Origin of the sequence: Psychrobacter halodurans, assembly GCF_017498075.1 — a bacterium.
Taxonomy (GTDB): Bacteria; Pseudomonadota; Gammaproteobacteria; order Pseudomonadales; family Moraxellaceae; genus Psychrobacter; species Psychrobacter celer.
This window is the reverse complement of the sequence record NZ_JAGBKN010000008.1, coordinates 1-113945: the sequence shown is the minus strand read 5'-3', so window position 1 is coordinate 113945 and position 113945 is coordinate 1. Positions and strand designations below refer to the sequence as shown.

General features: G+C 47.3%; 89 protein-coding genes, 1 tRNA gene and 1 other RNA gene. 61 read left to right on the top strand and 30 right to left on the bottom strand.

Annotated elements, in window-relative coordinates; genetic code table 11:
- Positions 1–154 precede the first annotated feature (154 nt).
- The 5 genes from J3491_RS05630 to J3491_RS05610 all read right to left on the bottom strand — a co-directional run bounded on the left by J3491_RS05630 (position 155) and on the right by J3491_RS05610 (position 5146).
- A complete protein-coding gene (locus J3491_RS05630) occupies positions 155–853 on the bottom strand; it encodes a ZIP family metal transporter (RefSeq protein ID WP_207969462.1) in 699 nt (232 codons plus the stop codon).
- A 209-nt stretch (positions 854–1062) separates the two neighbouring features.
- Complete coding sequence (gene gltS, locus J3491_RS05625) at positions 1063–2337, bottom strand: sodium/glutamate symporter (RefSeq protein WP_198335943.1); 1275 nt, start codon at positions 2335–2337, stop codon at positions 1063–1065.
- An 88-nt stretch (positions 2338–2425) separates the two neighbouring features.
- Positions 2426–2767, bottom strand: coding sequence for a barstar family protein (locus tag J3491_RS05620; RefSeq protein WP_207969461.1), 342 nt, complete (start codon positions 2765–2767; stop codon positions 2426–2428).
- A 1-nt stretch (position 2768) separates the two neighbouring features.
- The gene (locus tag J3491_RS05615) at positions 2769–3290 is read right to left on the bottom strand and encodes a guanyl-specific ribonuclease (RefSeq protein ID WP_207969460.1); all 522 of its coding nucleotides are present in this window, start codon (positions 3288–3290) and stop codon (positions 2769–2771) included.
- Positions 3291–3844: 554 nt separating this feature from the next.
- The gene (locus J3491_RS05610) at positions 3845–5146 is read right to left on the bottom strand and encodes a glutamate-5-semialdehyde dehydrogenase (protein ID WP_201586961.1); all 1302 of its coding nucleotides are present in this window, start codon (positions 5144–5146) and stop codon (positions 3845–3847) included.
- A 381-nt stretch (positions 5147–5527) separates the two neighbouring features.
- Here J3491_RS05610 and J3491_RS05605 point away from each other — a divergent pair, with 381 nt between their 5' ends.
- The 10 genes from J3491_RS05605 to J3491_RS05560 all read left to right on the top strand — a co-directional run bounded on the left by J3491_RS05605 (position 5528) and on the right by J3491_RS05560 (position 17244).
- Positions 5528–5848: a hypothetical protein gene (locus J3491_RS05605; RefSeq protein ID WP_207969459.1), complete on the top strand. Its 321-nt coding sequence runs from the start codon at positions 5528–5530 to the stop codon at positions 5846–5848.
- Positions 5849–6164: 316 nt separating this feature from the next.
- Positions 6165–6962 (top strand): ABC transporter ATP-binding protein, encoded by a 798-nt coding sequence (locus tag J3491_RS05600; protein ID WP_207969458.1) that lies wholly within the window; start codon positions 6165–6167, stop codon positions 6960–6962.
- 381 nt (positions 6963–7343) lie between these two features.
- The gene (locus tag J3491_RS05595; protein ID WP_207969457.1) at positions 7344–8144 is read left to right on the top strand and encodes a transporter substrate-binding domain-containing protein; all 801 of its coding nucleotides are present in this window, start codon (positions 7344–7346) and stop codon (positions 8142–8144) included.
- A gap of 106 nt (positions 8145–8250) precedes the next feature.
- Positions 8251–9186, top strand: coding sequence for a transporter substrate-binding domain-containing protein (locus tag J3491_RS05590; RefSeq protein ID WP_207969456.1), 936 nt, complete (start codon positions 8251–8253; stop codon positions 9184–9186).
- A gap of 101 nt (positions 9187–9287) precedes the next feature.
- The gene (locus tag J3491_RS05585; RefSeq protein ID WP_207969455.1) at positions 9288–10193 is read left to right on the top strand and encodes an ABC transporter substrate-binding protein; all 906 of its coding nucleotides are present in this window, start codon (positions 9288–9290) and stop codon (positions 10191–10193) included.
- A gap of 499 nt (positions 10194–10692) precedes the next feature.
- Entirely contained in the window at positions 10693–11427 is a 735-nt protein-coding gene (locus J3491_RS05580) for an ABC transporter permease (protein WP_075101739.1), read from the top strand.
- A gap of 12 nt (positions 11428–11439) precedes the next feature.
- The gene (locus J3491_RS05575; protein ID WP_207969454.1) at positions 11440–12165 is read left to right on the top strand and encodes an ABC transporter permease; all 726 of its coding nucleotides are present in this window, start codon (positions 11440–11442) and stop codon (positions 12163–12165) included.
- Positions 12166–12225: 60 nt separating this feature from the next.
- Positions 12226–12942, top strand: a complete 717-nt coding sequence (locus J3491_RS05570) for a fumarylacetoacetate hydrolase family protein (RefSeq protein ID WP_207969453.1) — start codon at positions 12226–12228, stop codon at positions 12940–12942.
- A gap of 346 nt (positions 12943–13288) precedes the next feature.
- Positions 13289–15490, top strand: coding sequence for a PhoX family protein (locus J3491_RS05565; RefSeq protein ID WP_207969452.1), 2202 nt, complete (start codon positions 13289–13291; stop codon positions 15488–15490).
- Positions 15491–15759: 269 nt separating this feature from the next.
- Entirely contained in the window at positions 15760–17244 is a 1485-nt protein-coding gene (locus J3491_RS05560) for an alpha/beta fold hydrolase (RefSeq protein ID WP_207969451.1), read from the top strand.
- Between the two features lie 104 nt (positions 17245–17348).
- On the opposite strand, the gene hslO is transcribed toward J3491_RS05560, so the two are convergent.
- Positions 17349–18320, bottom strand: coding sequence for an Hsp33 family molecular chaperone HslO (gene hslO / locus J3491_RS05555; RefSeq protein WP_207969450.1), 972 nt, complete (start codon positions 18318–18320; stop codon positions 17349–17351).
- 317 nt (positions 18321–18637) lie between these two features.
- Here hslO and J3491_RS05550 point away from each other — a divergent pair, with 317 nt between their 5' ends.
- From J3491_RS05550 to J3491_RS05500, 11 genes are all read left to right on the top strand, one after another.
- The gene (locus J3491_RS05550) at positions 18638–19627 is read left to right on the top strand and encodes a glutamate/aspartate ABC transporter substrate-binding protein (protein WP_207969449.1); all 990 of its coding nucleotides are present in this window, start codon (positions 18638–18640) and stop codon (positions 19625–19627) included.
- An 87-nt stretch (positions 19628–19714) separates the two neighbouring features.
- A complete protein-coding gene (locus J3491_RS05545) occupies positions 19715–20461 on the top strand; it encodes an amino acid ABC transporter permease (protein WP_207969448.1) in 747 nt (248 codons plus the stop codon).
- Complete coding sequence (locus J3491_RS05540) at positions 20458–21129, top strand: ABC transporter permease subunit (RefSeq protein WP_207969447.1); 672 nt, start codon at positions 20458–20460, stop codon at positions 21127–21129. Before J3491_RS05545 ends, J3491_RS05540 begins: the two co-directional genes overlap by 4 nt.
- Positions 21130–21279: 150 nt before the next feature.
- A complete protein-coding gene (locus J3491_RS05535; protein ID WP_207969464.1) occupies positions 21280–22011 on the top strand; it encodes an amino acid ABC transporter ATP-binding protein in 732 nt (243 codons plus the stop codon).
- 230 nt (positions 22012–22241) lie between these two features.
- Entirely contained in the window at positions 22242–23564 is a 1323-nt protein-coding gene (locus J3491_RS05530; protein WP_207969446.1) for an FAD-dependent oxidoreductase, read from the top strand.
- A gap of 371 nt (positions 23565–23935) precedes the next feature.
- Positions 23936–25693, top strand: coding sequence for an AMP-binding protein (locus J3491_RS05525; protein ID WP_198335956.1), 1758 nt, complete (start codon positions 23936–23938; stop codon positions 25691–25693).
- Positions 25694–25846: 153 nt separating this feature from the next.
- Positions 25847–27457 carry a carboxyl transferase domain-containing protein gene (locus tag J3491_RS05520; RefSeq protein ID WP_207969445.1) on the top strand — a complete coding sequence of 537 codons (1611 nt, stop codon included), beginning with the start codon at positions 25847–25849 and terminating at the stop codon, positions 27455–27457.
- Between the two features lie 136 nt (positions 27458–27593).
- Positions 27594–28388 carry an enoyl-CoA hydratase/isomerase family protein gene (locus tag J3491_RS05515; RefSeq protein WP_100748884.1) on the top strand — a complete coding sequence of 265 codons (795 nt, stop codon included), beginning with the start codon at positions 27594–27596 and terminating at the stop codon, positions 28386–28388.
- A gap of 56 nt (positions 28389–28444) precedes the next feature.
- Complete coding sequence (locus J3491_RS05510) at positions 28445–30550, top strand: acetyl/propionyl/methylcrotonyl-CoA carboxylase subunit alpha (protein ID WP_207969444.1); 2106 nt, start codon at positions 28445–28447, stop codon at positions 30548–30550.
- A gap of 22 nt (positions 30551–30572) precedes the next feature.
- Positions 30573–31493 (top strand): hydroxymethylglutaryl-CoA lyase, encoded by a 921-nt coding sequence (locus J3491_RS05505; RefSeq protein ID WP_100748886.1) that lies wholly within the window; start codon positions 30573–30575, stop codon positions 31491–31493.
- 190 nt (positions 31494–31683) lie between these two features.
- Complete coding sequence (locus J3491_RS05500; protein WP_100748887.1) at positions 31684–32871, top strand: isovaleryl-CoA dehydrogenase; 1188 nt, start codon at positions 31684–31686, stop codon at positions 32869–32871.
- Positions 32872–32972: 101 nt separating this feature from the next.
- Here the strand turns inward: J3491_RS05500 and J3491_RS05495 are convergent, their stop codons facing one another.
- Together J3491_RS05495 and J3491_RS05490 are read right to left on the bottom strand one after the other, a co-directional pair.
- Positions 32973–33701, bottom strand: a complete 729-nt coding sequence (locus J3491_RS05495; protein WP_075101988.1) for a pantothenate kinase — start codon at positions 33699–33701, stop codon at positions 32973–32975.
- A 122-nt stretch (positions 33702–33823) separates the two neighbouring features.
- Positions 33824–34840, bottom strand: a complete 1017-nt coding sequence (locus J3491_RS05490) for a biotin--[acetyl-CoA-carboxylase] ligase (RefSeq protein WP_207969443.1) — start codon at positions 34838–34840, stop codon at positions 33824–33826.
- A gap of 320 nt (positions 34841–35160) precedes the next feature.
- On the opposite strand from J3491_RS05490, the gene J3491_RS05485 reads away from it, so the two are divergent.
- Positions 35161–35964, top strand: coding sequence for a sulfite exporter TauE/SafE family protein (locus tag J3491_RS05485; protein WP_207969463.1), 804 nt, complete (start codon positions 35161–35163; stop codon positions 35962–35964).
- A 99-nt stretch (positions 35965–36063) separates the two neighbouring features.
- On the opposite strand, the gene J3491_RS05480 is transcribed toward J3491_RS05485, so the two are convergent.
- From J3491_RS05480 to J3491_RS05465, 4 genes are all read right to left on the bottom strand, one after another.
- A complete protein-coding gene (locus J3491_RS05480; protein WP_207969442.1) occupies positions 36064–37224 on the bottom strand; it encodes a DNA cytosine methyltransferase in 1161 nt (386 codons plus the stop codon).
- Complete coding sequence (locus tag J3491_RS05475; RefSeq protein WP_207969441.1) at positions 37224–37781, bottom strand: hypothetical protein; 558 nt, start codon at positions 37779–37781, stop codon at positions 37224–37226. The genes J3491_RS05480 and J3491_RS05475 overlap by 1 nt, the downstream gene beginning before the upstream one ends.
- A complete protein-coding gene (locus tag J3491_RS05470; RefSeq protein ID WP_207969440.1) occupies positions 37774–38007 on the bottom strand; it encodes a helix-turn-helix domain-containing protein in 234 nt (77 codons plus the stop codon). The genes J3491_RS05475 and J3491_RS05470 overlap by 8 nt, the downstream gene beginning before the upstream one ends.
- A gap of 201 nt (positions 38008–38208) precedes the next feature.
- A complete protein-coding gene (locus J3491_RS05465; RefSeq protein WP_207969439.1) occupies positions 38209–38508 on the bottom strand; it encodes a DUF4298 domain-containing protein in 300 nt (99 codons plus the stop codon).
- Between the two features lie 139 nt (positions 38509–38647).
- Here J3491_RS05465 and J3491_RS05460 point away from each other — a divergent pair, with 139 nt between their 5' ends.
- The 5 genes from J3491_RS05460 (at position 38648) to J3491_RS12065 (ending at position 50867) form a co-directional block, all read left to right on the top strand.
- Positions 38648–42559 (top strand): AAA family ATPase, encoded by a 3912-nt coding sequence (locus J3491_RS05460; protein WP_207969438.1) that lies wholly within the window; start codon positions 38648–38650, stop codon positions 42557–42559.
- A gap of 234 nt (positions 42560–42793) precedes the next feature.
- Entirely contained in the window at positions 42794–43798 is a 1005-nt protein-coding gene (locus tag J3491_RS05455) for a cell division protein ZipA (protein ID WP_207969437.1), read from the top strand.
- A 159-nt stretch (positions 43799–43957) separates the two neighbouring features.
- Positions 43958–46024, top strand: coding sequence for an NAD-dependent DNA ligase LigA (ligA, locus tag J3491_RS05450; protein ID WP_207969436.1), 2067 nt, complete (start codon positions 43958–43960; stop codon positions 46022–46024).
- Positions 46025–46108: 84 nt separating this feature from the next.
- Positions 46109–48307, top strand: a complete 2199-nt coding sequence (locus tag J3491_RS05445) for a DEAD/DEAH box helicase family protein (protein ID WP_207969435.1) — start codon at positions 46109–46111, stop codon at positions 48305–48307.
- 1 nt (position 48308) lies between these two features.
- On the top strand, positions 48309–50867 hold the full coding sequence (locus J3491_RS12065; RefSeq protein ID WP_207969434.1) for a sigma factor-like helix-turn-helix DNA-binding protein: 2559 nt from the start codon (positions 48309–48311) through the stop codon (positions 50865–50867).
- A gap of 66 nt (positions 50868–50933) precedes the next feature.
- Here the strand turns inward: J3491_RS12065 and J3491_RS05435 are convergent, their stop codons facing one another.
- The 4 genes from J3491_RS05435 to J3491_RS05420 form a co-directional block, all read right to left on the bottom strand.
- Positions 50934–51449 carry a hypothetical protein gene (locus J3491_RS05435; RefSeq protein WP_243456155.1) on the bottom strand — a complete coding sequence of 172 codons (516 nt, stop codon included), beginning with the start codon at positions 51447–51449 and terminating at the stop codon, positions 50934–50936.
- 351 nt (positions 51450–51800) lie between these two features.
- On the bottom strand, positions 51801–52220 hold the full coding sequence (locus tag J3491_RS05430) for a hypothetical protein (protein ID WP_075101994.1): 420 nt from the start codon (positions 52218–52220) through the stop codon (positions 51801–51803).
- A gap of 376 nt (positions 52221–52596) precedes the next feature.
- A complete protein-coding gene (locus J3491_RS05425; RefSeq protein ID WP_207969432.1) occupies positions 52597–55053 on the bottom strand; it encodes a YgiQ family radical SAM protein in 2457 nt (818 codons plus the stop codon).
- 356 nt (positions 55054–55409) lie between these two features.
- Complete coding sequence (locus J3491_RS05420; protein WP_075101995.1) at positions 55410–55877, bottom strand: Lrp/AsnC family transcriptional regulator; 468 nt, start codon at positions 55875–55877, stop codon at positions 55410–55412.
- Between the two features lie 216 nt (positions 55878–56093).
- On the opposite strand from J3491_RS05420, the gene J3491_RS05415 reads away from it, so the two are divergent.
- Positions 56094–57110, top strand: a complete 1017-nt coding sequence (locus tag J3491_RS05415; protein ID WP_207969431.1) for an EamA family transporter — start codon at positions 56094–56096, stop codon at positions 57108–57110.
- A 106-nt stretch (positions 57111–57216) separates the two neighbouring features.
- Here the strand turns inward: J3491_RS05415 and smpB are convergent, their stop codons facing one another.
- Positions 57217–57693 (bottom strand): SsrA-binding protein SmpB, encoded by a 477-nt coding sequence (smpB, locus tag J3491_RS05410; protein WP_075101997.1) that lies wholly within the window; start codon positions 57691–57693, stop codon positions 57217–57219.
- Positions 57694–57916: 223 nt separating this feature from the next.
- Between smpB and coaD the strand changes: the two genes are divergently transcribed.
- The 19 genes from coaD (at position 57917) to J3491_RS05315 (ending at position 78189) form a co-directional block, all read left to right on the top strand.
- Positions 57917–58435, top strand: a complete 519-nt coding sequence (gene coaD, locus J3491_RS05405; RefSeq protein ID WP_075102063.1) for a pantetheine-phosphate adenylyltransferase — start codon at positions 57917–57919, stop codon at positions 58433–58435.
- Positions 58436–58532: 97 nt separating this feature from the next.
- A complete protein-coding gene (locus J3491_RS05400; RefSeq protein WP_207969430.1) occupies positions 58533–58781 on the top strand; it encodes a YfhL family 4Fe-4S dicluster ferredoxin in 249 nt (82 codons plus the stop codon).
- Positions 58782–58892: 111 nt separating this feature from the next.
- Entirely contained in the window at positions 58893–60206 is a 1314-nt protein-coding gene (gene bioA, locus J3491_RS05395; RefSeq protein WP_207969429.1) for an adenosylmethionine--8-amino-7-oxononanoate transaminase, read from the top strand.
- Positions 60203–60928, top strand: coding sequence for a dethiobiotin synthase (bioD, locus tag J3491_RS05390; protein WP_207969428.1), 726 nt, complete (start codon positions 60203–60205; stop codon positions 60926–60928). Before bioA ends, bioD begins: the two co-directional genes overlap by 4 nt.
- Before the next feature lie 86 nt (positions 60929–61014).
- An RNA gene (gene rnpB, locus J3491_RS05385) (RNase P RNA component class A) lies at positions 61015–61371 on the top strand.
- Positions 61372–61543: 172 nt separating this feature from the next.
- Positions 61544–61620, top strand: a tRNA-Met gene (locus J3491_RS05380).
- Positions 61621–61865: 245 nt separating this feature from the next.
- Positions 61866–62678 (top strand): ABC transporter permease, encoded by an 813-nt coding sequence (locus J3491_RS05375; protein WP_207969427.1) that lies wholly within the window; start codon positions 61866–61868, stop codon positions 62676–62678.
- Between the two features lie 61 nt (positions 62679–62739).
- A complete protein-coding gene (locus tag J3491_RS05370) occupies positions 62740–63411 on the top strand; it encodes an ABC transporter ATP-binding protein (protein WP_075102002.1) in 672 nt (223 codons plus the stop codon).
- Entirely contained in the window at positions 63380–64495 is a 1116-nt protein-coding gene (locus tag J3491_RS05365; RefSeq protein ID WP_075102003.1) for a KpsE/RkpR family capsule polysaccharide export protein, read from the top strand. Before J3491_RS05370 ends, J3491_RS05365 begins: the two co-directional genes overlap by 32 nt.
- Positions 64496–64566: 71 nt before the next feature.
- Entirely contained in the window at positions 64567–66336 is a 1770-nt protein-coding gene (locus J3491_RS05360) for a polysaccharide biosynthesis/export family protein (protein WP_100748903.1), read from the top strand.
- Between the two features lie 82 nt (positions 66337–66418).
- Positions 66419–69013 (top strand): capsular polysaccharide biosynthesis protein, encoded by a 2595-nt coding sequence (locus tag J3491_RS05355; protein ID WP_100748904.1) that lies wholly within the window; start codon positions 66419–66421, stop codon positions 69011–69013.
- 155 nt (positions 69014–69168) lie between these two features.
- Positions 69169–70395, top strand: coding sequence for a capsule biosynthesis protein (locus J3491_RS05350; RefSeq protein WP_241900608.1), 1227 nt, complete (start codon positions 69169–69171; stop codon positions 70393–70395).
- 387 nt (positions 70396–70782) lie between these two features.
- Positions 70783–72582 carry a translation elongation factor 4 gene (gene lepA / locus J3491_RS05345; protein ID WP_100748906.1) on the top strand — a complete coding sequence of 600 codons (1800 nt, stop codon included), beginning with the start codon at positions 70783–70785 and terminating at the stop codon, positions 72580–72582.
- A gap of 105 nt (positions 72583–72687) precedes the next feature.
- On the top strand, positions 72688–73590 hold the full coding sequence (gene lepB, locus J3491_RS05340; RefSeq protein ID WP_207969426.1) for a signal peptidase I: 903 nt from the start codon (positions 72688–72690) through the stop codon (positions 73588–73590).
- Between the two features lie 223 nt (positions 73591–73813).
- Positions 73814–74206, top strand: coding sequence for a DUF4845 domain-containing protein (locus J3491_RS05335; RefSeq protein ID WP_241900609.1), 393 nt, complete (start codon positions 73814–73816; stop codon positions 74204–74206).
- Between the two features lie 93 nt (positions 74207–74299).
- A complete protein-coding gene (gene rnc / locus J3491_RS05330) occupies positions 74300–75097 on the top strand; it encodes a ribonuclease III (RefSeq protein ID WP_100748908.1) in 798 nt (265 codons plus the stop codon).
- Positions 75098–75431: 334 nt separating this feature from the next.
- Positions 75432–76448: a GTPase Era gene (gene era, locus J3491_RS05325; RefSeq protein ID WP_075102064.1), complete on the top strand. Its 1017-nt coding sequence runs from the start codon at positions 75432–75434 to the stop codon at positions 76446–76448.
- Between the two features lie 70 nt (positions 76449–76518).
- Positions 76519–77316, top strand: coding sequence for a DNA repair protein RecO (recO, locus tag J3491_RS05320; protein ID WP_100748909.1), 798 nt, complete (start codon positions 76519–76521; stop codon positions 77314–77316).
- A gap of 93 nt (positions 77317–77409) precedes the next feature.
- On the top strand, positions 77410–78189 hold the full coding sequence (locus J3491_RS05315; RefSeq protein WP_198411584.1) for a pyridoxine 5'-phosphate synthase: 780 nt from the start codon (positions 77410–77412) through the stop codon (positions 78187–78189).
- A gap of 59 nt (positions 78190–78248) precedes the next feature.
- On the opposite strand, the gene J3491_RS05310 is transcribed toward J3491_RS05315, so the two are convergent.
- On the bottom strand, positions 78249–79013 hold the full coding sequence (locus tag J3491_RS05310; protein ID WP_153045422.1) for a prepilin-type N-terminal cleavage/methylation domain-containing protein: 765 nt from the start codon (positions 79011–79013) through the stop codon (positions 78249–78251).
- A 586-nt stretch (positions 79014–79599) separates the two neighbouring features.
- On the opposite strand from J3491_RS05310, the gene J3491_RS05305 reads away from it, so the two are divergent.
- Positions 79600–80916 (top strand): OmpA family protein, encoded by a 1317-nt coding sequence (locus tag J3491_RS05305; RefSeq protein WP_100748910.1) that lies wholly within the window; start codon positions 79600–79602, stop codon positions 80914–80916.
- Between the two features lie 367 nt (positions 80917–81283).
- Positions 81284–83131: a translational GTPase TypA gene (gene typA, locus J3491_RS05300; protein WP_100748911.1), complete on the top strand. Its 1848-nt coding sequence runs from the start codon at positions 81284–81286 to the stop codon at positions 83129–83131.
- A gap of 181 nt (positions 83132–83312) precedes the next feature.
- Here typA and J3491_RS05295 read toward each other — a convergent pair whose 3' ends face one another.
- The 6 genes from J3491_RS05295 to cysM all read right to left on the bottom strand — a co-directional run bounded on the left by J3491_RS05295 (position 83313) and on the right by cysM (position 91488).
- Entirely contained in the window at positions 83313–83753 is a 441-nt protein-coding gene (locus J3491_RS05295) for a hypothetical protein (RefSeq protein ID WP_207969425.1), read from the bottom strand.
- Between the two features lie 312 nt (positions 83754–84065).
- Positions 84066–85001, bottom strand: coding sequence for a bifunctional DNA-formamidopyrimidine glycosylase/DNA-(apurinic or apyrimidinic site) lyase (gene mutM, locus J3491_RS05290; RefSeq protein ID WP_207969424.1), 936 nt, complete (start codon positions 84999–85001; stop codon positions 84066–84068).
- A 76-nt stretch (positions 85002–85077) separates the two neighbouring features.
- On the bottom strand, positions 85078–87630 hold the full coding sequence (locus tag J3491_RS05285) for a RelA/SpoT family protein (protein ID WP_207969423.1): 2553 nt from the start codon (positions 87628–87630) through the stop codon (positions 85078–85080).
- 354 nt (positions 87631–87984) lie between these two features.
- Positions 87985–89526 (bottom strand): 23S rRNA (uracil(1939)-C(5))-methyltransferase RlmD, encoded by a 1542-nt coding sequence (rlmD, locus tag J3491_RS05280; RefSeq protein WP_207969422.1) that lies wholly within the window; start codon positions 89524–89526, stop codon positions 87985–87987.
- Between the two features lie 108 nt (positions 89527–89634).
- Entirely contained in the window at positions 89635–90459 is an 825-nt protein-coding gene (locus J3491_RS05275) for a 3'-5' exonuclease (protein WP_207969421.1), read from the bottom strand.
- Positions 90460–90483: 24 nt separating this feature from the next.
- On the bottom strand, positions 90484–91488 hold the full coding sequence (gene cysM / locus J3491_RS05270; protein ID WP_207969420.1) for a cysteine synthase CysM: 1005 nt from the start codon (positions 91486–91488) through the stop codon (positions 90484–90486).
- 443 nt (positions 91489–91931) lie between these two features.
- Here cysM and J3491_RS05265 point away from each other — a divergent pair, with 443 nt between their 5' ends.
- From J3491_RS05265 to tsf, 10 genes are all read left to right on the top strand, one after another.
- Positions 91932–95381, top strand: coding sequence for an ATP-binding protein (locus tag J3491_RS05265; protein ID WP_207969419.1), 3450 nt, complete (start codon positions 91932–91934; stop codon positions 95379–95381).
- Between the two features lie 334 nt (positions 95382–95715).
- Positions 95716–96528 carry a crotonase/enoyl-CoA hydratase family protein gene (locus tag J3491_RS05260; protein ID WP_207969418.1) on the top strand — a complete coding sequence of 271 codons (813 nt, stop codon included), beginning with the start codon at positions 95716–95718 and terminating at the stop codon, positions 96526–96528.
- A 301-nt stretch (positions 96529–96829) separates the two neighbouring features.
- A complete protein-coding gene (locus J3491_RS05255; protein ID WP_207969417.1) occupies positions 96830–98089 on the top strand; it encodes a multidrug effflux MFS transporter in 1260 nt (419 codons plus the stop codon).
- A gap of 325 nt (positions 98090–98414) precedes the next feature.
- A complete protein-coding gene (locus J3491_RS05250; protein ID WP_100748920.1) occupies positions 98415–99290 on the top strand; it encodes a substrate-binding periplasmic protein in 876 nt (291 codons plus the stop codon).
- A gap of 12 nt (positions 99291–99302) precedes the next feature.
- Positions 99303–101531 (top strand): ATP-binding protein, encoded by a 2229-nt coding sequence (locus J3491_RS05245; RefSeq protein ID WP_207969416.1) that lies wholly within the window; start codon positions 99303–99305, stop codon positions 101529–101531.
- A 59-nt stretch (positions 101532–101590) separates the two neighbouring features.
- Complete coding sequence (locus tag J3491_RS05240; RefSeq protein ID WP_075102026.1) at positions 101591–101953, top strand: response regulator; 363 nt, start codon at positions 101591–101593, stop codon at positions 101951–101953.
- 29 nt (positions 101954–101982) lie between these two features.
- Entirely contained in the window at positions 101983–102432 is a 450-nt protein-coding gene (locus tag J3491_RS05235; RefSeq protein ID WP_075102027.1) for a chemotaxis protein CheX, read from the top strand.
- A 39-nt stretch (positions 102433–102471) separates the two neighbouring features.
- Positions 102472–102921: a chemotaxis protein CheX gene (locus J3491_RS05230; protein ID WP_083608603.1), complete on the top strand. Its 450-nt coding sequence runs from the start codon at positions 102472–102474 to the stop codon at positions 102919–102921.
- Between the two features lie 469 nt (positions 102922–103390).
- The gene (gene rpsB / locus J3491_RS05225; protein ID WP_100748923.1) at positions 103391–104170 is read left to right on the top strand and encodes a 30S ribosomal protein S2; all 780 of its coding nucleotides are present in this window, start codon (positions 103391–103393) and stop codon (positions 104168–104170) included.
- A gap of 428 nt (positions 104171–104598) precedes the next feature.
- Positions 104599–105480, top strand: coding sequence for a translation elongation factor Ts (gene tsf / locus J3491_RS05220; RefSeq protein ID WP_075102030.1), 882 nt, complete (start codon positions 104599–104601; stop codon positions 105478–105480).
- Positions 105481–105613: 133 nt separating this feature from the next.
- Here the strand turns inward: tsf and J3491_RS05215 are convergent, their stop codons facing one another.
- The 4 genes from J3491_RS05215 to hflX form a co-directional block, all read right to left on the bottom strand.
- Positions 105614–106441, bottom strand: a complete 828-nt coding sequence (locus J3491_RS05215; protein WP_207969415.1) for a lytic transglycosylase domain-containing protein — start codon at positions 106439–106441, stop codon at positions 105614–105616.
- Between the two features lie 442 nt (positions 106442–106883).
- Positions 106884–107573, bottom strand: a complete 690-nt coding sequence (locus J3491_RS05210; RefSeq protein ID WP_075102031.1) for an LrgB family protein — start codon at positions 107571–107573, stop codon at positions 106884–106886.
- A gap of 34 nt (positions 107574–107607) precedes the next feature.
- The gene (locus J3491_RS05205; RefSeq protein ID WP_207969414.1) at positions 107608–108066 is read right to left on the bottom strand and encodes a CidA/LrgA family protein; all 459 of its coding nucleotides are present in this window, start codon (positions 108064–108066) and stop codon (positions 107608–107610) included.
- A gap of 551 nt (positions 108067–108617) precedes the next feature.
- Positions 108618–110060: a ribosome rescue GTPase HflX gene (gene hflX / locus J3491_RS05200; protein WP_207969413.1), complete on the bottom strand. Its 1443-nt coding sequence runs from the start codon at positions 110058–110060 to the stop codon at positions 108618–108620.
- A gap of 333 nt (positions 110061–110393) precedes the next feature.
- On the opposite strand from hflX, the gene J3491_RS05195 reads away from it, so the two are divergent.
- Complete coding sequence (locus J3491_RS05195; protein ID WP_207969412.1) at positions 110394–111194, top strand: lysophospholipid acyltransferase family protein; 801 nt, start codon at positions 110394–110396, stop codon at positions 111192–111194.
- 121 nt (positions 111195–111315) lie between these two features.
- Here J3491_RS05195 and J3491_RS05190 read toward each other — a convergent pair whose 3' ends face one another.
- Both J3491_RS05190 and fkpB read right to left on the bottom strand, forming a co-directional pair.
- Positions 111316–112356 (bottom strand): NADP(H)-dependent aldo-keto reductase, encoded by a 1041-nt coding sequence (locus J3491_RS05190; RefSeq protein ID WP_207969411.1) that lies wholly within the window; start codon positions 112354–112356, stop codon positions 111316–111318.
- Positions 112357–112440: 84 nt separating this feature from the next.
- A complete protein-coding gene (gene fkpB, locus J3491_RS05185) occupies positions 112441–112938 on the bottom strand; it encodes an FKBP-type peptidyl-prolyl cis-trans isomerase (RefSeq protein ID WP_075102068.1) in 498 nt (165 codons plus the stop codon).
- A 125-nt stretch (positions 112939–113063) separates the two neighbouring features.
- Between fkpB and J3491_RS05180 the strand changes: the two genes are divergently transcribed.
- Complete coding sequence (locus J3491_RS05180) at positions 113064–113747, top strand: DUF1294 domain-containing protein (protein ID WP_207969410.1); 684 nt, start codon at positions 113064–113066, stop codon at positions 113745–113747.
- The last annotated feature ends 198 nt before the right edge of the window (positions 113748–113945 follow it).

Sequence of the window (113945 nt, the reverse complement as noted above, 5' to 3'; positions counted from 1 at the left end):
GTCAATTCATTCTAAAAATGACATAGCGCTGCTGGGATGAATTTTGCGCAGCCTCTGTGATAACAGCACGCAAGTAAAATTTATACCAGTAGCGCGTTTAGGTTTATAACAATTTTAATTTGAACTGACTATACAAAGTTATCTAATACACCTTTTAGCCACCAAGCTGGTTTAGAGCCAATGCTAAGATGAGGCCAATGGTGGTGCTAATACCCGCCCAATGGTTGCTGCGTTTGAAGGCGGTCGGGAAGACCTCGGTGGCCAAAGAGGCAATGACTGCCCCAGCGGCAAAGCAATTGATCGCACTAATAACGGCGTCATCGACATTTTTTAGCAGTATCTTGCCCAAGATAGCCGCCAGTGATAGCAAAACCGCGGCCCCAATCCAAAGCATCAGCACTTTTTTGTTGCTGGCACCGTTGCGGCGCATTTCTTTGGCACCACCTGCTGCTTCTGGCAGGTTCGATAACAAAATAGAGCCGGCCAGTGCCGCCACTTGCATGACGTTGCCGCTGATTAATGCCACACCCAGCGCTAAGTTTTCTGGGATGCCATCGAGAGTGATGGCCGCCAGCAGCCCCGAGCCGCCATCGGCATTGAGCTTTTCATCGAGTAGATAATCGACACTCGCAAATACCACTGCGCCCAACAGGGCAAAAGCTGCGGTAATCCAAACCCCGCTGTCAGTCACTGCCGGCTGCACCAGCTCGATGACCACTGATATCATTAGCGCGCCACCAGCGACCGCCAATAAATTCCCCTCAAGCCAGCTTGGCAAGCGGCCATAAAGCCCCCATAGTGCTCCGATAATCAGAGCGCCGGATACCACAACAATCACTGCAAATATCAACATAGTATGCCTCATTATTTTTATAAGGTATTGATAACGGCTGATGGGTTTTGTGTCATTAGAAGTTGCGTAACGACCGGGTTAGGTACTGTTAGCGCTCTGCTTTTTTATATTAAACGTCCAAAAAAACCTCAAACGCCCAAAAAAGCCCCGATTATAAAAATAATCGAGGCTTATGAAGCGCAGTTCAGGTTAACTTTTGATTAAATAGCTTACATAAACGGCAGTTTGATAAATATCTGTAATATCGTGGCGTTGACGATATCGACAAAGAACGCCCCAACCATCGGCACAATCAAAAACGCTTTAGGCGAAGGCAAGTAACGATCAGTGACCGCCTGCATGTTGGCAATCGCCGTCGGCGTCGCACCCATACCAAACCCACAGTGCCCTGCTGATAACACCGCCGCGTCATAGTCTTTGCCCATGACCTTAAAGGTAATCAGGTAAACATAGATGATCATAATAGCGGTCTGTACCAATAGGATGATCAGCACAGGGCCTGCCAGATCAGTCAGCTGCCATAGTTTGAGAGACAATAGCGCCATGGCCAAAAACAAGCTCAAAGAGGCGTTACCAAACACATCGATTGAGCGATCAAACATATCGAAGTTAAATAAAGTGGTGAGCACATTACGAATGATAACACCGCCTGCCAGCGCCCAAACGAAGGTAGGTAGCTCAAACCAAGTATCGGCGGCCAGCAGCGTCATCACATCGGCAAACGCCAAAGCGGCGGCAAATAGCGCCAACGTCTCAATGGTCGAGGAGGCGGTGATAAAACGCATACTGTCAGGTCTTTCAAAGATTTCTTTGTTACTATGGGCAGAGTCTTCATCATGTTTGGTGCTATAGAGCGATTGCGCCCCAGCGACTTTTTCGATATCACTAGGGTTGGGGTTGGCAGGGGTTGGCTTGAGACCGAGCCGCCGAATCAGGCGGCGCGCCACAGGGCCACCGATGATACCGCCTGCGACCAGACCATAAGTGGCCACTGCTATACCAAGTGTGGTCGCACCCACCACGCCATAGTCTTCTTCTAAAGTAATGCCCCAAGCGCCTGCGGTGCCATGTCCGCCCGTCAGAGCGATGGAACCTGTCACCAGCCCAAGCAGAGGGTCGAGTCCCAACACGCTGGCCATAGCGACGCCCACGATGTCTTGTAGCACGATAAACACCGACACCACGATCGTAAAAATCAGCAGCGGCGTGCCACCAGCTTTTAGGCGACTAAAATCAGCACTGAGACCGATGGAGGCAAAAAACATCAGCATGGTCGCAGTTTGGAGCCCCTGATGAAAGTTGAAGGTATAGCCCCACACCGTATTGAGAATATAGACCACGATTGCCGCGACCAAGCCGCCAGCCACTGGTTCTGGAATATTAAAATCTTCTAAGAATTTAATCCTTTTGACCAAAAAGCGCCCCATTAGCAGCACTAAAGTGGCCAGTATCAGCGTGTAATAGCCGTTTAAGGTAATTTCCATACGTTAATCCTTTCTATAAAAATAAATTAACCTGAATTCGGGATAAATATGGCTTTATCTCGAATTCAGGTTTGGTGATGATTTTTGGTTAAGCGGAGTCTGTCGGCGGTGTTATGACCCACAGTTGCGGCTTGCCAAACTCTTTATAGGCGTCCTCAATGATGCGTTGAAACATCGTAAAGTCTTTAGTCGTTATGTTGGTTACCGTCGTCAAGTCCAGCACAAGCTTGGTCACATCGCTGTCGGTCAAGCAGTCCCAAGCGCTGTCCCAGTTGTGCGAAAAATAACTGGGAAAGTGGCACACTGCTGCCAGACTGCTTAGCAACGTGTGCTTGTTGAGTACGTCAGCGATAGGGATGACAGTTGCCTGCTGTAGCGCGTTATCGTGCTCGGTGCTGTCAGGATTGACATAATAAATGGCTTGGCTCATGTTATTTTACTTCCAGTTTGCGAAAGCTATCGTAGTGGTCCACGGTCAGATAGTAGATGGTGGGCGGATGACCGCCTGTGACGATACGCCTAGCACCGCGGTGCGATACGCCGGGTGTGGGCACAGTGTACTCACGGTAATAGCCTTGTGTCTGTATCGGTAGCCTGCCTTCACGGTTATAAAAAGTCGAGCCGTCTTTATGCGGATAAGGAAACGGCCCGCCTTGTCGAATCAGCGCGATGGTATGATCTATTTGCGCGTCACCGGTGATAGGGCTGGCGCTGTTAGCTGGCTGCGATAGGGCAGCCGAGTCGATACTCGGATCAGGCTTGGCACTATCGCGATACTCGGCGACCGCAGCACCTTCAGTGTGATCGACCAATGCCCCAGTATTTATATCAGCGAAAAAATAAATCGCCGCGACAATCAGAGCCAACACACCAAATAACGTGGCACGTGGGCTGTTATTGTTTTGCTTGCCGCTTTGCATAAGGGCATCGTCCTTTAGGTCGTTGGAAGCCATTGACTACTCATCACATGATGGGACTACTTATCACATGATTGCTGATCTCAGCAAAGCCTATCGCATGATGGTTTGCGCCACAACTGATACGGACGTGAGCAAAACGTTATCAAAGGGTGGGTTTATATCGTAAGCTCGGCTCAAAATCAACACCTTGCTCATGGCGGAGATCAAGGTAATAACGCGGTAAGAGTATGCTAGGGCGTGTCCTCAACTCAATCGATAGCCATCTAATTGGGCTAAAAATAGCTAAATCTGGCCAAACGGTGTCAAATAGCTGACTAATATCTCAATATTATCTGCGCTATTTTCCTTGTTTGACGGCGACTTATCTCATTTTTGTCGCCATTTTTAAAATGAGGACACGCCCTAGATAGATAAAAGTTATTTTTTGTTTGCTACCCCTGGCTGCTGAACACCACACAGCAGCAATTTAACAAAAAACGCCAGCAACTTAGCTGACGTTTTTGGTGGATTATACGTGAAGTTAGGCGATGGATGATAGGTTTGCGTCCAATTCGCCTTTGATAAGTGGTCGATAAATATGTGATAAGTTACGCGCGCGTCTCGCCGTGACCATAGACGATCCATTTTTGTGAGGTCAGACCTTCGAGCCCTACAGGGCCGCGCGCGTGGATTTTGTCGGTTGAGATACCAATCTCAGCACCCAAGCCATACTCAAAACCATCGGCAAAACGGCTAGAAGCATTGATCATCACACTGGCCGAATCAACCTCACGGATAAAGCGCTGCGACTTGGTATAGTTGTCGGTGATGATAACGTCGGTATGATGGCTGCCATGGGTGTTGATATGTTCAATGGCCTCGTCGATACCAGATACCACCTTAACCGCCAAGATAGGGGCCAGATACTCGGTATCCCAGTCCTCGCTAGTGGCTGCTGATAGATGACCTTGCAAGGTCGCATTGTCATTTAAGATGGCTTGTGCCTTATTATCAAGGCGCAGTTGCATGGCGTCATCCGCTTTTATGATGGCTTCGGCAATCTTTGGTAACAGCTCACTTGCGACATGCTCATCGACCAATAGTGTTTCCATGGTATTACAGGTGCCATAACGGTGGGTCTTGGCATTAACACTGACTTTAATCGCCGTTTCGGCATCGGCATCGCTATCGATAAAGGTATGGCAGTTACCATCTAAGTGCTTGATGACCGGTACTTTGGCATCGCGGCTGATGCGCTCGATCAAGCCTTTGCCGCCGCGAGGTACGATGACATCGACGTAGTCTGTCATGGTGATCAGCTCACCGACCGCCGCGCGATCCGTCGTTTGTAAGACCTGCACGCTGTGCTCAGATAGGCCGACCTTTTTTAGTCCTTGTAGGATACATTTGGCCAGTGCTTGATTGGACTCAAAAGCTTCAGAGCCACCGCGCAAGATGATGGCGTTACCTGATTTTAGCGCCAAAGAGGCGGCTTCTAAGGTGACGTTGGGGCGCGACTCATAAATCATACCGACCACACCGAGGGGGACGCGCATTTTGCCTAAATGAATACCAGAGGGGCGGTAGGTCATGTCAGTGACCTCACCGATAGGGTCAGGCAAGGCCGCCACGTCTTTTAGGCCTTGTAACATACCATCGAAGCGCGCGTCGTTTAGCTCAAGGCGATCTAGTAGCGCGGTGTCCAAGTCGTTTTTTTGACCGTTGTCCATATCGATTTTGTTGGCGGCCAAGATGTCTGATTTGGCGTTTTTTAGTGCGTCATGAATCGCCATCAGCGCCGCGTTTTTATCGCCAGTATTGGCTGCCGCGAGGGCACGTGAGGCGGCGCGCGCTTGCTTGCCGACCGTTTGCATATAAGCGGTAACGTCTGTGGTAGTGGTTTGAGTCATAAATATGTCCTTATGGTTATCAGTGTCTGACAGGGCGATCAATGCCATAAATAATAAAAGCGCCTAGCAAGGCAAAAGTTTAACAAATATAGAAGGTTAAATGCTCAGATGGCATTGTGCTATTTAACATAGAGGAGATTGCCTCGATAGTAAAGACGATTTTGTGAACAGCGCCCGCTTGACCGCATCTATTTGTCGACTTTCAGCGGTGTGTCAGGGGCGGTTACATGACAGTTACCTGTTTTTAACACAATTGTGCTGTAACTACTAAGGTAGTCAAACGACATCGTTAGTATAGTGAAGGGTCAAGTAGGGGGCAGCCGAACGCCAATGTCCCTGTTAAATGAATCAATATACTCTGTACTAATGAGGAAGAATGACATGGCTATGCTCTATAAAATGGACAAAAACTGGCTAACTGTTGGATTGGTGGCGGCAGCCTTGACACTCAGCGCTTGTGGCAAAAAAGACGATGCGCCGATGGAGACCGAGCCTGCTGTCGACGCACAAACCACAGTAGAGACCGAGGCGACGGGTGTTGCGACTGCAAAGTCTTCTGATGATGTGGCAGTGGCAACTGCTGATACCAGTGTCGACGACGCAATGGCGGTAGGTGACAATGACGATGTCGCGGTGGCAACTGCTGACGATGCCGAAGTGCTGGATGGTACAGAGAGCTCAGAGCACATCTCGACTTATTAAGCGGTCTGACTAGACAAGATAATTAGATGATAGGTGGTGCCTGATGTTTTTTGCAGATAAGTAGGCATCAAAGCAAGTAGGCGTCAAAGGCGATAAGATAACAGCACGCCGAGCCTGCTAAAGTGATAAAATAGCGCCCAGTGCTGTCGATGCAGACTGGGTTTTTTTATGTGGGTAAAGGGCGGCCAACGTGGTACACGGGCCAAACGCCTAGGTACCTGACATAGATAATATTTGCCTTTTTGCTGCGGAATAAGAGACAATGGCACATTTTTATTCGTGTTTTCACTCATATTTATTGGAAGTCTGCTAAACCATGCTTGATACTGCAAAAAATCCGACTCGGCCTATCGCCTTAGATTTACAAGATATCCATAAAAGCTACGGCTCATTAGCAGTGCTAAAAGGGGTGTCGCTCACCGCCTATGATGGTGATGTTATCTCGATTTTGGGTTCGTCCGGCTCAGGCAAATCTACGTTGCTGCGCTGCATTAACCTATTAGAGAAGCCCAATCAAGGTCGTATATTCATCGGTGATGAAGAGCTGATGCTAAAGCCTGCCAAATCAGGCGAGCTACAAGCGGCAGATCTCAAGCAGTTAGAAAGCTTGCGCGCGCGCGTGGGTTTTGTCTTTCAAAACTTTAACTTGTGGCCGCACAAGACCATTTTGCAAAACATCATCGAAGGCCCGACGCAGGTCCTAAAAATCAAAAAAGACCAAGCCATCAGTGATGCCGAAAAACTGCTCGACAAAGTAGGGCTGCTTGACAAAAAAGACGCCTATCCGGCCAATCTCTCTGGTGGTCAGCGTCAGCGTGTCGCCATCGCCCGCGCGCTTGCCATGCAGCCGCAAGTACTGCTATTTGATGAGCCGACCTCGGCGCTCGATCCTGAGCTGGTCAATGAGGTACTGGCGGTGATGCGCGAGCTGGCAGAAGAAGGGCGTACCATGCTCATTGTCACTCACGAAATGCGCTTTGCTCGCGAAGTCTCAAGTAAGGTGGTGTTTTTACACCAAGGCATCATCGAGGAGATTGGCACGCCTGAGCAAGTATTTGACAATCCTACCTCTGAGCGCGTCAAGGACTTTATGTCCTCTCATCGCCAAAACTAGCCGCATGGCTGCTATGCACTGTATTACAAAACTAAAATAGCATTAAAAAATTAGGATAGCGCGGTCGTTGCTGTCCTAAAGCGAGTTAACTAATTAACTAAGCCTGAAAACCACCTCTATAATAAAATCTAGCGCTTGGTCATGATTTTTAGTCATGGCTATGTGGTCATTAGCATTGATGGTTTATTTCTCAACAATAACAGTCCGTATGTAAAACGTTTGTTTTTGATATTTTACTCAGGTATTATCAGAAGGTTTATAGGCGGCCGTGCATGACGGCTGTCTGTCTATTCTGCTATCTATATTGCTTGTCTGGCAGGGACGTCAGAGAACAAAATATCAGAACCCTATATCAAAAACTCATCAGAATTTAAGGAATGTATGATGTCGAATTCTCGCCTATTGTGGTCGTCGATGACCGTTACTGCAGCGTTGATGCTGAGCGCTTGTAGCCAACCAGCCAATGAAACTGCTGATACCAATGCTGACGCACCGGCAGCAGAAACCGCTGGCAAGACCATTCGTATCGCCACCGAGGGCGCTTACCCTCCTTTTAACTATACCAATGCCGATGGTAGCTTGGGCGGGTTTGATATCGATGTGGCCAATGCGCTATGCGAGCAAATGCAGGCGGATTGTGAAATCGTCGCTCAAGACTGGGACGGTATTATCCCAGGTCTATTGGCACAAAAATACGATGCGGTAATCGCAGGTATGTCTATTACCGCTGAGCGTCAAGAAAAAGTAGACTTTAGCGAGCCATACTTTGCCAACACCATGGTTTGGCTGACCAAAACCGATGGTAGCTTTGATCCGACCTCGGTCGAAAACCTCACGCTCGGCGGTCAGCGCTCGACCACGCCTGGCGCTTATCTACAAGATAACTACGAAGGCAAAGACGGCAACACCGTCCAGTTGTACGACAACTACGACAACGCTTACTTGGACCTAAAATCAGGCCGTAGCGATGCGGTATTGGCCGAAAAAGTCTCAGCCAAATCTTGGCTGGCAGACAATACCGAAGGCTTTGGTATTGTAGGCGACGAAATTGACAATGACGATAATATTGCCATTGCCGTGCGCAAAGGTGACTCACTCAAAGAAGACTTTAACAAAGCCCTGAGCGAAATCCGTAGCAACGGTGAATTGGCGCGTCTTGAGCAGATGAATTTTGGTCAATAAGCTGTCGGGTGTGTCAGCAAACGAATACTGACCCGCCTTATAAACAAACAGTAACCCATAAGTCATGAGTGACAAACGGCTGGTAAATATATTAAGGAATAACCCTATGACAATTTCAATGACTCGCTCTATGAGCAAAAAAACCCTTTGGCTTGCGCCATTAAGCGCGGCCATGCTAATGCTGGCAGGCTGTAACAATAGCTCGGCACCAGCAGACAGCGCCGAGGCAGATGCAGTAGACGCCCCATTAAACATCAAAATCGCTACCGAATCGAGCTACAAGCCTTTTAGCTATACCGATGCTGATGGCAAACTGATCGGCTACGAGATTGAGCTGGTCGATGCCTTATGTGCGCAAATGAAAGCAGAATGTGAAGTCATCTCACAAGACTGGGATGGCTTGATCCCAGGTCTCAATGCACAAAAATTTGATGCCGCCATCGCGGGTATGTCTATCACCCCTGAGCGTAAAGAAGTGGTGGATTTTAGTGACCCTTACTTTCACAGCGGTATCATCTTGATCGGTAAAAAAGGCGATGACCTCGCTATCGATGCGCTAAAAGGCCAGCCGATTGCGTCTCAGCGCTCAACCGTTGCCTCACAGTATCTACAAGATGAGCACAGCGATGCGGATATCAAACTCTATGACACGCAAGACAACGCGTATCTAGACCTTACCTCAGGTCGCGTGCGCGGTATGATGTCTGATAAAGTGACAGGTATTGACTGGCTAAAAACAGAAGCTGGGCAAAACTACGAAGTCAAAGGCAATGAGATCAGCAGCGACGATGATGCGATGGGTATTGCTTTTCGTAAAGGCGATCCGCTAGTAGCGAAGTTTAACAAAGCCTTGTCTGAGCTAAAAGCCAACGGCACCTACGATCAAATCACGGGCAGCTATTTTGGCACCAGCTCAACTGCCGCTGCGCAAAAAGCCATCGCCACAGAAGGTGTGGAAGAAGTGCTGGTCGTTGATGATGGCGATGTCGATGCCAATGCGGTCATCGCTGACCAAGAGCAAGCAGAAGCCGCAACGAACTAATCTTACCGCTCATCGCTATTTGGGCGCATAGGGTCATCTCTGTGACTACTGGCGTAGGGTAGCGATGGGTATTGTTTTTATCACAACTCTCAAGGATGATCATGAATAATCGTTTTGACCACCGCCGCGCCGTCGCCACTGTACTTGCCAAAAGCCCTATCAGCGTACGACGTTGTTTAGCACCGTTTGTCGCGATAAGTGCGCTTGTTACGTTGGTCGGTTGTGGTAATAGTCAAAATGAAACCGCCTCTGATGACCCTCAAGACACAGCCGCCGCCGCGACAGGTGAGGTGCTGCGTATCGGTACCGAAGGTGCTTATGCGCCGTTCAACTATACCAATGCTGATGGCAGCCTTGGCGGGTTTGATGTCGATATCGCCAATGCCATCTGCGCTGACATGCAGATGACGTGTGAGATCATGGCGCAAGACTGGGATGGTATCATTCCAGGACTCAAGGCAGGTAAGTACGATGCCATCGTCGCGGCGATGTCGGTCACACCTGAGCGCGCCAAGCAGGTGGCATTTACCGAGCCATACTTTAGTAATGCGCTGGTGTTTTTGGCCAAAAAAGACAGCAGCTTTGATCCTACCAATAGCAGCGACATCAATGCGCACTCTATCGCCGCTCAGCGCTCGACCATCTCATCGCAGTGGCTGGAGAACGCCTATCCAAAGGCCGATATCAAGCTGTATGATACCTTGAGTAATGCTTTTTTGGATTTGGGCTCAGATCGCGTCGATGCCATGATCTCTGATAAACTGCCAGCGCTAGAGTGGCTCGGCTCGCCATCAGGCAGCAATTATGCGCTCAAAGGCGAGGAGATCGATATCAATGATAACTTTGCGATTGCCGTGCGTCCTAACGATGAAGCCTTGCAAGCCAAAATCAATCAGTCACTGGCCAATCTCAAGGCCAATGGCACTTATGATAAAATCAATGAAAAATACTTTGCCGTGCCTACCAGTGCAGCGGCAACGCCAGCAGTAGATGACGCAGCGCAGTAAGCTTGTCGCCACATGCTTGGTAAAACCACAGGTCTGCTGAGATATTTTATGGCGTGGTTGTCTTTATAAGGTCATTATAAAGTCATTATAAAGTCATTAGCTATTAATTAGTCAGCACAAGGACATTGCCATTGGATTGCCAGTGGCGATGTCTTTTTTGTTTTGGGCAAATCGGTGCGTGATGGCTACAAAGAAGGGTCGACTTTTATCAAATCTATCTGATTTGTTTGCTATTTATCCTGATAAGTGTCTATTTAGGCAACGCTTTTACGTCTGAGTGTTAACATAGCGGCGAGCGAATATGATAAAATCAGCGCTCATTTCTACTGTGTCAATTACCGTCGCCATAGTCGTATGAATATCACGTCACTCTATGACGCAAAAAACCGCCCGTCTATGCGGTTTTTTATACGACTATCAGCCGCGCTCAGCTATTGATGCTGATTCTTTTAACTCATATTTTGCAACTTGCTAATATAAAGAGACTGAGTGGATAATTGTGTTTGATTTACAAGGATTTGGCGCGCTTTTATTAAGCGGCGCTACCGTCACCATAAAGCTTGCGTTGACTAGCCTAGTCATCGGCATGGCTTTGGGCTTGCTCGGCGCGACAGCAAAGATGTCCAATATCTGGGTGCTGCGTAAGCTGGCGACTGTCTATACTGCCACGATGCGCGGCATACCTGAGCTGTTGTTGGTGCTGTTTATTTATTATGGCGGCTCCATACTGCTGATGAGCATCCTCAAAAAATTTGGCTATAACGATTATATCGAGATTAGCGCGTTTTGGGGCGGGGTCATGGCGCTCTCGATTGCTTTTGGTGCTTATGCGACCGAAATTTTTCGCATGTCGATTCAAGAGATTCCAGTCGGGCAACGCGAGGCCGCGCAAGCGATTGGTATGCGTCCGCTGCAGACTTTTTATCGTATCACTTTGCCGCAAGTGTGGCAGATTGCCTTGCCAGGTTTGGGCAATTTGTTTTTGGTACTGCTCAAAGACACAGCGCTGGTCTCAGTTGTGGGTCTCAAGGATATCATGTATCAGTCCTCGCGGGCCGCGCAGTCGACACAGCAGCCATTTACGTTTTATATGGCGGCGGCCATTATTTATTTGGGTCTGACCATGTTGATTACCGGTTTTATGATGTGGCTTGAGTGGCGTGCCAATCCAGCGGCGCGCTACGCCAAAAAAATCAGCCGTCAGTCAACACAACGTCAATCGACCATAGGGTAGAGGAGAGAGACTATGGATTGGAATTGGCAGGTCATCTTTGACCATATCCCTGATTTGATGGGTGGTGCGGTGCTGACCGTACAGCTGGTGGTGGTATCAGGTATTATCGGATTGTTTTTTGGTCTGATTTTAGCGCTGTTACGCCTATCGAAAAATTGGGCGATACAGGTATTACCGTTTTTATATATTTTCTTTTTCCGTGGCACGCCGCTGCTGGTACAGATATTTTTGATTTATTATGGTCTGGGTCAGTTTGAGGCGGTGCGCGACTCGTTTTTATGGGAGCCGGTACTCAGTCAAGCTTACTGGTGTGCGATCATCGCCTTTACCATGAATACCAGTGCGTATTTGGCAGAGATCATTCGCGGTGCGATTCAGGCCATTCCCGTAGGCGAGCTAGAAGCTGCGGATGCGCTGGGCATGTCGAAGTGGCAAAAGCTGACCCGCGTGACACTGCCGCGCGCCTTTGGTATCGTCATCCCTGCTTATAGTAATGAAGTCATCTTTATGCTAAAAGGTAGTGCGCTGGCCTCGACCATCGCTTTGATGGACATCACAGGGGTGGCGCGGACGATCAGTGCGCGAACCTATACCTTGATGGAGCTGTTTTTTGCAGCAGGTGTCATTTATCTGCTATTGTCGTGGGTGATCTTGTTTAGCTTTAGAATGTTTGAAAAACGTATGAATCGCCATGCCAGCTATGTACCACCCGATGTGGCAACCAATACCATCCCTTAAGGATATCAGTCAGCATCGCCACTTTTGATGTTTGTGAATAACTTGCTATGAGAGCCGAGTATGAGTCAATCGCCCCATATGTCGCTGGTCAATGCCATCGCCGCCAATGCCAATAATGATGAGAGCATGACCGATGCCAATCAAAGCTTGCGTGCGCCGATTGGTAAAGTGGTTTGTGTCGGTCGCAATTACGCCGCGCATGCTCGGGAGCTGGGCAATGAGGTACCTACCTCGCCGATGCTGTTTATGAAGCCCGCCTCTTCGGTGGTATCTATCCGCCAAGGTGTGGTCCGTCCAGATCCGGCAGTATTTGGTGACACGCACTATGAGACCGAGCTGTGTATCCAGCTGGCAACGGACTTATCTGCTGCGACGATGGAGGAAGCAACGCAAGCCATCGGTGCGGTGACGGTGGGGCTGGATCTGACTTTGCGCGATTTGCAATCTGAGCTAAAAGCAAAAGGCCATCCATGGGAGCGCGCCAAATGCTTCGATGGCGCTTGTGTGCTGGCTGACTGGCTCGATCCCCAAGCGTTTGGCGACTTTCGCAATGTCACCTATCAGCTGTATATCAATGATAGCCTCAAGCAAGACGGCGATACTGCTTTGATGCTGTTTCCGGTATATGAGCTGCTGGTCAATATCAGTCATGCCTTTAGCTTACAGGCAGGCGATGTGATTATGACGGGTACGCCAAGTGGTGTTGGGGTGTTACATGCTGGTGATACGCTGACCCTAAAGCTTGGCGCGCATGAGTGGCAGGCAGAAGTACACTAGGACATTGCCTAGCTAGTGCGTACTTTATCTAATGAGATTGTCTAAAAAATCCCAAGTGACCGCTTGGGATTTTTTATTGGCGCTGTTTTTTATGAAAACGACTTTTGTGGGATTGGTTTTTATAAGAGTGTTTTAGGAAGCTATTTGATGAGCATGGTTGACGCTTATCTCTGTAACAATCTAGCAGCCTTTGGTGGGCCGCTGAGTGATAGATTGAGCGGTTATTGTCAACGTACTGTCATAAATGCTCGGTAGACTTGTGCGTAACTTATATCGTTGTGGTGGATTTGATAAAGCCGCAACCCATCCTTTACGCCACTCTAGCCAAATAGCAAGGTGACTGAACATGACGTTATTGAACAAACCGCTCGCTCATGAAGCCGTAGAAGACTCAAACACGAGCAATAATATCGAATTTCAAACCATCATCAATCGCCGTATGCATCGCCGCCATATCTTAAAAGGCGGTACAGGGCTGACTGCGGCAGCGTTTTTTGGGGCGCTGCCTTTGGTTGGCTGTAGTGACGACGATGACGACAGCCCATCTCGCCTGCCCAGCGACGATGACCAAGCCGCCATCCCAGCACAAGGGAATCTCAAACGTCCCGATACCCTAAAATTCACTGCAGTGGCGCATTCGACAGCCGATACCATGAGTGTGGCGGAAGGCTATCAGGCAGAGATGATATTGCCACTAGGGACACCGCTGATGTCTGGTATCGCCGACTGGAAGGACAACCGTGAGCAGTCCGCTGAGTCGTTTGAGTGGCGCATGGGCGACAACCATGATGGCATGTGGTTTTTTGGCAAAAAAGGCAATGCCTACGATGCCAAAGCCTCTAAAAACGGCCTGCTGGTCATGAACCATGAGTATGTCAATAGCAGCGAGCTTAGCCCATTTGGTTATCATGTCATCTCGGATAACAATGCGGCACCCATTTATCAAAACCGTCGTCTGGCCAGTGACGTGCGCCGCGAGGTCAACTGCCACGGGGTCGCTGTCGTTGAGATGACGCGCCGTGCCGATGGGATGGGTTATGAGATGGTCAAGGATTCAAAATACAATCGCCGTATCACCAGCAGTACGCCCGCCCAGCTGACGGGTCCTGTGGCAGGCTCTGATTTGGTCAAGACAAAGTTTGATCCAACAGGGTTTCAGACGCGCGGCATCAATAACAACTGCGGCGCAGGACTGTCGCCGTGGGGTACCTACCTGACGACAGAAGAAAATTTCTTGGGCGTATTTGCGCGTGGTCAAGACGCCGAGCAGCTAAGCGCAAGTCATAACTACGGGCGTGAGCGCTATGGGGCCAGCGAAAACTTCCCTGGCTGGGAGTATTTGTGGCATACGCCTTATGCCAAAGATGAAACCATAGCTGATGAGTTTGTCCGCTGGGATATGACCGCGACAGGCGCTGATGCTACTGAGGATTATCGCAATGGCTTTAATACCTTTGGTTATATCACCGAAATCGATCCTTTTGATCGGCACTCAGCACCGCAAAAACGTACGGCACTCGGTCGTTTTGCACACGAAAACTGTGCGTATGCGCCCGTCGAGTCAGGTAAACCTGTGGTGTTTTATATGGGGGATGATGCGCGCGGCGAGTATATTTATAAGTTTGTCTCAAAGGCTCGATGGTCCAATGCAGATATCGGCGGCGGCCTCAAAGCTGGCGACAAATACCTAAATGAAGGCACGCTGTATGTGGCGGTGTTTCACGAAGACGGTCGCGGCGAGTGGCGGCCACTGGTCCATGGACAAAATGGACTTGATGCGACCAATGCTGAGCTGCCCTTTGCTGGGCAAGATGAGGTGTTGGTCTTTGCGCGCGCTGCCGCCGATGCCTTGGGTGCGACCAAGATGGATCGACCAGAGTGGGTGTCGGTGAGCCCCATGACAGGCGAGGTGTATGTGACGTTGACCAACAACAAATATCGCGGCGAGCGTGAGGATCAGCCTCTCTCAGCAGCCAACCCGCGCAGCTACGAAGCGCGCGGCAAATCCCGCGGAAATGATAATGGTCATATCATTCGCTGGGCCGAAGCAGGCGGTGACCATGCGGCGACTCGCTTTGAGTGGGATATTTACTTATTTGCCGCGCCCAGTGAGCTGGCGGCAGAAAACTTATCGCAATTAAACAAAAACAATGACTTGTCATCGCCCGATGGCCTGTACTTTGATCCGCGCGGGGTATTATGGATTCAGACCGATGATGGCGCGTATACCGATACCAGCAGTTGTATGCTATTGGCCGCGTTGCCTGGTCAGGTCAATGATGGCGCGCCGATCACCACATCTGCAGGCCAGCAAACCCGCGTCGGAATGACTGCTAGTGATGATAATATCAAACGTTTTTTTGTCGGTCCTGAAGGCTGTGAGGTGACAGGCATCACTATGACGCCAGATTTTAAAACGTTATTTATCAACATTCAGCATCCTGGCAACACGTGGGGCGCGGTGGCTGGAGGTAGTACGCCGCGCTCGGCCACCGTGATGATTACGCGCGAAGATGGCGATGTCATATTGGCAGAGTCATTTACTTAGAGCGCTTGGGTGACTCGGCTGCGGTAGTGAAGTGGCTGCGATGGTAAAACGGCGGCACGGTGATTACAGATACGGATAGTGATGTTAGCTAAAACCGCAAGCGCTGGCTTGGGGTTTTTTTCTGTAAGTAGCGGCAGATGTCACGACGTTTTATCATAAAGCGGCTACCGGTTACATCATTTTTTTCTATTTCAAGCGTTTACAGGCTAGTATATAACTATCTTTTGACCAAATGTGTCCATTTCATAAATGCACTAACGAGTAACACTATGGACAGTGTAGAGACTATTTATAAAGACAGCTTGAGGCCTGATAGCGAAGATGAAGCAGGTCATGAGCTGGCCGCGCATTTTGCCTCAGAGACTGCTACCGCAGACCACACAGTAGCGCCGCATCGCGACCTGTATGAGCAAATCGATCAGCTAGCCGCCATCGATATCGACGAAATCATCAAACTGCAAGCCGATGATGCCAATGCCGTGACGACACATCCTGTGCTGTATGCCGATTTTTTTGAAGGGCTTGCGCAGCTGGCGACGATGGGCGTGGTGGAGGTGACAGAGATTGTGGAAGCCATTCACCGCGAGGTGATTTTACGCCCTTTGGGACGGTTTAATGAAAACCACCTTAATAATTGGCAACGGGGTATCACGGGGCGTATATATGGCACCATACGCCAAGTCATGCTACTGGTGGGCAACAATCTGGCCGCGGTGCTGCGTATCTACAAAACCATGATGCGCCAAAAAAACACTCAGCCGTTGCCCGACACCCTAAAAAAACTGGTCAATGTGCTAAACGGCGTGATGGGTGATCATCTGGTCAATCATAAAAACGCGCTTGCCATACCGATGCAGCTCTATGATGGTAATGGTGATACGCAGTTAGCGCCGCTCTCAGGGCGAGTGGTGATCTTATGTCATGGCTTATGTATGAGTCATCTCAGTTGGCAGTCCGCAGAAGGCAATCATCTGGGGGAGGCCATCGCGCGCAGTCAGCCCGAAGCGACAGTACTGTACCTTGATTATAATACGGGGCGGCGTATCTCGCGCAGTGGCCGTAAGCTGTGCCAGCTACTACAAGACTTGATCGAGCAGCATCCCAATATCAGTCAGATCGATCTGGTCGGTCACAGTATGGGCGGCTTGGTCGCTCGCAGTGCGCTGTTTTATGGCGAGCAAGACCATCTGGCTTGGGTCAAGCGGGCCGGCAACCTCATCACCCTCGGCTCACCGCACCACGGCGCGGTGCTAGAGCGTATCGGTCATCATGTACAAGACATCATCGCCAAGCTGCCGTTTGCAGGCTCGCTTGCCAAGTTGGGCGAGATGCGCAGCGCGGGTATCATTGATCTGCGCCACGGTAGTATTCGCGATGCAGACTGGCGGGCGCTGGAGGGTCGTAGTGTGCTGCCGCAAGACTTTCGGCATCCTGCGCGCTTGCCAAGTGGTATCAAGACGTATTTTGTCGCCAGCGCATTGGTCGAGACCCATTATGACTCGAGAATGACGCACCTGCTGGGTGATGGTCTGGTCTCTGTCGCCTCAGCGCTTGGAGAAGATGATGCCGAACATGCTTTGTTTGTCCCTGACGGGCATAAAGCATTGTTTTATGGCGTCAGTCATATGAATCTGATTCATAGTAGACGGGTGCGCGAGCAAGTAGTGGCGTGGCTGTTAGATAATGGCCGCAGTGACTACGCCGAGCAGCCGCGGATATATTCTTATCCCAAAAGTCTGGGACTGATGGTATAAAGGTAGGTTAGGCTAGATTGCCTTTGCTAAGCACAGCATCATAAAAAAGCCCTCACACTTTATGTTGAGGGCCTTTTATTGAGAGGTGCTTTACCAGATACTGCCTATTTAGCAAAGATAGCGGTCACATCGTCTTTATCGAACGGATAGATCTCACCGCAAAAACCGCAGTCCATCTCAAACGTCCCGCCTTGCTCTTCGACGATATCTAACGCTTCTGCTTCACCGATTTGCTCGATGGCCATCTCGCATTTTTCGCGTGAGCAAGTACAGCCAAATGATAACGCCACAGGCTCAGGTGCCACGATATTTTCTTCATGATACAAGCGGTATAAAATCTCGCTGGTATCGAGTGTGGTCAGCTCTTCTGCTTTTAGCGTACGCGTGAGGACGTTTAAGCGCGGCCATAGGTCGTCATCGATGCCGGCGTCTTGGTTTTGCTCGACTTCGTAGGTTTCCTCAGCGGTACGTGGCAACATTTGTACCAAGATACCCCCAGCTTGTAGGCCGTCTGATGCTAAGTTGATCAGCGTTGGAATCTGCGCGGACTGCTTTTGGTAATGCGCCAAGCAGTCTGCCAAATTGTCATGACTACGCTCGACGATACCTTGGTAAGAGTCGCCGCCGTCAGGCTGGATATTGATAAACAATACGCCTTGACCCATCGCGCCAAGCTCGGCAAAAGCGTCTTTGGCTGTGGTCATGCTCTCCCACGCTTGTGCTTGCGCGTCGGTGTCGGCCTTCCAGCTGGCAAGCGCACGGATGATGCCGTCTTGGTCACACTCCGCCATCGCCCAATTGAGCAGGCTCTCAGGGTCTGAGGACTGCAGCTGGATAGACAAACGACCGTTGATTTTGACAGTGCTGATCAGCAAGCTTGCCGCCGTCATCATCTCACCCAATAAGCGTTTGATCGCTTCAGGATAGGGCTTTTGGGCAATCGTGGTCGCATAGCTGCGCGATAGACGCACCACATCACCGCGTACAGGCGAGTCTTCAATAAAAAAGCGCTGGCGAATGTCGTTGTAGCTGGTGGTTTGGGTGTCAGTATTTGGTGCTTGAGTATCTTGAGTCATAACTGGCTTATGTCATTGAGAAGTTGCTAACTTTATGGGGATTGTTGCGTATTTATCAATCTTATCAATTACCCTTGATGGCTGCCGCAGGCTAGATGGGTAATCGCCAAAAACCATCATTCTATATTTTGCGCAAAAAAGTTTACCGCCCGTTGCAATTTTGTTGTACAGTAACATTAAGTTGCATTGTGATAAACAATAGCAACAACGACAAGGATGCATGACAACCAGTCAGTCGATAGGGGGTGTTTTATAAACCCTTTATCGTCCAAGCACTCGTTTAATTTAGTGATAATGTGATAAAAAGGATGTATCTCATGAGCTATCTATCTTCCAAACCTTTCTCTAAGAGCTTGACCCTAGCGGCCTTTATGGCGTTTGGCCTCGCTGGGTGTAATAACAGCAACCAAGCGACCAATGAGGCAGCGCCTGTCGATGAGGCGAGCACCGCGACCAGCGCAGCAAACGGCACGCTACAAAAAATCAAAGACTCAGGCACCATCGTGGTCGGTCACCGTGACTCTTCTATTCCTTTTTCTTATATCGCGGACGACCCAAATCAGCCGATAGGCTATGCCCACGACCTAGAGATGAAAGTCGTCGAGGCCGTCAAACAAAGGCTCAATATGCCTGATCTTAATGTCCGCTATAACCTTATTACCTCGCAGACGCGTATTCCCTTGGTACAAAACGGTACTGTGGACTTTGAGTGTGGCTCAACCACCAACAACGAAGAGCGCCAAAAGCAAGTGGCCTTCTCCAATGGCTTTTTTGAGATTGGGACGCGTCTGTTGACCAAAAAAGACTCCGGTATCAATGACTTTGCCGACTTAAAAGGCAAGACGCTAGTCACCACCGCTGGCACGACATCAGAGCGCTATATCCGTCAATATAATGACGACAATCAGATGGACACCAACATCATCTCAGCAAAAGATCATGGCGAGGCGTTCTTGATGTTAGAAAACGGCCGCGCTGACGCCTTTATGATGGATGATGTGCTGCTCGCTGGTGAAAAAGCCAAAGCCAAAAACCCAGATGAATGGGTCATCGTCGGTGAGCCGCAATCGTTTGAGATCTATGGCTGTATGATGCGTAAAGACGACCCTGAGTTTAAAGCGGTGGTCGATGAAGCCTTGGCCAATGTCTTTAGCTCAGGCGAGATCAATAGCATTTATGATAAGTGGTTCTTGAACCCAATCCCGCCAAAAAACGTCAATCTCAACTTTGAGATGTCTGACAATCTAAAGGCATTGATTGCCAACCCGCACGATGGTGCGCAGCCAAAAGCGGCGCCAGCACAGTAATCGTTGTCCCAAACCCTAGCTGGCCTATGCGTACGTCATGTGTTGTTTGACGCATAGGCTTTTTTATCGCTGCTTGGAGAGACAACCATGAATTATAGCTGGAACTGGGGTGTACTGTTTGAGCAGACCGGTATCGGTAGCGAGCTGTATATCCATTGGATGATTACTGGTCTTGGCTGGCTGCTACTGATTGGCAGTATCGCTTGGGCCATCGCCATGATCGTCGGCACCATCTTAGGCATCATGCGCACGTTGCCGAGCAAGACGGCGCAAGCGATTGGTACCGCTTACGTGACGTTTTTTCGTAATATACCATTACTCGTACAGCTGTTTTTTTGGTTTTATATCGCCCCTGGTTGGCTGACACCGACGATACAAGAATGGTGGTATAAAGACCTGTCGCCCAATACCTCAGCCATGCTCTCGGCGAGTATCGGTTTGGGGCTGTTTACTGCCGCCCGTATCGTCGAGCAGGTACGCACGGGTATCGAGTCGCTACCAGATGGCCAAGTCAACGCCGCCTATGCGCTTGGCTTTAGCATCCCGCAAGTCTACAAAGAAGTCCTACTGCCGCAAGCCTTTCGTATCATCTTGCCGCCGCTCAGCTCTGAGCTGACCAACTGTTTTAAAAACGCCTCAGTCGCCTCGCTCGTTGGGGTGATGGAGCTGATTAGCCAAACCAAAACCATCAGTGAATACACGCAAAACAGCATTGAGATCTATACCTACGCGACGATTATCTACTTGGTATTTAACTTGTCCTTAATCGCGATAATGGGACTGATCGAGCGCAAACTGCGCGTGCCTGGGCTGATTGCAGGAGGTCAAAAATGAATATGATGACTGAGCTTGCCACCGCCTATCCCGGGTTGATGGGCGGCATGCTGACCACGCTTAAGGTGTTGTTTTTGGCGATTTTGGGCGGTATCAGTTTGGGGACGGTACTGGCGCTGATGCGTTTATCGGGTATCAAAGTGCTTGAGATACCAGCAAAATTGTATGTGAATTATTTTCGCTCAGTGCCCTTGCTGCTGGTGCTTTTGTGGTTTTATTTTGCCGTGCCGATGATTTATTTTTGGATCGCGGGTAAATATCTACAGCTCGATGCGGCGTTTGCCTCTTGTGTGGTGGCCTTTATGATGTTTGAGGCGGCGTATTTTTCTGAGGTGGTGCGTGCTGGCATTCAATCGATCGGCAGCGGGCAGGTCAATGCCGCCAAAGCGCTGGGCATGACTTATGGGCAGACCATGCGTTTGGTTATCTTGCCGCAAGCCTTTCGCAAAATGCTGCCGCTGATTTTGCAGCAGTGTATTATTTTATTCCAAGATACGACGTTGGTGTTTGCCATTGGTTTGACGGATTTTTTCCGCGCAGCCTACGTGCGCGGTGAGCTGATGGGGCTTCTGACGCCTTATATCTTGGGCGCTGGTGCGATTTATTTTGTCATTAGCTTAAGTGCGTCTATGGGCGTGCAGCAGCTACAAAAGCGTTTGCGGTTCTGACATACCCTAGACTGCGCGGTCGCGGTTGAAGAGATTTTTAAACAATGATTATCAAGATAATGTGGTTAGGAGCCAGTAATGAACAATGCTGATACATATGTAAATGCCTTTGGCGGGCTGGTCACCAATAATGGTCATGCCAGTGATGAGATGGTCATTGAGATGGCAAATGTCAGTAAGTGGTATGGCGACTTTCAAGTGCTGACTGACTGCACCGCCCATGTACACAAAGGCGATGTCGTCGTGGTTTGCGGGCCATCGGGTAGTGGCAAATCAACGCTGATTAAGACGGTCAACGGGCTTGAGCCTTTTCAACAAGGCGAGATTATGGTCAATGGTGTCTCTGTTGGTGCGGCCAAAACCAACTTGCCCAAGCTACGTAGCCGTGTCGGTATGGTGTTTCAGCATTTTGAGTTGTTTCCGCATTTGACCATTATCGACAATTTAACCGTCGCGCAAATCAAGGTGCTGGGCCGTAAAGAGTCTGAGGCTAAACAAAAAGCCATGGCTTATCTAGATCGCGTGGGGCTGAGTGCACAGGCACCAAAATACCCCGCCGAGCTATCAGGTGGTCAGCAGCAGCGCGTGGCGATTGCCCGTGCATTGGCGATGGACCCTGTGGCGATGCTGTTTGATGAGCCAACCTCGGCGCTTGATCCTGAGATGATTCAAGAGGTGCTTGATGTGATGGTCGAGCTGACTCGCGATGGCATGACCATGATGTGTGTGACCCATGAGATGGGTTTTGCCAGTCAGGTCGCCAATCGCATTATCTTTATGGATGAAGGTCATATCGTCGAAAACTGTAGCAAAAATGAGTTTTTTGAAGGGGCAAAAAGTGAGCGCGCCCAGCTGTTTTTGTCCAAGATTTTAAATCATTAATAGCAACGTTTTTGCTGCTACTTTAGCGCCTTGATGTAGAGACTGTTCAATGAGTTCTAAGCATTTGCCAAAAAGCGTCTATGAATTTAGGCGCTTTTTTTTGGTTTTTTTGGCTATAACGATCCAGTAGCGGGGGGGATAAGCAAGTAGATGAGTGCATGACTGTTTACTGCTACAATAGCGCTCAAGATACCGACAATGAAAAGTTTATACATTATATTGGAGCTATTATGAGCATAGAAAATGCCGACACCCTCGCAAACTCAACAAACCCCGCCAATGCTAAAAACCCTTTACATACTGAAAACCCCGCACCAGCGAAAAACCATGCGTCAGCGGAAAACCATGCGTCAGCGGAAAACAAGGGCATCGTCGTCGTTGGTGCCGGCTTGGCAGGTTGGCACGTCATCGATGCCATTCGAGCAAAAGACAAAGACATCGCCATCACTCTCATCACAGCGGATAATGGCGATCGTTATCATAAGCCAATGCTGACAATGGCTATCAGCCAAAACAAGCGGGCGGCAGACTTGGTACGCGCAACTGGCGCTGACGCTGCCAAAGCGGCAAACGTCAATCTACTGGCCAACACGCAGGTCACGGATGTTGATGCTACTACGCAGCAGTTGCAGCTGGTCTCTGCCCTGCGCTCTGACCCCGTTTATACCAATTATGCCACCATCAGCTATGACAAGTTGGTGCTGGCGATGGGCGCGCAGCCGATTTTTCCAAAGAGCCTGCCGGAGGATTTGGTGTGGCATGTCAATCATATTGAGCGCTTTGGGCAGCTACAAGAAAAGCTGGCAGCAGGCAGTCAGCATGTCGCCATCGTTGGCGCTGGTATGGTGGGGACAGAAATCGCCGAAGATTTACTCAAAGCTGGACATGAAGTCACCTTGATTGATTTAAATGACGCGCCTTTATCACAAATGCTACCAGCAAAAGCGGCCGCTCGTATCGCGGCGGCGGTCCAGTCCCAAGGTATTCACTTTTTGGGTGGTTATCAAGTATCGGGTGTCACGCGTCAGGAGGACGGCAAGCTACAAGTCCGCTATGCGCCAGTGGCAGACAGTGCTGGCAGCGCGGCCGCTCAGTCCTCCGAGCCTTTGGTCGTCGATCATGTGATTGCCAGTACTGGCCTCACGGTTGATGCCAGACTGCCCACTGCGGCAGGGGTAGAGTTCGATCGCCGGACTGGTATCGTGGTGGATGCCACCACCTTACGTACGCAAGCGTCAAATATCTATGCCATCGGTGATTGTATGTCTATCAATGGCGTTGCCTGCCGTTATGTTGCCCCGCTGCGTGCGCAGGCGGCGACCATTGCCGATGATATCTTAGGGATGGCACATGACGGCTACGATCATAAACCGCCAATGATTCGCCTAAAAAATAAAGCCATCTCTGTCATGGCCACTGGCGTACCACAAGCGACAGGCAATTGGCAGGTAAAGACTGACACGGATGACGAATTAATCATGGAATTGCTAGATGATAACAATGACGTCAGTGCGACAGTAACGATTAAAGCGCCGCCAATGGTTAAATCTTAATCACCGCTTCATCGCTGCAAGTTTAACTTTTAGCTTTAGGGCGTGTTGAACATTCAACCATGGCACTGACAGAGACTATTTGTGAATGTTCAACACGCCCTAATTTCTAGTTTTAATTTTCTCAAAAGCCAGCTGTGTAACAAATACGTAGCTGGCTTTTTTGCCGACAATAATCGCGGGTTTTTATGCTATCTTTTACTGGGATAATATTTTTAGCGGTTAATTTAAATGATACATAATGTATTACTATTATTGACAGTTTCGTTTTAGGCGGTATAGTAGTGAATCATATATGATAGATACTCAAGGAAGAAAAATTGGCCCACGGGCGGTTTTTGAGTAGAATAAAAAGCACAACGAAAGGACTCGTTATGACGCAACCTACTGCATTTGACCACATATTAAGCAACATCCCTACCGTAAATATGGGCGCGCGCTCGGCGAATGCGCCACTGACCCAAAGCTATGACAAAGGCCCTGATGTGCCGCTGATTGAGGCGACCATCGGCGACTTTTTTGATGCCATTGTTTCCAAATATCCAGAGCGTGAAGCGCTGGTCGTCCGTCATCAAAACATCCGCTGGACGTACCGCGAATTGCAGCAACATGTCAACCAGCTGGCCAGCAGTATGATCGAGATGGGACTGGAGATTGGCGATCGCATCGGTATCTGGTCGCACAACAACGCCGAATGGCTACTTATGCAGCTTGCCACGGCCAAAGTCGGCGTGATCCTCGTCAATATCAACCCGGCCTATCGTACTTTTGAGCTGCAATATGCGCTCAATAAACTTGGCTGCTCAGCACTCGTGCTCATGCGCCATTTCAAGAGCAGCGACTACGCTGGCCTTATCCGTGAGCTGTGCCCTGAGATTTATCATAAAGACTACACCCAGCTGGATTTGGTCGAGATTCCAACCATCGAGCGTATCATTTGGATTGATGAGCCAGACTCTGACGAAACGTTTGGGTTTATGCAAAAATTCTCTGACTGGATGGCGGAAGGCGATGCCAACGATCCGCGCGTGGCCGAGCGTCAAGCACAGCTAAAAAACACAGACGCTATTAACGTTCAGTTCACCAGTGGCACAACTGGGACGCCAAAAGGCGCGACCTTAAGCCATCGCAATATCCTCAATAATGGCTACTTCATCGGTGAGGCGATGAACCTTACCTTCGAGGATAGACTGTGTATTCCTGTGCCGCTATATCACTGTTTTGGTATGGTGCTCGGCAATTTGGCCATTTTGACGCATGGTGGTTGTATCGTCTATCCAAACGATGGTTTTGAGCCATTAAGTGTCCTGCAAGCGGTCGAAGAAGAAAAATGTACGGGGCTGCATGGCGTACCAACGATGTTTATCGCCGAGCTTGACCATCCTGAGTTTGAAAACTTTGATTTATCGACCTTGCGTACAGGCATTATGGCCGGCTCCAGCTGCCCGATTGAGGTCATGCGCCGCGTCATTGATAAGATGCATATGAAAGAGGTGACCATCGCTTATGGCATGACCGAGACCAGCCCAGTCTCTTGCCAGACCAACGAGCACACGCCGCTTGAGAAACAAGTCTCGACCGTTGGCTTGGTACAGCCTGCGCTTGAGGTAAAAGTTGTCGATACCGAGACGGGTGAGATCGTGCCGTTAGGGGAGACAGGAGAGCTGCTCACACGCGGCTACTCGGTGATGAAAGGCTATTGGGGCAGCCGCTTTAAAACCCGTGAAGCGATCCAAGATGGCTGGATGCATACTGGCGATTTGGCTACCATGGATGAGGACGGCTATGTCAAAATCGTCGGTCGTAGTAAAGACATGGTCATCCGCGGCGGCGAAAACATCTATCCGGTTGAGATTGAGAACTACTTATATCGCCATCCCAAGATTCGCGATGTACAAATCGTTGGCGTACCAGATAAGCGGTATGGTGAAGTGCTGGCCGCTTGGATTATTCCCAAAGAGCCGGGGTGCTTGAGTGAAGACGACGTGCGCCAGTTTTGTAGTGAGCACATTGCTCATTATAAGGTACCGACTTATTATCGGTTTGTTGAAGAGTATCCGATGACCATCACTGGTAAAATTCAAAAGTATAAGATTATCGAGCAGATGAAAGCAGAACTGGGTTTAGACTAAGCGCACTTCTCGGGTACAGAACATCCACGACACCGGTGAGTGATACAAAAGACAAATGGCTACCAACCTATCGGCTAGCAGTCGTATGACCAGCAGTCACTATAGACCATATAATCAATCACTTGCACTTACGCAGCAAAGAAAAGGGATATCATGAGCACTATCATAACCAGTAAACTGAGTCCAAACGCCAGCGATTTTCAGCAAAACCGTGCCGCCATGCAAGAGATGGTCGATGACTTATATGTACACCTGCGTAAAGTCGCTCAGGGCGGCTCAGAGCGGGCGCGAGCCAAGCATTTAGCGCGTGGTAAGCTGTTGCCACGTGAGCGAGTCGAGCGTTTGCTGGATGTCGGCACCCCGTTTTTAGAGGTCGCTCCGATGGCCGCGCACGACATGTATGGCGAAGAGATACCCGCCGCGGGTGTGATTGCCGGTATTGGCCGTATCAATGGTACTGAGTGTATGATTGTCTGTAATGATGCCACGGTAAAAGGCGGTACCTATTATCCAATGACAGTCAAAAAGCACTTGCGCGCGCAAGAGATTGCGCAAGAAAACAATCTGCCTTGCGTGTATTTGGTGGACTCAGGCGGTGCAAACTTGCCCAACCAAGATGACGTATTCCCAGACAAAGAGCACTTTGGTCGTATCTTCTTTAATCAGGCCAATATGAGTGCGGCGGGTATCCCGCAGATTGCGGTGGTTATGGGTAGCTGTACGGCAGGCGGCGCGTATGTACCGGCGATGAGCGATGAATCCATCATCGTCAAAGAGCAAGGCACCATCTTTTTGGGTGGGCCGCCATTAGTAAAAGCAGCAACGGGCGAAGAGGTCAGCGCCGAGGATTTGGGCGGTGGTGATGTACATACCCGTCTGTCAGGAGTCGTCGATCATCTGGCACAAAGCGACACGCATGCGCTATCGATTGCGCGTGATATCGTCAGTCATCTTAACCGTCCTGCCAAGCAAATTCCCAATCAAATCAAACCGCGTCCACCGCGCTACGATGCCAAAGAATTATACGGCATCATTCCGACCGATAAGCGTCAGCCCTTTGATATCAAAGAAATCATCGCTCGCATCGTCGATGACAGTGCCTTTGATGAGTTTAAAGCGCGCTTTGGCAACACGCTGGTCTGCGGCTTTGCTCATATCGAGGGCATGCCAGTTGGCATTATCGCCAATAACGGCATCTTATTTAGTGAGTCGGCACAAAAGGGCACGCACTTTATCGAGCTGTGCTGCAAGCGTAAAATCCCGCTGGTGTTTTTACAAAACATCACCGGCTTTATGGTCGGCCGTAAATACGAAAACGAAGGCATCGCCCGTCATGGTGCCAAAATGGTGATGGCGGTGGCCAACGCCAAAGTACCGAAGTTTACCGTCATCGTCGGTGGCTCATTCGGTGCCGGTAACTACGGTATGTGTGGCCGCGCTTATAGTCCGCGCTTTTTATGGATGTGGCCAAATGCGCGTATCTCAGTGATGGGCGGTGAGCAAGCGGCCTCGGTCTTGGCAACCGTTAAGCGCGACAACTTCGAGCGTAAGGGCGAGACATGGAGTAGCGAGGACGAAGCGGCCTTTAAAGCACCGATTCGAGATATGTACGAAGCGCAAGGCCATCCGTATTATGCCACCGCGCGTCTCTGGGATGATGGGGTGATTGATCCTGCTGATACGCGTCAAGTGCTGGCATTGGGGCTAAGCGCCGCCTATAACGCGCCGATTGAAGAGACGAAGTTTGGGGTCTTTAGAATGTAGATTGGTACCATATTTTCGATGAGAAAATGCTTTGGTTTAAAATAAAAACTGGGTTACTAAGGCCGAGAACATTACGCAAAAATATCCGTAAAAAAAGACATGAAAAAGTTACCACAAAATATTGAGATAACGCTATATGAAGAATTATAAAAGCCTATTGGTTGATATCGAACAGCACGTGGCGACGGTGACGCTAAACCGTCCTGAGATACGTAATGCCTTTAACGATGAAATGATTGCTGAGCTGACGGAAGTTTTCACCATGCTTGGCACTGATGATAATGTGCGAGTCATCGTGCTAGCAGCAGCAGGCAAAGCGTTCTGTGCGGGCGCCGATCTAAACTGGATGCGCGCCATGGCGGATTATAGCTATGAAGAAAATTTAGCCGACGCCGATAAACTGGCGCAAATGCTCAAGACCATTTATGAATGTCCTAAGCCAACCGTGGCTGCCATTCAAGGTGATGTCTATGCAGGTGGCATGGGTCTGGTCGCCGCCTGTGATGTGGCCATCGCGGTGAAGATTGCCAATTTCTGCCTCAGTGAAGTACGTTTGGGCTTAGCGCCTGCCACCATTAGTCCGTATGTTGTAAGAGCATTAGGGGCTAGGGCGTCGCATCGCTACTTTTTAAGTGCAGAAGTGTTTGATGCCAAAAAAGCGCGGCAGCTGGGCTTTATCCATGAGCGCGTCAGTGAGGAAGCGCTTGACGATGCGGTGGCAACGTTTTGTGCCAAAATGGTCAAAAACAGCCCCGATGCGGTAAAAACCTGCAAGCAGCTATTACATGATATCGCAGGCGCGCCCATTAGCGACGAGCTGATCGCCGAGACGGTAACAGGCATCGCTGATATCCGCTCATCCACACAAGGTAAGGAAGGCGTGCAAGCGTTTTTGCACAAACGTAAGCCTGATTGGTTGACGGCAGACTAGCGACAAAAAACGATAGCCAAGCCGACAAATAAAAACGACAAGACACAGGGATAGTTATGTTTTCTAAAATTTTAATCGCCAACCGTGGTGAAATTGCCTGCCGTGTGGCCGCGACTGCCAAGCGCTTAGGCGTCCGTACCGTCGCTGTTTACTCTGATGCCGACCGCAGCGCCAAGCATGTCGCTGTCTGTGATGAAGCCGTTTATTTGGGTGGCTCATCGCCGAAAGACAGCTATCTAAAAGGCGATGCGATCATTGCGATTGCTCTCGATGTGGGCGCGCAAGCGATCCATCCAGGCTATGGCTTTTTAAGTGAAAACGCCGACTTTGCTCAGGCTTGTCAGGATGCGGGGCTGGTGTTTATCGGTCCATCCGCTGATGCGATTCGCGCGATGGGCGGCAAGTCTGAGTCCAAGCGTTTGATGGAAGCGGCTGGCGTGCCGCTGATACCGGGTTATCATGGCGACAATCAAAATGCCGAGTTTTTAAAAGCGAAGGCCGATGCGATTGGCTATCCTGTGTTGATTAAAGCCAGTGCCGGCGGCGGCGGTAAAGGCATGCGTATCGTCGAGCACAGCAGTGATTTTATCGAAATGCTAGACTCTTGTCGCCGCGAAGCAATCACCAGCTTTGGTAATGATCAGGTACTCATCGAAAAATACGCGCTAAAGCCGCGCCATATCGAAATCCAAGTATTTGGTGATACGCATGGCAACTATGTGCATCTGTTTGAGCGCGATTGCTCAGTGCAGCGCCGCCATCAAAAAGTGCTAGAAGAAGCGCCAGCGCCAGGCGTCGATGCAGCGATGCGTGAAGCGATGGGGACAGCGGCGATTGAGGCGGCGCGTGCGGTCAGCTATGTCGGTGCAGGGACGGTTGAGTTCATCGTTGAGCAGCGCGAAGGCGAGATGAGCTTTTATTTTATGGAGATGAATACCCGCCTACAAGTTGAGCATCCAGTCAGTGAAGCCATTACCGGTGTTGATTTGGTCGAGTGGCAGCTCTTGGTCGCCTCCGGTCAGCCATTGCCAAAGTCGCAAGATGATTTGGCGATTAATGGCCATGCGATTGAAGCGCGTATTTGTGCGGAAAACCCTGACAATGATTTTTTGCCAGCGACGGGTACACTCTTTACGTATCAAAAGCCTGAGCACAGCACCTTTGATGTTGCCGATGTACGTATCGACGATGGCGTACGCGAAGGCGATGTGATTAGTCCGTTTTATGACTCTATGATTGCCAAGCTTATCGTCCATGCGCCGACCCGCGAGCAAGCGTTAGCGAAACTCGACCGCGCACTCGCTCAAACGCGTATCGTTGGTTTGCCAAATAACGTGGCGTTTTTGCGCTATATCTTAAATACTGAGTCGTTTAGCCAAGCCAATCTCGATACGGCGCTTATCGAGCGCGAGGCGGACGAGTTATTTGATCAGCATCCGCTTGATTTATCGACGCTGGTTGTGACGGCCATTGCCCAGCAGTTGGCTAGTGAAGGCATGGCGCAAGACGCCGATCCATTTAGTAAGCCGACTGGTTTCCGTGCTTATAACGATTACACGCGCTCGTTTAGCTTGGTTTATGATGAGCAAGTGTACCAAGCACGTATTAGCAACTGGCACAATGCAGATAGTTCGGAAAGTAAAAAAGGGGCTGAAAATAGCAGCAGCTTTACCCTAGTGATTGAAAAAGAAATTGCGAGTGACGAAGAGAAAACCAATGCCAATGTCGCCGCGCCAACCGAAACGGTATATGAAAGTGAGGTCAGCTACGCCAGCGATGACGCGCACAATCATACATTGTGGCTCGATGACGCACGTATCAATGCGCAGAGCTGGGTGAACCATGAAACCGTCTATGTGTTCACCGATCGAGGCCGTGATGAAATTACACTTGTCGATGTGATGGCGCATGTAGGCGAAGAGTCTGCGGCAGTCGGTAGTTTGAAGTCACCGATGCCAGGGCAAGTCGTTGCCTTTAAAGTGGCTGTCGGCGATAGTGTAAAAAAAGGCGAGCCACTCGCCGTCATCGAAGCGATGAAAATCGAGCACACCATTACTGCACCCACCGATGGCGTGGTAGGAGAGTTGTTATTTGCAGCGGGCGATTCGGTGGCCGATGGTGATGAGCTGCTCCGTATCGATACCGAAGCTAGTGAAGTTTAAGGACAGTAAAAGGATAATAACCATGAGCCATTCGTATCCAGAGCACGTCACCATCGTAGATGTCAGCCCACGTGATGGCTTGCAAAACGAAGCCATGACGGTACCGAAGGCGGTTAAGCAAACGCTTATCAACGATTTAATCGCAGCAGGCGTCAAAAAGCTGGAAGCAACCAGTTTTGTCTCGCCAAAGTGGGTACCACAAATGGGCGACAACAGTGAGCTGATGACCGCGCTGGCAGATAGTAGGCGTGATGACGTCATTTATTCGGTACTGGTGCCCAATATGCGCGGCTTTGATAATGCGATTGCACATCGCCCTGATGAAATCGTTATCTTTGGTTCAGCCAGTGAAACCTTTAGTCAAAAAAACATCAATTGCAGTATTGATGAAAGTATTGAACGTTTTGCACCCGTTGCCGCTGCGGCAAAAGCGCAGAACATAAAGGTACGCGGCGTCATCTCTTGCACGGTTGGTTGTCCTTATGAAGGCGAGATTGACCCAAGCCAAGTGGCGTATGTCACCAAACGTTTGGTAGAGATTGGTGCTGAGCAGATTGGTATTGCTGATACGATTGGTGTTGGTACGCCGCTGAAAGTGCAGCGCGCCCTACAAGCTGCTTTAGAATATGCTGATATCAGCATGCTATCAGGGCATTTTCATGATACTTATGGTCAAGCCGTCAGTAATACCTTGGCCGCCTTACAGATGGGTGTCAGCGAATTTGATACCTCGGTTGCGGGTCTTGGTGGCTGTCCGTATGCCAAAGGTGCAACGGGTAATGTCGCCACCGAAGATGTCGTCTACATGCTGCATGGTATGGGTATCAACACAGGCATAGATTTGGATAAACTGGTCGTCGCTGGTGAGCGTATCAGTGAATTCTTGGGTCGCCGCAATGGCTCAAGCGTGGCGCGTGCGCTGATTAATAAGCGTCAGTCTTAACGAAAAAATAAAGCGAGTCATAAGCTAAATGAATAGAAGTAAATGAATAGATAGCTGGTATAAATTTTTTGAAGCCTCTGGAGTGACGCAGTCGCACAGCAAGCGATAAAAATTTGTACCAGCTATATGGTCTCTTTTTAAATGGATCTAAATTTTTAAGAAATTAAACATCAAAATACAAGGAATGGTTATGAGTTTACCCGGATTGAATTTCCAGCTTGGCGAAGATATTGACGCACTGCGTGATGTGGTACAGCAGTTTGCGGCTAATGAAATCGCTCCGCGCGCCAGCGAAATCGACAGCAGCGATGAGTTCCCAATGGATCTATGGCAAAAGATGGGCGACCTAGGTCTGCATGGCATTACTGTTCCTGAAGCGTACGGCGGCTCGGACATGGGCTATGTGGCTCATATGGTCGCAATGGAAGAGATCAGCCGCGCTTCTGCCTCTGTAGCACTAAGCTATGGCGCGCACTCAAACCTATGTATCAACCAAATTAAACGCAATGGTAATGAGGCGCAAAAACAAAAATATTTGCCTAAGCTCATCAGTGGTGAATTCATCGGTGCGCTCGCGATGAGTGAAACCGGCGCTGGCTCAGATGTGGTCAGTATGAAGCTCAAAGCCGAAGAAAAAGACGGCCATTATGTATTAAATGGCAGCAAAATGTGGATCACCAATGGCCCAGACGCCGACGTGATGGTGGTGTATGCCAAGACCAATCCAGAGCTGGGTGCCAAAGGCATGACCGCATTTATCGTAGAAAAAGGCATGAAGGGCTTTGGCACCGCACAAAAGCTCGACAAGCTCGGCATGCGCGGCAGCCATACCGGTGAGATGATCTTTGATAATGTCGAAGTCCCCAAAGATAATATCTTAGGCGGCGTCGGCAATGGCGTCAAGGTGCTAATGAGCGGTCTTGACTATGAGCGTGCGGTACTTGCCGCAGGTCCTATCGGTATCATGCAAGCGGTGATGGATAATGTCGTGCCTTATATCCACGACCGTAAGCAGTTCGGTCAAGCGATTGGTGAGTTTCAGCTGATCCAAGGTAAAGTCGCGGATATGTATACCATCTTGCAGGCGGGACGCAGCTTTTTATACACCGTTGGTAAAAACCTCGATATGTTAGACGCGCGCGGCGCGGGTCATAGCCGAGAAGTGCGCAAAGACTGTGCCAGTGTGATCTTGTGGTGCGCCGAAAAAGCCACGTGGATGGCAGGCGAGGGCATTCAAATTTTCGGCGGAAATGGTTATACCAACGAGTATCCGCTGGGTCGCTTTTGGCGTGATGCCAAGCTCTATGAAATCGGCGCGGGTACCAGTGAGATACGTCGTATGCTAGTTGGGCGTGAGTTATTTAACGAGACTAAGTAGAAACACTTACTTTCATATTAAACCAAAAAAGCAGGTCGCTTAAAACGTCCTGCTTTTTTTATGTTTATTTTATGTCTTATAAAAATCTTAGATCAAAAATGTTATGTCTGTTTACTATGGTCAAAATAGCGTGCCAGACCATTTAATAGTAAATCATCACGTAGTCGTACAGGGCGATTGACATGCTGGGCGATGATGGCGGCATCGCCACCCGTCATGATGACTTCGAAGTTGGGATGACGATGGCTGATCTCATTGATGGCACCAACGATAGAGAGCAGTATACCGCGATGCACCGCGTCTTGGGTGGTCATGCCCTGACCGACGCTATCAAAGGCACCGTTAGAGATGGTGATTTGCTTGGTACCAGAAAATAGCGACTCACGCTGTAAATAAATACTGGGAAAAATATAGCCGCCCAAATGTGTCGCATGGTCAATCAAGTCAATCGTCACCGCGGTCCCGCAACCTATCACGCACTGGCGCTTTTTTTTATCGACTGCGCCCAGCATCTGTAGCCAGCGATCACAGCCGAGCTGCTGATCGTTATAGTCGCTACGCATCAATGGGTGCGCGGCATCGACATGGACAAACTCAAACGGGATATTTAGACGGCTGAGGGTTTCGGTGACTTTTATATTGAGCGCTTCGCCGAGCACAGATGAGATGCCGATAAAATCGGGCGCATATCGCTCAAAGCGATCGGTGAGACCCATGAGTAATTCGGCAGGCGCTTGCAAATGCTGCTTGGCATCATGGTCGACGATCTGACCGATATCATCGGTGAGCCAGTATTTTAAGCGGGTATTGCCAAGATCTAACCAGAGCATAAAAATCCCTTTATATAGTCAATTCACTAAAAAATGTTATGGCAAAGCTTGTGGATGAAGCTTGTCAATAAACCCAGAGACTTTTATGCCATAAGGGCGATAGCGCCCGCAGGCTCTATGCGTTAGGCCTGATGAATCACGTCAATGCGTCCAGTAAAAAGCGCAGAAATATTACCGTTATCTTGGCGCAATTGCAAACACCCATGTGTATCGATACCGCAGGCATATCCTGTCACTACAGTGCTATTGCCATGGTGCTCTTGAGTGACGCGTAGGCGTCGTCCTGCGAGGGCATCGACGCCATCAAACTGCTCTAAAAAACGATCCAGATAGTAGGTATGACCGGTGGGTTTTTCTAAACTAAAATATTCAAAACGCGTCATCGCTGCCATCAGCGCTTTGCTCATTTGCTGATAGAGTGTTTTGAGGTTTGGCAAGCGTATCGTCGCCGCGTCAGGCAGCATCTGACAGATATTTTGTAGACTGATCGACTGATAGCTCATACCTTCGCAAGTCTGCGCGGTCAGCGCTGGTGCCGCTTGTACATTTAGCCCCACACCCATCACCACACCGACCAACTTGCCTGCTATGGTGACAGGCTCTATCAAGATACCCGCAAGCTTTGAGAACGGCTGAGTTTGTATTGCTGGCTCAGAGGGTGACAGCGCCGGCTTGGATATGGCAGCATAAAAGCCCAAGTCATTGGCCCATTTTACCCCGATAGGCGTCAGCTGGCGCGCGTGCAGTTGCTCATTGAGCGCTTGAATGACAGGCATTTTTGCCAGCTCGACACCGATGACCAAAGACAACAAACCGTTAATCGGCTGATGTACAGGATGATATAACGACAAGTAAACATTACCAGGTGGCGACTGCCAAGAGCGTCCGTGCTGTCCGCGACCAGCGCTTTGGGTATCGGCAGTCAGCAGATGCATCTGTGCGGCATCAAGCGTGCCATTTTGTACCGCTGTGATCAACTCGCTATTGGTCGAGGCGCTACTAGCGAGGTGCCGATGGTTGAGCTCAGGCAAATGTACAAGCGTTGGCGATGTATCTGACGCAGTTGGCGTAGATGCCTCGGCTAAAAGGTCAAAAGGCGCGTCAAAAGAAGCGGCAGATAAAGGGGCTGATGGCGGCATAAGTTTCGTCGATGTGGTTAAGGTCGTAGGGACAATCTTTGCTATACTGAGCGCGGGTCACGGCTTGGTATGAATAAGCGCGAATGAGCATGAATAAGCACAGTGACGCGGCTTAGTAGCGGTAATCAAATAGCATAAAGATCGGCTGCAGGTTTGGCAAATGGAATATATAGTCAATTGCAAATAAAACATTTATATAAATTTAAACGTGCTACTGGTATAAGTTTTCCTTGCGTGCTGTGCCCGCCCTGCAAATGCACAGATGCGCTAAAAATACTCCAAAACACTCCAAAATCCCAAAATAAAAGGCTGAGCTAATGATGTTATATGTATGGTTTATGATTGCAGGGGCGTTTGCTGGGGTCAGTGCAGGCTTGTTTGGGGTAGGCGGCGGTATGATTATCGTGCCCGCCTTGGTGTGGATATTTACCGCCTATGATTTTTCGCCTGATGTCATCACCCATCTGGCGATCGGTACCTCGCTTGCGACCATCATTGTCACCTCTATTAGCTCATTGACAGCACATAATAAACGCGGCGGTGTGCGCTGGGAAGTCTGGCGCAAGATGGCGCTGGGCTTGGTCATCGGAAGCCTTGTCGGTGCCGGTATCGCCGATATGATCGATGGAAAAGTCTTGCAAGCCATCATCGGTGTTGGTGCGTTATTGGTCGCGCTAAAGATGCTGTTTTTGTCTAACAAGGAGCAGCTCGGCAAGCCTTTGCCGCCCGCTGGCGTGCAGTTTGGCGCGGGCACAGGGATTGGTATGGCGTCCTCGATCTTTGGTATCGGCGGTGGTAGCTTGACCGTACCGTTTTTAAACTGGGCAGGACTGCCGATGAAGCAAGCGGTTGGCACCTCGGCCGCGTGTGGTTTGCCGATTGCGGTGGCAGGCGCGGTAGGATTTGCATGGTTTGGTCAAGACGTGGTCAATTTGCCTGAGGGTACGCTCGGTTTTGTCCATATCACAGGGTTTTTGTGCATATCTGTCGCCAGCTTTATGATGGCAAAGGTCGGTGCCAAGCTTGCCCATGTGTTGCCAGCCGCCACGCTTAAGCGCGCGTTTGGCGTGTTGTTATTGTTTGCCGGCGGGCAGCTGTTGTTAAGTGCGATTGGGATGATTTAAGGATTAGTTTATAAACATGATTCTGTCATGTAATTGAATAATGTTTATAAAAGTGTTTATGATTTTTGGCTACTATACAGCTTCTGATTCAATATAAAATTAATTGATTTTTAAAGATGCTTTGTACAGTTCATCAAAGATACTTTCAGCGATAAATTCAATTACAGGAACACATACAGCATCGCCCATAGCAAAATACCCTTTGTTATTATTTTCTGGAAGTTTAAAAGTATCTCTTACGCCTTGCAATCTTGCATACTCTCTTGGAGTTAATAACCTTACATTCCATTCATTATGACCAGCACGTATAAGAATTTGTTTGCTAGAACCTCCTCTAGGCGTTCTTAGACATCCTGCAAAACCATCTGTTCTTAGTTCAGCCATTGACTTACCCTTTCTCATACGTCGATATACAGTCCCATAAGAGAAATAAGAATGCTTCAACATTTCATTTAAGGTTAATTGATGGTTTTTACTCATTTGTTCATATAAGTGATTTTTTCTATCTTCATTCCACCATAAATCTGAGTTGTTAGGAATTTCAATGTCAACAATATCTATTAAATGTTTATCCGCTTTTTTAGGCAAACTAATATTTAATAGACCCCAATTCAAATCTTTGCTACTCAGAATGATATCCTTTATTTTTTGTGACCTTAGGGTAGGGTGATTTTCAAAATCTAACCACCAGTCATCAAATAGGTGGGTGTTTTTATTTATTTTCATTGTTTGTAAAGCAAGAGTTTCTTCCACAGCAATTAAAAATACACGTGGCCTACTTTGAGCGGAAAAATTAATTGCGTCCAACTCTATAATATCTACATAATAACCAAGTTCGCTAAAGTATTTAACCGTTAGCTTTACATCTTCTCCTTTATGAGAAGTTAAGAAACCTCTGACATTTTCAAGTAATACTACTTTTGGGGCTGCCCCTATATTTTTTTTAGTTCTTAATATTTCTATAAATGCATTTAGGGTTCCTGACTGTTTGCCAGCTAAACCAGCACGATTGCCTGCAACTGATAAATCTGTACAAGGAAAGGATGCTGTATATAAGAAGACGTTATTTGGAACAGTATCTGAGTTTTTGACTACATCCCAAATATCTCCTAACCAAAAGTCACTGTCACCAAAGTTTTCAACATAAGTATCTCTTTTGTCTGGTGAGATGTCATTAGCCCACACACATTTCCATTTTGACTTGCTAAGCCCTTCTCGAACTAAACCTACACCAGCAAAGAATTCGACAAATTTTTTCATTATATAACCTGATTTAGTTTAGATATGATTTTATCATCTCTATACATTAGTTTTCCTTCTTTTACTTCCATTATCAATATACCATTTCTTTCAACATAACCTCCTGAAATACTTTTTCTAAATCTCTGTCTTCTTTGACTCTTATCTATAGAAACATCATAGTTTTTTATATAATGTGGTTCCCACAGCTTAAAGAAGTTTTCAGCTAAGTCTTCACCTTTTATTGCTCTCACAACGACATTTTCATAGGTTTCAGAGTACATACAAAACAAATGATTTATCTTACAGTCTTCTAATAATTTAGAGCTTCCAGTGTTCAAATGGTATTGGTATTCGTACGAACCGCTTTCTTTAGCTGATTTAACCTCCCAACCTTGTAGGTCTGCACCTGTCAAACCATTACCTGATCGCTCTGTTAGTAAAGCTCCAAATAATTCCCATAAAACTGGAGGGACAGAACCTGCTATTTTGAGATTATGTGTTTTCAACAAACTAATTTTTTCTTCATCATATATATGACGAGTATAGAACTGATACGCCTTATCAATACTAAGCATCGAAGTCTCCTATTTCCTCTAGAAGACTACTAGCCTTGACTTGTAAAGCATCAGCAATCTTAATTATATTAAGAATACCGATATTTCTTTGACCACGCTCAATGGAACTGATATAAGTTCTATCTAGTTTAGATAACTCTGCTAATTTTTCTTGACTAATATCACGTTCGTTACGAAATAACTTAACCTTTGTTCCAAACTGAGATAGTATCGCTTCTTTTCTCATAATTCCTCCATTCAACAATAGAAGAATCATGTACTTTTGTATACTATGAGTCCACGGACTATAAGTCACAAAATTTTTTGCTAGAACCTATCTTTGCTTTATTATTCTAAATAATATTTAGGCAGTTTATAATAACTCAATCAACTACAGGTATGTTTCAGGTCTTTATAATCAGCCAATAACATTTAAAGTTTTTTACCTTCAATTCTTTTCAAGCGCATCAAGCCCCAAGCGCATCCATTTCATGGCCAGCTCGTCATGGTCGGTGAGCATACTCCATAACGCATCTTCGCTAAAGATAGAGTGTGCTTCACCCGAGTGCTCGATGGGCAGATCTGCTTCACGATCTTTCATCCACTGTGGATCCAGATAGTAGGTTTTTAGGTCATTTAGCAGCGCTGCTGCTTGTGCGAACTGCTCTTGCGCCTCTAGTTGCTGGCGATATAGCTTGCACCACAGCTCATATTTTTGCTGCAATTCTTGTGGATTATAATCAGTCATTTTAATGCCCTTAATTTTTAGTGCTTAGAGGAATCATTATTATTTTAAGCCTTATTATAGCATCCCGTACAAAGTCTAAAAACTCGTCATCATTTGCGGTAGAATAGCCGCCTGTTTTTGTTAAGCTTGTCGATCCTTCATGCGTCTAAAATCTCTTAAGCTGGCAGGATTTAAATCCTTTGCCAATCCTACGACCTTTACCTTTCGTCATGGTATCACCGCCATCGTCGGGCCAAACGGCTGCGGCAAATCCAACGTCATCGATGCCATTCGCTGGGTGCTGGGTGAGACCTCCGCCAAGCAGCTACGCGGCGGGGCGATGAGCGATGTTATCTTTGCCGGTACACAAGACAAAGCGGCCAAAAGTGTCGCCAGCGTCGAGCTGACCTTCGAGCATACTCAAGATGAGCAAACTGGTATTCGCCATGAATTGAATCTGTACCATGAGCTCTCCGTGCGTCGTCAGGTCAATAAAGAGGGACGTTCAGACTATTTGATCAATGGCACGCGCGCGCGCCGCCGTGATGTGGTCGATGTGTTTTTGGGTACTGGGCTTGGTGCGCGTAGCTATGCGGTGATTGAGCAAGGCATGATTGGGCGTATTGTCGAGTCAAGCCCGATGCAGCTACGTGAGTTTATCGAAGAGGCGGCTGGGGTATCGCGCTATCAGGCACGCAGAATAGAGACACAAAAAAAGCTTGAGAAAACCCAAGACAATCTGGCGCGCCTGCATGACATGCAAAGCGAGCTGGCAAGCCAACAAAAACGCCTGTCCAAGCAAGCCGCTAGCGCTGAGCGTTATAAAGAGCTGGCACTGACACTGGCGGACATCAAGCAGCAACTGGCCATTCAGCAGCTGTATCAGGCCAAGCATAGCCAGCAGCAGCAAAAACGCGCCCATGAGCAAAGCTGTGCTGAAACCGCTCGCCTGCAAGCACAGTATGAGGATCTAAAAGCCAAGCAAGATAAGCTAACGGCTCATATCAATCAAGAACAATGGCTCAAAGACGATGCACAAAGCCGCCATTATCAGCAGCAGCTCAATTATCAAAATGCCGAGCACGCGCTAAACGATGCCAAATCGCAGCTTGCCAGTTTGGCGCAGCAGATGACCAGCTTGGCACAGCAGCGCGAGCAGGCCGTCAATGAGATTGAACGCATCACCACCGAGCAAGCCGAGCAGCAAAACGTGCTAGAAAAATTGCGCCCGCAGCTCGATGAGATAGCGAGTAAACGCGAGACGCATCAACGTGACGAGCGGCCGCTACAGCGCGCCTATCATGATGCGCAAAACCAGCTGTCACTGCTACAAGACAATCATCGTGTGCTAGAGCAGCAGCAAGCGATTAATAGCCAAGCGCAAAAACGCCAGCAGCAAAGCCATGAAAAATGGCAGCGCCGCCAGCAGAACTGGCAAAACCTCTGGCAGCAGCTACAGCAGTCACTGTCTGCCAAAGTAAATGCGACCAATACACATAGCGCAGATGGACAAAATCCGACCTTAGCGTCGCACATTGCTGAGCTGAATAAACAGCTACAACAGATTGAGCGCCAACAAGATAGCGTCGATGAGCGACTCTCCGAGCTACAGCCGCGCGCGCATGACTTGCAGCAGCTTTTATATAAGCAGCAGCGCGCGCTGGGCGAGGAAGAAAAACGTCATGCAGCGTTGACCAGTGAATACGACACCTTGCATCAGATACTGCATCCAACACCTACGCCAAAATCACAACAGGCTGCTAAGGTAAAAACCACCGATGTAGTAACAACTGATTTAGCAAATCAAGTAGTAAATAACGATAACGACTTAGCCATTACCACCTTGCGCGAGCAGATTGAGCTGAGTGCAGTAGGCAAGCAGCATGCTGAGCTGCTCGATAAAGTGTTAGCACTATGGCTCGATAGTCATGTGCTGGCTTCTAAACAAGCAAGTAATGAAAAAGTTAACGGCGAGGTGCAAAAAGCGAATAGCTTATGGCACACGCTTGAGTATAACTTAAGGGATTTGTTTACTTATCAGAATGCGCAAAACGCGCAGACTAATAAACAGGACAATTCGTCAATAGAAACGGGTCATAGCTTGTGGCTATCTGCTAAGCAAAATGATGTAAACGAAAAGCCATTTGTTGGCGCATTGCCAAATACTTTGACTGATAAAGTACTGCCTTTATCACAGCTGGTAGCTGCACCTAAATTAGCGCTTTGGCAGCAGTGCTATCTATATATCGCAGACCTTACAACAAACAGTCATCAGATCCTCGATGTGCTGGCAGATATATTAAAAGCTCTCCCACCGTCAGCGATTTTGCTAACGTCTGATGGCTGGCTTATCAGTCGTCAAGGTACGATAAATCTTGGCAAGCTTATTGGCGCGCAAGATGGTCAAAACGACAGCAATAGTCAATTTTTGACGCAGCGTTTACAGCAGCGCGAGCGTCTGCAGATCTTAGAAGAGCTACTTGATGGACTTGAGAGTAAAATAGAAGAGCAGCGCAAAGCCATTGCTAATAATCAGCGAAGCTATGATGCGTTGGCGATTGGCTTAGAGGAGGCGCGGGCGCAAGCTGAGCAGCTGACGCGTGATAAATATAAATATCAGGAGCAGCTAACAACCCAGCGCGCTGCCGCTGAGCGCCTGCAAGCAGATAGCCAGCGCCTAACTGCCGACAAAGCAGCCCTTGAGCAAGAGCAGCAGGAACTGGCGCACGAGCAGCAGGCGCTTACGCATGAGCAGCAGCATATCGCAAGCGAGCTGGCAGTCCTTGCGCCGCAAATCACTGAGGCGCAGGCGACTATGCAGCAACTGCAAGTTGAGCGCCGTGAGCAGCAGCGCCGTCAGCAAGCAGATGACGACGCTTGGCAAGCCCTGCAGCTGCGTGTACAGCAAAGCCAGATGCGCCTTGAGCACAGTAGCAGTAGCCTAAAACGCGCAAATGCGCAATATGATAAGGCGCAACAAAACGAGAAAAGTTTAAAAACACAGTATGAGCAGCAGCAAAACAAACTGCCCGCGCTGCAGACCGCCTTGCAGGCACTGCAACAAACGCGCGATGAGCAGCAGTCGCTCTTGGCAGAGCGCGCGGCGGCATTGACCGCGCTAAAAGAGACCTACAATCAGCAGCAGGCGACTTTAGATGCGCTACAGCAGATGCTACAGACGCAGCAAAGCGAGCAGGCCGATCTTGCCACTGAGCTGGCATTGAGCACCGCGCGTTTAGAGGAGGCGAGTCGCTATGCTGAAGAAGCCATGGCCGAGTATCACCGTACCAGCGAACAGGGTGACACCGCGCAATTGATGAGTGTCTCGGGTTTGTTGGCGGATTTTATCGCCCATGATCGCCGCGTGCGTCCTGATAAAATCGCCGAGCTTGAGCGCGAAAAGTCCAAGCTTGAGCAGAAAATCAGCAAGATTGGCGCGGTCAATCTGGCCGCCGTGGCAGAGCTGGCTGAGGTCAATGAACGTCTAGAGCCGCTCGCGCAGCAGACCACAGATATCACCGCCAGTATGGAGACATTGAGCGAGGCGATTGCTGCTATCGACGAGACCACCAAGACCTTGTTTATCGAGACCTTAGAGGCGGTGAATACCGAGCTTGCCAACTTGTTTGCCAAAGTCTTTGGCGGCGGTCAGGCAAGCTTGACCTTAAACTTAGAGGATCTACCAGCAAACACGCCCAAATCAGAGCAGTGGCGGGCAGGGCTGACCTTGATGGCGCAGCCAAAAGGCAAGCGTAATAGCCGCCTTGCGGTACTCTCAGGCGGCGAAAAAACTCTAACAGCGCTCAGTCTTATTTTTGCCATTTTTAAGCAGCATCCTGCGCCGTTTTGTGTGCTTGACGAGGTAGATGCGCCGCTCGATGATGCTAATGTCGGGCGTTTTACTAGCCTCATTCATGAGCTGGCAGATGACTTGCAGTTTATCTTTATCAGTCATAATAAGCTGGCCATGCAGATCGCCGATGAGCTCAAAGGCATCACCATGCCAAGCGCTGGGGTTTCTCGTTTGGTAAGCGTCTCGCTCGATGAGGCGGCGCGCTATATTAGTGAATAATAAGGAGCATGAAGACAGGCGCTAGACAAAACAAATCACGGAGCAATAAAATAGTGATAACAGCAAGCGGCGAGCAATGGTATAGTAAATAGCACGCCAGCAACGTCACACAACTGTGTCAGGCTGATGATAAACGATGACTATATGATGACGATATTCATAAGCCATGCTAGACTATTGCCATTTATTGTTTCTTGTGTATTCCCTTTTGTCATATATTAGGATGTATCTCTCATGACCGCTATTCAGTTTATCTTGATTGCCATTGCTGCGTTTATCGTGCTCGCAGGACTGTATATGGTCATTCGTAGCTTTAAGCGTCGTAGCAGCGCTGACGCTCCTGTCGTCAATTATGACAAAAACGGCATCCCGATCATACCGCGTCATGAGCGCAGCATCGTCGACCAGCCAGATTTAGAAGACTCTGTCGCCGGCGAGACCAGTATCGGCCCTGATCGCAGTTATTTAGATACCGTGGTTGAGCAAGAGCCTGTGACTGCGCCTCACAATACCGAGATCCCGTCAGCCACGGTGCAAAACTTGGCCGATACGCCTGATAGCAATGATGAAGACTATATGCGCTGGCAAGAAGCTGAGCTGCGCCGTGACGATGCAGAGTTTGCCGACACAGCGGCGCAGATGGGCAGTGAGCAAGAGCTCGATGCGTTCTCAAGTTTGGTATCGGCGACTGACAGCTTGATGCCATCGATTGATACGGCAGAAGAGCCAAGCTTTGATAGCAACAGCCCCATACTAGATCAGCACCTCTCAGAGCCGGTCGATGAAGCGCAAAACGCGCCGCTTATCAACGCCAAAGACAACATCAACATCACTATTTTACCAACCCAGTATCGTGATCGCCCAGCGGCGATTATTCGTGGCCGTGATTTGCTGGCATTGATTGACAAATATGGCCTGCGTTATGGGGCGATGAACATGTTTCACCGCTATGAAAAAAAAGACGGTACAGGCATGCTATGGTTTAGTATGATGGGCATCACCGAAAGCGGTATCGCCCCTTTTGATCCGCATAGCGTCGCGACCAATGTCTATAACGGTGTGGTGGTGTTTTTGTCATTGCCGCATCCGCAAGCGCTGCGCAGCTTTGATAGTATGATGAGCATCGCTTATATGATGGCAAGCGATTTGGACGCCATCTTACTGGATGAAAATAACGAACCGATCACGCCCGAATACAAGCAGCAGCTACGCAACCAAGTCCGTGACTATGAAGCCTAAGCGCCAACGCTAAATAAATCAATAGAAATTAAAGACAAAACCAAAAGGCAAAAAACATCATGATAGCGTGATGTTTTTTGCTTTTTTTATGGGCGGTTTATCACAATATTGGCCAAACTTGTTATGATATCAGCATCTAGAATAATCAAGACGCTGACTATGACTGACCTGCACTTATCGCCTGCCACGGCACAAAAAAACCAACAACCCGCCACACCTGATGACCTCGTGGCACAAATGCGCACACTGATCGCCGCCATCAAAAAACACAATTATGCCTATTATGTACTCGATAATCCTATTTTGGATGATAGCGAATACGATCAGTTGCGCCGCGCGTTGCTTGAGATCGAAAAAGAATATCCAGATTTGGTGCAGTCCGATAGCCCCATCAACCAAGTCGGCGACATACCGCTGTCGGCGTTTACGCAGGTGACCCATGACATCCCTATGCTATCGCTTGGCAACGTCTTTGATTATGACGAGCTGCATGGCTTTATGCGCCGCGTCAATGATCGCCTGAGCGATGCCCAGCAAAACCCTGAGTACGAGATGGAGCTAAAGCTAGATGGCCTAGCGGTGTCACTCAAATACGAGTCTGGGCAGTTTGTGCAAGCAGTGACGCGCGGTGATGGGCAGACAGGCGAGGACATCACCCAAAACGCCAAAACCATTCGGAATTTGCCGCTGTATCTTTGTGAGGCAAAAGACATCCCGCTATTAGAAGTGCGCGGCGAGGTGCTGATGCCAAAGGCGGGGTTTTTACGTTTAAACCGTCTGGCAGAAGAAAGCGGCGACAAAACCTTTGCCAACCCGCGCAATGCTGCCGCCGGTAGCCTGCGCCAACTCGACCCTGCTATCGCCGCCAGCCGCCCGTTGGCGTTTTATGCGTATTCGGTCAATCAAGGTCTGCCGGCGGCGATTGAAACCCAGTCCGATGCACTTGCTTGGTTAAAAGAGCTTGGCTTTACCGTGAGCGCTGTCGAGGTAGTACAGAATCCACGCGAAGCGCAAGCCTACTATGAATCGGTGATCAAGAGCCGTGACGCGCTACCGTTTGAAATTGATGGGACAGTGATTAAGGTCAACCGTTTGGCATTGCAGCAGCAGCTTGGGTTTTTGTCGCGTGAGCCGCGCTGGGCGACGGCCTATAAATTCCCTGCCGAGACGGTGATGACGCGCTTAAACGATATCGAATGGCAAGTGGGGCGCACCGGGCAGATCACCCCTGTGGGTAAGCTTGAGCCTGTGCAAGTCGGCGGGGTGACGGTCAGCAACGTCACCTTGCATAACTTTGGCGAAATTCAGCGCTTGGATGTGCGCGCAGGCGATATGGTCAGTGTGCATCGTGCTGGCGACGTCATCCCCAAAGTCACGCGTGTCTGGCACGACCAGCGTCCAGCAGACGCAAAGCCAGTCGAGCTACCATCGGCTTGCCCCGTGTGTGACTCGCCTGTGGTGCTGCCAGAGGGTGAGGCCTTGGCGCGCTGTAGCGGCGGTTTGTTTTGTCCTGCGCAGCAAGTCGAGGCGCTTATCCACTTTGTCTCACGGCGGGCGATGGATATCGATGGGCTGGGCGAGCGCTGGCTGATGAGTTTTTTTGAGCATGGCCTTATCAAAACCGTCGCTGATATCTATGACTTACACAACCATACCGACGAGCTGATCACTTTTGAGAAACTGGGCGAAAAGTCGGTACAAAACCTCATCAGTGCTATCGATGCCAGCAAGCAGACGACACTCGCACGCTTTATCTACGCGCTGGGTATTCGCGGCGTGGGTGAGACGACCGCGCAAAACCTCGCCCAGCAGTTTGGCGAGCTTGATGCCTTAATGTCTGCCAGTATCGAAAAACTGCTCCTCACGCCTGATGTCGGTGCGATCACCGCCGAGCTGATTTATGAGTTTTTCCGAGCGCCGCACAATATCGAGGTCATCACCGCGCTACGCGAGGCGGGCGTGCATTGGGACAAAGTCGAGCAGCTCGCAGCAGAAGGGCTACCACTTGATGGGCAGACGTGGGTCATCACCGGTGCGCTCGATAGCATGGCGCGTGATGAAGCCAAAGCCAAGCTACAAGCGCTCGGTGCCAAAGTCTCAGGTAGCATCTCGGCAAAAACCACCGCGCTACTGGCAGGTGATAAAGCTGGCTCAAAACTGACCAAAGCTGAAAAGCTAGGGGTAAAAGTGGTGAGTGAAGACGAGTTTTTGGTTATGTTGAAATAATGAATATTTAGTCTCAGGGATTTATAATTAACAAATGTTTAATTATTATGTAATACTTTTAATTATTTAAGTGTAAATTGAAACATGATCAACGAATTTAAAGATATTGATAGTCTTTCACCCACCGACTTTGAAATATTTATTAGGGATCTATTTGTAGCATCTGGCTGGACAGATGCTGTAATTACAGAAGTAGGTAAAGAATTTAAATATGGTGATGGTGGTGTTGATATTTTTGCCTATAAAGGCAAGCGTAAGTTTGCTATTGAAGTTAAACAAAGGAATCTGAAAGCTACAGTAGATGTAAAAGCTCTTAATCAACTAGTTACTGGAGCAAGGTTAGCCAACGTAGCAAATAAGATTTTAGTTACAAACTCATATTTCACATCTGAAGTAAAGGTTCGAGCACTAAGGCTTGGTGTTGAACTTATAGATCGTGACGAATTGCAAAACTTGTGGGTAGTGAAACATTCAGAAATTGGACGTGACATTAAACCTCGCAAATATCAACAGAATGTTATTGATGAGGCTTTGACGCAATATGAGAATGGAAAATCAAAGTTATTAATCGAGATGGCTACAGGACTAGGTAAAACTTATACGGTAGCTCATATAATCAAAAGGTTAATTCAACAAAACGGTCTAATACCAAGAGTGTTATTTCTAGCACATCAAGTAGAAATATTACTCCAATCTGTCACAGCCTTTAAAAATGTCCTAGGTATAGGAAATTACAGTTTCTCCGCTTGTATCTCTGGCTCACACCCAGAGGATACAGATTTTGTATTTGCATCATTTGATACTCTCTATGGACAAATAGCTCAGCTCCACAAAAAATCTTTTGATTTTGTAATTGTAGATGAAGCCCATCATACACCAGCCAGAACCTACTCTGAAGTTGTCACAAATTTTAAGCCGAGGCTTTTAATTGGATTGACTGCGACACCATATCGTGCTGATAATAAAGACGTTATTAGATTTTTTGGGGGTGATGAAGCACATATTGGTAAGTTTGATTTAGTTTGGGCGCTTAAACATAGAAAACTTGCATTTCCTAAATATTTAGTTTTATTAGATGATCTGGATCAAGATAAAATTGACCAGTTAGATAGTGGCCTTTCTATTGCTGATTTAGATAAAAGACTATTCCTACATAAAAAAGATCAAGAAGTGGTTCGGATTATTGAAAGGACAGTAGCTGAACAGGAAATTGAAAATATTAAAGGAATAATTTTCTGTCGAAGTATTCGACATATGAATCATTTAATAGGCTTTTTCGAACTTGGTACAGCTACATTGGTTCATTCTAAAATGTCAGACCAAGAACGACGAGAAAATATTCGAAACTTCAGAGAAGGTGAGTACAAGTATATTCTAGTTTGTGATCTTTTTAATGAAGGTATTGATATACCCGAAACTAATGTTCTTATTTTTATGCGTTATACAGGCTCTCGAACAATATGGCTTCAACAGTTAGGTCGTGGTTTAAGAAAGACGCCTAATAAAGAATATGTTCATGTCTTAGATTTTGTTGGCTCTTTAGAGCGGCTAAATGAAGTTAAAGAACTTTCAAGGGCAGTTAGAAATATGCCAGTTGATAGAGAAAGTCTAATTGATGATGTGGAAGGGCTCTCAACACAAGATGTCTTCCATGATGGCTCTCTTGAAGTTAAATATAGTACAGAAGCTGCAAAAGTACTTGAGTTGATTGAAAATATGAATCTGCAGCTTAATAGCCGAGAAATTCTATTAAAAAAATTACGCAGTTATTTTCAAGTAAATGGAAATATCCCATTTATTTTTGATTTAGATAAAGTTCTAATGGATGTAAGTTTAGATCAAATTTCTACCCATTTTGGATCGTATTATAATTTCTTATACGCTGCATTAAATAATAATTTTGACACAGAACCAATGACTAAAAAGATAAGTGATTTTGTCAAGTCGTATTTCCAGCAGTATAAAGTAGTGCCTAGTTTGAGAGCGATCTCACATCATTTTATGGAATCACAATTATATGAGTTTACTGATAAGGAAGTTCAAATACTATTGCCTAGTTTTAATGAGGTTATAGAAGATTTGCAAGTAGGCTCATCTGATAGCTCAAGAGTTAGTGAGCAAGTGGAAATTATTACGACTGAGTGTGTTTTGATCGATAGCCTTAAAATGAAGGTATTTTCTAGATCTGACATTAAAAAACTTTCTATGTCAGAACAAGAAGAAATTAAGAATAAGTATCGTTCGATCTCAGTTTTCCTCAAAAAATTGAAGGATGTACAATAAGGTGAAATATTTAAAAATTGATGCTCAATTTGAAAATGTAGATATTGTTATCGAAAAGCTAATAAATAATATTTCTGCAAACACGAATATAGATATTCATCAGCAGTTAAATCTTTGGGATTTATGTGAAAAAATGAGTATCGAAGATTTTATTTCTCTAAAGCAAAATGTTTATTTTGCTGACTTTCTTAGATTGTTTTCTATAAATATTGTCAACGATGTTGATTCACATACTAATATCATAGAACCAGAACCAGAACCAGAACCAGAACCAGAACCAGAACCAGAACCAGAACCAGAACCAGAACCAGAACCAGAACCAGAACCAGAACCAGAACATTGTAACCTAGAGGTTTCTCAAGACAAAAATATTGAAGGTATCTTCGAACATGTAAAAGACGAAGATTCTACAATTTCAACAATAAATAGGAATAAAGCTCCTAGTATGTCAACGAGATTAGATGATTTGCATCTCTCTGACAGTTATTTAAAATTGATTAAAAGGCTTAGAAATGTCAGTCTATCTAATGAAAACTTTAGCCTCGGAGAGACTTTAGGTGAACTTTTGAGTTTACCCACTTCTAGAATATCGAATCTGCCAGGAGTTGGTTCGTCTTATGTTAAAATTTTCGAAGATCTAAAGTTATTAACACAAGTATCACCTGAAAATGAAAAACTAGAATATACTAATTCTATTAGTAGCGATAGTTTGCAATCATGCGATACTAGCAATATGCGTATAAGTCTCTTAGGTATAGACTCTAAGTTTACGAAGCCATTGGAAAAATATGCTAGATACATTAATGTTAATGATCTAAGTGAACATATAAATGAGATCTTGAATTTTGATCGACATACTTTAATTACGTTACCTCATTTTGGTACTAGTGTAGTAGACAAATTAATTGAATTTCGAGGATTAATTCAAGATGAACTTCAGGCTATTATATTAGGAAATATTAACTATAAAGAGTTTGAGTCTACTTTAATTGTACCTAGGAAATTGGACCAACTTTCACTTACACAGATAGAAAGAATATTATTAGAAGATATAGATATGTATTTCGATAAGTTAACGTTTGAAGAAGCAGAGATTGTTCAGAAACGTTGGGGTTTCATCGAGGATAAACAAACTCTTGAAGAGATTTCTGAAAAATTTGGCCTTACTAGAGAAAGGATTCGTCAGAAAGAAACTAAAATCAATAATAACTTTATTCGAAATATGCGTTTAGGTCAATTAATGCTATGGCAGTTTCTGGAGCCAAAACTAAATCCGGATATTAGCATTAATTTCAAAGACTTGTTTCTTTGTTTTTATTCAGAAAAAGAGTTTTATGAATTTTTAAGTTTGGTCTGTGGTCAAGAAAAGTTAATTGAATATGTATATCCTGAAATAGATAAAGCTATATTAAATATCTATTTTGTAGAAAATGGGGCTCCGGCTCTTATTAATGATATTAGAGAGTATTTAGATGACCTAAAATTAGTAGAAATTAGAAATATAGATAATGCTATAGTTACTTTGCAAAATCAAGATTCGATTATGATTGAAGGCCAGTATGTATGGCCGAAGCAGCTTGGCAAGGCAGAAGCTACAGCATGTGTTTTGGTTAACCATGAAAAAGGTTTGCCTTGGTTAGATGTTGCAAAAATTGTGAATAGCAATAGCTATTCGAAAACATCAATACAAGAAGCACGCTTAGAACAAACAGCTTTTGAGCTACCAGATTATATATTTTTAAGTGGCAAAGGCATTTACAAGCATACGAACTTTATTGATACGGATAATATTGTGTTAGATGATATTTTTCTTAATATAATGGAATATGGAGAGGCAGTCTCAAGAGATGTATTTCATTTAGGTGAGTGTTATCGTTCTTCCAATAGTCTACAGAAATATGATTATTATGAAATTCGCCATTTTGTAAAGCATTTTGGAGAGGACTACGGGTTCTACTTTGATGGCCGTTCGCAAACGGACTCAGTAGGGTTGAAAAAAGACTTTAAGAGTATTACTCAAAGAGATGTCATCATAGATACGATGAGACGGAATGAGAAGCCTCTAACTAAGCCAGAAATAGCTAATTTACTGAAAAGTAAAAGTCTGAATCATGCAGGTTTTTATCTGGATGAAATGATTAACTCTGGTACAGTTGTTCAAGTAGATAGAATGCTCTATACATTGCCAGAACTAGCATACGCAAATATTGATTTAAATAAATATATAGGTGGTATTAATAAGTTGTTACAAAAATATAATAAGCCTGTAGAACCTTCAATATTTAGAAATGAACTAAACTATATGTTTTCGAGTAGTTACTCTAAATATTTTTATGCATCTATAGCTCGACTATATTATAAAAAAGAAGGTTGGTTTAGAAAGTACAATTTATATTCACTTAAAGAAATACCTTTTCAGAGTTTATATGCGGTAATAGATAGTGTTTGCAATCCAAGTATTTCAATAAATGAAAATATTGATGTAATTCAGCGGTATATTGCCATTGATCGGAGTTCGGCGGATAGAGCACTTAGGAATTGGCATCATCAAATTAGCTAATTAATGTGGATTTACATTATAAATAGTAAAAGACTAGGAATGTCACATTAGTATAAATCCTAGTCTCTACTCCGCTATCTCCTCATGCGTCTTAACCTCGCCTTTTTTACCATCCGGCTGAATAACGATAGGCAAGACCAACCCTTTTGCAAAGTCATCTGCCAATACATAATCATAACGGCTGGCCGCCACGTCAGGCGTGGTATGAATGACAAGTTTTATCTCTTCACTATCGATAATCTCGTGTGAGGTATAGCGCTCGCTCAGCTGATCTAGAACCTTTGACAGTGCTTCATTGCTCGCCATGCTCACCGTGAGGTTGTGCTGGGCAGTAGCAGTATCCATATCAAAATACTCGGCATAATCGAGGACGTTTTGGCTATCGATGGCAAAGGGGTACTCATAGGAACTGCGTTCAGCAGGCTTTTCGCCGCTCGCGACCGACGACCAATCGATGGTGTAGGCGGCAGGCGCTGAGGTTTTTGCAGTGCCATCGCTGGACACTGCTGCTTGCTCAGTCGCAGGTTCGGCCACCTCAGTTGGCTGGTCACAACCTACTAGCGCCCAACCAGCAGTAGCCATTAGTAATATACTCGTTAAGCGCATTCCCATCGATGTATCCTCTTTGTTATTGGTCGTTATGAGTGGTCGTTATGATTGCTCGTTATGATTACCCGTTGTGCTATTTTGCCAGCTTTTGCTTGGCTTCTCTAGGGTGTGTCCTCCACATTTTCTAATACCTCGATATTACCTGCGCTATTTTCGTTGTTTGATTAGGGCGTGTTGAACCTTCAACCATGGCACTGACAGAGACTATTAACACGCATAAAAAAACAGCCATCTTTTGATGACTGCTTTTGACGTACTTTATTGGTTTGGCTTTTTGACTTTCTGTCGTTTAAACGCAAAAGCTTAACGACTAAACCTTAAACATTATCTACCGATCTGGCAGTTTACTTGATATTCTGTACCGTTTGCCCATTTGATAGCAAAGATACCTTTGTCGCCTTTCATATGCCAAGCATAGACTGCTTCTGGATTTGAGTCATTGATATAGCTGGCTACGTCACCTTGTACGCCGCCGTTTAGGATAATTGGCTGCTCTGCCCATTTTACTTTAGGCATGGTGGCGTTTAGCATAACTTGTTTTTTATTGATAGACTGTTTTGCCATGATTTGGCTGTCATCAGTACAAGTATAAGGTGCTGGTGCCATACGGTCGTAAGCAGCATCCGTGACGCTCTCTGATGCTGGCGTATTTGTAGCGTTTGGCGTGGTTGGTGCGGTCGTGGCACAAGCGCTTAGCAGTGCAAGGGCAGGTAAGGCAGTGGCGATTTTGGTTAGGGTGTTCATAGTATTCTCCAAATATTTAACAAAATTATAAGAGGTCTTAAGACGTTTATAAAAATTATCATGTATTTATTATTAACAATGCATTAAGCCAAAAATGCATTAAACATAGGCATAAGTATATATTGCCTATGGTAACGAAAACTGCCTTTGATGAGTGTTAGAAATTGTTTGTTACATGTTCATTAAGTTACGTAAACACTGATTAATGTAACGCTACGGGACAGTCGTTAGTGATAGCCAGCTCGCCGCCAGTGCCACATTTGATAGTTAATTTGATATAACACCCTACAATCACCAAAAAACGCCTGCCGACCGTTGGTCGATAGGCGTTTTGCTTGAACAGCGCTTGGGATAGTCACTTTAGCCATAGTCCAGACTATTTAGTCTTGCGCGGCGGCAGGCCAGTATGCTGCGTCTGAAAGTTGCCTTTACTGACGCGCTTTTTGCTATTTTTGTTCCCAGCTTTATTGGTCGTTGGGCGCTCAGAGGCGCGGTTGCTGCGTTTGAGCGAATCGTTGCCGACGCGGCTATTCTTTTTGCGTGCAGACTGGTAGCTGTCTTGCACCGCATCACGGCCTTCTAGATGGGCGTTATATGGCGGTATCAGGCAGCCGCGATTTTTACCGATCAAGTCGCTGCGGCCCATGTCTTGTAGCGCTTTACGCAGTAGTGCCCAGTTTTTTGGGTCATGGTAGCGAAGAAAGGCTTTGTGCAATTTGCGCTGCTTGCCTGATTTGACGATGTCCATATCACCACCCTCACGGCTGACCTTGTGTAGCGGGTCTTTGTGGGTATGGTACATGGTGGTCGCGGTCGCCATGGGGCTAGGATAAAACGCCTGCACTTGGTCGGCGCGGTAGCCGTTACGCTTTAGCCACAGCGCAAGGTTCATCATGTCCTCATCTTTGGTGCCAGGGTGAGCGGCGATAAAGTAAGGAATCAGATACTGCTCTTTGCCAGCCTCGGCGCTGAAGCGCTCAAACATGGCTTTAAATTCGTCGTAGCTGCCCATGCCCGGCTTCATCATCTTGGACAGTACGCCTTCTTCTGAATGCTCTGGGGCAATTTTTAGATAGCCGCCGACATGATGGCTGACCAGCTCTTTGACATATTCAGGGTCTTTTACAGCCAAGTCATAACGCAAGCCTGAGGCGATTAGGATTTTTTTCACACCTTTGATATTACGGGCTTTACGATATAGCTGGGTGAGGTTGCTGTGATCGGTAATGAGGTTTTCACAGACATCAGGATAGACACAAGACGGCTTGCGGCAGTTTTTCTCAATGGTCTCATTTTTGCAGTTGAGGCGGTACATGTTGGCAGTAGGGCCACCAAGATCGGAGATAACTCCGGTAAAGTTAGGCGCAGTATCACGGATGGCTTCGACTTCACGTAGGATGGAGTCCTCTGAGCGGTTTTGAATGATGCGGCCTTCGTGCTCAGTGATAGAGCAAAACGTACAACCACCAAAGCAGCCGCGCATGATATTGACCGAAAACTTAATCATGTCATAAGCTGGGATGCGTGCGTCACCATAGCTCGGATGCGGCAAGCGGGCATAGGGCAGGTCAAACACATAATCCATCTCTTCGGTGGACAGCGGAATCGGTGGCGGGTTTAGCCATACATCGATGGCACTGTGTGAGTTACCACCGCCGCTGTTGTGTCGTTGCACCAGCGCCCGAGCGTTACCGGGATTGGTCTCTAAATGCAGGATACGGTTGGCATGCGCGTAGAGCACAGGGTCTGATTTGACGTGCTCATAGTCAGGCAGGCGAATCACTGTCTTATCACGTGGCGGCATTTTTAGCTTATGCTTCCGCGCGGTCATCGGCTTGTTTGTTTTTATCTTATCAAACCCGCGCATCTGTACCACTTGCGTGTCGGTATCGACTTGATCAGCATTTAAGACTTTGTGGGTGACGGGCTCGGCGACGAAGCCAGCATATTGGGCAGACATTCCTGTCATGGCTTGCCCAACTGGCGAGTCCGATGGTTTTTCTTGTTCGATTTTACAGCTATCAACGTCCTCGGTCATCACGTACGGGTTGATGATTGGATCGACGCGGCCGACGGTATCGACATCGTTGCTGGCGACCTCAGTCATATCCGCTTGCCAATGGCGACGACTCGGCGAGAGTAGGTACGCTGTGCCTCGCAGCTTACTCATCTGCTCAAACGTATAGCCTTTAGACAGACCATGTACCACATCGACGATGGCGCGCTCGGCATTGCCGTACAATAATACATCAGCGCGGGCGTCGAGCAAGACGCTACGGCGCACTTTATCTGACCAGTAGTCGTAGTGGGCGATACGGCGAAGGCTACCCTCGATACCGCCGAGGATAATCGGCACATCAGGATAGGCCTCACGGCAGCGCTGGCTATAGACGATCGCGGCGCGGTCGGGGCGCTTGTTTGCCACGTTGCCCGGTGAGTACGCATCATCGCTACGAATCTTGCGATCGGCGGTATAGCGGTTGATCATACTGTCCATATTGCCTGCGGTCACGCCGTACGCATAGACCGGCTTGCCAAGTGCCATAAAAGCGTCTTTGCTCTTCCAGTCAGGCTGGGCGATGATACCGACGCGAAAGCCCTGCGCTTCTAATAAGCGACCGATAATCGCCATACCAAAGCTTGGGTGATCGACATAAGCGTCGCCTGAGATGATAATGACATCACAGGCATCCCAGCCAAGCGCGTCCATCTCAGCACGGCTCATCGGTAGATAAGGCGCAGGCTCGTAGCAGCTCGCCCAGTGTTTGTCATAATCATAAAGCGGTTTGATGCCTTGTTTAAAGGCGGTGCGGGCGATGGTATCGGCAGACATGGGCGGACCTGTTAAATAAAAAGTGACACTAAAAAATAAGCCGTTATTTATCAATAATAATAACGGCTCATTAAAAAACGCTCATTTTAACATGAATTGTCTTCAGGATGTCATAAAGCCGTTTTAATGAGTAAAGGGTAAGTTATTGATAGCGTAAGAGAATATTGAGCGTAAAGGCGGACACCAAACCGCTGGCTTGTACCGTGTTTTTAAAATCATGACTGCTTTAGTCAAAGACACAAGCTAATCGCCCAATACTTGCAGTGGAAAAGTCACCACATCAAATGCTAAGGCAAAAGCGTTGTTGGCATTGATTGTCCTGATTGTTACTGTCCTGACTGTTATCAGCATTACTGTCAGTCGAGCAATATTTTGGTGCCGCTTTTGGTAAAGTTCATTACAAACTGGCTCTTAAAGCCCCGCACATTATTGTCATAAGTGAGTAGGCCTGTGGTAAACCGATGATAGTCTTGCATGTTTTTGGCATTGACCATCAACATAAAATCCGCATCGCCCGACACCTCATAGCAGCTCATCACTTGAGGCTGCGTGTGCATCAAGCGCTCAAACCGATGCTGCATCGAGGTGTTGGAGCGCGCCATCTCGACCATCACAATCGCCGTCAGCCCGTAGCCCACCTTACTTGGGTCGACGATGGCCACTTGTTTGGTGATGACGCCGTCACTGACAAGCGTTTGGATACGGCGCTGTGCGGTGGCGACAGAGACATGGACTTGCTCGGCCACCGTCTTTAGCGGCAGCGTTGCATCGTCTTGTAGCAAGTTTAAGATGGCTTTATCAATATTGTCTAATGTATGACTCATCTTTCTCACCTCTGGTTAAAAGTATTATCACTATAAATCGAAAGTTGATAAATAATATAGTTTTATAGTACTTACTCGATAAATAAATTCAAAATTCTACTTATATAGAGATACTATCCCATAGTGCCTTAGTAAAATAGTCGGCAACAAACAGAGCTCATCAATAAAAATAATAACTGAACGCTCAAACGTCTATTCAAACTTATGGTGCTAACTATGTCTATCTCAACGCTATCTAACGTATTCGCGAATACACTCATCACCACTGTTTCGCGCGTGCCATTGCCTACGATGTGGACAGCAGGCAGCATTCAGCAACGTACCTTAATAATGGGCGCGGCGTTGGCGGTATTGTCCAATGTATTGTTTGGGGTGCTGTACGCCTATAGCAGTTTTTTGGCACCGTTATCGGGTACGCAAGTGTTTATCTGGCGGATGCTGGCGATGTGGGCGGCGCTGGTAGGGTATTTACTGATAAGTGGGCGTCTGGGCGGACATATCCATAAGCTCAAAGCGTTGACAGGCGCCAAGCAGTGGGCATGGCTGCTATTACCAACGCCGATATTTTTAAGTCAATTTTGGTTATTTATGTGGGCACCGGTCAATGGACAGGGCGTACAGACGGCGATGGGCTATTTTTTATTTCCGCTGATGATGGTGGTGTTTGGCTGTGTCCTATTTGGCGAAAAGCTGAGCCGTTTGCAGTGGCTGGCCGTTGGCTTTGCCGCCCTCGGCGTCGGTAGTGAAATCGTCCGTACCCACAGCGTGTCGTGGGCGACGATTTGGGTGTGCGGCACCTATCCTATTTATTATATTTTGCGCCGCTGGCAGGGCATCGGGGCGGTGACGGGGTTGTTGGTGGATTTGACCATTTTTGCGCCATTCGCGCTCGCGTATTTATGTTTGTTTGCGCCGAGCAGTGTCGCGCTGGTGAGCGGCTCTGGATTTTTTATTTTGATGCTGGCAGGATTGGGCGTGCTGAGTGTGCTGGCGATGAGAACCAATGTCGATGCCAGCCAGCTGCTCCCTGTCAATGTTTACGGCATGATGAGCTATCTGGAGCCTGCGTTGCTGTTTATTTTGGCAATCACGGTCTTGGGCAATCCATTTGAGTCGGCGATGATATATAGCTATGGGCTGATCTGGCTCGGTATTGTGTGTTTACTGCTCCATGGTATCCGTCAGCTGCGCGGTACCAAAAACGAGACGTTAGGTACAAAAGCTGCCGCTTAACGCATGTACGTACGCTGGGGTGATATTTATAATAAAACAGGACGATTTACGCGGTGGTAAATCGTCCTGTTTATCAGCTCGATAGGAGCAACGCCTGCCAGAGCATTTAATCCAAATGCTGCTTAAAGCCGCGCTGCTTATCGCGCTCCCAGTCGCGGTCTTTCAGGGTTTTACGTTTATCGTGTTGCTTTTTACCGACGGCAAGGGCGATCTGACACTTGACCATCGAGCGCTTCCAGTAGCAAGACAGCGGCACACAAGCATAGCCTTTTTGATTGACCGCGCCATACAGTTTATCGATTTCACGGCGGTTGAGCAGCAGCTTACGGGTACGGATGCTATCGGGGCTAATGTGCGTCGAGCTAGATAGCAGAGGCTGGATATGAGCACCAAACAAGAAAGCCTCACCATTACGAAAGGTAATATAAGCCTCGGTGATGGACATTTTGCCTGCACGAATGGCTTTGACTTCCCAGCCTTGCAATGACAAGCCTGCCTCAAAGGTTTCTTCGATAAAATACTCGTGCCGCGCTTTTTTATTGGCGCAGATTTGATTGTCTGGTTTTTTTGCTTTTTTTGACATAAATTCTCCATCAGGATGTCAGTGTACTGCATCCTTGTCTTACCATTCCTCATCCAAGACCATCGGCGGGCCTACTATGTGAGATGAGTCGAAGCGCTTATTGTAGCAAAGCAAAGGGGCAAAAGGTAAATCGGCTGTTAGGACAAATGTAGCAGATAAGTATTAAATGTAGGCAAAATTTGCTAGCATGTGCAGTATCATTAACGACCAGATTAACACTGCTATGAATTCAGCAAATGTCGCCCATGCTTCAAAGCTTCAGACCAAGATTTTATACCCTGGCACCTTTGACCCCATTACCAATGGCCATGTCGATTTGGTGACGCGCGCGACCAAATTGTTTGATGAGGTGGTCATTGCCGTGGCATCAGGGCACCACAAAAAACCGCTGTTTAGTTTTGAGGAGCGGGTGGCCTTGGTCGAGACGGTGTTTGCAGATTTGCCGCAAGTGTCGGTGGTGGGTTTTGAAGGTTTGCTCGTGGATTTTATGCGCCTGCAAGGTGCCACTGCCGTCTTGCGTGGCCTGCGTGCGATGTCGGATTTTGAGTATGAGTTTCAGCTGGCCAATATGAACCGCGAGCTCGATGAAAATTTTGAGGCGGTGTTTTTGACGCCATCGCAAAACTACTCGTTTATCTCATCGACGATGATTCGTGAGATTGCCAAGCTTGGCGGCGATGTCAATAAATTTGTGCCGCCTTGTGTCTCGCAAGCTTTTGCCAAAAAGCTCACGCTTAACTAGCCGTCACCGTTTATCTGCTGACAGTTATTTTATCCTTCACCAAACTCGCCAGAGTAATCTGCCGCGCTTGTTATTAGTCATACATAAGGAGCAGTTTATGGCATTGTTCATCACTGACGAATGCATCAACTGTGATGTCTGCGAGCCTGCTTGCCCAAACGAGGCCATCTCTGAGGGCGATGATATATATGTGATCGACCCTGACCTGTGCACAGAGTGTGTCGGCCACTTCGATGAGCCGCAGTGCGTGGTTATCTGTCCTGTCGACTGTATTCCAAAAGACCCCGATCATGTCGAAACCGAAAGCGATTTATTGGCCAAATACAAGCGTATCACTGGTCAATAATGCGCTGAGATGCTACTGCCCAACAACGCCTAGGAATAATATGATGAATACGGATATTCAATTGCCTATACACTTTTTTCAACATACATACTTTTCGTTTGCGAGCGGACGATGAGTATGTCTACCAGCGACTTCGACCACCAGCACTTGTGGCATCCCTATGCCAGCTTGCCGCCTACTTATCCAAATATCGTCATTGACCATGCCGAAGGTATCTATATCGTCACTCAAGATGGCACGCGCCTCATAGATGGCATGTCGTCATGGTGGGCAAGCGTGCATGGCTATAACCATCCGGTGCTCAATGCGGCAATGACTCATCAGCTCGGCAAAATGGCGCATGTGATGTTTGGGGGCTTGACCCATCAGCCGGCGATAGACTTGGGTGAAAAACTGCTCTCCATCGTACCAACAGGCCTCGATGCTATTTTTTATGCTGATAGCGGCAGTATCGCGGTGGAAGTGGCATTAAAGATGGCGCTACAGTATCAGATTGCTGCCAAGCGTCCGCAAAAGTGCCAGTTTGCCTCGACGCATTCAGGCTATTATGGCGATACCTGGCATGCGATGAGCGTCTGCGATCCTATCAATGGCATGCATAGCTTATACGGTAAGCAGCTGCCGGTACAGCATTTTGTCCCAGCCCCGCCATTGGGATTTGAACATAAATTAACGCAAGACGTGCGCGATGAATTAACCCAGTTTTTTGCTAAACATAGCGCTCAGCTTGCCGGATTCATTATCGAGCCTGTCATTCAGGGCGCAGGCGGCATGCGCTTTTATAATCCGGAGTATTTGCAGTTACTGCGGCAGTTATGTAATGCGCATGATGTGCTGTTGATTACCGATGAGATCGCCACAGGCTTTGGCCGTAGTGGTAAGCTGTTTGCCTGTGAGCATGCCGATATCAGCCCCGATATCATGACCGTGGGTAAGGCGCTAACGGGCGGCTATATGACCTTTGCGGCCACCTTATGCACCCGCCATATTGCCGATACCATTCATCACAGCGACTATCCTGCACTGATGCACGGGCCTACCTTTATGGGTAATCCGCTGGCTTGCGCGGTCGCTTGTGCGTCGATTGATTTGATTTTGTCTTACGATATCGAGAGGCGTACGGCAGAGATGCAAGCTGTTATGGAGTCGCAGCTTGCGCCTGCAGCGACATTGGATGGTGTCAAAGAGGTACGTTGTTTGGGCGCGGTCGCTGTCATTGAATTGGATGAAGCGGTCGATATGCCCGTTTTCCAATCCTTATTGATTAAAAATGGCATTTGGGTCAGACCCTTTGGTAAATTGGTCTATATCATGCCGCCCTATGTCATGACGGATGATGAGCTGGTGACGCTATGCCAAGCGCTACTGATTGTCGTTACCTCTTATTTAAATCAAACTTGTGCCACCAATAGAGCTACTATATGAGTGTGCTATTTATCTCCGGTATCGATACCGACATTGGCAAAACTTACGCCACTGGCATGCTGGCTAAGACCTTGATGCAGCAGGGTATAAATATCATCACCCAAAAGCTGGTACAAACGGGCGTTGGGGTTGATTTGGCCAGTGGTGAGATGAATATTGCTGATGATATTGTTACTCATCGCCAGTTGATGGGTGTACCGCTACAGCCGTGTGACCTTGCTCACACCACATGCCCTTATCGTTATAAAAAACCAGCGTCGCCGCATCTGGCAGTCAGACTGGCTGATGATGTGTTAGACCCTGATGTCATCACTCAGGCGACGCGGCAATTGCAAGTAAACTACGATGTGGTGTTGCTAGAAGGGGCAGGCGGCTTGCTCGTACCCATAACCGAGCAATTACTGACGCTAGATTATATTGCCACCCAAGGCTATCCAGTAGTTTTGGTGACCTCAGGTCGCCTTGGCAGTATCAATCATACTTTGCTTAGTCTTGAGGCCATCAAGGCGCGCGGTTTAACGCTGCATAGCGTGATTTATAATCCCATTCATGATAATGCGGCTCAGACAGATACTGAGATTGCGACGAGTACCATGGCGTTTTTACAACACCATCTGCAGCAGTACTATCCGGCCACGTACTGGCTGACCCTGCCCTATATAAAGCAAGATAAGCAACGCCATGCTCTGCCATATTTTTATTTACCAAATGGTTTTATCTGAAGCGGCCACAAGCGATTATTTGACGAGGCGAAATTAGTCACAAAAGATATTCCCAGATGAGGCTTGGGTTTGCTATACTAGCGCCCTTGGTAGACTAGGCGATCGCCGCTGCACACTGGCAACAGATGCGCAGGGGAGGAAAGTCCGGGCTACATAGGGCAGCGTGCCAGCTAACGGCTGGGCAGGGTAACCTGACGACCAGTGCAGCAGAGAGGAGACCGCCCCGCGCAAGCGAGGTAAGGGTGAAAGGGTGCGGTAAGAGCGCACCGCGTGGCCAGCAATGGTGCACGGCATGGTAAACTCCACGCGTAGCAAGACCAAATAGGCATCGGCATGGCGCGGCCCGCGTTCGATGCGGGTAGGTTGCTTGAGCGTATCAGCGATGATGCGCCTAGAGGAATGATCGTCCACGACAGAACCCGGCTTATCGGTCTACCAACTTTTTTATGCTTCGTTTTTTAAACGTTGTGTTTAAGCATTGTTTTTACGCTTCGTTTGTATAGTTAGCAGTGATGTTTTTGCGCTTAATTTGAATAAAATTCATTTTTTTTGCAAAAAAAGCCAATTAGGGGTTGACGATATCCACCTCTATCGGTATTATACCGAGCCTTAAATGGCGATGTAGCTCAGCTGGTTAGAGCGCACGACTCATAATCGTGAGGTCGAGAGTTCAAGTCTCTCCATCGCCACCATATATCATAAAACCTAATCAGTTTTAAAAAGCCAATCTTTTATGATTGGTTTTTTTTTGCCTAAAATAATTTAAAAACTCTATCAGGCTGAGGTTTTTATCATGAAACCACTTAGAAAAGAGCCATTAAGCTTACGGATTTCTTACTATATCATTGGTTTATCGGTTTACTCACAGATTAATTCTTGTAACTTATGTCCTGCTTACTTATCATAGGGGCTGTTTTCGGTAAAGTCCTGTAACGCCATGTCTGTACAATTGCCTCCTTATCGTCCCATCAAGCACCGTAGTGGCCTTAAAGTCATGGGTGCGGCATTTCATGCGTTGCTGATGCGTGAGCTACAGACGCGCTTTGGTGGCTATCGTCTGGGCTATCTGTGGGCGCCGCTTGAAGTCTTGTTCCAAGTGCTTATCTTTTTGGTTATCTTTGGCGTTATCATCGAGCGCGCTTTACCAGGGATGGGTTTTCCGCTGTTTTTGGTGACAGGTATGGTGCCTTTTCGCATGTTTCAAACGATAGCGACGAGAGCATTAGGCGCTGTTGAAGGAAACAAAGGCTTGTTGATGTATCGCTCGATACGTCATATCGATGTCATTATTGCTCGATCGGTATTAGAGCTGATCATCTATTTTATTACCTCGATTATTTTGTTAGTTGGTTTGGCCTTTTTTGATATTTATGCCAGCTTAGAGAATCTACATATCGTACTGTTTTGCTGGATCACACTGTTTTTATTTAGTTTTGGCATTGCACTGATGATGATGGTTATTGGTTATTATGGTGGTGAGATTAGCAAGGTGATTACCATTATATTTACCATCTTGTACTTTGCTTCTGGCATTATTTACCCGATTCATGTGGTGCCAGAGCCATACTTTAGCTACCTGCTTTATAATCCTTTTATTCATAATATCGAGCTGATCAGGCATGCTTTTGCCCCTAATTATCCCGCTTATCATATTGATATCACCTATTTTTTAAAGTGGACAGTGGCTGTCAACTTCTTAGGTTTGCTCATGTATAAAGCGGTAGAAAAAGATCTAATACGCTCAAAATAAAGCTCGTAGTATTTCATTTTTATGATATTTATAATATCTAGTTTTATTTTATGGTAAATAAATGATTGAAGTTAAAAACATTTCTAAGTCATTTATGACAAAAAAAGGTCGGCATTATCTTTTTAAAGATCTCAATCTGACCATTGGTGATAAACAAAGTGTTGGCCTGCTCGGGCGTAATGGCGCGGGTAAGTCAACCTTGCTGCGTATCATCTGCGGACTTGATGAGCCAGACCATGGCGAGATCATCACCGACTCTACCATTTCATGGCCAGTCGGCGTGGCAGGGGGCTTTCAAGGCAGTTTGACGGGTCGGCAAAACGTCCGCTTTGTGTGCCGACTGTATTCGAGCGGGGCATATATCGATGAAAAAATTCGTTTTGTCGAAGAGTTTGCGGATATTGGCAACTATTTTGATATGCCGGTCAAAAGCTACTCATCTGGTATGAAGGCTCGTTTGACCTTTGGGCTGAGTCTGGCGTTTGATTTTGATTATTATATGCTCGATGAGGCTGGGGCGGTGGGTGACGCGGCTTTTCGTAAGCGCAGCGAAGAGATTTTGGCCGCCCGCCGTGAGCAAGCAGGGTTTTTGATAGTGTCGCATAATATCGGTGATATTAAGCGTAACTGCGATATTGGTATTGTATTAATGGATCAGACAGCACACGTCTTTGAAGATACAACAGAAGCGATTGAGGTTTATGAAAAGCATATCCACAAAGCAAAAAAGTAAGATAATTAACCTCTCGTTATTTATCGGCTTAGTCATACTGCCTTGGGTGCTCGTGATATTTTATGTCATGACGCTGGCTCATCCGCGTTATATATCGACCGCTGATGTGGTGGTAAAGCAAGTCAGCGAGTCAAGTGTGCCGTCCGGTGGTGGGCTATCTGCGCTACTGGGTGTCAATAGCACCAGCAAAGAAGACGCCACCTATCTGACCGAGTACATCTTATCGAATGATATGGTCAAGCGCCTTGATGATAAGTTTAAGTTTCGCGAGGCTTATTATGTCGATGGTTCAGACCCCATCTATGAGATTGATCCGGATGCCACGCAAGAAGAGCTACTCGATTACTTCAAAAAGCGGGTACACATCAACCTCGATGAGCAAAGCTATGTGCTGTCGGTAGCGACAGAAGCCTTTGATTCACGCTATGCGTTTGAGCTAAACAAAACCATCTTGAACGAGTCTGAGCAATTCGTAAACCGTATCTCACAAGAAGTCGCGCGTGATCAGTTGGTGTTTGCCGAAACCCAATTAGAAGAGTCACAAGATCGCCTAAACGACGCCAAAGAAAAACTACTCAATTATCAAAACACCAATGAGATTTATGACCCGCAGGCCAACGCCCAGATTATCAATCAGCTGATTGGCAGCCTACAAGGACAGCTGAGCTCTCTACGTACTGAGGAGCGGCAACTGCTTAGCTATCTCAATCCTGATGCGCCGCAAGTGGTGTCGATCAGAAGCCAAATTAAAGCGATTGAAGCGCAAATTCGTCAAGAGCAAACCAAGCTGACCTCGCCAAATACCACCAAGCTAAACCGTCAAGCGGTGCAGTTTGAGACCATCAAAGCGGATGTGGACTTTGCCACAGAGCTGTATAAGCTATCGCTATCATCACTTGAAAAGGCGCGCCTAGAAGCCTTTAAAAAGATGAAAAACCTGATTGTGATCTCAACCCCTTATGAGGCCGAAGAGGCGTTGTATCCACGCCGCGCTTATATTATTTGGACATCACTTATATTGTTATTGATATTCTACGGTTTTGTGCGTTTGGTGATGGCCGTTGTCCGCGATCATCGTAGCTAGTTTTGCGGTCTGCCAGCTTTGACCGACCAGATATCACTAATGATCGACAGATCAGTAAAGGAAGTTAATTCATGAATACGAAACCACGTGCGATCGTGATGATGATAAGTGTGGCGATGGCTGCTATGAGCATGTCAGCAAACGCCGTCAGTTATGCCGAGCAAATGGCAGGCTCTAGCTTTGGTACAAGCGCCAATAATGCCAGCCAAGATCAAAATCGCAATAATATCAATGTCTCAACCCAAGCGTTTGCTGGCGGTGTACCCGGGCAGGCCACCACCCAAGAAGCGGTGAATGCCGCCAGCTTGCCCAGTCAGTCGGTTATTAACACCACCCGCCCTTACCAAGACATCAACACCCAAGACATGATGTTTGGTGAGCAGCTATTTCGCGGGGCTTTTTCGACCACCTCCGGCTCGACCTTTAACGACAGCTATGTGATCAACCCAGGCGACAATGTCCAAGTACGCATGTGGGGCGCTTATCAATTTGCCTCCACCATGACAGTCGATCCACAAGGCAATATTTTCTTGCCAAACGTCGGTCCGGTACGTATCGCTGGGGTTCAAAACGGCAACTTACAAAACGTGGTCAAAAGCGCGGTCAATCGTATTTATCGCTCAAACGTCGGCGTCTATGCTTCTTTAGAGCAAGCACAGCCGGTCAAAGTATTTGTCACCGGTTTTGTCAAGCAGCCTGGTTATTATGGCGGGCTGGCGGCGGACTCGGTGCTGTCTTATCTCGATAGGGCGGGCGGCGTCGACCCGACACGCGGCAGCTTTATCGACATTCAGATCAAACGCAATGGCCAAATGCTCCAGCAAGTCAATCTTTATGATTTTTTATTGGCCGGTAAGTTGCAGCCTTTTGCCTTTCGTGATGGTGATGTGATTACAGTGGCCCCGCAGAAAAAAACCTTTGAGGTCAGTGGTCAAGTACAAAACGAATATACCTTTGAGTTTGATGTCAACGACCTGACCATCGGTGATGTCTTGCAAGTGGCCAATCCTGCCGCCAACGCCACCAACGTCAGTATTACCCGCAGTGCAGGCCGCGCCCAGACGGCGGAGTACTACTCACTGGCAGAGGCGCAAAACGTGCCTGTCTATAATGGCGATCAGATGGTGGTGACCTCAGATCGCTATGCTGGGACGATCGCAGTGCAGGTAAAAGGAGCACATACGGGCAATGGCGCGATGGTGGTGCCCTATGGCGCCCGTCTCAAAGACATCGTGCCGCAATTGCAGCCAAGCCCGCTGGCTAAGTTGACGCATTTGACCATTTATCGTCAGTCAGTCGCTGAGCAGCAAAAACGCATGATCAATGAGTCGCTTGATCGCCTAGAAGAGCTGACACTTGCCACGCAGTCAACGACCCGTGAAGAGGCAGCACTGCGTCAAGATGATGCCGCTTTGGTCAAACAGTTTGTGGCAAAAGCGCGGAATGTACAGCCAGATGGTCAGATCGTTGTGGTACCAAACTCATGGCAAGACATTATCCTTCAGCAAGGCGATGTCATCGAGATCCCCGCGCAGACGTCTGTGATTACGGTCAATGGACAGGTACGCGCGCAAGGGGCGTTGACCTTTAACCCGGATTATACCGTCGGCGATTATGTGGCCAATTCAGGCGGCTTCGGTGATAATGCAGATACCAAAGAGATTTTGGTTATCCACCAAAATGGCGCCAGCGAAGTGGTGAATACCGCTTATCGTATCCAGCAAGGCGATGAGATTATGGTGTTGCCAAAGGTTAAAACCAAGCGAGTAGAGATTGCGCGCGGACTGTCGCAGATTTTCTATCAGTTGGCCATCGCTGCAAAAGTGGTGCTGGATCTATAACGACTGATAGGCGTTTTATAGGATAAGGTGTTTATACTAAAATATCAGTGATTGGTAAATCACTGATTGACAAGGGGAAATAATGGCAAACAGCGTCACAGATGAAGGCAAAATCGCCTCTATATCGGCCTTTGATGATACGCTGTTTTTGCCCTTAACCCAGCGCTTGCAGCCGATGCAACTGGCGGTAATTGGCAAAGGTATGCAGCGTAATAATCGTTTGCTGCCACAGGTGTTGCGTGCTGATATTCAGCGCTGGCATCCGTGGTCAGCAGGGCAACAAGGTGTCATGGCCACTGCTGCCTCACTGCTGTCTAGGCTGCCCTTACCAAACCATATCAAAAATCAGGTCAAAACCATATCGAAGCCTCAGCCTGAGGCTTTTATCGGTTGGGGACGCAAAAAAAGCTTTCAGCGCGCGCGCAAAGCCGCCAGCAAACAAAGCTGTGCTGCGCTGAGTATCGAAGACGGCTTTTTGCGCTCATTAGACTCTGGCATCAGTAGCCGCCACGCTGTCAGTGTGGTCGTCGATGATGTGGGTATTTATTTTGATTTGACCCAAAGCTCGCGCTTAGAGCAGCTTATCGTTGCCCGCGCCAGCTTTGACAATCATAACAATCGTGACAGTGCTGGGCATCATGCGCTGCATCACCGTCGTGCCCAGCAGCTGATGTCACGCATCTGTGCAGAAAAGCTGAGTAAATATAATGCGGTGACGACTTGCCCCTCACTCAATGAGTTGGCAAACAGTAAAGCGGCAAAGCGAAAAGTCGCCAATACCGCAAGCACTCCTCGGCCGCCACATATCTTATTAATCGATCAAGTCGCAGGCGATGCCTCTGTCAAAGGGGCTGGTGCAGATAAACGTCAGTTTAGGCGTATGCTAAAAGCTGCTTGCCGCAATCATCCGAATGCCCATATTTGGATAAAAGCACACCCTGCCGCCCGCACAGGTTATCTGACTGGTCTCAAACTACCCAAAAACGTGCAAGTGTTGACACAGGTGCTCAATCCTATCGCCTTACTGGCGCAGGTCGATCATGTGTATACAGTCAGCTCGCATATGGGTTTTGAGGCGCTGATGCTCGGCAAGCAGGTGCATTGTTTTGGGGTCAATTGGTATAGCGGCTGGGGGCTGACAGATGATAGCGGTGCGCCCAAACGCTTGTACCATACGGTCATGCAACGTCGTCAAAGCTTTGCGATGAGTTTGCCGCCGTCAAACCCTCAGCCTAATTTAGCCTTATTTCCACCAGCTTTTTCTCAAACGACCTCTAAAGCTAATGTGACAAGAAACGTGAGCGCAACTTTAGAGGTACTGTTTTATAGTGCTTATGTCGATTATAGTCACTATGTTGATCCTGCGAGCAGAAAATCGTGCGACATAGAGGCGGCGATTGAGTGGCTGGTGACCAACCGTCACTGGCAAGCGCAGCTGGCAGGTCGTTTGACGGTTTATGAATTTAGCCGCTGGAAGCTGCCATTTGTTAAGGCTTTTTTGGATTTGCCGCGTACTGATTTATTTATCAAACCAAAACCTCGTCTAAAAAACCTGCTGCATCCTGATCATTTACGGGTGGATTATCAGCAGCCGTTACTGGTTTGGGGCTTAGCAAAGCGGCAGCAGATACAACAAAAACGCCAGCGCAAGCAGGTGGGTTTTGGCGCAGATAGCCCAGCTATCTACTGTATGGAAGATGGTTTTATCCGCTCCAACGGTCTGGGCGCAACGCTACTGGCGCCTTTATCTGTGGTGATAGATAAACAAGGCATTTATTACGACGCCACCGAGCCCTCGGATTTGGAGACGCTGCTACGCTACTGTCAGCCGCTAAGTCAGCCGCAGCGTCAGCGCGTCCAAAACCTACAAACCAAACTGCTCACCCAGCGAGTCAGTAAATACAATGTGGGTGCGAGCATCAGTCGTCAGGCAAGTCGTGATGGCAGCTGGCTCATACAGGCAAAGCAGTCTGGCAAGCGTCGCCTCCTCATCGTTGGACAAGTAGAAGATGATCTCTCTGTACAGCACTGCGGGTCAATGATCAAAAAAAACCGTGATTTGATCGCGCGCGTTAGGCAAGACAATCCTGATGCATATCTCATTTATAAACCGCATCCCGATGTGGAGGCAGGACTGCGCGCTGGCAAGGTAGGCGCTGATGGCTTACAGCTGGTAGATGCGGTCGCTTATGATACCGCGATGCCTGATTGCCTAGAAGGGGTCGATGCGGTGCACACCATCAGCTCGTTGACAGGCTTTGAGGCGCTGCTTCGCAGTTTGAGTGTGACGTGTTATGGTCTGCCATTTTATGCAGGGTGGGGGCTGACCACAGATATCGACGCGCAGCTGCCGCCAAAATCTCAGTATCTGGCCAGACGTAATCGCGGCACTCCTTTATCGCTTGAGCAGCTACTGTATTGTACTCTGATTCGCTACCCGTTATATCGTCTGCCAGATGGCCATGGGCTGGCGCAAGTGGAGCAGGTCATCGACTATTTGTACCCGCCTGATGACGATGCTTTGATGGTCAGTCCAGAGACTTCTATTACTCCCAGCACCAAGAGCCCTATGCGCGCTTTATTACCAACGCCTACCCAATTAAAACGCCGCGCCGCGACGCGTTTTATGCAGTATCGCCATCAGTGGCAACAGCGTCTCAGCAATAAACCGCACTAACCTTATCTCAACAATCAACGTAAATCCCCTGCGACAGTCATGCCTTTTTTAGGTATAATTGCCTGTCGTTTATGCGGTTTTTTTGTATACTAGCCTGTTTTGATGCGACTTTCTTTTTCTTTGATTAATGGTAATTTGATACTATGACAGCTTCGATGTCTCATCTGCTTACTCATCGACATGTCTTGCTATTACAAGGAAAAATGGGCGGTTTTTTTCATCGTTTCTCAAGTTTTTTGCAAACGCAAGATATCAAGGTCAGCAAGATTAACTTTAATGCTGGCGATGCGCTGTTTTATCATCATCCCAATACTTACGAATACACAGGCACATTGGCGCAGTTTTCGTCGTGGTTGTCTGCTTTTATTCAAGAGCAAGGGGTTGATGCCATCGTCTGCTTTGGCGACTGCCGTCCGCACCATACTCAAGCGGCGCGGGTCGGTGAGCAGCTAGGCACCTCATTTTTCGTATTTGAAGAAGGCTATTTGCGCCCTGATTACATTACTTTGCAGGAGCATGGCATCAATGGCTACTCACGCCTTAATACGGCTGATATCAAGGCGCTGAAAAAAGCCAACGACCAGCCGCTCTATACGCATAATCGCTTTTATCGCTTGAGCGTCGCGGCCATCGTTTACTATGCGGCCACTTGGCTGTATAAAAGCCGCTACCCGCATTATTCCCATTATCGTGGTATGACCGCCTGGCAAGAGGCAATCGCTTGGCTAAAAGCGCCGTGGCGCAAGCTGCGTGGCTACTTACCTGACAAGCGCTTACAACAGCGGCTAACGCGGCAAGACAGCAACAATTATTTTTTGATTAGCTTACAGGTGCATAATGACTCGCAAATCACTCATCACAGTGACTATCGTGATGTGGTGCAGTTTATTGACGAGGCCATCGCAAGCTTTGCCCATCATGCCGATGCTGCGCAGCTGCTGGTATTTAAGCATCATCCGCTAGACCGAGGTCATCGGGATTATCGTGAGTTGGTAGCAAGTTTGGCAGCGCGCTACCAAGTCGCAAATCGGGTGTTTTATGGCTGTGATATGCATCTGCCCACCTTGATGAAGCACAGTATCGGAATGGTGACCATCAATAGCACCACGGGTCTACAATCGGTATATCATAAAAAACCGACCAAGGTCATGGGCCGCGCTATCTATGACACTCCCAAACTGACGGATCAAAAACCACTTGATAAATTCTGGCAGCAACCAAAGGGCCCCGACAACGAGTTTTATCTGCGCTTTCGTGAGTATCTGATAGAGCAAACCCAGCTAAATGGTGCTTTTTATGGCAAGTCGCCATGGATATATAAGTATCTAAGCGCGACAAAAGACACTGCCGATTCAGCGTTTTCTGAGAGTAAGATGCCCTAAAAATAACGGGGATAAACGTGAAATATCGCAAAAGACACAGACGCGATAAACAAATTAGCCAACAATCTGTTGCCTTCTTTTTTTCTGTAGCGTTATCGGCTTGTAACGTCACTGGTAAATCCTCTGCCAACGAATAAAATCGCCTTACTTTATAGTGGAAAACTGCTAGAATACGCTTTTATGTTTGCGCATAACGGTTGGCGTCTTCAGTGGTTGATTAAAGACAGTGATACCGGATGTCGGTCTGATAATGTCTGGATCTTTATGGCTCATTTATGGGCTGCCAGTTTTTAGATAGCGACTTTTTAGATAGCGACCGTGTGACATGCGCCTGACAGCATTTGCTCGAATCTTTTATTCTATCACCCTTAATTTAGTAGGCGCTTTGTGACTGCATTAGCAAATATTCGTAACTTTTCAATCATTGCCCACATCGATCATGGCAAGTCGACGCTTGCCGATCGTTTTATCCAGATGTGTGGTGCCTTGCAAGATCGCGAGATGCAAGCGCAGGTACTCGACTCTATGGATATCGAGCGTGAGCGCGGTATCACGATTAAGGCGCAGTCGGTCACTTTGTTTTATGACCATCCAAATGGCGAGCGCTATCAGCTTAATTTTATTGACACGCCAGGCCACGTCGACTTTTCTTATGAAGTGTCGCGCTCACTTGCTGCCTGTGAAGGGGCGCTGCTGGTGGTGGACGCCGCGCAAGGCGTCGAAGCACAGTCGGTGGCCAACTGCTACACCGCGGTCGATCAAGGTTTGGAGGTTATGGCAGTCTTAAATAAGATTGATTTGCCACAAGTAGAGCCTGAGCGCGTGATTCAAGAGATTGAAGACATCATCGGGATTGAAGCCATTGATGCGCCGCGTGTCTCTGCCAAATCAGGTCTAGGCGTCGATAAGCTATTAGAAACGTTAGTAGATGTTATCCCTGCGCCAACAGGCGACCGCGAAGCCCCGCTACAAGCCCTTATCATTGACTCTTGGTTTGACAGCTATTTGGGCGTGGTATCGTTGGTCCGTGTCCGTGAAGGGACGGTGAAAAAAGGCGATAAGATTTATATCAAATCGACCAAAGAGTCTCACCCTGTCAGCTCTATCGGTGTCTTTACGCCAAAACCTGTCGACACCGGCGTCCTAGAAGCAGGGGAAGTGGGTTTTGTCATCGCTGGTATCAAGGACATCGCAGGCGCGCCGGTGGGTGATACCATCACGCATGCCAGCACGCCTGACGTTGAGCGTATCCCAGGTTTTCAGCAAATCACTCCGCAGGTCTATGCAGGCATGTTCCCTGTCGATGCCAATGATTTTGAAAAATTCCGTGAAGCCTTACAAAAACTACAAATCAACGACGCCTCGCTTTTCTTTGAGCCAGATACCTCGGATGCGTTAGGGTTTGGTTTCCGCTGTGGCTTTTTGGGCATGCTGCATATGGAGATTATCCAAGAGCGCTTAGAGCGCGAGTATGACTTGGATTTGATCACCACTGCACCATCGGTGATTTATGAGATTGTCAAAAAAGACGGTGAGATTATCTATGTCGATAACCCATCGAGATTGCCTGAGCCAAACAACATCGAAGAGTTCCGCGAGCCGATTGCTCGTTGTCAGATTTTAGTACCGCAAGATTACTTGGGCAACGTCATGACTTTGTGTATCGAGCGCCGCGGCGTACAGGTCGATATGCGCTTTATGGGCAAGCAAGTCCAGCTGATCTTTGATATTCCGATGGGTGAGGTGGTCATGGACTTCTTTGACCGTCTAAAATCAGTCTCGCGCGGCTTTGCCTCATTGGATTATAACTTTGAGCGTTATCAAGTCGATAAGCTGGTGAAAGTGGATGTACTCATCAATGGTGATCGAGTTGATGCGCTAGCGATGATTGTCCATCAGGACCAAGCACGCTTCCGTGGCAATCAGCTAGTGACCAAAATGAAAGAGCTGATTCCGCGTCAGATGTTTGATGTGGCGATTCAAGCGGCGATTGGTAGCCAGATCATCGGTCGTAGTACGGTCAAAGCCATGCGTAAAGATGTCCTAGCCAAATGTTATGGCGGTGACGTGTCACGTAAGAAAAAGCTGTTGTCTAAGCAAAAAGCGGGTAAAAAACGTATGAAGCAGGTGGGTAGCGTCGAGATTCCACAAGAAGCCTTCTTAGCCGTGCTGCAAGTGGATAGCTAAGAGTACATGCTGCTTTGGTAAAGGTTTGATAAAAAATACGTCACATATGGTTTGATCTTATCGAGGCTGCAATAAGATAAGCCGCTCGTTAATAGGCAAGTTATTATGGATTTTGATTTTAATTTAATTTTAGTGCCATTAACCATCGGCTTAGGTATCATTTGGCTATTAGATAAGTTGACCCTCAAACAGCGTAAGACTCGCGGACGCGGCAAGGAGAGCTTATTGGTCCGCTGGGCTTATGACTTTTTCCCCGTATTGGCCGTGGTGTTAGTGGTACGTTCATTTTTGATTGAACCTTTTAATATTCCCTCGTCATCGATGGTGCCTACGCTGTACACAGGCGACTTTATCGCAGTCAATAAGTATGCGTATGGTGTGCGTCTGCCTTTGACGTACAATAAAGTATTGGACACAGGCGAGCCTGAGCATGGCGACGTGGCCGTGTTTCGCTATCCAGAAAACCCAAGTATTTACTACATAAAGCGTGTGATTGGTCTGCCAGGGGATACGGTGAGCTATGATAACGGGACGCTTGCGATCAATGACGTACCAGTAAAAACCAAGCCTGTCAGCTTTACGGCCAATACAGATCTGACGTCTCAGCTTTATTTACCAGGACAGATTGCCCCCGGTCAAATACTCACCGAAGAGAGCGCTGCTGCCATGGGCCAGCAAGAAGAGCGTGAAGCGCAGTATTTTTCCGAAACTCAAGGGGATACGACGCATCTTGTGCGCTATTTGACCGATATGAATAGTGCGCAATATGCGCCTTTTTTGCAGCAACAAGCGCCAGAAGTGGTCAGCTCTGAGGGTGCACAGTGGCGTATCCAGGTACCAGAAGGTCAGTATTTTGTGATGGGTGATAACCGTGATCGCAGTGCTGACGGCCGGTTTTGGGGTTTTGTGCCCGAGCAAAACCTAGCGGGCAAAGCGGTCTACATCTGGATGCATAAGCTACCAGGCCTAAACCTGCCCACTTTTGCACGTAACGGTACGATTCACTAACCGTAAAGGCTGACTAGAGCGTCTCTTCACTTAGGGTTTGGTTTGAGGCAGCGCGTACAAGCATGATATGTCTGCTGATAAAAAGCAGCAGCGCCGCTATTGGTTTTTTTATCGATAATAGTTTTGTGCTAATATTGTTACTATCTAATCAACAATCGCCTCATAGGTAGGCGGCGGTTAAAAATAGTGATTTATCAATATGGACCAGTAGAGGAAAAGGATCATGCAGCAGATATCTGGCTTGGCAACGCAGCGCGGTGCAAGTGTGACCAGTATCGTTTTAGTCATTATGGTTTTGGGTGTTGCTGCCAAACTCATCGTTGCTATCGTACCCGCTCACATCGGTGATTACCAGTTAAATAAGACTTTGAATGCCCAGCTAAAAGAGTCGAATAAGAATAATGAAACCGCCAGACAGTACGTCGAACGTGTCAATCGGCAGCTATCTATCAATGCTGATTATGACACCAAAGCAGAGGACGTCTTTACCTTTACCAATAAAAAAACGGGTCAACTGGCGATTCATAAGCAGTATGCGGTCACCAATAATTTCTTTGGCAATGTCGATATCGTCAATCGTTTTGAGGCCGATATCGATATGAATAGCGCAGAGTAGTGCAGCCGAGCTGCCGATGATTTTTATAACGCATTTATCATTCCAACCATTCACCACCTCAGTAAAAACAGAAGGGATAACCATAAGCCACGCATGAAACCAACTTCGCAGCATTCCCAAGCGGTTACTACTCCCAAAAAAAATAGCACGTCTGTCGACAACCACGTTGTGAGTACAGAGTTTATCCAACGATTAGCGGTTTTGACGCGCAAATTAGGCTATGTGTTCAACGATTTGAGCTTGCCAAAGCTTGCGCTGACGCACCGCTCTTTTGACAGCAAAAAAAACTACGAGCGTTTAGAGTTTTTGGGTGACGCCCTGCTAGGGATGATCGTCGGAGAAGCTTTGTACCATCGTTATCCGACGCAAAATGAAGGGCGATTGACGCGTATGCGAGCCACTTTAGTACGTCAAGAGTCGCTGGTAATCATCGCGCAAAATCTTGAGCTTTCCAACCATTTGATTTTAGGCGTGGGCGAGCGTAAAGGTGGCGGACGCAATCGCGCTTCTATCTTGGCCGATGCTGTAGAGTCTTTGATTGGGGCGATTTACCTAGATAGCCAAGACATGGACATCACGCGCCAGTGCGTACTGTCGTGGTATGGGGATTTGATCGACAATGTCAACGATCAAAAAGCCTTAAAAGATGCCAAAAGCCGTTTGCAAGAGTGGCTACAGTCCAAGCAATTTGATTTACCACATTATGAGCTATTAGAGACTCGAGGGAATGCGCCGCATCAGATATTTGTGGTGCGCTGCCATGTTAATATCAATGAATGCCCTGACATTACTGAGTCTGGTGAGAGTCGCCGTATCGCTGAGCAAAAAGCGGCCGAGCTGATGATTAATCAGTTGCACAAGCTGCCAAACTCTGCCAAAAAACGCTTATAGCAAGTGATAAACCCACAGCCTTACATATAATATGGTTATTGCAAGTAATATGGTTATTGCAAGGCAGTTTGTCCACATTGATTTTACTCGTCTTGACCGCATATATTATAAAAGTTCACCGATTTATTAGCCCATAACGCAATGGATGTTTTAATATTGGTGATAATGCACCATTTAACGCCTAGTGATTTTTTATCAAACACCGTTTGGCTGGTGATAAACCCTACAGGATTACCTTATGAGCAATCATTCTGATTTGCCATCACACAATGCAGATAATACTGACAATATGACTGAAAACACCCCCATGCCCGCAGACCAAAATCAGGTAGCAATGAGCACAGACGAGATCAATCAGTCAGAAGATGTCTCATTAGAAAACGATGCCGCCATTGAGGCGTTTTTTGCCCCGAGTAGCCAGACGCGTATCGCGGAAGATTTCAAGTCGGGCTATGTGGCGATTGTTGGTCGTCCAAACGTGGGTAAATCGACGCTGATGAACCACTTGCTTGGGCAAAAACTGTCTATTACCTCGCGCAAGCCGCAAACCACCAGACATCGTATCCACGGTATTTTGTCAAACCATGAGATGCAAGCGGTGTTTGTCGATACGCCGGGTATCCATCGTAACGAAGTACGGGCGATCAATGAGCGTATGAACAAAGCCGCGGTTTCAGCCTTGGTCGATGTTGATTTGGTGCTGTTTGTGGTCGATTCGGATCAATGGCGTGATGATGATCTGCTTACCTTGCAAAAACTTGGTGAGACAGATCTGACCGTGGTATTGGTCATCAACAAAGCCGATACCTTAAAGGATAAAGGTACGCTCTTGCCCCTGATCGAAACGTTCCACGAAAGCTTTGACTTTGCTGATATCGTTCCTGTGTCTGCGCTAAAAAACCAAAACCTAGATCGCTTACAAGAGGTGATTGCCTCACACTTACCAGTGGCGTCGCCTATTTATGACACCGAGCAAATCACCGACCGTTCAGAGCGTTTTTTGGCCAGTGAAATCATTCGCGAAAAGATCATGCGCAGTGCAGGCGATGAAGTGCCCTATGATTTGACCGTGCAAATTGATGAGTTTAAAGACGAGCCTGCGCATACAGATGCCAAAACTGGCCGTCCACGCAAAGCTTGTACCTTTATTGATGCGACCATCTATGTGGAGCGTAGCGGACAAAAAGCCATCGTCATCGGAGATAAGGGCCAGCGTATCAAGCAAGTCGGCATGGACGCTCGCAAGGATATGGAGCAACTGTTTGACAAAAAAATCATGCTGACCTTATGGGTAAAAGTCAAACGTGGCTGGTCTGATGACGAACGAGCCTTGACCAGTTTGGGCTATTGATAAGCAGCGATACCGATAGGTATAGCCGTTTTTAAGCCACCTGATAAGCATGGGTGCTGAGGTAATAGACATGCGTAACGAAGCGTTGACAGGTTACTTATTGCATCAGCGTCCTTATCAAGAAAAGCGCGCATTATATTGTCTTTTTTCTCAGCAGCATGGGGTTATACATGGGGTTGGCAAAAAAGGCGCACCGCTATTTATGCCTTTGCAGCTATTTGCCAGTGGCAAGCGTGATTTAAAGACGTTTAGTCAAATCAACATCGCTGTACACAGTAATAGAGATGGAAAAGCCTCTTTAGATGCTCATCCCGATAATGCAGCGGTAGATGACGCTCACACGCTTGCTGCCATGCCTTATGAGACAATCACGGGTCAGCAGCAGTATTCGGCATTGTATCTCAACGAGATATTGTGGCGTCTTTTGCCAACCGAAGATCCAATGCCGACACTGTGGCAGCACTACCAAAACAGCCTATACCAACTCAAACAGCCTTTAACCCAGCAGCAGCTGCGTCTATGCTTGCGTCAATTTGAAAAGTACCTATTTGATGAACTTGGTTTTACCCTGACTCTCAGTCATGACAGTATGCAAGACGCGATTGTGCCTGAGGGACTATATCGGTTTTTGCCAGATGCTGGGTTTTTGGCCATATCGCGTGACACCATAGAGTCTGAGCGTTTAACAAGTGCCAGTGGCTATGCGGTGTTTTCGGGTGCAGATATCATAACAATGGCGCAGTCAGGCATCACTACCACGACGCTAGACGACTGGTCAAAACTACATCGTCATCTGATTGATCATTTATTAGAGTATCAGCCCCTGCAAAGTCGATTGTTGTGGCAGCAGCAGCGGCGCTATCAATGATTACGTCTAGTAGTAGTCACGTTTATCAATCAATCGTTACGTCTATCAATAGTCATGCCTGTCTATTAGGTCTCGTTATTAAAAGGATGTCTTATGACCACTTCTTCATTATCCACCGCTCATGGTACTTTGCAAAAACCTTTGTTAGGCGTCAATATTGACCATGTAGCGACATTGCGTCAAGCACGCGGTGTCAATTATCCAAGTCCTTTGGCAGCGGCCTTATTATGTGAAAAGGCGGGCGCCGACGGTATCACGATACACCTACGTGAAGATCGTCGCCATATTCAAGATGCTGATGTCTATGAGATAGCGGAGCAGCTGACGACGAGAATGAATTTAGAAATCGCTGCAACAGAGGAGATGCTAAAAATTGCCAGTGAGGTCAAGCCATACTGGGTATGTCTGGTACCTGAAAAGCGTGCTGAGCTAACCACAGAAGGCGGTCTTGATGTCGCAGGGCAACTGGCTTGGTTGACTGATTATATCGGTAAGCTACAAGCTGCGGGCATTAAAGTGTCACTGTTTATTGACCCTGACGACAAACAAGTCGCAGCAGCCATCGAGTGCGGCACGGATGCCATCGAGCTACATACCGGTGCTTATGCCGAAGCAGGTTTGGCCGGTGATACAGGTGCCCAGCAAAATGAGCTTGCGCGCATCAAAGCGGCGGTTGCGACTGCGCAACGTCTCAATAACCAGCTACTGGTCAATGCAGGTCATGGCCTCACACGTGACAATGTCCATGCCATTGCACAGATAGAAGGGATTTATGAGTTAAACATCGGCCATGCGCTCATCGCAGATGCCGTATTTGCCGGACTAGAACAGGCCGTCGTGATGATGAAAGACGCGATGTATAAAGAAAGCTAAAAAACCTGCGTAGCTAGTTAATTAGAGGTTGCCTATTTAGAGACCATAATAAATAAGGCTCATTTATCACATTGAGTGGGGTGGTTTTCATTAAGCTTTTGCTTAACAATGCCGCCTTGGTTGAAAGAGATGAGATACATGGCTTTATTATAAGTGGCCGTTGGGCAGTATTTTATATGACCAAAGTGCCCACGCGGTTTGCCACTATCTCCCCAAAACTTAGTATAGTGGCGTCTGCCGCCTACGCGTAACATGACCTTACTGTGTTTTAGCTTCAGTGACTGCTGCACCAATAGCTGATCAACCTGCGTATCGAAGTGCTTGTTGTTATTTTTATCGATAAATAATAAAAGGGTTTTGTCACTGTTTCTATGACAGCGGCCACCTGCGTTTGATAAGCACAGCAACACGTTTTGTCTTCTGATAAAACTTTCAGCCTTGGCTAAAGCAAGTGTATCCTCTAATTGGTTTTTGACGCGTTCAGCTTCCATCCGCGCCAGCTGCGTCTGTATGGCTGGTGCCGCCATCATCGCTATAATAGCCATTATCGCCACAGTGATAATAAGCTGAATTAAGGTAAAACCCTGACAACTTTTATATACGTGCGGACAATTCGTGATCTTGGGTTTATCTAATGAAGTGATTGGATACGGTAAGCGGGGCGACCAGGCTATATAGTCTTTACCTCTCTTATCTTTACCTCTCTTATAAAGCAAGTAACGTCTTGCTTTGTCAAATAACAGTGCACCCAAGACCAACGTTACTTTACCAGCGCAACCAACGCGGCAAATTCTAAGTAGCTCTATCCTAAGTAGCCAGTTCATGAGGCGTGTAACCTATACTAAGTGAAGGAATCTAATAACGGGGTCTCACTTATTTCCTTGTTACTTCATTGTATATTTGTATTTTCAAATATATTGCTGGTTTTTTATCAAAGTGCCATTATTTTGCTTTACATAAAACTGTGTAAATACACTATAGTCTACAGTGAATAAATGTCGACTTATGTAGTTTAAACAAAATATATGTCTACTGTCAAAAAATGTTTCAATTGGTGAATGCTGGGTTTTAGCAATAGAGAAAAATTACTAACTGTATTAAAATACGCTCAGACAGTAGGTATTGTTAAGTGAACTATCTATTGCGAACTGACATACAAAAGATAAAAAGCGTAAGGTGTGTTAGTTCTAGGTAACTTAAGCTGGTTATTGTGTTTTAGTTACGACATTATCGTGTAATAATGTGTAGCTCGTTAACGAAAAAAGTTGTAAACTGAATTGATAATCGCTAAGCTACTCCTTAATTGGTTTTGCTTTGTAACTTAAAATTCGTAAGAGATGTCTATTTTAGAGCGTCTTGAGAAGCGGTTTTGCTTAACGCATCACTAAAATTATCCTTTGGAGGAAGTCCATGAAATTGAATAAAATTGCTCTAGCTCTGGTTGCTGTAGCAGCTGCGCCTTTAGCAGCAAATGCTGGCGTAACAATTAGCCCGCTATTACTTGGTTATCACATGACTGAAGAGTTCAGTGATACTAGTGATAAGCAACGTGATATCCTAAGAACTGGTAAAGACCTATATATGGATGGTCAAACCCCTTCGCAGCCAATCGATGGTCGCAATGGTAACCTTAACGGTGGCGTAGCGCAAGAAAGCGGTCTTTATACTGGTGCTGCTCTTGGTATCGAATTGACACCTTCTACGCAGTTCCAAGTTGAGTATGGTGTTACTAATACCAATGGCGAAGCTTCAGAAAGATCAGCAGATGCTGGCGTAAACCGTTTCGACGTAGAACAAACCATGCTTTCTGGTAACTTCTTGATCGGTACTGAAGAGTTCACGGGTTACACTGACAGCGCATTCAAACCATATGTATTGGTTGGTGCCGGTCAATCTAAAATCAAAGTAGAAAACCAAGAGCAATATGTAGCAACAGCTGATGCTCAAGGTACTACTGCTGGTGGAACTGTAGAAGCTGGTACTGAAGTAGCAAACTCTAAAGACACTATTGGTAACCTAGGTCTAGGTGCTATGTATCGTATCAACGATGCACTAAGCCTACGTGGTGAAGCTCGTGCGATTCACAACTTTGACAACAACTGGTGGGAAGGCATGGCATTGGCCGGCCTAGAAGTTGTACTTGGTGGCCATTTAGCACCTACAGTAGCAGTACCACCTATGCAAGAGCCAGTAGTTGACAACACGCCAGTCGTGGTTGTTGATGACCTTGATTCTGATGGTGATGGTGTACCTGATAGCATCGACGCTTGCCCAGGCACTCCAATGAACGTTGTCGTTGACGAGCGTGGTTGCCCAGTTCCAGTAGATATTACTGATGAGCTAAAAATGGAACTACGCGTATTCTTTGACAACGACAAGTCAACGATCAAAAACCAGTACAAGCCAGAAATCGCTAAAGTGGCTGAGAAGATGCGTGAGTATCCTAATTCTACCGCTCGCGTAGAAGGTCATGCTTCTAAGACTGGTCCTTCAGCACGTTATAACCAACGTCTATCTGAAGCTCGTGCCGTTGCGGTTAAATCTATGCTAACTAACGAATTTGGTATCGCGCCAAACCGTCTAACAACTGTTGGCTATGGTTACAACAACCCAATCGCGCCAAACGATACTGAAGAAGGTCGTGCTATGAACCGTCGTGTTTATGCCATCATCACTGGTGACAAAACAATGACTGTTGAGCAAACTAAAGACATGGTTGTTCAGTAAATAATAACTGATAGACTTAAGTCTTGATTGAAAAACACTCATATATAGTTACAAAAAAAGCCGCCCATAGGGTGGCTTTTTTTTATTTATGTATTGAGAAAAGCAAGTAATTACATAAATTTATCGGGCAATAATGTTATACTAGCAGCCCAAACATTCTGTAAATTGACAGAGTGTACATTAGCATAGCTATCTGTATGATGAATTTATCAGTGTAGATATTTGATTCTCTTGAAATAATTAGAAAGTCGGTACTTATTGGACGACTTTTTAAATCAGTATTAAATACCTGTCTGATTGATGATAAAAGTTTATCCAGCGGCGCTTATTGCTACTGCATTTTTTTAAGACGAAACGAGCATTTTATATGGCGAACGATATCAAACACCTGCGTAACATTGCAATTATTGCCCACGTTGACCACGGTAAAACCACTTTGGTTGATAAGTTATTACATCAGTCTGGTACTTTTGGCGACCGTGCAAACATTGCTGAGCGTGCGATGGACTCAGGTGATATTGAGCAAGAACGTGGTATTACTATTTTGGCTAAAAACACAGCCATCCGCTGGACAGATCAGACTGATGGTACCGAATACCGTATCAACATTGTAGACACCCCAGGTCACGCCGATTTTGGCGGTGAAGTCGAGCGTGTTATGTCAATGGTTGACTGTGTATTGTTGGTAGTGGACGCGGTTGATGGCCCAATGCCACAAACTCGTTTTGTGACGCAAAAAGCATTTGAGCAAGGTCTAAAGCCGATCGTGGTTATCAATAAAATCGACCGTCCAGGCGCGCGTCCTGACTGGGTCATGGATCAAATTTTTGATCTATTTGATAACTTGGGTGCAACCGATGAGCAGCTTGACTTCCCAGTAGTATATGCTTCAGCGCTAAACGGTATTGCAGGTTTAGATGCTGATGATTTGGCAGAAGACATGACGCCACTGTTTAAAACCATCGTTGATGTGGTACAGCCACCTCAAGTAGATGTAGATGCGCCATTCCGTATGCAAATCTCAAGCCTTGATTACAACAGCTTTGTTGGTGTTATCGGGGTTGGTCGTATCCAGCGCGGTAAAGTAAAGACCAACACACAGGTCACGATTATTGATAAAAACGGCAAAACACGTAACGGCCGTATTTTAAAAATCATGGGTTACCACGGTCTTGAGCGTATCGATGTAGAAGATGCTCAAGCAGGTGATATTGTTTGTATCACGGGTATCGATGCATTAAATATCTCAGACACCATCTGTGATCCAAACCATGTAGAAGCACTACCAGCGTTGACGGTTGATGAGCCAACGGTATCTATGAACTTCCAAGTAAACAATTCACCGTTTGCTGGTCGTGATGGTAAGTTTGTGACGTCACGTAATATTCGTGAGCGTCTAGAGCGCGAACTGATTCATAACGTCGCCCTGCGCGTAGAAGATACAGAATCTCCTGATAAATTTAAAGTATCAGGTCGCGGTGAGCTACACCTTTCAGTATTGATCGAAAACATGCGCCGTGAAGGTTTTGAGCTTGGGGTATCAGGTCCTGAAGTTATCGTAAAAGAAGTCGATGGTAAGCTACAAGAACCGTATGAAAACGTGGTTTTTGATATCGAAGAAGAGCATCAAGGCCCTATCATGGAGCAAGTTGGTCTACGTAAAGGCGAGATGACCAATATGGAGCTTGATGGTAAAGGTCGTATGCGTATTGAGGCAACGATGCCTGCGCGCGGTTTGATTGGTTTCCGTTCTGAGTTTTTAACACTAACCTCAGGCACGGGCATCATGACATCGAGCTTTTCTCACTATGGTCCTCAAAAAATTGGTGATGTCGGTGGCCGCGCTAATGGTGTATTGGTGTCTATGGCCAATGGCGTATGTCTAGGTTTTGCACTATTTAACCTACAAAAACGCGGTAAGCTATTTGCTGAGCCACAGCTAGAAGTCTACGAAGGCATGATCGTCGGTCTAAACTCACGTAGTGATGATATGACCGTTAACCCAACGACGGCAAAACAGCTAACCAACGTTCGTGCTAGTGGTACTGATGAAGCGTTGACATTGACGCCAGCTGTGAAGTTCACCCTTGAGCAAGCGCTTGAGTTTATTCAAGATGATGAGTTGGTCGAGGTGACACCAAAAGCCATTCGTATCCGTAAGCGTTATTTGACGGAAAGTGATCGTAAGCGTCACAGCCGTAGCAAAAAAGGGTAAGACAAACCAGAGCTTAAACACTCAGTGCTAAAATATAGTACGAAAATTTGTTTAAGCTCAAAATTCAGTAAAAAAATGGCTAACCCTAGGGTTAGCCATTTTTTTGCATATGCGTTAGGACAAAGATAATGAGATTTAGAGCAAAGACTAAGGCAAGGGGATTAGAGCAAAGAAGCAAAGACTAAGGGGTTACGACCACATAATCATTGGTATTGATTAAGATCTCTGATGGCTGGTCTACGACGATACGTACGACGTTATCATTGACGGCTTGTGATTTATAATAGTTATCTTCGGAGACGGTACAGCCTAAGCAGCGACCCATGGCACTCCACGGCTCAACGAACAGCTTTTGCTGCGCTTGATCTGGGTTACCCCCGATGATAGAAAATGGCAAACTGACGATATAAGCGGCAGTGCCAGCAACTGCATTGACCAGTTGCAAAGGCTTGCCTACGACGGTATCCACGACCATGGTTTCATAAGAGGGGCCAAAGTCGCTTTCATCAATCTCTATCGCTGCCAACGCAGGCTGCATGCTAGCCGCCATAAAACCTAAGCTTGCGACTGCTGTAAAAAGTTTCTGCTTAACGGCGCGTTGGTTGTTGGCTCTAACAGTCATAATGATATCCTAAAACTCATGATTAATATGGTTTGCTGGTGCTTTTAAAGCAACTCGGAAACCGCGTCCCTATAAAGTTACCGCAATAATAGATAGCTTGAATATTACAGATAGATGAATGATTTGCACAACTTATGTAAGTGCTAGCACTATTAAAGCAAGATGTGCGTCAATAAGCAACAAAAATGCGTACAATCGCGCGGCGGAAATAGAAACGGCGATTGTATTATCGATAGACAGTAGAGCATTATGAGTGGTTGTTTAAAGCCAATGAGATAACAGTCAGCTGAGCTGCTAACAGGTGAGCACCACCTAAGAGTTTAGAGGCTGACAGTTGGCACAATAGACACTTGCTCGGCCGTTAAGTTTGATGTTTTTGAGGGGTGTATCGCAGTGTGGACAAGCTTCTCCTTGTCTGCCATAAACATTGAGTGTTTGCTGAAAATAGCCCGTGGTGCCGCTTGCCACCGTAAAGTCGCGTAGAGTCGAGCCACCAAGCTCTATGGCTTTTAATAAAATATCTTTGATATGAGCGACCAAAACCAATAGCTGCTCATAGGAGAGCTGACGGGCTGGGGTGGCGGGATGAATACCTGATAAATATAGGCTTTCTGTCGCATAGATATTGCCCACACCAACGACGACCTGCTGCTCCATAATCACTGATTTAATTGCGCGGGCGATCGGCTGTTTCTTTGATTTGGTGGTACTGGCAGCCGCTGTATCATTGCTGTCGTTAGGTGCAGTTGTCCGCTGAATCAGATGGTACAGATAGTCAGCGGTAAACGCCTCTGACAAAGGCTCAGGGCCTAAGTGATCAAGCAGCTTGGTGCGATAGTCTCGATACCAGAGCACCGAGCCAAACCGTCTAGGGTCATAGTAGTGCAGCTGGGTTTTGTTGTTGTCAGTATCGCGAAATGTGATCACCAGATGATCGTGTTTGCGTTTTTCGGTCGTATGCTCGTGTTGTTGCAGGCTGCCTGACATACCCAAATGCACCAATAGCTTTTTTGGCTCCTTTATATGAGCGTGCTGAGAGCCATCATCAGAAGTAGAGGGTGAGAAGTTTAGGATCAAGTATTTGGCGCGGCGCTCCACACTGACTAAGGTATGATGAATCAAACTTCCCAAATCATCTGGCATAGCCCAGCGCAGTTTTGGCTGAAACACTTGTATGTCAACGACTTGCTGACCATGTAAGGGGCTTAGGCTGGTCTTGGTGGTTTCTACTTCAGGCAATTCTGGCATGATGTTTTATGATAACTCTATGATTAAGGTAAGTTTGTAAGCTTAGGTCAAGGGACAGGCTATAAAAATACGCGCCTTATGCGACGGCACGTCTGGCATGCAAGATACCGTGCTGCTGCTCGAGCTTGGCCAATAGTTTAGACAAGTGCGCCAGTCCTGATACTTCGATATGGAACTTCAAAAAAGCGATATTGTCGTCATTACTTAACGTCTCAACTTGGCGAATATTGACGTTTTCTTTGTCAATAATCTGTGTCAAATCGCGTAATAACCCTCGTCTATCATAGGCCTCTACATGTATATCGACTGGTTGATAGCGGCCAGGTTGGACGCGCCAGCTGGCCTCTACCTCGCGCTCAGGATCACGCTCGATGAGACGCAGATATTCTGGACAGCCACGATTGTGGACACTGACACCGCGTGACAAGGTGATATAGCCGGCGATGGGTTCGCCATGGATAGGGTGACAGCAGCCCGCCAAGTTAATTTCGATATTATCCAGTCCATCGATTCGTATCTTATAGGCATCGAGCTTGCTTGTGTCTTTGGTATCGATGCTGGGTACAAAATCCTCTGGCGGTCGCTCCGGCTCTAGCTGTAGCTGACGCGAGATATGACTGGTGAGCTGGTTTAAGCCGATGTCACCGGTGACCAACCCGACGATGATATCATCGGTATTATTGACATTAAAATACTGGGTATAGTCATTGAGATCGATGCTGTTGGGATGTACGGACAAGCGCTCAAGCTCTTTGCTGAGCATTTGCCGCCCAATCTCGATGTTTTTGTCACGGTCTTGCTTGTTAAACCATTGGCGTAGTTTTGAGCGTGCACGGTTGGTATGGATATAACCAAGCGAGGCCACCAGCCAATCACGATTAGGCTCACGTGAGGCTTTGGTGATGATCTCTACTTGCTCGCCCGTTTTGAGCTGGTAGGTCAGCGGCACATAGCGCTGATTGACCCGCGCTGCCTGTGCGCGGTTGCCCACCTGCGTATGGACATAATAGGCAAAATCAAGGACGGTCGCGCCTTTTGGCAGCTCGGTGATATCGCCATCACGACTAAAGATATAAATGCGCTCCAGCTCATCGAAATCGACTAACTGTTCTTCTTCATCAAGCTCCAGCTCTTCTATTTCTTCGCCTGCTAAAACTGCCGAGCGCGGCTGATTGCGGGTTTCGTTATTAATGGACAAAAGCTGCCGCAGCGAGCTGATTCTTTGATTGAGGTAGTTGTCTTTTTTGTTTTTTAGGCCTTCTTTATAATTGACATGCGCGCACATGCCAAGCTCGGCCTCAAAGTGCATCTCGTGCGTTCGAATCTGTACTTCCAGCGATTTGTTTTCGGCAATGACGGCAGTATGCAGCGAGCGATAGCCGTTGGACTTCGGGTTGGTGATATAGTCGTCAAACTGCTCAGGAATATAACGCCATAAGCCATGGACGAGCCCAAGTACGTGATAGCAATCTGAGGGGCTGGTGACCAAAACCCGTAGCGCCCGAATATCATAAAGCTGATCAAACGATAAGCCTTTGAGCTTCATTTTTCGATAAATCGAGTAGATGTGTTTGACGCGTCCCGATACTTCTCCTTCGATACCGGCGTCTGCCAGCGCCTCATTGAGCTTGTCTTGCACGCGCTGGATATAAGACTCGCGCTCACTGCGTTTTTCTGACAGCAGCTTAGCGATTTCTTTGTAGCGCTCAGGTGCCAGATAGCGAAAAGCCAAGTCTTCTAGCTCCCACTTTAATTGGGCGATACCCAATCGGTGCGCTAGTGGGGCATAGATGGTCATGACTTCTCGCGCCACGCGATTTTGCCGCTCCTTACTAGAAAACGTTAGCTCGCGCATGGCAAAGGTACGCTCGGCAAGCTTTATCAGTACAACACGGACATCGTTGGTGACCGAGATGAGCATGCTGTAGATGTTAGAGAGCTGGTCGCGCTGGTTGTTGACAAAGTGGTCTTCTAAACGCTTGTTGCTCTCGATGATCTCCGACAGCTTACCCATCGCCAAGGTATCTTTGACCAAGGTGGCGATGTCTGCTCCGAAGTTTTTTTCGATATCTGTCAGGTTAATGATAGACTTGCGAGCGCTACGATAAAGCATCGCTGCCACCAAGGCATCTTCGTCTTGATACAGGTACGTCAAAATATCGGTCATGCCAATACCTGTGACATAAGCACCTGAGCGCTCGGACTCACTGGTATTCATATGGCTGCGAATAAACTCACAAGCCGCGCTGAGATTGGGCACCGCATCTTGGCCGATACGTTTGGCGACATTGTCCAGCCACGTTGGGACGTCGATGTTGACTTGATCTAGATTAATCGCCTCCAGCTCTTTTTTGGTCAGGGTGTTGTTTTTGTCCAAAAGCGGATTGTTTGCATACTCATTGGCAAGCTTTGGGTCATGTGTATGCAGCGCAGGGTCGGCGGAGCGATCAAAGGTGGTGTGCAGCTTATGAGTGGCCAGTTGGTATTTGATATCGAGAGGAATTTGGGCATAGCTATTGGCAGATTGGTGAGAGCGCTGGCTCGCAACCAGTTGCGCCGCTAGTGTGGCACTGTCAGCTTGAGTGGTTTGTCCATCCACCAACGGCAATCCTTCACGAATTTTGACCATAGCCGACTCCTCTTAGCTATCTTGAATTGATTATAACTTCATCTACTCTGCACGCACTTTGGATGAGATCACAAAGTGTCAGCTATAAACCAATACAACTGCTAAAAAATCCTTTTTTAGCAGCTATAAAATGCAAATAAAATATATAAAGCTATGAGTGCACGTCTTCGCCATGTGCTGATAGAGTAGACATAGGAAGATTGTTTATTATTATCTCATTTTGAGGCGACAAATCAAGCGAGGCTATGTAATGTCTGTTGTTGATAGGTTGAACTAGCGGGTTTGCCTCGCGATATTATCTATAGTTTTGATAAAGACAGCGTGTCCTTGTTTGGTAAGGACACGCCAGTAATATCAGACCGCAACCTTCTCAAAACGGGCAATGGACTCTACATGACCGGTATGACAAAACATATCCATCACCCCAGCATGCGTCAGGCGATAGCCTTGCTCTAATAAAGCCTTGGTGTCGCGTGCGAGCGTCGCTGGGTTACAAGAGACATAAACGATGCGCTCAGCGTTGAACTTGGGCAGATACTGCATAATCTCCCACGCGCCAGAGCGTGGTGGGTCGATCAAGAGTGCATCAAAGCCTTGGTTGGCCCACGGCTGATCTGAGCAATCATGCGTCAAATCCTGACTATAAAATTCTGTGTTGTTAAGGCCATTACGGCGAGCGTTGTCTGCGGCGCGCGCGGTCATTGCGTCACTGCCTTCTACGCCGACCACCGAGCCTGTCTCTCCGACAAGCCGCGCTAAGGGCAGACTAAAATTGCCCAGTCCACTAAACAAATCCAGTACCCGTTCGCCTGCTTTTAAATCCAACAAGTCGCAAGCAAGCTTGGTCATTTGACGGTTGACGGATAAGTTCACTTGCGTAAAGTCAGTTGGAATAAATTCATACGTCAGGTCAAACTCGGGTAGCTGATAATACAAACGTCCAAACTGCTGACTCATATCATCATCAGCGCTCAAGGCGATACGCTGAATGCTATCAGCACCTTTGGGCTGTAGATACAACTGCCAGTTGCGCGCTGCAAAAAACGCCTTTAGTTTTTCTACATCCGCCTCTGACAACGGCGCCAAATTGCGTACGATCAAAGCAACGGGCTGATTGCCGTCTGGTAGTCCGTCTATTTGTTCACCCATCGCCAGCTCAAGCTGGGCAATCTTGTCACGGCTCTCTAAAGTACTAATCAGCGCTTTTAGGTTTTCAATCTCAAAACCGATACGCGGGTCTAGAATATGACACTCATTTAGCTCCGCCAAAAAGTTACTAGAGCGCTCTCGAAATCCGACCAAGGCCGTTTCTTTTTTGGCGACATAGCGTACGCCCAAGCGCGCTTTGGTGCGATAGCCGAGGCGATCACCGACCACAGGCGCCAGCCAAGTATCAGGCTCGGCATTGGCCTGATGGATGAGCATCTCTGCCAGTACTGATTGCTTAAAATTGATTTGGCCATCTGGCTGCCAATGCTGCAAGCTACAGCCGCCGCAGACGCCGAAATGCGGGCAGGGCGGAACCGCGCGCTCAGGATTTGGATTGGCCGTAATACTCACAGCGTCGCCTTCTTCAAAGCTGGCACGACTGTTGGTCAACTTCACTAAAGCGCTCTCACCTGGTAAGGCAAAGCTGACAAAGACTTTTTTGCCGTGCTTGTCTTCGATATGGCCGTCATCTACGCCAAAGCCATTACCATATATCGCCACGCCGCGACCATCATGTGATAGACCATCAATCGAAAAAGGCAGCGGCTCAGCTTCTTTTAACCGTCGGCGCGTCTTTGAAGAGGGTTTGGACTTTTTTTTGTTGGGCGGAATGGTGATTGTTTGGCGAGCGCTCTCAGGCGTCGTCGCCTCGGGTGCCGTAGAAGTCTTTGAATCGGTGGGCTGCATAAACCTGCCTTAATAATAAATGATAAATAACGAAAAATAAGGGTGAGTGCTACTGTGTATAGCTCTGCTCATAGCACTGCGGTAATATCGGATGGTCAATCACAGGGTTTAAGCGTCGGGTGCCGACGACCAATCAGCGATAAACTCATGATGACGTGGACTGCCATCTGCTTGGGTATATTGTCTTAAATAAGTCAGGCTCTGCTGCTGCCATATATCAAAGTCCTGCAAAGACAGCTGTCCGGTTAGTCGTAGCCAGCGCAAATAAATCAGCCACGTATTCATGACATCAGACTCGCAATATATCGACAGTGTCTGCCAATCTGCATCATTAACCAGATCCCCCACCATGCTACCATCGATACTGGTTTTGCCAGGCAGACCGTAGAGGCTTGCGACCACGTCCATGGCTTCGCGGCGACTAGCACCATACTGGCTAAATCTATCCATCAAGTCTAGATGGCGAGTATGAAAGCGATTGACGTAATTATCAAAACGCATGTTTTTGATGCGCTCGCCTTCTTCAAATAGCCATGGCGCTGCCAAGTCATACTGCATGGCGCGATAAATAAGCACCGGAATATCAAAGCCAGAGCCGTTCCAGCTGATCAGTTGCGGCAGTTTTTCAAGATCATTAAACGCCCGAAAAAACTTAGCAAGAATGTCTTTTTCGCTAAATTTGTCCGCCGTCAAAGAAAACAAAGAAAACTGACCGTCTTTGATATACAGCGCTGATATACAGACGATACGCTGCAGCGGCAGACGCATAAAATCATGTCCCGCTTCTTGTGTGCGTATCGCTGTCAGTGCGCTGAGGGCATCGGCATCGTTAAGCTCAGCCAACTGCGGATAGATACGGCGCGCCGCATCAGTATCGGCAACAGTCTCGATATCAAAGACCAGTATCGGGTCGGATGGTAAGGCTTGTGACATAGGTAAACCTAATTAATTGTTGGCTTATTGTGCGGCGTTTTCTGTACCGTTAACGACATTGTCGTCATTAACACTGTCGTCATTAACCTTGTCGTCATCTACATTGTATAAACCAGTCGATAAATAACGATCGCCGCGGTCGCAGACGATAAAGGCGATGACGGCATTAGGGTTTTCTTTGGCGACTTGCAGTGCCGCCCATGCAGCGGCACCAGATGACACCCCAGCGAAAATGCCTTCGGTTTTGGCCAGTTTGCGCATATAGATTTCGGCGATACGTTGATCGACATCCATCACCTCATCGACCAAATCAGCCTCAAAGATACCCGGCATATATTCAGCAGGCCAGCGGCGGATACCTGCGATAGAGGCGTCTTCTTCAGGCTGTAGGCCAATCACTTTAATATCTGGGTTTTGCTCTTTTAGATAGCGAGACACCCCAGTAATCGTACCTGTGGTCCCCATAGAGCTGATAAAGTGAGTAATTTTACCGTCTGTTTGTGTCCACAGCTCAGGGCCTGTGGTGAGATAATGCGCTTGGCTATTGTCAGGGTTGTTGAACTGGTCCAACACAATCCCTTTGCCATCGGCTTGCATCTGCAGAGCCAAGTCGCGCGCCGCTTCCATGCCTTCATCGACCTCGATGAGGGTGGCACCATAAGCCGTCATGGCGTCTTTGCGCTCTTGGGTTGAGTTGGTCGGCATCAGCAGCGTCATCGGATAGCCGCGCATGGCGGCAACCATGGCGAGCGCGATGCCCGTATTGCCGCTGGTGGCCTCAATCAGCATATCACCTGGTTTGATATCACCGCGCCGCTCTGCTTGATAAATCATATTAAATGCTGGGCGATCTTTTACCGAGCCTGCTGGGTTATTGCCTTCTAGCTTGGCCAAGACCGCCGTGCCACCCGCAATCTGCTCTTGCTCAGGCAGGCGCTGCAATTTCACCAAGGGTGTCTGCCCGACGCAATCGGCAAGGGCGGTAACTTGAGAGATGAAGGTGGCGTTTGACGTGGCCGTAGCTGACATAAGATACCCTTATTGTTAATATGAATGTTCAAACCTGATTTATGCACTTGCAAAGCGTGACACAGCGCGCAAAAATAGCGGCAAGTAAAAAGCTGCGCCATTATATCATTTTGTTTTTGCCTACGCTGAATGCATGCAGAGATTTTGGTAAATGAATGGTGCTTATAAATGGTAGTTGAGACAAATACTGTTAAAATACTTGTATGATTCAGAGGCGTTATGATGCAGCCACCACACTTATCGCCATGACTGATACCCAACGACTGATAGCTATAGCCAAGTGATAACGATAGCGCTATAGTACAGGACGCGATGGCGCAAAGTCGCTGTGATAAATCTAGCGTATGTCCTCCATTCAATTGATAGTCATCTTATCTTGTTTTTATCATTATTTTAAAATGAGGACACGCCCTAGCAAAACATTGAGATGAGAGCGAGCTTGCATGGCACACAAAAAACGTTTTGATACCAGTAGCGCCTATGGTCAGCTGATCATATTGGTGTTTTTGCCGATATGTATATTGGCCGCTGTCGGCGGTATTTTGGTGTTTCATGAGACCATGCGTGCCAGCGACTCTGAGCAAGAAGTGTTGGCCGAGGCGGTGCTGATTCGTTATACCCCAGAGATTGCAGATCTGATTCCTGAGCTGTTAGAGCAAGAGCGCCAGCAGGCGGGCAGTGCCTCCAAGGCTGCCGTCTCGACCCTAGAGGGCATTCGTGACAGGCTAGGCCGCATGCAGTCCGAGCAGCACGTGCAGCGCATCGCGATTGTCAATGAAGACAATAAGGTGCTGGCCACGGTCGGTTACGGGCTCAATGAGCCTTGGCCATTGATTGATGCTTCAGCGCAATTTATCTCGCAAAAACCCACGCCGATCGGCACCGCTTATGGCAGTGTGCTTGGTGAATTTGAAGGGCAGCGGCTGTGGTTGCTCGTCGATATGGACAACGAGCCGCTGTATATCGCGCGTTATCGCATCGCCATGGCGCTAGTGATTACGGGGTTGTTTACCATCCTGATTTTGCTGTTGAGTTTAAATATTTACTCAAAACGCTGGATCGCACCGATTTATGAGCTGCGCTTGCAGTTGCAGCGCACTCACGTCGACAATTTATATCAGCCGATTCCGGTGGAGTCGGATGGCGAGCTAAATTTATTGCAGCAAGATTTGGTCAATACCTTGCGCCGCTTGCACAGAAGCTTTCAAGACCTCAAAGACCATGCCGAGCAGACTGAGGATGATTTGCGTTTGGCGTTTGATGAGATGGAAATGCAAAACATCTCGATCAGAAACGCGCGTGATGCCGCCATCTCAACCAGCCAAGCCAAATCGGCGTTTTTGGCCAATATCAGCCACGAGCTACGCACCCCGCTCAACAGTATTGATGGTTTTATCAACCTACTGGCGCGTCACGGCGAGCTAAATCCTGAGCAAGATTTGTACGTACAGACCATTCGTAAATCCTCAGCACATCTGCTGGCGCTGGTCAACGATGTCTTGGATTTTTCTAAAATCGAGGCGGGCAAGCTGGTGCTTGATCGTCATGAGTTCGATCTTTATGACACCATTTATGATGTGGTCGATATGCTCTCGCCAGTCGCCGCCGAAAAAGGCCTGCGCATGGCAGTGCTGTTTTATAACGATGTGCCGATGCGTATCAATGGCGATGCCTTACGCCTCAAGCAAGTACTGACCAATATCGTTGGCAATGCGATTAAGTTTACCGACAGTGGTGATGTGGTGGTGCGGGTCAGCCTTGATGATCACCGTGATAATTATCTGATGATAAGTGTGCAAGACAGCGGTAAGGGCATCTCGCTTGCTGATCAAAAAATGCTGTTTCAAAGCTTTAGTCAAGGCGATCCTTCTATCACGCGTCAGTATGGCGGGACTGGGCTGGGTTTGGTCATCTCCAAGCAGCTGACGCGATTGATGGGCGGTGATATTGGGTTTTATGACAATGCGCAAGAAAACATTGCCAATCAAGGAGCAACGTTTTGGTTTCGCATGCCAGCGCACGTCGATGTGCTCGAGGCGGCGACAGGGCAGACCATTGAGCTGCCTGTGCTCGCGCCGCTTGCTAGCGAAACTGATGAGTTTAATGTGCTGGTGTGGATCAACCATCCAGCCTCGATACAAGTGCTCAAAGCCAGTCTGCAATATCTACCAATTCAGCTGACCCAAGCCAACTCATTGCCAGGTGTGCTTGAGTCGTTAAAAGAGCATGGTAATTACTGGGACTGGGTCATCGTCGATGATGATACCCAAGACGATATGATGGCGCTATTAAAACAGATTCGTCTGCACTATCAGGGTAAGCTTGCTGTTTTTGGCTATCAAGTGGCCGCCGATCAGGCTCTGCTCAATCGTTATCATGCCAATATCTTATATGAGCCTTTGGATAAAAGGCAGCTGTATGCCATGCTCGATACACAAAATCGCCGCCAGCCAACGAGTCTGCAAGAGCCGCGCTGGAAAGGGGTGACGGTGTTGGCGGTTGATGACCATCTGCCCAATCTCTTGGTACTCGATGCGCTGCTTAGCGAGCTGGGTATTCATGTCGTCACCGCCAGTAGCGGTTTTGATGCGATAGAGATTATCAGTAAGCAGCAAACCAAAAATCTGAAAACTGCCAAAAACCAAAAGCAAAGCCTGTCAAACAAAACCCAGCTCTCTAAAGCCGAAGCGCGAGATGACATGACCAAAAAGTCAAACTCTGCGCTGTATGCAGAGGAGACGGTCAATGAAGATAAAGGCAGCAACCAAGACAATTATAAAGACACCCACAAAGACAGCATCGACTTGATATTTATGGATATCCAAATGCCGCGTATGTCTGGGCATGAAGCGGCCAAGCAAATCCGCAGTATCGAAAGCGATGACAGTCATATTCCTATCATTGCCTTGACAGCGCATGGGTTGGCTGATGAGCGTGACAAGCTAATAGCTAGTGGTATCAACGACTATGTCGGCAAACCCATTAGTCAGCCGCAGCTGCTACAAGTGCTGCAAAAATGGTTGAGCCGCACCTCGACCACGCCGCAACTAACCGCGCTATCTGAAGCCAATCTACAAGGACTGGGCTTGCAAGACACGGATGCGGCCTCTAGTCACATCGACGCATCAACAGACATCGACACGCAAACCTTCTCTGAATGGCCGCTGGGCGCGACGACCAGCACGTATCCTGTCAGTAAAAGCGAGCGCACTACCGATGCTAGCGAGCCGCCAAAAATAACGCGACCATTATCACTCAAAAAAATCCGTGATGACTATTTGCGTGACAGTCAGCCGCGCGAAGACTATAGACGAGAGACACCGCGAGAGACTCAGCCGCGCTACGATAGCTTACGCTTACAAAAGCAAGGACAGGCACCGTTGCTGAGCCTGCCATCAGGGTCAATGGATCATACCAGCGAACCAAATATTGATCTAGCCGCGCGGCCGCAGGAGCAAAAGGATACAGCGATAGACAGCCCGTATTCAGAGATTTTGGACTGGCAAGATGCGCTGACTCGCTCAGCCAACAAGCCTGATCTGGCAGCCAAGCTGATCATCATGATGCTCGACACCATCAATGATGAAAAGCAAGCGTTGACTCAAGCATGGGAGGCGCGTGACCGTAGTATGCTGGCGCAAATTGCCCATCGTATATTGGGCGGTAGCCGCTATACTGGCGTGCCGCAGCTGCGTCAGGCCAGCCAAGATTTAGAAGATAAGTGTTTGTTGAATATCCAGCATACCACGCCTGCGCAGTTTGCCATGCTCCAGCCTTATTACGAAGAGCTACTGACCGCATTAAATAATTTGCAAACGCTGGATTTGTCCGCCTATCCGCAGCTCAATTACCATCGTCTAAGCGAAAACGACATGACGTGGAAAATGATTTAGGAGTAGTGGTTTAGAAGTAGTGATGAAGTAACAGTGATTGAGAGGCAATAAAAAACGCAACTTCATGTTGCCATGCTCGTATGGTCGATCCACCATAAAATAAATACCGTGCGACTGGGAGTGATTTTGCGCAGCATCTGCCTGCATCGCACAGCAAGCAAAATTGATACCAGTCGCGCGCAAAAAATCACGTACTTCTTTTATGTAGAGTTGACAATACAGTCTCGCTATAAAGTATCGTGGCAGTCAGTTATTGCTAAGGTAGGATATGGATAAGCCTGCTAACATTATCGCTATCAGTCTATCTTTTACCCATTCATAAATAAGGATCGTTATGAACGCCATTGCAACTTACCAATACGAAACGCTACAAGTGAGTGTCACTGATAATATACTCACTGTGACGCTAAATCGTCCGCACAAAAAAAACGCCATGAGCTTTAAGGTCGTAGAAGAGCTAATCGCTGTGGCAGGCCGAGTGAGCAAAGATAAGACAATACGAGCGGTCATCTTAAACGGTGCGGAAGGGACGTTTTGTGCTGGCATCGACTTGGGCGATTTGAACCATCCAAAAAATCAAGCGTTTGCAGTGTGGGAGCTGATGAAGCCGTGGCAAAGCTCGTTTCAGCGTGTTTGCTTGGTCTGGCGCGATGTGCCAGTACCGGTCATCGCGGTCTTAGAAGGCTACTGTATCGGCGCTGGGCTACAATTGGCGCTGGCATGTGATGTACGCATCAGCCATCCTGAGTGTAAACTGTCTATCATGGAAGCCAAGTGGGGGCTGGTGCCAGACATGGGTCTGACGCAATCGGCGTATGGTGTGGTACGAGAAGACGTGCTAAAAGAGCTAGCGATGACAGCACGCATCGTCGATGCCAGCGAAGGCAAAGCGCTGGGTCTGGTCAGTCATTGCAGCGAGACGCCGCTTGAGCAAGCACAGCAGCTCGCCGCTGAGCTTGCCGAGCGCTCACCAGATGCGGTACTTGCCAGTAAGCGTGTGATCAATGCCATGCATCATCAGCCTGCAACCACGCTCTATAAAGAAAAGATGTGGCAGCTAAAAATGATGCTGGGCCGTAATCGCAAGCTTGCACTGAGAAAAGCCAAGCAAGCCAGCACCGCCTTTGCCAAGCGACAGTTTCGCTAGTCTTTTATAATGAGTCATAAATCATAAGGGTTTACATCAGAGGTAGAAAAATTTAGACAGAGTCTTATGTTTTATATTGAGTGTTTTTAGTGGTTAAGGGTTGTTTTATTCGCGTTAGGCGTCTATTGCAATGGCGGTCAAAATTACGATATAACCACGATATAACATTGTCCGCTTGCATAGACGTTGGTAAGTATGCACTATTGCTATAAGCTGCCATTTTATGACGGCAGCAAACCAAAAACGCTATCGTAAAGCCATAAGATATAAAACAATAATCACTATATAATCTGGTCTAAATATGTCTGCTCCAAAATCCTCCCCACCTCCCAAACCCATCGCCGCCGAGCGCGTTCGCTCGGCTGATTTGCCCGTTGCTTGGATTATGATGCTCGGGCTGATCGTCGCGGTAGGGCCTTTATCCATTGATATGTATCTGCCAGCACTACCGTCGATGGCAGATGATTTTGGTGTGTCAACCGCTTTTATGGCCAACTCAGTCCCAGCGTATTTTGTGGGTTTGGTATTTGGTCAGTTGTTTTACGGCCCCTTTAGCGATCGCGTTGGTCGAGTCAAGCCGCTGTATATGGGCATGACGCTTTATGTGATTGCTTCTGTTATCTGTGCCACCACGGATAATGAGTATGTGTTGTTTGTCGGCCGTACCATGCAGGCTCTTGGTGCCTGCGTCGGGGCAGTGGTAACTCGAGCTGCGATTCGTGATCGGCTAACGGCTAAACAAACCGCAAAAGCTTTTTCTATCATGATATTGGTAATGGGACTGGCACCGATACTCGCGCCGTCTCTGGGCGCACTGTTTTTACAGTTTTTTAATTGGCACTCTATCTTTTGGTTTTTGGCCGCCTTTGGAGTGCTGAACTTACTGCTCACCAAGTTCTTCTTTTTTGAAACCCTTACCGAAGAGAACCGTAACGTACGCCCTGCCAGAGAAGTGCTGAGCCAGTATTGGGACTTGTTAAAAGATCCCAGCTTTAACTACCCTGCGATCGGCGGCGGGCTGTTGATGGGCGCAATGTTTGTTTATATCAGCTCAGCTTCTGAATTAATCATGGATACTTATGGCGTCTCGGCCACGCATTTTGGCTGGCTATTTGGCATGAATGCGGCAGGGTTTGTGGGTCTCACCCAGCTCAACCAATGGCTGACCAATCGCTTTCGTATCTTGAGCATCCTTCGTTTCGGCGCGATGATGCAGGTGCTCTCTGCAGGCACGTTGTTTGTTGTCGGTATATTTTTAGGGACCGATGCTTGGTTGCCACTGGTGCTGGCGTGTATTTTCTTTTGTATTGCAGGCTTGGGATTGACCCAGCCAAACGCCTCGGCGATTGCGCTGGCTTTTCAAAAGCAGCGTGCGGGTATGGCAAGCGCGCTGCAAGGCTCGCTGATGTTTTCAGTGGGTATTTTTGGTGGTTTATTATTAAACTTATTCCCGCTTAATCCCGTGTTAAAAATCGGTATTGCACTTTTTGCCCTGATGAGCTTGGGTGCGTTTTTAATCTGGCAGATAGATCGTAATTTAGACCTCGATGACGCAGAGTAGCGGCTGCAAGTTTTTGAGACACCCAATATTGGGTGTTTTTTTTGTCTTAATAAAAGGGCTTTGATACATGGGCGTTACGCGTGGTTAATGTAGAGCCTGATGATTTTATAAGACACGCCTTATAATGACTGAGGTGTCATATTTAATCGTAGTTGATTGAAAATAAATAGTTTGTTGTTACCAAACAAATTTATCAGAAGTATTTCAATTAGAAAAAAATTAGTGTAGATTGTAACTTTATGTTTACACTGTGATACTTTTTGAAATTATAGATTGCTGTCCAGTGATGTTAAGACAATAAGCTTTGCGATTTTAAGGACAAAACATGATGCAGTTATATCGAGTATTGCCAGTTATATTAAGCGTTGGTTTATTTGGTTGTGGTAATTCTTCTACCACAGAAAATACCAATGCAGCTGGCACACCAGTGACGGAAAGCAAAGATAACTTTGTGAGTAGCTTGCCGGATACAGCACCGACACTAAAAGTAGCTACAACAGGTACGATGCCTCCTTTTTCATTGCAAGATGATTATGGAAATATGCAGGGTATTGATATTGACTCGATCCGTGCTATCGGTGAAGAGCAAGGGTTCAAAGTCGAGTTTTATAAAGAAACGTGGCAAAACATGTTTGATAGCGTGGAGTCAGGATCAAGGGATATCGCCATTTCAGGTATTTCATACAAGGATGATCGTAATACTCGTTACGGACTATCTAAGTCATATTTCTTTAACCCTTCTGCAATGATGTATGCAGAGGGAAAGCTCAATGCCAAAAGCTTACAAGATTTAAAGAATGTAAGAATCGGGGCAATGGAAGGTGCTAAACCTGTCGATCAGTTAAATGAACTAGGTGGGTATGAGGACAACCTGACCACTAACACAACTGCTTTTTTATTGTATGAAGATTTGGTTCAAGACAGGGTTGATGTAATTCTGCATGATATGCCTATTTTGCAGTACACAGCGAAAAATCATCCAGAATACGGCGTCACTATCGTTCCCTACGAAAGTGAAGACAATCCATCGGCGCAACAAGTCATACTGATGGCTAAAGGTAATAACGAGCTTATTAAAAATGTCAATGAAGGTATTACTAAGCTAAAAGAAAAAGGGACTTTTAAAGAGATTGAAGAAAAGTGGTTGGGTTCAACGGAGCCAGACACCAACAGTGAACCGACTTCTACTCAAGCGAATTAAGGATTTTCAAACATGGCCACCACACCAAATATCGACAATAAACGCTATCAAGGTCTGATCATCTCTATTGCACTGTTTTTATCACTCATCGGTGCCTTGCTAGCCTTTACCTTTTATACCTCCAGCCTCTTAGAAAGAAACACCGCTTTGATCGACCAGACCAACCAAGTCGCCAACAGTGCGCAGTCGGTCATCAAAGATCTTTTTGACTTAGATAACAGTTATGGTGAAGACACAAGCTCGCCGCATATTCAGCGAGTATTGAATCGTTTAGAAGAAAACACATCACTGATTACTAACTCTCTTTCTGCTATTGAGCAAGGCGGCAAGATCACTGACAGTACAGGCGAAAGTTATAATCTACCCAAGGTTGATGATAGTGCCCAAGCCAATATTGCCGCTGCCAAAGAGCAGTGGCAGGCACTTGAACCCAAAATTCAGACCTACCTAAAAGACGCTGATAACATCATGGTGCCGTCGGCAGATGACTTGACTCGAGCGGTTGAGCAAGCCAAAACCTCCAGTTTGCTGATCAACGACTCGCTAGATAATCTGACACGCGACGTATTTAGTAATGCAGAGCGCCAAGCCACCACCATTCGTCTGATTCAGGTGTTGGGTGTTGCGGCGATTTTTGCTTACTTTTTGATTTTCGTATTCTTCTTTGTGCGCCGCTTACGTGAGACCGATGCCGAAGCTGCTGCTGCGCGCCGCGAAACACAAGAAATTATGGAAACGGTCAATACTGGTCTATTCTTGCTAGATAAAGACCTAAAGATTGGTCAACAGCACTCTCGTGCCCTCAATGGCATCATCGGTGCTGACAATTTGGCAGGTGAGAACTTTACCAGTGTCTTACGTGGTCGTATCTCTGATAAAGACCTAAACACCACCAAGCAGTTTATCGAGCAGTTATACAACCCGCGCGTCAAAGAAAAGTTGGTGGATTCCCTAAACCCTTTACATAAGGTCATGCTACATAACGCCGGCGAAAATAAAGGCGCTGATAGCCGCTTCTTGGATTTTAAATTCTCACGCGTTTATGACAAAAAAGACATCGCCCGTATTTTGGTCAACGTCAATGATGTCTCTGATGCCGTCTACCTAGAGCAGCGCTTAGAAAAAGAGCGCTCGCAAAATGACATGCAAATCGAGATGCTCACCACCATCTTAAATGTAAATCCTAAGATCATTAATGAGTTTATCGCCAACACTGATGCGCATATCAATAAGATGAATAACATCTTAAAAAATCCTGGTAGCTCACAATACGAGCTGGAAAACAAACTAAAAGCCATTTATCGCGAAATGCATAGTCTAAAAGGCGAAGCATCAGCGCTAAAACTGCACAGCTTTACCAAGATTGCCTCAGATGCCGAAGACAAGTTGCATGCCTTACAAAACCAAGGTCAGCTATCAGGTAATGACTTTTTGCCATTGGCGGTTCATCTAGATGACTTACTCAGCCTATCGAACACCATTGCCACGCTAGGTGAGCGGATCAATCGCTCGGAGCCTGCCGCTAGTAAACCCGCTACTGCCTCTACCACCGCATTAAGTGATGCCGTGGCACAGCAAAGCATGGCGCTTGCTGAGAGTACCGCACCCAAAAGCCAACCAACCAGTTTATCGATTGGTAACATCAGTTTGGATGGCGGTCAAGATATCGATTTGAGTGATAATGAAGCTGAAGACCAGCTGTCTTTTTATCGTGATTTTGCCAAAGATATCGCTGCAAGACAGGGCAAGCAAGTACAGCTCAACAGCCATACATTGACCCAAGTCAATATCCCAGAGCGTCTGGTCAAGCCCATCAAAGAGATTGGTATCCAGCTGCTACGAAATGCCGTGGTGCACGGTGTCGAGGCACCAAGCGTCCGTCATTCGCTCGGTAAAGAAACAGCAGGCAAGATTGATCTAGAAGTACAAGACAACGGCCAAGAGGTTATGCTCATCGTGCAGGACGACGGCCAAGGCATCGATTACGACAGTATCCGTCATAAATTGGTGGCAGAAAACCACGTCGATAATGAAGCAGCAAGTCAGCTGACGCATAGCGACTTGCTCAAGCAATTGTTTTCTTCAGGTTTTTCTACCAAAGAAGACGCTGATGAAGACGGTGGCCGCGGCGTGGGTTTGGATATCATCAAATCACTGGTCAAGGACTACGACGGCAAGCTGAATGTAAATAGTGAACGGGGCAAAATGACAAGATTTGTCATTACACTACCAAAAGCTTAATAAGAGACGTTAGGCATATTGTTAACCACAACAATGTGCCTCATTACAGGTAATAGGTTATGCATAAATTAATGATTGTTGATGATTCTAATATCATTAGAAACCGTATTCAGCGTGCGTATGACTCAGGTGAGTTTATGCTGGTCGCTACTGCGACCAGTGGTGTGCAGGCGCTAGAGAAGTTTAATATCCATCGTCCTGATGTGATCACCATGGATCTGACCATGCCGCAAATGGATGGTCTGGAGTGTATCGAAAAAATCATCGCCACGGATCCCGATGTCCGTATTTTAGTCGTATCTGCCTTGTCTGATAAAGCCACGGGGATTGAGGCGCTATCGCTTGGTGCCAGTGGGTTTTTGTGCAAGCCATTTTCAGAAGAAGAGCTTGTAGAGTCTTTGCACGAGCTGGTGCAAGATTAATACTATTCAACGACTTGAGTAATGTCTATATGAAAGAACAAAAGCTACAGATTTTTTTAAACATCATTAGCAATTATTTTGATCAGTTTGGTGGAGAAGAGCTCGTCGCTGACACGCCGTATTTGCTAGAAAACAAACAGCCCAAAGTGCATGACTACACTGGTGTGATTGGTATCTCTGGTGGTCAAAAAGGCGTGGTGTATTTTTCGGCGACTCACAAGTTGTTGTCCTCGCTACTAGATAGCATGGGTGAGACTGATAAAAGTGATGACAATTATATTGATCTAGCAGGCGAGGTTGCCAATACCATCGCAGGCAACGCCCGTACTGAGTTTGGCTCAGAGTTTCATATCTCGGTACCGTTTGTGTTTAAAGGAGCGCCCAAAAGTATCGTCCTACCAAACGATGAGCGTTCTTTTATCATCCCGATCACTTGGCATTCGCAAGTCGGTGAGATTGTGGTCTGTTTGCAGGACTGATGATCTCGCTATTACGTTCTAATACGGATGTTCGTTATTATGATTAAAGTAGAGAAATTGGGCGTATTTTTAAGTTCGATTAATGCGTTTTTTACGCAGATTGATGGGACAGAAGTAGACATCGATACGCCTTATTTAAATAACAATAAGACAGCGGTAGGCTATGACTACAGCGGCGTTATCAAAATCTCAGGTCCGCTACAAGGCTGCGTCTATGTCAGTGCGCCAAGCGCGATGCTGCGTGCGGTGGTTCAGGCGATGGGCGAGACCGACTCCTCTATTACGATGCTGAAGGATTTGCTCGGAGAGATGGCCAACACCATCTCTGGTAACGCTCGGACGGAGTTTGGGTCAGAGTTTATTATCTCGCCGCCGCACATCGTCGAGAGCGCGCCCAACGTATCGTATCTACCCAAAGATCGGCAAAGCTATATCACGCCCTTTACCTGGCGTGGTCACAAGGCCGTCATCGGTATCTGCATCACTTAATGACAATTAACTGATCAACGACAATCAATTGACAGCGCCTCGTTTATCGCTTTGCCTCGACGAAAAGCGACAAAAAAGCGACAACAGTAAAAAGCGATACAATGGTATCGCTTTTTTGTTGATACGACGATTTGAGGCGTGAGGCTCACGAGTTGTTAAATCGCGGTTTGTCCTCATAAAGCGCTGGAGGTTGTGAGGCGTTGTATGATAAAATACGGCGCAGCTATTTCTATAATTTGCTTTATAGGAGGGGTTTGAGTTTTTTGCTAAACCCCAACATGGCTTCTTTTTTACACCAACCAATGACACACACATCATGGCAAAAAATTGCTGGGTGTTTGGCGACTTGATTAATTTGCAAGATAGGGTCAGTGCCATGATTATAGGCACGACCTACAGGCAGATGCGTGTTGCTAGATAGGCAGTTTTTGTGATGTGGAGGCATAACCCAACCAACAGGATATTTCACATGGCTACAAACAACCCAACCAAAATCGAAATGCGCGACTTACTACAAGCCGGCGCTCACTTTGGTCACCAAACACGTTTTTGGAACCCAAAAATGGGTCCTTATATCTTTGGTGCACGTAACAAAATCCATATCATTAACCTAGAGCACACCGTAAAAGCGTTCAACGAAGCGTTGACTTACGTAAACGGCCTAGCTGCCAAGAAAAACAAAGTATTGTTTGTTGGTACCAAACGTGCCGCTAGCGGTATTATCCGTGAGCAAGCCCAGCGCGCTGGCATGCCATACGTCGACCATCGCTGGTTGGGTGGTATGTTGACCAACTGGAAAACGCTACGTCAGTCAATCAGCCGTCTAAAAGAGCTTGAGAAGCAATCAGAAGACGGTACTTTTGCTAAGTTGACCAAACGTGAAGCGCTTGAGCGTACTCGCGATATGGAAAAACTTGAGCGTTCACTAGGCGGTATCAAAGACATGGGTGGCCTACCTGACGCTATCTTTGTGGTAGACGTAGATCACGAAGCGATCGCTATCAAAGAAGCCAAAAACCTTGGTATCCCAGTAATCGGTATCGTTGATACCAACTCTAGCCCAGACAACGTTGACTACATCATCCCAGCTAACGATGATGCTATCCGCGCTGTGACTCTATACGTCACGTCTATGGCTGATGCGATCATCGCTGGTAAAGAATACGCACAGACTCAAGCGGGCGGCAAAGCTGAGCAAGCACCTGCCGAAGAAGCCAATGCAGAAGAAGCAGCAACGCCAGCTGAATAATTCGCTGCATTAAAAGTGTTACTTTGTAAGGATGTCTTGATAGCACCGCTAGCAGCATCCATATAAAGTCATTAATGATAAGCTCGTAGTAGGCATGATGCAGTTTTACTCGTCATGCCTTGTTGTTAAATAATAGCGCTGAAACCATGGCTATTACATAACGTGATGAAATGATGGCTGTCAAACGCCCTCAATCAATAACTGCTATTACATAAAATATATTAAATACATGCTGATGACATGATCGTCATCTATCATAAACTGGCCAAACGAGTATTATCGTTTATTCCAGTGGGTAGAGTCGCTCGATGTCATGATTTGTTTTTATTAATAAGCAGATAGTACGAGCGTTTTTCTTAAGTCATCAGCAGCCTTGAGAAAAATAGACATTAAGCCCTCCTATACATAACTATACTAAGGTGACTCTTATGACAGAAGTAAAAGTATCTGCCAAAATGGTAAAAGAATTGCGCGACCGTACTGGTCTTGGCATGATGGAATGTAAAAAAGCCCTACAAGAAGCCAATGGTGATGTTGAAGTTGCCATCGATAACTTGCGTAAATCTGGTCAAGCAAAAGCGGCCAAAAAAGCAGGTAACATCGCAGCTGACGGCGCTATCATCATCGCTCAAGGCGACAACAAAGCGTTTTTGTTAGAAGTAAACTGCCAAACTGACTTTGTGGCAAAAGACGCCAACTTTACTGCTTTTGCAGAAAAAGTAGCCAACATCGCGCTAGAAAATAACGTCACAGACGTTGCTGCTATCTCTGAGCTACCATATGGCGATGGCCAAACCGTTGAAGAAGCACGCGTGGCTTTGGTACAAAAAATCGGCGAAAACATTCAGGTTCGCCGTGTAGAAACTCTAGAAGGTGCCAACCTAGCATCATATCGCCACGGTCTACGTATCGGTGTTGTGGTATCGTATGAAGGCGGCAGCGAAGAGACTGGCAAAAACCTAGCGATGCATATCGCGGCGTTCAACCCTGTAGCAGTCGACGACGAAAGCGTTGATGCTGATGTGTTGGCTCGCGAAAAAGACATCATCGAAGCCAAAGCCAAAGAGTCTGGCAAGCCTGACAACATCGTTGAAAAAATGATCGAAGGTGGCCTACGTAAGTACCTAGACGAAGTAACTCTACTACGTCAGCCATACGTCATGGACAACGACAAAAAAGTTGGCGATGTCCTAAAAGCGGAAGGCGTAAAAGTACTAAGCTTCAAACGTCTAGAAGTGGGTGAAGGTATCGAGAAAAAGCAAGAAGACTTCGCAGCTGAAGTTGCAGCAGCTCAGGCGGCTAGCAAGTAATATCCAAGTAACATCTCTGTGCACTTGCACTGATGAGGACGGTTAAGCCATTGGTTTTGCCGTCAGACACAAAAAAGCCCGTTACTCGATAACGGGCTTTTTTGTGTCTGAGCTTGACCCCTTTATGGACTTACTAGCGTAAGGCCTCGTAGGCAGATTTGATATAACTTGGGCTATTGCTATTACTGCTCGTGCCATAGCTGACATTTTGTAGCCCATTGTTTGTACTACTCATATTGACTTGATTGCTGGCATTGATACTGGCGTCAGACAGACCGGCGTCATTTTTGTATAAGCTATGATAGCGGCTCATCACTCTTTTGACATAGTTGCGCGTCTCTTTAAAAGGCGGGATGCCGCCGTATTTATCGACATTGCCTTCGCCTGCGTTATAGCCTGCCACAGCGTGCTCGACGTTGTTATTAAAACGGCGCATCAGCCAGGCGATGTATTTGGCTGAGCCTTCGATGTTGTCGGCAGGGTTCCAAGGATTACCCACATTAAATCGCCGTGCGGTAGCAGGCATCAGCTGCATCAGCCCTTGAGCGCCGACTGGTGAGCGAGCATTTGGATTAAAAGCCGACTCAGTATGCATCATGGCTTTCATCAAGGCAGGATCGACGCCATGACGTGCCGCGGACGCGCGAATATAGCTATCATAGGCGTTGCGACTGGCACTACTACTCGCCGGACTGCTGCCATAGCCATTGCTGCTGCCGTCATACATCTTAGAGTCTTTATAATAAGTGACTTTGACTTTTTTGGTGAACTTATCAAAGTTGCCACTGGGGCTAACGTTGGTCAAGAGCACCTGACCGCCTTGGTCTTTGTAGATATACATATTGCCCGCATGAGCACTCACACTCAAGCTTGAGATAGCAAGGATACTGGCAATACCAGTGATGGCATTTAATAAAAACGGAGACAAACAGCGAGTCTTGATGGTAGTCGTATTTATCATAGAGATATCACTTTTTATCGAGTAGTCGCAAATGACTGTCGCTGATGAGTCGGCCAGCTTATAAAGGCAAGTGCTTATTTTATTTGCTGTGTTTTGTCGCCAGCTACCTAGCAACAACCCTGACGTTTTCATGTTTTGTTAAAATCATTTGCAATAGATACAAAAAATAATAGTTGTTTACTATAACATATAATAAATTTTTGACGCATAGGATTGTCAAAATAATATGCAAAAGTGAGCGTTATTTTGTAAATAATACGAAATAAATCAATAGGCTATCATTTACAGTGTACGTATATCAGTGCCAGCTCAGCTGCTGTAAGGGCTGATGGTGGTAGTAAGTGGCTATGATAAGTGATTAGGAGCGGTGGGATAAGAGCAAGAGGATAAGAGCGGCCAATGCTTTGAGTTTGTCCTTAATTGATGAGAGGTCAGGGAGTAGTTATAACGCAACGGCACTGATGAATATCGGTACCCAAATCGCGGTGACCAGCCCATTGACTGCCAGTCCAAAGGCTGCATAGCGTCCGGCGGTATGACTGATCTGCCACGCTTCGACTGTACCAAAAGCGTGAGCGGCCAAGCCAAGTGCTAAGCCTTTGGCACGGTCATCATCGACACGGCGAAATAAAAAGCGCGCCAAAGTACCCCCAACGATACCTGAGACAATGATGATAAGGTTGGCCATCGCCAGCGGCGCTTTGATCAAATCCGCCACACTAAGACCGATAGGGGTGGTCACTGAGCGGGTGGCAAATGCCAGTATCGTCTCGTGACTGAGTGACAGCAGATAGGCGAGCGACATTGGCAGCAAAGCACCGACCACGCTTGCAATCATGACGATAAGGGTGAGTTTTTTGACAGGTAAGCCTTTAAAGTTCATGGCGGCGAGTGGCACTGCCAATAAAACCGTGACGTATCCTAAGAGATGGTCAAACACAGGCTTTGCGACGCTATAGTAGTGATTGTAGTCCCACTGCAGCACAAACAAAAACAGCAAAACCAGCGCTAAGGCCGTGATGACCATCGGTAGCCACGATAGCTTACGCGCTAAGATACGGGCAATGACGTGGGCGACCAAGGTCAATAATATCGCCGCAAGGGTTGCTGTCAATACGCTATCAAAAGTCATAAGTCTGCCTTGTTCATTCAGCTGAGCGCTGCCCTTATTGCTTGCTGGTGATGCTGCCGGTGTTGCCAGCTTGCGAGTCACTATCACTATTAGAGTCAGACTCAGAGTCTTGATTGAGCCAGCGATTGGCCAATAATGCTAACCCCCAAAGCGGTATCAAGGTGCTGATAAGCATCGTCAGCATCACGCCCCACAGCTCGTCTCCTAAGGCAAATAACAATAAACCTGCACCAGCAGAAACGGGCAAAAAAGCAAAACCGCTATCAACCAATAACGTATTGCTGGCTTGAGTGAGCCAGCTAGGTAGGCCTTTTAGCAAACGCCACGCCATCAATACCACAAACATCGCCACCAAACCGACGATATTGGCCGCTTTTTCGATACCTGCCCATTGACAGACCAGCACCGCTGTTTCACGGACAAAAATAACCATCGCTAATGTTAATATCAGCGCCAGCCATAGCGGTAGGTTGGAGGAGTGAGTGGACTTCATAAGCAGTTTTGGCCAAATCGGAGATGGGTAGGCGCAGCGATAACGGTTGGCGCATGGCTATGGCAGCTGCATCCTTATAAGTACATTGTGTCGTTATGGTATTTTGTATATGGCATATCGTATAGGCGATTATATAGAGAGTCACGTAACTAATAAAGCCTATCGTCGTGACTAAATAAAAGAGAGATAAAGAGAGATAAGATAAAGAGATACACTGCATACATTCGCTAGACTGGTACAAAATTTTTTTGCGTGCTGTGCTTGCGCCGACAGATGCTACGAAAAATTTATTTCAGTCTCGCGGTATCCTTTTTTTATGGACCTGACTATAGGGATAACCGCCCTAGTATCATCGCACTATTCTGTCTTATGGTCTTATGGGAGATGATATTGTGAAAACAGGTTTTAGGAAAGGTGGCTTTGAGAGAGACGGCTTTAAGAGAAGCAATAAAAAACAGACGATATCAGCGATACCGTCTGTGTGTAGGGCTTTGTCTGTAGGCAGAGCAAAGCGGTTTGCAAATAAAAGCTGAGCCGCCTGCTCTTATAAGTTATGAGTCAGGCAGGCTGCTTTTTTGAGGCGAGGACGGTGCTGTGTTTGTCTCAAACTCATCAAAGGCTTTTTCTTCGGCCGCAGTCAAGGTAGGCTCTATGTTTTCATCTGGCTTTTCAAACTCCTCAAGCGTCGGCATCAGTAGCGTCGCTTGCGCCAGCGGTAGGACATCTACAGGATCGAGATTGGCTTGTCCAAGCAGCTGTTTGAGCCGCTCGCTTGGCAAGCGAATGGTTAGACACTCGTGGCCTGTGTCATCATAGCTTTCTTCTAAGATGACGCCTAGCTCATACAAGGTGTTTTTAAATTGACCCGCGCCATAAGGCAACGTCAAATCAAAGGTGGTCAATGCGCCAGTGAGCAGCTGCTGTACGGCAAGCGACAGCGCTTCTATTCCGAGGTTTTCTTTTGATGAGACGTAGACGCGGTTTGGTTGGCCTTCGCTGGCATAACCAATATGAGCAGGCTCGCCTGTGATATCGATTTTGTTGTACACATTGAGCACGGGCACATCGTTATCAATTTCGGCCAAGACATTTTTTACCGCTTCGATTTGCTCGTGCATGTCTTCGCTAGAGGAGTCGATGACGTGCAGTAGCAAGTCCGCCTCTAGCGTCTCTTCTAGTGTCGCGTGAAACGACTCGACCAGCTCGTGCGGCAAATGACGCACAAAACCGACAGTATCGACCAGTACCACACGTCCCACACCTTGCCAGTCGAGGCGACGTAGCGTCGGGTCTAGGGTGGCAAACAGCTGGTCGGCGGCATAGATATTTTCGTCGACCAAGCGGTTAAACAGTGTCGATTTACCAGCGTTGGTATAGCCGACTAGCGAGATGGTCGGTACGTCAGATTTTTGTCGACGGGCGCGGCCTTGTGCGCGGGTTTGCCGTACTTTTTCGAGTTTGTTTTTGAGCTGATTGACTCGCGTTTGTAGTAAGCGGCGATCGGTCTCAAGCTGGGTCTCACCCGGCCCGCGCAGACCGATACCGCCTTTTTGCCGCTCCAAATGCGTCCAGCCACGTACCAGCCGTGTCGATAAATGGTTGAGCTGCGCCAGCTCCACTTGTAGCTTGCCCTCATAAGTGCGGGCGCGCTGAGCAAAAATATCCAAAATCAGTCCGGTGCGATCCAGCACGCGGCATTTGACCACCGACTCGATATTACGCTCCTGCGAGGGCGATAAGCTGTGATTAAAAAGAACAATATCGGCGTCGTGCTCACGCACTAGCTCTGCAATCTCTTCTGCTTTGCCGCTACCCACAAAAAACTTGGCATCCGGTTTTAAACGTGAGCCTGTCACCAATGCCAAACGATCGGCGCCTGCTGAGTCTGCTAATAGCTCAAACTCGCTAAGATCGTCAGGGTCTTGGATTTGCCGAATGTCTAAATGTACAATGATGGCACGCTCGCCACCTTCATGTCTTTCAAAATAATCCAAAGAATATCACCTATTTAATAAAGTAAATAAATCGCTGCCATTTGTCTGTCAACTATCGAGGCGGCGTTCATATGACCTTTTATATGTGGTCTTATCTATTGATATTAAAGCGTAACGGCACAATTAGCGATAGATTTATGTTACACAGGTTTGTGTTTCCTAGCGCGAAGAGCGGCTGGTAAGTTAGCGCGTTTATAAGCGGCTTTATTGCGCGTTTGTATAAAACTCGGCACTGACTCAGTGAACAGGCTATCACTGAGTCGCATAACTTTGCTATACTTAGCTCGTTTTTTTGTTGATATAAACAGCAGTTATTTAATCATGAGGGCGAAGATGAGCCAAGCTAAGTCAAACTTTTCACTCAGACAACAGCTAGGACGCGGCAAGCAAATCGCTGGTATGACCACAACGATGGTCGGTGGACTGCGGGCCGCTCAGCGTCTTGGTGCCTTTAAGCAGCCGCCACGCGAAAAGCTACCCCGTTATATTCAGGCGTTTTGTCGTAAGATGGCAGGCTCTTTTGGTGTCAAAGTCATCGAGGTCGAGCCAGTACAGCAGCATCATGGCCTGTGGGCGTCCAATCATGTGTCATGGATGGATATTCCTGTCGTGGGGACGGTAAGCCCCGCGTTTTTCTTATCCAAGGCGGAGATTGGTGAATGGCCTGTGTTTGGTAAATTAGCGCATGCTGCTGGCACGCTCTTTATTGAGCGCGGCTCCGGTGATGCAGGCTCAGTGGCCACGCAGATTGCTGAGTTTTTGACTAAAGGGTTTTCGGTTATCTTCTTCCCTGAAGCGACCACTACCGATGGCAAAAAAGTCAAGCGTATCCACGGTACCCTGCTACAAGCTGCGATAGATGCAGATGTCCCCGTGCGACCGATCCTTATCGCTTATGTCGACAAAGACGGAGCGCTCAGTGAGGCATTGCCGTATTATGGCAAGATTACCATGAAAGAGAGCCTAAAAAAGGTGCTAGATAGTAAAGATGTGATGGCTTATGTGTTGCCATTAGAGCCGATAGACCCTAAAGGCTATAGCAAAAGCGAGCTGACCGACTTGCTGCAAAGAAAAATGCAAGAAGGGTTGGCCGATCTGCATGCGCGGGTACTGAGTGTGCCGCCTAGTCAATAATCAGCTGAGCTGTACAGTCAAATGAAAAGTCGCTGAATAAAAAAGGCGCCAATCGCAGCAATACTTACCGCGATTGGCGCTTTTTTTAGTGCTTTGTCAGTGACACATTGGGCGCCGCTTATTAAGGTGACGGATTGGGCTGGCGCGTGTGCACTGCTTCAATGGCATCCAAGACATCGTCAGTGAGCGTTAAATCAATACTATCGATATTGGATTTTAACTGCGTAAGTGTGGTCGCGCCAATGATGTTGCTGGTGACAAATGGGCGTGAATTGACAAAGGCCAGCGCCATCTGCGCCATATCCAAGCCAGCATCGGCCGCTATGTTGGCATACTCAGCGGTGGCGGCAATGGCCTGCTCATTGATATAACGGCTGAAGCGATCATACATGGTCAGACGCGCGCCAGCTGGGCGTTTGCCGTCCAAGTACTTACCTGATAGTACGCCAAACCCAAGCGGCGAGTAAGCAAGCAAGCCGACGTTTTCACGATGGGCAATCTCCGCCATACCGACCTCATAGAGACGGTTGAGGAGGCTATACGGGTTTTGCACCGTCAGCGGCGCGATTAGGCCGTTTTTGTCCGCTTCCCACAGATAGCGCATCAGTCCCCATGCGGTATCATTTGACAGTCCATAAGCACGAATGCGGCCTTTTTTAATCTCATTATTCAGTGCTTGAATGGTCTCCAAAAATGGCGTTAAGTCTTCTAAAGACTGCGCTGCCATATCGGCATCATAACCGCGCTGCCCAAAGAAGTTGGCTTGTCGCTCAGGCCAATGCAGCTGATAAATATCGATATAATCGGTTTGTAGACGCTCAAGGTTACTATCGATAGCGCTGCTGATTTGCTCAGCATTAAAGCGCGTTTTACCGTCACGCAAAAAGCTCATGGGTGACATTTTACTGGCCAGTATGACCTTGTCGCGCTGCTGGGTTTTGGCAAACCAAGTACCGATATAACGCTCGGTATCGCCTTGCTTGTCTTTATCTGGTGGTGATGGATACATCTCTGCCGTATCCCAAAAGTTGACGCCTTCGCTCAGTGCCATATCCATCTGGGCGTGTGCCTCCGCCTCGGTGTTTTGCTGCGCCCATGTCATGGTGCCCAGACAGATTTTAGAAACCTGTTCATCGAGTTGCGGCAACGTTGTATATTGCATGTCAGTCTCCTTGTGGACTTTGATTTTAGGGTTGAGCGTTGAGCGTTGAGTATTGAGCGTTGAGTATTGAGCGTTGTCAGGGCATTACATGATTTGGATGCCAGTCACCCCAGGCGGGGTTACTTTAAAGACTTTGACTTTAAACAATACCGATTGGCCGGCCAGCGGATGGTTAAAGTCGACCTCAATTTCATCCTCATTAATCGCGCTAATAATACCGGGTAAGGTGTTTTTGCCTTTATCCTCAAACTCAACCATCATGCCGACTTCTGGATGATCGGCGATAAGAGCAAACTGCGGACGGCTAAAGTGCTGAACGTTGTCAGGGTTCCATTCACCAAATGCCTGCTCTGGCTCAAGGTGAGCTGTGCGCGTGTCGCCTGCGCGTAGATTCATAAGTACTTGCTCAAACCCTGGCAACAAGCTTTCATCGCCGACCGTCAGCGTCACTGGTGCCTCACGGCCAAAGGTGGAGTCAATCACCGTGCCGTTTTCTAATGAAACTTCAAAGTGTAGGCTAACAAGGCTACCAAAGGTGATGCGCGTGTCTTCGTTGGGGTTAATAAATTGTGATTCAGTCATAATCAAAAGCCAGTTGTCATAAATATAATAGAGAAATGATAAGTCATTTTGCTGGGTGTGTAAGCGCAAATAGTGTAACGCAAATGGTGTAATATATCTGCCATATCTATAAATAGGGCAGGATTATGGCAAGTCAAGCACCCAGCAAACAACAGGGACACGTGCATAAATGGCAAGACGACAAAGGCTTTGGTTTTATCGAAACGTCAAGCGGGGCGTCGCTATTTTTTCACATTAGTGAGTTTAGAGCGCAGCGCCGCCCTGAGGTTGGTGAAGCGGTGGTCTTTGATGTCGGACAAGATAGCCAAGGTCGCCTGCAAGCCAGACAAGTCCAAGAACTGAGCTTTGTCCAACAAAAAATGGCAGAAAAAAACCGCCAAATTCGTCAGCGTAATCGCAAACGTAATGCCCAAGCAGAATTTGCAGCAGGGCAAAAGCAACGCTTGTTCCTTGGTATTGGTTTTTATGGGGTTGTAATTTTATTGGCGGCAACTCAAAAGCTCAGCTGGCTGGTGGTTGCATGGTACGCTGTGCTAGGCATCGTCACTTATCTCACCTATGCCAAAGACAAAGTCGCTGCCCAAAATGGCGACTGGCGCACGCCTGAGTCGACGCTGCACCTGCTAAGCGTGCTTGGCGGCTGGGTCGGCGCATTGGTGGCACAGATGTATTTGCGCCACAAATCACAAAAGCCTGAGTTTCGTATCGTTTATTATTTAACGGTTATTATCAACTTAGCAGGATTGCTCTTTGTCATCATGGGCGGCGGCTTAGAGACGTTGAAAGATGTATTATCAGGGTTTCTGTAAATAAAACTAAAATATTAGGCACAAATAAAACATGATATTTCCACGGGATTTGAAACACATCAAGTCAAATTATCAATGTAAACTAGGGCATGTCTTTATTTCAAAAATGGTGATAAAAATGAGATAAATTGCGGTCAAACAAGGAAAATAGCGCCGTTAATATCGGGATATAAACCCGCTATTTGACGATGTTTGGCA

What these genes read in the sequence shown, in the direction of transcription:
- J3491_RS05480 (WP_207969442.1), bottom strand. Translation starts at nt 37,224, where the DNA reads ATGAAAAAATTTGTCGAATTCTTTGCTGGTGTAGGTTTAGTTCGAGAA.
- J3491_RS05240 (WP_075102026.1), top strand. Translation starts at nt 101,591, where the DNA reads ATGCATAAATTAATGATTGTTGATGATTCTAATATCATTAGAAACCGT.
- J3491_RS05505 (WP_100748886.1), top strand. Translation starts at nt 30,573, where the DNA reads ATGAGCCATTCGTATCCAGAGCACGTCACCATCGTAGATGTCAGCCCA.
- J3491_RS05285 (WP_207969423.1), bottom strand. Translation starts at nt 87,630, where the DNA reads ATGGTCAAAATTCGTGAAGGATTGCCGTTGGTGGATGGACAAACCACT.
- J3491_RS05610 (WP_201586961.1), bottom strand. Translation starts at nt 5,146, where the DNA reads ATGACTCAAACCACTACCACAGACGTTACCGCTTATATGCAAACGGTC.
- J3491_RS05355 (WP_100748904.1), top strand. Translation starts at nt 66,419, where the DNA reads ATGGCAAACAGCGTCACAGATGAAGGCAAAATCGCCTCTATATCGGCC.
- J3491_RS05235 (WP_075102027.1), top strand. Translation starts at nt 101,983, where the DNA reads ATGAAAGAACAAAAGCTACAGATTTTTTTAAACATCATTAGCAATTAT.
- J3491_RS05485 (WP_207969463.1), top strand. Translation starts at nt 35,161, where the DNA reads ATGTTATATGTATGGTTTATGATTGCAGGGGCGTTTGCTGGGGTCAGT.
- coaD (WP_075102063.1), top strand. Translation starts at nt 57,917, where the DNA reads ATGAATTCAGCAAATGTCGCCCATGCTTCAAAGCTTCAGACCAAGATT.
- ligA (WP_207969436.1), top strand. Translation starts at nt 43,958, where the DNA reads ATGACTGACCTGCACTTATCGCCTGCCACGGCACAAAAAAACCAACAA.
- recO (WP_100748909.1), top strand. Translation starts at nt 76,519, where the DNA reads ATGCGTAACGAAGCGTTGACAGGTTACTTATTGCATCAGCGTCCTTAT.
- J3491_RS05375 (WP_207969427.1), top strand. Translation starts at nt 61,866, where the DNA reads ATGTCTGTACAATTGCCTCCTTATCGTCCCATCAAGCACCGTAGTGGC.
- cysM (WP_207969420.1), bottom strand. Translation starts at nt 91,488, where the DNA reads ATGTCAGCTACGGCCACGTCAAACGCCACCTTCATCTCTCAAGTTACC.
- J3491_RS05305 (WP_100748910.1), top strand. Translation starts at nt 79,600, where the DNA reads ATGAAATTGAATAAAATTGCTCTAGCTCTGGTTGCTGTAGCAGCTGCG.
- fkpB (WP_075102068.1), bottom strand. Translation starts at nt 112,938, where the DNA reads ATGACTGAATCACAATTTATTAACCCCAACGAAGACACGCGCATCACC.
- rlmD (WP_207969422.1), bottom strand. Translation starts at nt 89,526, where the DNA reads ATGCAGCCCACCGATTCAAAGACTTCTACGGCACCCGAGGCGACGACG.
- J3491_RS05180 (WP_207969410.1), top strand. Translation starts at nt 113,064, where the DNA reads ATGGCAAGTCAAGCACCCAGCAAACAACAGGGACACGTGCATAAATGG.
- J3491_RS05510 (WP_207969444.1), top strand. Translation starts at nt 28,445, where the DNA reads ATGTTTTCTAAAATTTTAATCGCCAACCGTGGTGAAATTGCCTGCCGT.
- J3491_RS05370 (WP_075102002.1), top strand. Translation starts at nt 62,740, where the DNA reads ATGATTGAAGTTAAAAACATTTCTAAGTCATTTATGACAAAAAAAGGT.
- rnc (WP_100748908.1), top strand. Translation starts at nt 74,300, where the DNA reads ATGAAACCAACTTCGCAGCATTCCCAAGCGGTTACTACTCCCAAAAAA.
- J3491_RS05275 (WP_207969421.1), bottom strand. Translation starts at nt 90,459, where the DNA reads ATGTCACAAGCCTTACCATCCGACCCGATACTGGTCTTTGATATCGAG.
- bioD (WP_207969428.1), top strand. Translation starts at nt 60,203, where the DNA reads ATGAGTGTGCTATTTATCTCCGGTATCGATACCGACATTGGCAAAACT.
- J3491_RS05430 (WP_075101994.1), bottom strand. Translation starts at nt 52,220, where the DNA reads ATGAACACCCTAACCAAAATCGCCACTGCCTTACCTGCCCTTGCACTG.
- J3491_RS05190 (WP_207969411.1), bottom strand. Translation starts at nt 112,356, where the DNA reads ATGCAATATACAACGTTGCCGCAACTCGATGAACAGGTTTCTAAAATC.
- bioA (WP_207969429.1), top strand. Translation starts at nt 58,893, where the DNA reads ATGAGTATGTCTACCAGCGACTTCGACCACCAGCACTTGTGGCATCCC.
- J3491_RS05530 (WP_207969446.1), top strand. Translation starts at nt 22,242, where the DNA reads ATGAGCATAGAAAATGCCGACACCCTCGCAAACTCAACAAACCCCGCC.
- J3491_RS05590 (WP_207969456.1), top strand. Translation starts at nt 8,251, where the DNA reads ATGACAATTTCAATGACTCGCTCTATGAGCAAAAAAACCCTTTGGCTT.
- J3491_RS05315 (WP_198411584.1), top strand. Translation starts at nt 77,410, where the DNA reads ATGACCACTTCTTCATTATCCACCGCTCATGGTACTTTGCAAAAACCT.
- J3491_RS05310 (WP_153045422.1), bottom strand. Translation starts at nt 79,013, where the DNA reads ATGAACTGGCTACTTAGGATAGAGCTACTTAGAATTTGCCGCGTTGGT.
- J3491_RS05545 (WP_207969448.1), top strand. Translation starts at nt 19,715, where the DNA reads ATGAATTATAGCTGGAACTGGGGTGTACTGTTTGAGCAGACCGGTATC.
- J3491_RS05255 (WP_207969417.1), top strand. Translation starts at nt 96,830, where the DNA reads ATGTCTGCTCCAAAATCCTCCCCACCTCCCAAACCCATCGCCGCCGAG.
- J3491_RS05435 (WP_243456155.1), bottom strand. Translation starts at nt 51,449, where the DNA reads ATGGCTACTGCTGGTTGGGCGCTAGTAGGTTGTGACCAGCCAACTGAG.
- J3491_RS05260 (WP_207969418.1), top strand. Translation starts at nt 95,716, where the DNA reads ATGAACGCCATTGCAACTTACCAATACGAAACGCTACAAGTGAGTGTC.
- J3491_RS05630 (WP_207969462.1), bottom strand. Translation starts at nt 853, where the DNA reads ATGTTGATATTTGCAGTGATTGTTGTGGTATCCGGCGCTCTGATTATC.
- J3491_RS05400 (WP_207969430.1), top strand. Translation starts at nt 58,533, where the DNA reads ATGGCATTGTTCATCACTGACGAATGCATCAACTGTGATGTCTGCGAG.
- J3491_RS05620 (WP_207969461.1), bottom strand. Translation starts at nt 2,767, where the DNA reads ATGAGCCAAGCCATTTATTATGTCAATCCTGACAGCACCGAGCACGAT.
- J3491_RS05600 (WP_207969458.1), top strand. Translation starts at nt 6,165, where the DNA reads ATGCTTGATACTGCAAAAAATCCGACTCGGCCTATCGCCTTAGATTTA.
- J3491_RS05245 (WP_207969416.1), top strand. Translation starts at nt 99,303, where the DNA reads ATGGCCACCACACCAAATATCGACAATAAACGCTATCAAGGTCTGATC.
- J3491_RS05265 (WP_207969419.1), top strand. Translation starts at nt 91,932, where the DNA reads ATGGCACACAAAAAACGTTTTGATACCAGTAGCGCCTATGGTCAGCTG.
- J3491_RS05250 (WP_100748920.1), top strand. Translation starts at nt 98,415, where the DNA reads ATGATGCAGTTATATCGAGTATTGCCAGTTATATTAAGCGTTGGTTTA.
- J3491_RS05605 (WP_207969459.1), top strand. Translation starts at nt 5,528, where the DNA reads ATGGCTATGCTCTATAAAATGGACAAAAACTGGCTAACTGTTGGATTG.
- J3491_RS05360 (WP_100748903.1), top strand. Translation starts at nt 64,567, where the DNA reads ATGAATACGAAACCACGTGCGATCGTGATGATGATAAGTGTGGCGATG.
- J3491_RS05615 (WP_207969460.1), bottom strand. Translation starts at nt 3,290, where the DNA reads ATGGCTTCCAACGACCTAAAGGACGATGCCCTTATGCAAAGCGGCAAG.
- J3491_RS05335 (WP_241900609.1), top strand. Translation starts at nt 73,814, where the DNA reads ATGCAGCAGATATCTGGCTTGGCAACGCAGCGCGGTGCAAGTGTGACC.
- J3491_RS05550 (WP_207969449.1), top strand. Translation starts at nt 18,638, where the DNA reads ATGAGCTATCTATCTTCCAAACCTTTCTCTAAGAGCTTGACCCTAGCG.
- era (WP_075102064.1), top strand. Translation starts at nt 75,432, where the DNA reads ATGAGCACAGACGAGATCAATCAGTCAGAAGATGTCTCATTAGAAAAC.
- J3491_RS05415 (WP_207969431.1), top strand. Translation starts at nt 56,094, where the DNA reads ATGTCTATCTCAACGCTATCTAACGTATTCGCGAATACACTCATCACC.
- J3491_RS05460 (WP_207969438.1), top strand. Translation starts at nt 38,648, where the DNA reads ATGCGTCTAAAATCTCTTAAGCTGGCAGGATTTAAATCCTTTGCCAAT.
- J3491_RS05470 (WP_207969440.1), bottom strand. Translation starts at nt 38,007, where the DNA reads ATGAGAAAAGAAGCGATACTATCTCAGTTTGGAACAAAGGTTAAGTTA.
- J3491_RS05475 (WP_207969441.1), bottom strand. Translation starts at nt 37,781, where the DNA reads ATGCTTAGTATTGATAAGGCGTATCAGTTCTATACTCGTCATATATAT.
- J3491_RS05420 (WP_075101995.1), bottom strand. Translation starts at nt 55,877, where the DNA reads ATGAGTCATACATTAGACAATATTGATAAAGCCATCTTAAACTTGCTA.
- typA (WP_100748911.1), top strand. Translation starts at nt 81,284, where the DNA reads ATGGCGAACGATATCAAACACCTGCGTAACATTGCAATTATTGCCCAC.
- J3491_RS05295 (WP_207969425.1), bottom strand. Translation starts at nt 83,753, where the DNA reads ATGACTGTTAGAGCCAACAACCAACGCGCCGTTAAGCAGAAACTTTTT.
- smpB (WP_075101997.1), bottom strand. Translation starts at nt 57,693, where the DNA reads ATGTCAAAAAAAGCAAAAAAACCAGACAATCAAATCTGCGCCAATAAA.
- rpsB (WP_100748923.1), top strand. Translation starts at nt 103,391, where the DNA reads ATGGCTACAAACAACCCAACCAAAATCGAAATGCGCGACTTACTACAA.
- J3491_RS05525 (WP_198335956.1), top strand. Translation starts at nt 23,936, where the DNA reads ATGACGCAACCTACTGCATTTGACCACATATTAAGCAACATCCCTACC.
- J3491_RS05210 (WP_075102031.1), bottom strand. Translation starts at nt 107,573, where the DNA reads ATGACTTTTGATAGCGTATTGACAGCAACCCTTGCGGCGATATTATTG.
- J3491_RS05455 (WP_207969437.1), top strand. Translation starts at nt 42,794, where the DNA reads ATGACCGCTATTCAGTTTATCTTGATTGCCATTGCTGCGTTTATCGTG.
- J3491_RS05205 (WP_207969414.1), bottom strand. Translation starts at nt 108,066, where the DNA reads ATGAAGTCCACTCACTCCTCCAACCTACCGCTATGGCTGGCGCTGATA.
- J3491_RS05445 (WP_207969435.1), top strand. Translation starts at nt 46,109, where the DNA reads ATGATCAACGAATTTAAAGATATTGATAGTCTTTCACCCACCGACTTT.
- J3491_RS05520 (WP_207969445.1), top strand. Translation starts at nt 25,847, where the DNA reads ATGAGCACTATCATAACCAGTAAACTGAGTCCAAACGCCAGCGATTTT.
- J3491_RS05570 (WP_207969453.1), top strand. Translation starts at nt 12,226, where the DNA reads ATGAGTCAATCGCCCCATATGTCGCTGGTCAATGCCATCGCCGCCAAT.
- J3491_RS05560 (WP_207969451.1), top strand. Translation starts at nt 15,760, where the DNA reads ATGGACAGTGTAGAGACTATTTATAAAGACAGCTTGAGGCCTGATAGC.
- J3491_RS05490 (WP_207969443.1), bottom strand. Translation starts at nt 34,840, where the DNA reads ATGCCGCCATCAGCCCCTTTATCTGCCGCTTCTTTTGACGCGCCTTTT.
- J3491_RS05565 (WP_207969452.1), top strand. Translation starts at nt 13,289, where the DNA reads ATGACGTTATTGAACAAACCGCTCGCTCATGAAGCCGTAGAAGACTCA.
- J3491_RS05540 (WP_207969447.1), top strand. Translation starts at nt 20,458, where the DNA reads ATGAATATGATGACTGAGCTTGCCACCGCCTATCCCGGGTTGATGGGC.
- lepB (WP_207969426.1), top strand. Translation starts at nt 72,688, where the DNA reads ATGGATTTTGATTTTAATTTAATTTTAGTGCCATTAACCATCGGCTTA.
- J3491_RS05495 (WP_075101988.1), bottom strand. Translation starts at nt 33,701, where the DNA reads ATGCTCTGGTTAGATCTTGGCAATACCCGCTTAAAATACTGGCTCACC.
- J3491_RS05215 (WP_207969415.1), bottom strand. Translation starts at nt 106,441, where the DNA reads ATGATAAATACGACTACCATCAAGACTCGCTGTTTGTCTCCGTTTTTA.
- J3491_RS05350 (WP_241900608.1), top strand. Translation starts at nt 69,169, where the DNA reads ATGTCTCATCTGCTTACTCATCGACATGTCTTGCTATTACAAGGAAAA.
- J3491_RS05425 (WP_207969432.1), bottom strand. Translation starts at nt 55,053, where the DNA reads ATGTCTGCCGATACCATCGCCCGCACCGCCTTTAAACAAGGCATCAAA.
- J3491_RS05500 (WP_100748887.1), top strand. Translation starts at nt 31,684, where the DNA reads ATGAGTTTACCCGGATTGAATTTCCAGCTTGGCGAAGATATTGACGCA.
- mutM (WP_207969424.1), bottom strand. Translation starts at nt 85,001, where the DNA reads ATGCCAGAATTGCCTGAAGTAGAAACCACCAAGACCAGCCTAAGCCCC.
- J3491_RS05195 (WP_207969412.1), top strand. Translation starts at nt 110,394, where the DNA reads ATGAGCCAAGCTAAGTCAAACTTTTCACTCAGACAACAGCTAGGACGC.
- tsf (WP_075102030.1), top strand. Translation starts at nt 104,599, where the DNA reads ATGACAGAAGTAAAAGTATCTGCCAAAATGGTAAAAGAATTGCGCGAC.
- J3491_RS05585 (WP_207969455.1), top strand. Translation starts at nt 9,288, where the DNA reads ATGAATAATCGTTTTGACCACCGCCGCGCCGTCGCCACTGTACTTGCC.
- J3491_RS05230 (WP_083608603.1), top strand. Translation starts at nt 102,472, where the DNA reads ATGATTAAAGTAGAGAAATTGGGCGTATTTTTAAGTTCGATTAATGCG.
- J3491_RS05465 (WP_207969439.1), bottom strand. Translation starts at nt 38,508, where the DNA reads ATGACTGATTATAATCCACAAGAATTGCAGCAAAAATATGAGCTGTGG.
- J3491_RS05575 (WP_207969454.1), top strand. Translation starts at nt 11,440, where the DNA reads ATGGATTGGAATTGGCAGGTCATCTTTGACCATATCCCTGATTTGATG.
- J3491_RS05595 (WP_207969457.1), top strand. Translation starts at nt 7,344, where the DNA reads ATGATGTCGAATTCTCGCCTATTGTGGTCGTCGATGACCGTTACTGCA.
- J3491_RS05535 (WP_207969464.1), top strand. Translation starts at nt 21,280, where the DNA reads ATGGTCATTGAGATGGCAAATGTCAGTAAGTGGTATGGCGACTTTCAA.
- hslO (WP_207969450.1), bottom strand. Translation starts at nt 18,320, where the DNA reads ATGACTCAAGATACTCAAGCACCAAATACTGACACCCAAACCACCAGC.
- gltS (WP_198335943.1), bottom strand. Translation starts at nt 2,337, where the DNA reads ATGGAAATTACCTTAAACGGCTATTACACGCTGATACTGGCCACTTTA.
- J3491_RS05365 (WP_075102003.1), top strand. Translation starts at nt 63,380, where the DNA reads ATGAAAAGCATATCCACAAAGCAAAAAAGTAAGATAATTAACCTCTCG.
- J3491_RS05515 (WP_100748884.1), top strand. Translation starts at nt 27,594, where the DNA reads ATGAAGAATTATAAAAGCCTATTGGTTGATATCGAACAGCACGTGGCG.